The sequence below is a fragment of the Mycolicibacter sinensis genome (assembly GCF_001673565.1).
Classification (GTDB): Bacteria; Actinomycetota; Actinomycetes; order Mycobacteriales; family Mycobacteriaceae; genus Mycobacterium; species Mycobacterium sinense_C.
In genome coordinates this window covers 1-90,046 of sequence record NZ_LZMF01000042.1, presented here as the reverse complement: position 1 = coordinate 90,046, position 90,046 = coordinate 1, and the positions used below count along the sequence as shown (strand labels likewise).

81 protein-coding genes and 2 pseudogenes are annotated in these 90,046 nt (G+C 69.6%); 54 read left to right on the top strand and 29 right to left on the bottom strand.

Annotated elements, in window-relative coordinates; translation table 11 throughout:
• The 15 genes from A5648_RS07685 to A5648_RS07615 form a co-directional block, all read left to right on the top strand.
• Positions 1–2,068: sulfatase-like hydrolase/transferase (locus tag A5648_RS07685; RefSeq protein WP_065023972.1), on the top strand; the 2,068-nt coding region annotated here is incomplete at its 5' end.
• A gap of 4 nt (positions 2,069–2,072) precedes the next feature.
• Positions 2,073–3,032 (top strand): formylglycine-generating enzyme family protein, encoded by a 960-nt coding sequence (locus A5648_RS07680; protein ID WP_065023965.1) that lies wholly within the window; start codon positions 2,073–2,075, stop codon positions 3,030–3,032.
• A gap of 253 nt (positions 3,033–3,285) precedes the next feature.
• Positions 3,286–3,654 carry a 50S ribosomal protein L14 gene (gene rplN, locus A5648_RS07675; RefSeq protein WP_003883432.1) on the top strand — a complete coding sequence of 123 codons (369 nt, stop codon included), beginning with the start codon at positions 3,286–3,288 and terminating at the stop codon, positions 3,652–3,654.
• Positions 3,655–3,972: a 50S ribosomal protein L24 gene (gene rplX, locus A5648_RS07670; protein WP_065023964.1), complete on the top strand. Its 318-nt coding sequence runs from the start codon at positions 3,655–3,657 to the stop codon at positions 3,970–3,972.
• Positions 3,973–3,974: 2 nt separating this feature from the next.
• A complete protein-coding gene (rplE, locus tag A5648_RS07665) occupies positions 3,975–4,538 on the top strand; it encodes a 50S ribosomal protein L5 (protein ID WP_065023963.1) in 564 nt (187 codons plus the stop codon).
• A 4-nt stretch (positions 4,539–4,542) separates the two neighbouring features.
• Positions 4,543–4,728, top strand: coding sequence for a type Z 30S ribosomal protein S14 (locus A5648_RS07660; protein WP_019737213.1), 186 nt, complete (start codon positions 4,543–4,545; stop codon positions 4,726–4,728).
• A gap of 20 nt (positions 4,729–4,748) precedes the next feature.
• Positions 4,749–5,147, top strand: a complete 399-nt coding sequence (gene rpsH / locus A5648_RS07655) for a 30S ribosomal protein S8 (RefSeq protein WP_029249222.1) — start codon at positions 4,749–4,751, stop codon at positions 5,145–5,147.
• 13 nt (positions 5,148–5,160) lie between these two features.
• A complete protein-coding gene (gene rplF, locus A5648_RS07650; RefSeq protein ID WP_065023962.1) occupies positions 5,161–5,700 on the top strand; it encodes a 50S ribosomal protein L6 in 540 nt (179 codons plus the stop codon).
• Between the two features lie 2 nt (positions 5,701–5,702).
• Complete coding sequence (rplR, locus tag A5648_RS07645) at positions 5,703–6,092, top strand: 50S ribosomal protein L18 (protein WP_065023961.1); 390 nt, start codon at positions 5,703–5,705, stop codon at positions 6,090–6,092.
• 43 nt (positions 6,093–6,135) lie between these two features.
• Positions 6,136–6,834 carry a 30S ribosomal protein S5 gene (gene rpsE / locus A5648_RS07640; protein ID WP_065023960.1) on the top strand — a complete coding sequence of 233 codons (699 nt, stop codon included), beginning with the start codon at positions 6,136–6,138 and terminating at the stop codon, positions 6,832–6,834.
• A gap of 2 nt (positions 6,835–6,836) precedes the next feature.
• Positions 6,837–7,019, top strand: a complete 183-nt coding sequence (gene rpmD, locus A5648_RS07635; protein WP_064855866.1) for a 50S ribosomal protein L30 — start codon at positions 6,837–6,839, stop codon at positions 7,017–7,019.
• Entirely contained in the window at positions 7,016–7,456 is a 441-nt protein-coding gene (gene rplO / locus A5648_RS07630; RefSeq protein ID WP_064855867.1) for a 50S ribosomal protein L15, read from the top strand. The genes rpmD and rplO overlap by 4 nt, the downstream gene beginning before the upstream one ends.
• A 184-nt stretch (positions 7,457–7,640) precedes the next feature.
• Complete coding sequence (locus A5648_RS24835) at positions 7,641–14,069, top strand: PGRS repeat-containing protein (protein WP_267887788.1); 6,429 nt, start codon at positions 7,641–7,643, stop codon at positions 14,067–14,069.
• A 51-nt stretch (positions 14,070–14,120) separates the two neighbouring features.
• Positions 14,121–15,893: a signal peptide peptidase SppA gene (gene sppA, locus A5648_RS07620; protein WP_065023958.1), complete on the top strand. Its 1,773-nt coding sequence runs from the start codon at positions 14,121–14,123 to the stop codon at positions 15,891–15,893.
• An 87-nt stretch (positions 15,894–15,980) separates the two neighbouring features.
• The gene (locus A5648_RS07615) at positions 15,981–16,286 is read left to right on the top strand and encodes a DUF732 domain-containing protein (RefSeq protein ID WP_207511617.1); all 306 of its coding nucleotides are present in this window, start codon (positions 15,981–15,983) and stop codon (positions 16,284–16,286) included.
• Between the two features lie 11 nt (positions 16,287–16,297).
• Here the strand turns inward: A5648_RS07615 and A5648_RS07610 are convergent, their stop codons facing one another.
• Positions 16,298–17,530: a serine hydrolase domain-containing protein gene (locus A5648_RS07610; RefSeq protein ID WP_065023956.1), complete on the bottom strand. Its 1,233-nt coding sequence runs from the start codon at positions 17,528–17,530 to the stop codon at positions 16,298–16,300.
• A 141-nt stretch (positions 17,531–17,671) separates the two neighbouring features.
• Between A5648_RS07610 and A5648_RS07605 the strand changes: the two genes are divergently transcribed.
• A complete protein-coding gene (locus tag A5648_RS07605; protein ID WP_065023955.1) occupies positions 17,672–19,078 on the top strand; it encodes an alkaline phosphatase family protein in 1,407 nt (468 codons plus the stop codon).
• A gap of 3 nt (positions 19,079–19,081) precedes the next feature.
• On the opposite strand, the gene A5648_RS07600 is transcribed toward A5648_RS07605, so the two are convergent.
• Together A5648_RS07600 and A5648_RS07595 are read right to left on the bottom strand one after the other, a co-directional pair.
• Positions 19,082–19,993 (bottom strand): class I SAM-dependent methyltransferase, encoded by a 912-nt coding sequence (locus tag A5648_RS07600; protein WP_065023954.1) that lies wholly within the window; start codon positions 19,991–19,993, stop codon positions 19,082–19,084.
• A 10-nt stretch (positions 19,994–20,003) separates the two neighbouring features.
• On the bottom strand, positions 20,004–20,954 hold the full coding sequence (locus A5648_RS07595; RefSeq protein ID WP_065023953.1) for a class I SAM-dependent methyltransferase: 951 nt from the start codon (positions 20,952–20,954) through the stop codon (positions 20,004–20,006).
• A gap of 309 nt (positions 20,955–21,263) precedes the next feature.
• Between A5648_RS07595 and secY the strand changes: the two genes are divergently transcribed.
• The 5 genes from secY (at position 21,264) to A5648_RS07570 (ending at position 25,082) form a co-directional block, all read left to right on the top strand.
• The gene (gene secY / locus A5648_RS07590) at positions 21,264–22,595 is read left to right on the top strand and encodes a preprotein translocase subunit SecY (RefSeq protein WP_065023952.1); all 1,332 of its coding nucleotides are present in this window, start codon (positions 21,264–21,266) and stop codon (positions 22,593–22,595) included.
• Complete coding sequence (locus A5648_RS07585; RefSeq protein WP_065023951.1) at positions 22,592–23,143, top strand: adenylate kinase; 552 nt, start codon at positions 22,592–22,594, stop codon at positions 23,141–23,143. The genes secY and A5648_RS07585 overlap by 4 nt, the downstream gene beginning before the upstream one ends.
• Complete coding sequence (gene map / locus A5648_RS07580) at positions 23,144–23,938, top strand: type I methionyl aminopeptidase (RefSeq protein WP_065023950.1); 795 nt, start codon at positions 23,144–23,146, stop codon at positions 23,936–23,938. It abuts the gene before it with no gap.
• Positions 23,939–24,038: 100 nt separating this feature from the next.
• On the top strand, positions 24,039–24,512 hold the full coding sequence (locus A5648_RS07575; RefSeq protein WP_065023949.1) for a hypothetical protein: 474 nt from the start codon (positions 24,039–24,041) through the stop codon (positions 24,510–24,512).
• 54 nt (positions 24,513–24,566) lie between these two features.
• The gene (locus A5648_RS07570) at positions 24,567–25,082 is read left to right on the top strand and encodes a MarR family transcriptional regulator (RefSeq protein WP_109470715.1); all 516 of its coding nucleotides are present in this window, start codon (positions 24,567–24,569) and stop codon (positions 25,080–25,082) included.
• On the opposite strand, the gene A5648_RS07565 is transcribed toward A5648_RS07570, so the two are convergent.
• Together A5648_RS07565 and A5648_RS07560 are read right to left on the bottom strand one after the other, a co-directional pair.
• Complete coding sequence (locus A5648_RS07565) at positions 25,079–26,335, bottom strand: GAF domain-containing sensor histidine kinase (protein WP_065023948.1); 1,257 nt, start codon at positions 26,333–26,335, stop codon at positions 25,079–25,081. The two genes, A5648_RS07570 and A5648_RS07565, sit on opposite strands and share 4 nt — an antisense overlap.
• Entirely contained in the window at positions 26,332–26,982 is a 651-nt protein-coding gene (locus tag A5648_RS07560) for a response regulator (protein WP_065023947.1), read from the bottom strand. Before A5648_RS07560 ends, A5648_RS07565 begins: the two co-directional genes overlap by 4 nt.
• A gap of 100 nt (positions 26,983–27,082) precedes the next feature.
• Here A5648_RS07560 and A5648_RS07555 point away from each other — a divergent pair, with 100 nt between their 5' ends.
• Positions 27,083–27,616 carry an HAD family hydrolase gene (locus A5648_RS07555; protein WP_064855355.1) on the top strand — a complete coding sequence of 178 codons (534 nt, stop codon included), beginning with the start codon at positions 27,083–27,085 and terminating at the stop codon, positions 27,614–27,616.
• Between the two features lie 52 nt (positions 27,617–27,668).
• Positions 27,669–28,325, top strand: a complete 657-nt coding sequence (locus A5648_RS07550; protein ID WP_065023970.1) for a L,D-transpeptidase family protein — start codon at positions 27,669–27,671, stop codon at positions 28,323–28,325.
• Positions 28,326–28,345: 20 nt separating this feature from the next.
• On the opposite strand, the gene mmsB is transcribed toward A5648_RS07550, so the two are convergent.
• The 3 genes from mmsB to A5648_RS07535 are packed head-to-tail and all read right to left on the bottom strand — an operon-like array spanning position 28,346 to position 31,947.
• A complete protein-coding gene (gene mmsB / locus A5648_RS07545) occupies positions 28,346–29,221 on the bottom strand; it encodes a 3-hydroxyisobutyrate dehydrogenase (protein WP_065023946.1) in 876 nt (291 codons plus the stop codon).
• Between the two features lie 18 nt (positions 29,222–29,239).
• Entirely contained in the window at positions 29,240–30,391 is a 1,152-nt protein-coding gene (locus A5648_RS07540) for an isobutyryl-CoA dehydrogenase (RefSeq protein WP_065023945.1), read from the bottom strand.
• Between the two features lie 23 nt (positions 30,392–30,414).
• A complete protein-coding gene (locus tag A5648_RS07535; RefSeq protein WP_065023944.1) occupies positions 30,415–31,947 on the bottom strand; it encodes a CoA-acylating methylmalonate-semialdehyde dehydrogenase in 1,533 nt (510 codons plus the stop codon).
• A gap of 159 nt (positions 31,948–32,106) precedes the next feature.
• On the opposite strand from A5648_RS07535, the gene A5648_RS07530 reads away from it, so the two are divergent.
• Positions 32,107–32,829 carry an ABC transporter ATP-binding protein gene (locus tag A5648_RS07530; protein WP_065023943.1) on the top strand — a complete coding sequence of 241 codons (723 nt, stop codon included), beginning with the start codon at positions 32,107–32,109 and terminating at the stop codon, positions 32,827–32,829.
• Positions 32,826–35,321, top strand: a complete 2,496-nt coding sequence (locus A5648_RS07525) for an ABC transporter permease (protein WP_065023942.1) — start codon at positions 32,826–32,828, stop codon at positions 35,319–35,321. Before A5648_RS07530 ends, A5648_RS07525 begins: the two co-directional genes overlap by 4 nt.
• A 3-nt stretch (positions 35,322–35,324) precedes the next feature.
• On the opposite strand, the gene A5648_RS07520 is transcribed toward A5648_RS07525, so the two are convergent.
• From A5648_RS07520 to A5648_RS07490, 7 genes are read right to left on the bottom strand one after another with little or no spacing between them, the layout of a single operon-like run.
• Positions 35,325–35,858 carry a hypothetical protein gene (locus tag A5648_RS07520; protein ID WP_065023941.1) on the bottom strand — a complete coding sequence of 178 codons (534 nt, stop codon included), beginning with the start codon at positions 35,856–35,858 and terminating at the stop codon, positions 35,325–35,327.
• Positions 35,858–36,487 (bottom strand): class I SAM-dependent methyltransferase, encoded by a 630-nt coding sequence (locus A5648_RS07515; RefSeq protein ID WP_065023940.1) that lies wholly within the window; start codon positions 36,485–36,487, stop codon positions 35,858–35,860. The genes A5648_RS07520 and A5648_RS07515 overlap by 1 nt, the downstream gene beginning before the upstream one ends.
• Positions 36,484–37,077, bottom strand: a complete 594-nt coding sequence (locus A5648_RS07510) for a DUF4389 domain-containing protein (protein ID WP_065023939.1) — start codon at positions 37,075–37,077, stop codon at positions 36,484–36,486. The genes A5648_RS07515 and A5648_RS07510 overlap by 4 nt, the downstream gene beginning before the upstream one ends.
• Positions 37,077–38,243 carry an FAD-dependent oxidoreductase gene (locus A5648_RS07505; protein ID WP_234787350.1) on the bottom strand — a complete coding sequence of 389 codons (1,167 nt, stop codon included), beginning with the start codon at positions 38,241–38,243 and terminating at the stop codon, positions 37,077–37,079. Before A5648_RS07505 ends, A5648_RS07510 begins: the two co-directional genes overlap by 1 nt.
• A gap of 42 nt (positions 38,244–38,285) precedes the next feature.
• The gene (gene rfbC, locus A5648_RS07500) at positions 38,286–38,858 is read right to left on the bottom strand and encodes a dTDP-4-dehydrorhamnose 3,5-epimerase (protein WP_065023938.1); all 573 of its coding nucleotides are present in this window, start codon (positions 38,856–38,858) and stop codon (positions 38,286–38,288) included.
• A gap of 1 nt (position 38,859) precedes the next feature.
• On the bottom strand, positions 38,860–39,855 hold the full coding sequence (gene rfbB / locus A5648_RS07495; protein ID WP_065023937.1) for a dTDP-glucose 4,6-dehydratase: 996 nt from the start codon (positions 39,853–39,855) through the stop codon (positions 38,860–38,862).
• A gap of 31 nt (positions 39,856–39,886) precedes the next feature.
• Positions 39,887–40,744 carry an LLM class F420-dependent oxidoreductase gene (locus A5648_RS07490; protein WP_065023968.1) on the bottom strand — a complete coding sequence of 286 codons (858 nt, stop codon included), beginning with the start codon at positions 40,742–40,744 and terminating at the stop codon, positions 39,887–39,889.
• Positions 40,745–41,014: 270 nt separating this feature from the next.
• On the opposite strand from A5648_RS07490, the gene infA reads away from it, so the two are divergent.
• The 8 genes from infA to truA all read left to right on the top strand — a co-directional run bounded on the left by infA (position 41,015) and on the right by truA (position 45,580).
• Positions 41,015–41,236: a translation initiation factor IF-1 gene (gene infA, locus A5648_RS07485; protein ID WP_065023936.1), complete on the top strand. Its 222-nt coding sequence runs from the start codon at positions 41,015–41,017 to the stop codon at positions 41,234–41,236.
• Between the two features lie 57 nt (positions 41,237–41,293).
• Positions 41,294–41,407, top strand: coding sequence for a 50S ribosomal protein L36 (rpmJ, locus tag A5648_RS07480; RefSeq protein WP_003879483.1), 114 nt, complete (start codon positions 41,294–41,296; stop codon positions 41,405–41,407).
• Between the two features lie 187 nt (positions 41,408–41,594).
• Positions 41,595–41,969 carry a 30S ribosomal protein S13 gene (gene rpsM / locus A5648_RS07475; RefSeq protein ID WP_024443769.1) on the top strand — a complete coding sequence of 125 codons (375 nt, stop codon included), beginning with the start codon at positions 41,595–41,597 and terminating at the stop codon, positions 41,967–41,969.
• 5 nt (positions 41,970–41,974) lie between these two features.
• A complete protein-coding gene (gene rpsK / locus A5648_RS07470; protein ID WP_013830211.1) occupies positions 41,975–42,385 on the top strand; it encodes a 30S ribosomal protein S11 in 411 nt (136 codons plus the stop codon).
• A 15-nt stretch (positions 42,386–42,400) separates the two neighbouring features.
• Positions 42,401–43,006, top strand: a complete 606-nt coding sequence (gene rpsD / locus A5648_RS07465) for a 30S ribosomal protein S4 (protein WP_013830210.1) — start codon at positions 42,401–42,403, stop codon at positions 43,004–43,006.
• A gap of 70 nt (positions 43,007–43,076) precedes the next feature.
• Complete coding sequence (locus A5648_RS07460; protein WP_065023935.1) at positions 43,077–44,120, top strand: DNA-directed RNA polymerase subunit alpha; 1,044 nt, start codon at positions 43,077–43,079, stop codon at positions 44,118–44,120.
• A 76-nt stretch (positions 44,121–44,196) separates the two neighbouring features.
• Positions 44,197–44,736 (top strand): 50S ribosomal protein L17, encoded by a 540-nt coding sequence (gene rplQ, locus A5648_RS07455; protein ID WP_065023934.1) that lies wholly within the window; start codon positions 44,197–44,199, stop codon positions 44,734–44,736.
• Positions 44,690–45,580: a tRNA pseudouridine(38-40) synthase TruA gene (gene truA / locus A5648_RS07450; RefSeq protein ID WP_109470714.1), complete on the top strand. Its 891-nt coding sequence runs from the start codon at positions 44,690–44,692 to the stop codon at positions 45,578–45,580. The genes rplQ and truA overlap by 47 nt, the downstream gene beginning before the upstream one ends.
• A 71-nt stretch (positions 45,581–45,651) precedes the next feature.
• Here the strand turns inward: truA and A5648_RS07445 are convergent, their stop codons facing one another.
• From A5648_RS07445 to A5648_RS07435, 3 genes are all read right to left on the bottom strand, one after another.
• Positions 45,652–46,281, bottom strand: a complete 630-nt coding sequence (locus tag A5648_RS07445) for a cutinase family protein (protein WP_065023932.1) — start codon at positions 46,279–46,281, stop codon at positions 45,652–45,654.
• A 68-nt stretch (positions 46,282–46,349) separates the two neighbouring features.
• Positions 46,350–46,943 carry a cutinase family protein gene (locus tag A5648_RS07440; RefSeq protein ID WP_082966369.1) on the bottom strand — a complete coding sequence of 198 codons (594 nt, stop codon included), beginning with the start codon at positions 46,941–46,943 and terminating at the stop codon, positions 46,350–46,352.
• Positions 46,944–47,067: 124 nt separating this feature from the next.
• Positions 47,068–47,772 carry a cutinase family protein gene (locus A5648_RS07435; protein ID WP_064855373.1) on the bottom strand — a complete coding sequence of 235 codons (705 nt, stop codon included), beginning with the start codon at positions 47,770–47,772 and terminating at the stop codon, positions 47,068–47,070.
• A gap of 107 nt (positions 47,773–47,879) precedes the next feature.
• Here A5648_RS07435 and eccB point away from each other — a divergent pair, with 107 nt between their 5' ends.
• Positions 47,880–48,983, top strand: coding sequence for a type VII secretion protein EccB (gene eccB, locus A5648_RS07430; RefSeq protein WP_065023930.1), 1,104 nt, complete (start codon positions 47,880–47,882; stop codon positions 48,981–48,983).
• Here the strand turns inward: eccB and mycP are convergent.
• Positions 48,925–50,199, bottom strand: coding sequence for a type VII secretion-associated serine protease mycosin (gene mycP, locus A5648_RS07425; RefSeq protein WP_065023929.1), 1,275 nt, complete (start codon positions 50,197–50,199; stop codon positions 48,925–48,927). The two genes, eccB and mycP, sit on opposite strands and share 59 nt — an antisense overlap.
• Before the next feature lie 3 nt (positions 50,200–50,202).
• Positions 50,203–51,318 (bottom strand): EsaB/YukD family protein, encoded by a 1,116-nt coding sequence (locus tag A5648_RS07420; RefSeq protein WP_165607306.1) that lies wholly within the window; start codon positions 51,316–51,318, stop codon positions 50,203–50,205.
• A 119-nt stretch (positions 51,319–51,437) separates the two neighbouring features.
• Between A5648_RS07420 and eccCb the strand changes: the two genes are divergently transcribed.
• Complete coding sequence (gene eccCb / locus A5648_RS07415; RefSeq protein ID WP_065023927.1) at positions 51,438–55,004, top strand: type VII secretion protein EccCb; 3,567 nt, start codon at positions 51,438–51,440, stop codon at positions 55,002–55,004.
• Positions 55,001–56,164 carry a type VII secretion-associated protein gene (locus tag A5648_RS07410; RefSeq protein WP_065023926.1) on the top strand — a complete coding sequence of 388 codons (1,164 nt, stop codon included), beginning with the start codon at positions 55,001–55,003 and terminating at the stop codon, positions 56,162–56,164. The genes eccCb and A5648_RS07410 overlap by 4 nt, the downstream gene beginning before the upstream one ends.
• Positions 56,165–56,174: 10 nt before the next feature.
• On the opposite strand, the gene A5648_RS07405 is transcribed toward A5648_RS07410, so the two are convergent.
• On the bottom strand, positions 56,175–57,032 hold the full coding sequence (locus tag A5648_RS07405) for a helix-turn-helix transcriptional regulator (protein WP_065023925.1): 858 nt from the start codon (positions 57,030–57,032) through the stop codon (positions 56,175–56,177).
• Positions 57,033–57,271: 239 nt separating this feature from the next.
• Between A5648_RS07405 and gjpA (A5648_RS07400) the strand changes: the two genes are divergently transcribed.
• The 9 genes from gjpA (A5648_RS07400) to A5648_RS07360 all read left to right on the top strand — a co-directional run bounded on the left by gjpA (A5648_RS07400) (position 57,272) and on the right by A5648_RS07360 (position 66,247).
• Positions 57,272–58,402 (top strand): outer membrane porin GjpA, encoded by a 1,131-nt coding sequence (gene gjpA / locus A5648_RS07400; protein ID WP_065023924.1) that lies wholly within the window; start codon positions 57,272–57,274, stop codon positions 58,400–58,402.
• A 59-nt stretch (positions 58,403–58,461) separates the two neighbouring features.
• Positions 58,462–61,014 (top strand): PGRS repeat-containing protein, encoded by a 2,553-nt coding sequence (locus A5648_RS24965; protein WP_065023923.1) that lies wholly within the window; start codon positions 58,462–58,464, stop codon positions 61,012–61,014.
• Between the two features lie 137 nt (positions 61,015–61,151).
• Complete coding sequence (locus A5648_RS07390; protein WP_065023922.1) at positions 61,152–61,478, top strand: WXG100 family type VII secretion target; 327 nt, start codon at positions 61,152–61,154, stop codon at positions 61,476–61,478.
• Between the two features lie 9 nt (positions 61,479–61,487).
• Positions 61,488–61,784: a WXG100 family type VII secretion target gene (locus tag A5648_RS07385; RefSeq protein WP_064855380.1), complete on the top strand. Its 297-nt coding sequence runs from the start codon at positions 61,488–61,490 to the stop codon at positions 61,782–61,784.
• Between the two features lie 426 nt (positions 61,785–62,210).
• A complete protein-coding gene (gene rplM / locus A5648_RS07380; RefSeq protein ID WP_064855383.1) occupies positions 62,211–62,654 on the top strand; it encodes a 50S ribosomal protein L13 in 444 nt (147 codons plus the stop codon).
• A complete protein-coding gene (gene rpsI / locus A5648_RS07375; RefSeq protein WP_065023921.1) occupies positions 62,651–63,163 on the top strand; it encodes a 30S ribosomal protein S9 in 513 nt (170 codons plus the stop codon). The genes rplM and rpsI overlap by 4 nt, the downstream gene beginning before the upstream one ends.
• A gap of 88 nt (positions 63,164–63,251) precedes the next feature.
• Positions 63,252–64,583 carry a phosphoglucosamine mutase gene (gene glmM, locus A5648_RS07370; protein ID WP_065023920.1) on the top strand — a complete coding sequence of 444 codons (1,332 nt, stop codon included), beginning with the start codon at positions 63,252–63,254 and terminating at the stop codon, positions 64,581–64,583.
• A gap of 46 nt (positions 64,584–64,629) precedes the next feature.
• Positions 64,630–64,932, top strand: a complete 303-nt coding sequence (locus tag A5648_RS07365; RefSeq protein ID WP_065023919.1) for a hypothetical protein — start codon at positions 64,630–64,632, stop codon at positions 64,930–64,932.
• 1 nt (position 64,933) lies between these two features.
• Positions 64,934–66,247 (top strand): hypothetical protein, encoded by a 1,314-nt coding sequence (locus A5648_RS07360; RefSeq protein ID WP_065023918.1) that lies wholly within the window; start codon positions 64,934–64,936, stop codon positions 66,245–66,247.
• 46 nt (positions 66,248–66,293) lie between these two features.
• On the opposite strand, the gene A5648_RS07355 is transcribed toward A5648_RS07360, so the two are convergent.
• Together A5648_RS07355 and A5648_RS07350 are read right to left on the bottom strand one after the other, a co-directional pair.
• Complete coding sequence (locus tag A5648_RS07355) at positions 66,294–68,120, bottom strand: fatty acyl-AMP ligase (protein WP_065023917.1); 1,827 nt, start codon at positions 68,118–68,120, stop codon at positions 66,294–66,296.
• A 70-nt stretch (positions 68,121–68,190) separates the two neighbouring features.
• Positions 68,191–69,225: an LLM class F420-dependent oxidoreductase gene (locus tag A5648_RS07350; protein WP_065023916.1), complete on the bottom strand. Its 1,035-nt coding sequence runs from the start codon at positions 69,223–69,225 to the stop codon at positions 68,191–68,193.
• A 551-nt stretch (positions 69,226–69,776) separates the two neighbouring features.
• On the opposite strand from A5648_RS07350, the gene gjpA (A5648_RS07345) reads away from it, so the two are divergent.
• The 4 genes from gjpA (A5648_RS07345) (at position 69,777) to A5648_RS24960 (ending at position 78,914) form a co-directional block, all read left to right on the top strand.
• Positions 69,777–70,976, top strand: coding sequence for an outer membrane porin GjpA (gene gjpA / locus A5648_RS07345; protein WP_065023915.1), 1,200 nt, complete (start codon positions 69,777–69,779; stop codon positions 70,974–70,976).
• A gap of 79 nt (positions 70,977–71,055) precedes the next feature.
• Entirely contained in the window at positions 71,056–73,836 is a 2,781-nt protein-coding gene (locus A5648_RS24825) for a PGRS repeat-containing protein (protein WP_207511615.1), read from the top strand.
• A 604-nt stretch (positions 73,837–74,440) separates the two neighbouring features.
• Positions 74,441–75,616, top strand: a complete 1,176-nt coding sequence (gjpA, locus tag A5648_RS07335; protein WP_065023913.1) for an outer membrane porin GjpA — start codon at positions 74,441–74,443, stop codon at positions 75,614–75,616.
• A gap of 58 nt (positions 75,617–75,674) precedes the next feature.
• On the top strand, positions 75,675–78,914 hold the full coding sequence (locus tag A5648_RS24960; RefSeq protein ID WP_065023912.1) for a PGRS repeat-containing protein: 3,240 nt from the start codon (positions 75,675–75,677) through the stop codon (positions 78,912–78,914).
• 70 nt (positions 78,915–78,984) lie between these two features.
• Here A5648_RS24960 and A5648_RS07325 read toward each other — a convergent pair whose 3' ends face one another.
• The gene (locus A5648_RS07325) at positions 78,985–79,824 is read right to left on the bottom strand and encodes a dienelactone hydrolase family protein (protein ID WP_065023911.1); all 840 of its coding nucleotides are present in this window, start codon (positions 79,822–79,824) and stop codon (positions 78,985–78,987) included.
• A gap of 97 nt (positions 79,825–79,921) precedes the next feature.
• On the opposite strand from A5648_RS07325, the gene glmS reads away from it, so the two are divergent.
• The 3 genes from glmS to A5648_RS07310 all read left to right on the top strand — a co-directional run bounded on the left by glmS (position 79,922) and on the right by A5648_RS07310 (position 83,487).
• Positions 79,922–81,790 (top strand): glutamine--fructose-6-phosphate transaminase (isomerizing), encoded by a 1,869-nt coding sequence (gene glmS / locus A5648_RS07320; protein ID WP_065023910.1) that lies wholly within the window; start codon positions 79,922–79,924, stop codon positions 81,788–81,790.
• Positions 81,791–81,974: 184 nt separating this feature from the next.
• On the top strand, positions 81,975–82,841 hold the full coding sequence (locus tag A5648_RS07315) for a DUF4436 domain-containing protein (RefSeq protein WP_065023909.1): 867 nt from the start codon (positions 81,975–81,977) through the stop codon (positions 82,839–82,841).
• Between the two features lie 67 nt (positions 82,842–82,908).
• The gene (locus tag A5648_RS07310) at positions 82,909–83,487 is read left to right on the top strand and encodes a hypothetical protein (RefSeq protein ID WP_082966363.1); all 579 of its coding nucleotides are present in this window, start codon (positions 82,909–82,911) and stop codon (positions 83,485–83,487) included.
• 4 nt (positions 83,488–83,491) lie between these two features.
• Here A5648_RS07310 and A5648_RS07305 read toward each other — a convergent pair whose 3' ends face one another.
• The 4 genes from A5648_RS07305 to A5648_RS07290 all read right to left on the bottom strand — a co-directional run bounded on the left by A5648_RS07305 (position 83,492) and on the right by A5648_RS07290 (position 88,185).
• The gene (locus tag A5648_RS07305; RefSeq protein WP_065023908.1) at positions 83,492–84,229 is read right to left on the bottom strand and encodes an SDR family NAD(P)-dependent oxidoreductase; all 738 of its coding nucleotides are present in this window, start codon (positions 84,227–84,229) and stop codon (positions 83,492–83,494) included.
• Entirely contained in the window at positions 84,226–86,151 is a 1,926-nt protein-coding gene (locus A5648_RS07300; RefSeq protein ID WP_065023966.1) for a flavin-containing monooxygenase, read from the bottom strand. Before A5648_RS07300 ends, A5648_RS07305 begins: the two co-directional genes overlap by 4 nt.
• Before the next feature lie 146 nt (positions 86,152–86,297).
• Positions 86,298–87,038, bottom strand: a complete 741-nt coding sequence (locus tag A5648_RS22510; RefSeq protein WP_267887786.1) for a sensor domain-containing protein — start codon at positions 87,036–87,038, stop codon at positions 86,298–86,300.
• A gap of 262 nt (positions 87,039–87,300) precedes the next feature.
• Positions 87,301–88,185, bottom strand: a complete 885-nt coding sequence (locus tag A5648_RS07290) for a sensor domain-containing protein (protein WP_082966362.1) — start codon at positions 88,183–88,185, stop codon at positions 87,301–87,303.
• A gap of 106 nt (positions 88,186–88,291) precedes the next feature.
• Here A5648_RS07290 and A5648_RS07285 point away from each other — a divergent pair, with 106 nt between their 5' ends.
• Positions 88,292–88,945: a rhomboid-like protein gene (locus tag A5648_RS07285; RefSeq protein WP_065023905.1), complete on the top strand. Its 654-nt coding sequence runs from the start codon at positions 88,292–88,294 to the stop codon at positions 88,943–88,945.
• Positions 88,946–88,950: 5 nt separating this feature from the next.
• Positions 88,951–89,869, top strand: a pseudogene (locus A5648_RS07280) (NAD(P)H-hydrate epimerase); the annotation flags it as partial.
• A 40-nt stretch (positions 89,870–89,909) separates the two neighbouring features.
• Here A5648_RS07280 and A5648_RS24415 read toward each other — a convergent pair.
• A pseudogene (locus A5648_RS24415) lies at positions 89,910–90,014 on the bottom strand (NAD(P)H-hydrate dehydratase); the annotation flags it as partial.
• Positions 90,015–90,046 lie beyond the last annotated feature (32 nt).

Genomic DNA, 90,046 nt, shown 5'->3' with positions numbered 1-90,046 from the left:
CGGCATGGCCACCATCGAAGAGTTCACCGACGGCTTCCCCAACTGCAGCGGACGTATCCCGTTCGAAACCGCGCTGCTCAGTGAGGTTCTCGCCGAGCGGGGCTGGAACACCTTCTGTGTCGGCAAATGGCATCTGACGCCATTGGAGGAGTCCAACATGGCCGCCACCAGGCGGCACTGGCCTACGCAGCGCGGATTCGACCGGTTCTACGGCTTCCTGGGCGGCGAGACCAACCAGTGGTATCCGGATCTGGTGTACGACAACCACCCGGTAGCGCCGCCGGCCACCCCGGAGGACGGGTATCACCTGTCCAAGGACATCGCCGACAGGACAATCGAATTCATCCGCGACGCGCAGACGATCGCGCCCGGCAAACCCTGGTTCGGCTACGTCTGTCCGGGCGCCGGGCACGCCCCGCACCACGTCTTCGCCGAGTGGGCCGATCGCTACGCCGGCCGGTTCGACGCGGGCTACGAACAGTACCGGGAGATCGTGCTGGCCAACCAGAAGAAGCTCGGCCTGGTACCGCCGGACACCGAGCTGTCTGAGGTCAATCCCTATGCCGGCGTCACGAGTGCTGACGGTCAGCCCTGGCCCGCGCTGGACACCGTGCGCCCCTGGGACGGCCTCGATGACACCGAGAAGCGATTGTTCGCCCGGATGGCCGAGGTATTCGCCGGATTCCAGAGCTACACCGACGCCCAGATCGGCCGGATCCTGGACTATTTGGAGGAATCCGGCCAGCTCGACAACACCATCGTCGTGGTGATCTCCGACAACGGCGCCAGCGGGGAGGGCGGACCCAACGGCTCACCCAATGAGAACAAGTTCTTCAACGGCTACATCGACAGCGTCGAAGAGGCGATGAAGCTCTTCGATCAGCTGGGCGGTCCGGGGACCTACAACCACTACCCGATCGGGTGGGCGATGGCGTTCAATACGCCTTACAAGCTCTACAAGCGCTACGCCTCCCACGAGGGCGGCATCGCCGACCCCGCGATCGTCAGCTGGCCCAAGGGGATCGCCGCCCGCGGCGAGGTACGTGACACCTATATCAACGTGTGCGACGTGACCCCGACCGTCTACGACCTGCTCGGCATCACCCCGCCGGACACGGTGCGCGGGGTGGCGCAGCGGCCGCTGGAGGGGGTCAGTTTTAAAGCGGCGCTTGCCGATCCGGCCGCGGACACCGGAAAGCACACGCAGTTCTACACGATGCTGGGGACCCGGGGGATTTGGCACCGGGGCTGGTTCGCCAACACCGTGCATGCGGCGACTCCGTCGGGCTGGGGCCACTTCGACGCCGACCGCTGGGAGCTCTACCACCTCGACGAGGACCGCAGTCAATGCCGTGACCTGGCCGCTGAGCACCCGGAGAAGCTCAAGGACCTGCAGGCGATGTGGTTCGCCGAGGCGGACAAGTACAACGGCCTGCCGCTGGCGGACCTGAACATCTTCGAGATGACCAGCCGGCAGCGGCCCTACCTGTCCGGCGACCGCACCAGCTACAGCTATTACCCGAACACCGCCGAGGTGCCGCTGGGGGCGTGCGTGGAGTTGCGCGGCCGGTCGTTCTCGGTGTTGGCGCGCGTCACGGTGGAGTCCTCGGCAGCCGAGGGTGTGCTGTTCAAACAGGGCGCCCGGCATGGCGGTCACGCGCTGTTCGTCCAGGACGGCCGGCTGCACTACGTCTACAACTTCCTCGGCGAACGCGAGCAGTGGTTGTCGTCTCCAGGCCCGATCACGGTGGGGCTGCATATCTTCGGGATACGGTTCGAGCGCAGCGGCACCGTCGAGGGCAGTCACACGCCGGTCGGTGACGCCTCGCTCTACATCGACGACACGGTGGTCGCCACGCTGCCCGGCATGATCACCCAGCCGGGTGCGTTCGCGCTGGCCGGTGGCGGGGTCAGCGTCGGGCGCAATACCGGCCAGGCGGTGTCGTCGGCCTACCGGGCGCCGTTCGGCTTCACCGGCGGGACCATCGCCGACGTCGCGGTCGATGTCAGCGGTGAGCCGTATCTCGATGTGAAAAGGAGCATGGCGGCGGCTTTTTCGCGGGACTGAGGCGATGGTGAGCGAGCTGGTGGAGATCCCGGGCGGGGTGTTCCGGATGGGCTCGACGAGCTTCTATCCCGAAGAGGCGCCGATTCACACCGTGGCGGTGGCGGCGTTCGCGATCGAGCGGCATCCGGTGACCAATGCCCAGTTCGCCGAATTCGTCGCTGCGACAGGGTATGTCACCCTCGCCGAGCAGGAGGTCGCGGGCTACGACGCCGAACCCGGCGGTTCAGCGAGCCTCGACGGAGGAGAGGCGAAGCTGGGACCGCCGCATGAACCGGGCGGTTCAGCGAGCCTCGACGGAGGAGAGGCGAAGCTGGGACCGCCGTATGAGCCGGGCGCCCTGGTCTTCACTCCCACCGCCGGGCCGGTCGATCTGCGTGACTGGCGGCAGTGGTGGCGCTGGGTGCCCGGCGCGAACTGGCGCCAACCGCTCGGCCCGGACAGCGATTTGGCGGGGCGCGACGATCACCCGGTGGTGCAGGTCGCCTATCCCGACGCCGCGGCTTACGCCCGGTGGGCCGGGCGGCGGCTGCCGACCGAAGCCGAATGGGAGTACGCCGCTCGGGCCGGTTCCGGGAGCACCTATCCCTGGGGTGAGGAGGAGAAGCCGGGCGGCGCCCTGATGGCCAACACGTGGCAGGGCGCCTTCCCTTACCGCAATGCCGGGTTCGGCGGCACGTCACCGGTGGGAACGTTCCCGCCGAACGGGTGGGGCCTGCTCGACATGATCGGCAACGTATGGGAGTGGACGGCCACGCGGTTCAGCGGCCACCATCGGCTCGACGGCCCGCCCAAGTCCTGTTGCGCGCCCGACGGGCCGGCCGATCCCGGTATCAGCCAGACCCTCAAGGGCGGATCGCACCTGTGCGCGCCGGAGTACTGCCACCGCTACCGGGCCACGGCCCGTTCGCCGCAGTCGCAGGACACCGCCACCAGCCACATCGGCTTTCGCTGCGCGGCGGATTAACTACCCCGTGTCGAGCAGCGGGCGTGTTTGGGCAAACACGCCCGCTCGCGGCAGGGGAGAGCGGCGATGGCGTCGATTTGGTGCTGGACGCCCCTTGACCTAGACTTCAGGGGTTGCTGAGAGCAGACCTCGGCCAGCGCAAGTTGGCCCCGCGTGCTCTTTGGCTCCGAAGAACTGTAAGACCACGCACGTCCGGGACGATTCCGGCTGGCACCGCCATGCCGCGCGTCGATCCGAAATTTGAGGAGATCTGGTGATTCAGCAGGAATCGCGGTTGAAGGTCGCCGACAACACGGGTGCCAAGGAGATCTTGTGCATCCGGGTGCTCGGCGGCTCGTCGCGGCGCTACGCCGGCATCGGTGATGTCATCGTCGCGACCGTGAAGGACGCCATCCCGGGCGGCAACGTCAAGCGGGGTGACGTCGTCAAGGCCGTGGTGGTGCGCACCGTCAAGGAGCGTCGCCGCGCCGACGGCAGCTACATCAAGTTCGACGAGAACGCCGCGGTGATCATCAAGGCCGACAACGACCCGCGCGGAACCCGCATCTTCGGGCCGGTCGGCCGCGAGCTGCGTGAGAAGCGGTTCATGAAGATCGTCTCGCTGGCCCCGGAGGTGCTGTAGATGAAGGTCCACAAGGGCGACACGGTGCTGGTCATCGCCGGCAAGGACAAGGGCGCCAAGGGCAAGGTCCTCAAGGCCTACCCCACCCGCAACCGGGTGCTGGTCCAGGGCGTCAACCGGATCAAGAAGCACGTCGCGAACTCGGCCAACCAGGCCGGTGCCTCCTCGGGCGGCATCGTCACCCAGGAGGCCCCGATCCACGTTTCCAACGTGATGGTCGTCGACACCGACGGTAAGCCCACCCGGATCGGCTACCGGGTGGACGAAGAGTCCGGCAAGAAGGTTCGCGTCTCCAAGCGCAACGGCAAGGACATCTAGGGATGACTACGGCAGAGAAGATTCAGCCCCGGCTGAAGGTGAAGTACCGCGAGGAGATCCGGGACGCGCTGAACAGCGAGTTCAACTACGCCAACGTGATGCAGATCCCGGGTGTGGTCAAGGTCGTGGTCAACATGGGTGTCGGCGAAGCCGCCCGCGACGCCAAACTGATCAACAACGCGGTCAACGACCTGGCGTTGATCACCGGCCAGCGTCCGGAGATCCGCAAGGCCCGGCTCTCGATCGCCCAGTTCAAGCTGCGTGAGGGCATGCCGATCGGCGCCCGGGTGACGCTGCGCGGTGACCGGATGTGGGAGTTCCTCGACCGGCTCACTTCGATTGCGCTGCCGCGTATCCGCGACTTCCGCGGATTGTCGCCCAAGCAGTTCGACGGCTCCGGCAACTACACCTTCGGGCTGGCCGAGCAGTCGATGTTCCACGAGATCGACGTGGACTCGATCGACCGCCCGCGCGGCATGAACATCACCGTCGTCACCTCGGCGACGAACGACGACGAAGGACGAGCGCTGCTGCGGGCACTCGGCTTTCCGTTCAAGGAGAAGTGACCTGATGGCGAAGAAAGCGTTGGTTAACAAGGCGGCCCGCAAGCCCAAGTTCGCGGTGCGCGCCTACACCCGCTGCAACAAGTGCGGCCGTCCGCGCGCGGTACTCCGCAAGTTCGGCCTGTGCCGAATCTGCCTTCGCGAGATGGCGCATGCCGGCGAACTGCCCGGTGTGCAGAAGAGCAGCTGGTGACGGCGGAGGAGCAGCGCTAAATGACTATGACGGACCCGATCGCGGACTTCTTGACCCGTCTGCGCAACGCCAACTCGGCGTATCACGACGAGGTGACCCTGCCGCACTCGAAGATCAAGGCCAACATCGCCGAGATCCTCAAGCGCGAGGGTTACATCAACGACTACCACGTCGAAGACGCCCGGGTGGGCAAGGCGCTGGTGGTCAACCTCAAGTACGGCCCGAACCGGGAGCGCAGTCTCGCCGGTCTGCGCCGGGTGTCCAAGCCCGGCCTGCGGGTCTACGCGAAGTCGACCAACCTGCCGCGGGTGCTCGGCGGCCTGGGCGTGGCGATCATCTCCACGTCCTCGGGCCTGCTCACCGACCGTCAGGCGGCCAGGCAGGGCGTGGGCGGCGAAGTCCTCGCGTACGTGTGGTGAGGGAGTAGCAGACATGTCGCGTATTGGTAAGCAGCCGATCCCGGTTCCGTCCGGGGTCGATGTGACGATCGACGGCCAGCAGGTCTCGGTCAAGGGGCCCAAGGGCACCCTGGAACTCGTGGTGGCCGACCCCATCCGGGTGGCCCGCAACGACGACGGCGCCCTGGTGGTCACCCGTCCCGATGACGAGCGGCGCAACCGCTCGCTGCACGGGCTGAGCCGTACCCTGGTGGCGAACCTGGTCACCGGCGTCTCCGAAGGCTACGTCCGCAAGATGGAGATCTTCGGCGTCGGTTACCGCGTGGTCCTCAAGGGCTCCGACCTGGAGTTCGCCCTGGGCTACAGCCACCCGGTGCTGATCAAGGCTCCGGAGGGCATCACCTTCGCGGTGGAGACGCCCACCAAGTTCTCGATCTCGGGCATCGACAAGCAGAAGGTCGGTCAGATCTCGGCGAACATCCGCCGCCTGCGCCGTCCCGACCCCTACAAGGGCAAGGGTGTGCGCTACGAGGGTGAGCAGGTTCGCCGCAAGGTCGGAAAGACAGGTAAGTAGCCATGGCGCAATCACACAAGCCCGTCGGGCAGGGCGTTTCGGAGGCCCGGCGCAACCACCGGGTGCGTCGGCACGCGCGGCTGCGCAAGAAGATCGCCGGCACCGCCGAGCGTCCCCGCCTGGTGGTGCACCGCTCCTCGCGGCACATCCACGTGCAGCTGGTCGACGACCTGGCCGGTCACACGCTGGCCGCGGCGTCCTCGATCGAGGCCGACGTGCGGGGTGTGGACGGCGACAAGAAGGCGCACAGCGTGCGGGTCGGCCAGCTGATCGCCGAGCGCGCCAAGGCCGCCGGCGTGCAGAACGTGGTCTTCGACCGCGGCGGCTACACCTACGGTGGACGTATCGCGGCGCTGGCCGACGCGGCGCGCGAGGGCGGGTTGACGTTCTGATGCGCCAGATGACTGACTTCATGAACATGACTGGAAGGACCGCATGATGGCGGAGCAGCCGACAGGGGCCTCCTCGGCAGGTCCCGACACGGGCAGCGCCCCCCGTACCGACGGGCGCGACAACCGGGACAACCGGGGCGGGCGCGGTGGCCGCGACGGTGGTCGCGGCGGCCGGGACAGCCGAGACGGCGACAAGAGCAACTACCTGGAGCGCGTCGTCGCGATCAACCGGGTGTCCAAGGTGGTCAAGGGTGGCCGCCGGTTCAGCTTCACCGCGCTGGTGATCGTCGGCGACGGCAAGGGCATGGTCGGGGTCGGCTACGGCAAGGCCAAGGAAGTGCCGGCCGCGATCGCCAAGGGTGTCGAGGAAGCCCGCAAGAGCTTCTTCCGGGTACCGCTGATCGGTGGCACTATCACGCACCCGGTCCAGGGCGAAGCCGCCGCCGGTGTGGTGTTCCTGCGTCCGGCCAGCCCGGGTACCGGTGTGATCGCCGGTGGCGCGGTGCGTGCGGTGCTGGAATGCGCCGGGGTGCACGACATCCTGTCCAAGTCGCTGGGCAGCGACAATGCGATCAACGTGGTGCACGCCACGGTGACCGCGCTGAAGATGCTGCAGCGTCCCGAAGAGGTGGCGGCCCGTCGCGGTCTGCCGATCGAAGACGTGGCGCCGGCCGCGATGCTCAAGGCGCGCCGCGAGAGCGAGGCGCTCGCCGCCAGTGCCGCGCGGGAAGGCACGGCATAACCATGGCAAACCTGAAGATCACCCAGGTCCGCGGCACCATCGGTGCTCGCTGGAATCAGCGCGAAAGTCTGCGCACCCTGGGGCTGCGCAAGATCCGCCAGTCGGTGGTGCGTGAGGACAACCCCCAGACCCGCGGTCTGATCCGGGTTGTTCACCACCTCGTGCAAGTGGAGGAAGCCGAATGACCATCAAGCTGCACGACCTGCGCCCCGCGCCCGGGTCGAAGACCAAGCGCACCCGCGTCGGTCGCGGTGAGGGCTCCAAGGGCAAGACCGCGGGCCGCGGCACCAAGGGCACCAAGGCCCGCAAGAACGTGCCGGTCCGGTTCGAGGGTGGGCAGATGCCGATCCACATGCGGCTGCCCAAGCTGAAGGGCTTCCGCAACCGGTTCCGCACCGAGTACGAGGTCGTCAACGTCGGCGACATCAACCGGTTGTTCCCCTCCGGCGGGACCATCGGGCTCGACGAGCTGGTGGCCAAGGGCGCGGTCCGCAAGAACACGCTGGTCAAGGTGCTCGGCGACGGCAAGCTCACCGTCAAGGCCGACATCACCGCGCACAAGTTCAGCGGCAGCGCCCGGGACAAGATCACCGCAGCCGGAGGCACCGCCACCGAGCTGTAAGGACTTTCCCAAGTAGCACCGTACAAAATCGCACTCCACTGGCTGGTGGGGTGTGATTTTGCTTTTGTCGGTGTTTCTGACGCGCTCGAAAAATAAATAACCGATATGTGTCACACAGACTTATGTAACAATGACACCGCGTGACCTACGTCACGAGCCGGGGGCTACCGGAAGGCGTGGGCAGATGAGGCGTCGGTTGCGTTCAGGTTCCATCGGGCGGCGCGGCGGCGCCCCCCGGCGTGTCGCAGCGGCCGGCAGTGCGGTTGCCGCATTCCTGGCGTTCGGAATGGCGCCACCGGCGACAGCACCGAAGGCACACGCGGATTCCGGGTTCGACGACTTCCTGGATTGGTTCGGGCTGGACTCCCCAGGGTCGACGCCCGAGTGGTCCGAACCCGAGTGGCTCGGAGCGGCCTGGGGTCTCCCCGGATCGACTGATGCCTCGGGGATCGAGATGGCCCAGCTATGGGACACCTACTTCTACATGCCGCTGCACGCAACTTTGCAGGACTGGATCAACTCCGACTTCGGGTCGCAGGTCAACGGTGTGATCAACCAGATCTTCGCGCCGTTCACCGAGAACTTCTGCGGGATGATCTGCAACGGCGCCGACGGCACTGAGAACAGCGTGAACGGCCAGGCCGGTGGCCTCTGGTTCGGCGACGGCGGCAACGGCTGGACCTCGGACACCGAGGGCGTAGCCGGCGGTAACGGCGGTAACGCCGGTGGTATCGGCAATGGTGGCGATGGTGGCGCCGGCGGTCTGGGTGCTGATGGTGGTAGCGGCGGTCACGGTGGCGAGATGTGGGGCCACGGCGGCGATGGCGGAGCCGGTGGCGCTGCGACGGCGGCGCTGGCGGCCGGGGCCGGTGGCAATGGCGGGTCCTCGGGTCAGGCGCAGGACTTCTTCGGCATGGGTGCGTGGGGCAACGGAGGCAACGGAGGCAAGGGCGGCGCGGGCCTGGCCGGCACCAACGGTGCGGACTCCTCGGCCGGCGGAATGGCTGGCGGCGACGGCGGCGCGGGCATGGCCGGAGGTAAAGGCGGCGAGGGCGGGGCCGGTTCGACGTGGCTCGGTATCGGCGGTAACGGCGGCGCCGGCGGCGCCGGTGGCGCCGGGGGCACTGGCGGTGACGGCTTCGACGGGGCGGCAGGCTCTTTCGCCAACGGCGGTAACGGCAATGGCGGCACCGGAAGCAACGGTGGCGCCGGTGGGAACGGCGGTGCCGGTGGACAGGCCGGCGCTGGTGGCGCGGGCGCGTGGTTGTTCGGTGGATCCGGTGTCGCGGGGACGAACGGCACGGCCGGTGCCGGCGGCGTCGGCGGTGACGGCAAAGACGGCGGAGATGGCGCCGACGGCGCGGCCGGCACCGACGGCACGGCGAGCGACCCGAATGGCACCGCGGGAATCAGCGGCGGCAACGGCGGCGATGCCGGGCGCGGTGGCGCCGGTGGTGTGGGCGGCGACGGCGTGGCCGCCGCCGACGGCGCCGACGGCCACGCCGGGATCGGTGGCAACGGGGGCCAGGGCGGCGACGGCATCGACGGCATCGACGGCATCGCCACCGCCCCGAACGGAACCGCCGGTGGCAACGGCGGCGCCGGCGGCAGCGGCGGCCAAGGCGGGCTGGAAGCTGACGGCACCACCCGCGCGGCCGACGGCAATGGTGCCGCCGGCGGTACCGGCGGTAATGGCGGAGCCGGCTATGACGCACTCGCTGCCGGTGCGGCGCCGGGCACGTCCGGCGGCAGCGGCGGTACCGGCGGCAGCGGTGCCGCGGGCGGCACCGGCGCCAGCGGAGGGGCCGGCGGTAATGCCGGCGATGGCGGTCGGGGCGGTGACGGGGTCGCCGGGCTGGCCGGGCTCAACGGCGCCAATGCCGGCGACGCGGGCAACAGCGGGCAAGCCGGAGGCAACGGTGGGACCGGCGGCGCGGGCGGTGCCGGTGGCAACGGCGGCGCGGCGACCTCGCCGACCGGGGCGGCCGGCAGCAACGGCGACGGCGGCGACGGCGGCGCTGGAGGCAACGCCGCAGCCGGTGGTATCGGCGGCGACGGCGCCGACGGCGACGCGAACCATCCGGATGGCGGCGCCGGTGGTAACGCCGGTAACGCCGGCACCACCGGCGCGGGCGGCGCCGGCGGCACAGCCGGTACCGGGGGAGCCACGGGCACCGGAGCGGCGGGCAGCAGCGGGGCCGACGGATCCGGTCCGGCACCCACCGAAACCCATGGCGGTGACGGCGGCGACGGCTTCACCTCGATAACACCCGGGGTTGCCGGCGGCGCCGGCGGAGCCGGTGGCAGCGGCGGAACCATCGGCAACGGCGGGGCCGGGGGCCACGGCGGAGGCGGCGGTGACGATGCCGACGGCGGAAACGGCGGCGCGGGCGGTGACGGTGGCACCCAGGTTGGCAACGGCGGGACCGGCGGGAACGGCGGCGCCGGGCAGGGCACCGGCACCGGCGGCAACGGCGGTGACGGCGGGGAAGGCGGCGCCGAGCAGGGCGACGGTGCCGACGGCGGCGATGGAGGCGCCAACGGCGGCAGCGGCGGCAATGGCGGCGACGCCCTCGGCAGCGGCAACGGCGGCGATGGCGGTGACGGCACCGCAGGGGCCAGCGGCGCGAACGGCGGCTCGGGTACCGACCCGGGAGAGGCCGGTGCGGACGGCGTCGCGGGCCAAGCAGGTGGCGCCGGCGGGGCCGGCGGTACCGGCTCCGGTGCCGGCCACCACGGCGGCCAGGGTGGTGCCGGAGCCGCCGGCGGCAACGGCGGCAACGGCGGCGACGGTGTGCAGGGTGCAGCAGGCACGTTCGACAACGCCGGCACCGGCAACGGCGGGAACGGTGGCGCGGGCGGCAGCGGCGCGGCCGGCGGTCAGGGCGGCGACGGCGGCACCGGTGGCACGGGTATCAACGGCGCGACCGCCGGCAACCAGGGCGCCGGCGGCAGCGGTGGCAACGGCGGCGACGCCGGTGTGGCCGCCGACGGAGGCCGTGGTGCCGACGGGATCGCCACGCATCCCGATGCCGGCAACGGCGGTGACGGCGGTGCGGTCGGTAAGGCCGGCGCGGCCGGTGACGGTGGATCCGGTTCGACACCCGGTTCGGACGGCGAAGCCGGTAACGGCCCGTCCGGTCAGCAGGGCAACGGCGGTGACGGGGGCGACGGCTACGACGCCGCCAGCGACCCCAACGCGGCGCCGGGCGCCAGCGGCGGCAACGGCGGCCTAGGCGGGAACGGCAGCCTGTTGGGCACCGGCGGTGAGGGCGGTTCCGGAGGCGATGGCGCCACCGGTGCGGCCGGTGACAACGGTCTGGCTCCGGGCGCGACGGGCATGACCGGCGGTGACGGCGGTGACGGCGGCAACGCCGGCAAAGGCGGTACCGGCGGCGCCGGCGACGGCGGGGATGGCGTCGCGGGGCAGGGGGGTAATGGCGGTCGGGGTGGGAACGGTGCGGTAGGTGCGGCCGGTGAGGACTCGACGCAGGCCGGGGTGGTAGGCGGTAATGGCGGCGCCGGAGGTGCCGGTGGTGATGGTGGCGCCGGGGGCAAGGGTGGTCTGACGGCCTCGGGTACTGCCAGCGGTTTTGATGGCGCTCAGGGTGCCGGCGGTGACGGCGGCGACGGTGGAGTGGGCGGTCGCGGCTTTGACGGTGTTGCCGGCGGGGTCGGTAATACCGGCGATGACGGGCAGAACGGCACGGCGACTACGGCCAGCACGGCCGGCACGCAGGGTGGCACCGGGGGTACCGGCGGGGCAGGCTCCAACGGCGGCACCGGTGGTTCCGGTGGTGCGGCCGGCCATGGATCCACCGATGGTCTCGAAGGTCTCGGTGGGGTCGGGGGCGCCGGCGGTAACGGCGGTCAGGGCGGCGCCGGAGGCACGGGTGGCAAGGGCGGCGACGGCTATGACCAGCTCGGGGCGACCGGCCTCGCAGGTGGTGACGGCGCGGCCGGTGGCGCTGGCGGTACCGGTGGCACCGGTGGTGTGGCCGGCCAGGGCGGCGCCGGCGGTGTCGGCCGGGATGGCCAGGCGGCCTCCGGTTCTGACGGCACCACTGGTGAGCAGGGCAAGGGCGGTAATGGTGGCCAAGGTGGTGCCGGTGGTGATGGCGCGACTGGGATCACCGGGGGTACGGGTAGCACCGGTGGTGATGGGGATGCCGGTGATAGCGCCTCGCCGAATGGTGGTGCGGGTGAGCAGGGTGGCACGGGGCTGCAGGGTCTAAGTGGTGGTGCTGGGGGCAAGGGCGGCAATGGTGGTGCTGCCGGGACTGGTTCGAGCGCCGGTGAGGTGGGTGCTGGCGGCCTGGGTGGCGATGGTGGGACCGGTGGCATGGGTGGCACTGGTGGTGATGGCGGCGCCGGTGGTGACGGTTACGACCAGCTTGGGGCCACCGGGTTGGCTGGTGGTGATGGTGGCCTCGGTGGTGCCGGCGGCACCGGCGGTGCTGGTGGCGTTGGGGGCGCTAAGGGTGTTGGTGGCTTTGATGGGGCCGGGGCCAACCAGGCCAACAGTGGCAGCGACGGCGCCACCGGTGGGCAGGGCAAGGGCGGTAATGGTGGCCAAGGTGGTGCCGGTGGTGACGGCGCGACCGGGATCACCGGAGGCAACGGCAACGACGGCGGCACGGGCACGGCGGGAACCTCCGGCACCCCGACCGGCGGCACCGGAGGAACCGGCGGCAATGGAATCGACGGTGGCACCGGCGGTAACGGCGGTAAGGGCGGCCAAGGTGGTGCCGCTGGTACCGGCAGCACCAATGGCAACGTCGGCGCCGGCGGTAAGGGCGGCGACGCCGGTGACGGCGGCCAGGGCGGCGACGGCGGTAAAGGCGGTACCGGCGGCACCGGGTACACCTCGACCACGGCCAATGGTGCCGACGGCGGCAACGGCGGGACCGGTGGCACCGGCGGCAATGCCGGCCATGCTGGTAAGGCCGGCACCGCCGGCGCTGGCGGCCTAGACGGAGCCGGAAACAACCCGGCGGACGGCGGCGACGCCGGCAGCGACGGCAGCGCCGGCCAGGCCGGTGTCGGCGGTGACGGTGGCCTCGGCGGCGATGGCGCCCAGGGAACCTCCTCCAACTCGACGAGTACCGCCGGCGGCACCGGTGGAAAGGGCGGCACCGGCGGCAACGGCGGTCAGGGCGGCCTGGAAGCCGATAACACCAACCGCGCCCAGCAGGGCGACGGCGGTGATGGCGGCAACGGCGGTAAGGGCGGCACCGGAAAGGCCGGCGCCGACGGGAGCAACCTGCCCATCACTCAGCCACAAACGGGCGGCAATGCCGGCGCGGGCGGCACCGGCGGCACCGGCGGAAACGGGTTCAACGCCGGCTCCGGTGGCGACGGAGGGACCGGTGGTACCGGCGGCGCCGGCGGAAAGGGTGCCGACGCCGTGTTCAATGTTGTCGGCATCGGGCCGCAAGCAGGTGGGACCGGTGGCGTCGGCGGCGGCGGTGGTGTCGGAGGCGTGGCCGGAACCGCGAACGGCGGGGCCGCCGGCAGCAACGGCGACGGCGGCAACGGCGGAGTCGGGGGTGCCGGCGGCGAGGGCGGCAGCGTCCTCGCCGGCGTGGGCGGCGCCGGCGCTCAAGGCGGCCACGGCGGCACTGGCGGGGTGGCCGGTGTGGGCGGCGGCAGCGGAGCCACCCAGGGAGCCGCCGGGGTCAGCGGCGCGGGCGGTGTCGGTGGCGACGGCGGCGACGCCGGTGTCACCTTGATCGGCGGTGCCAGCGGTGGGCTCGGCGGCACCGGCGGCACCGGCGGCGCCGCCGCCAACCAGGCCGACAGCATTGCCGGGCAAGGCGGCGCGGGCGGGCACGGCGGTGACGGCCTGGCCGGAACCATCGGCGGCGGGAAGGGCGGTACCGGCGGCAACGGCGGTGCGGCGAGCAACGCCGACGGCAGTATCGGCGGCCAGGGGGGTACCGGTGGCACCGGTGGCACCAACCTTGCCGGTCTCGCCGTCGGCAGCGCGGGCGGTACCGGCGGCACCGGTGGCGCTGCCGGCAGCGGGACCGACAGCATCGGCGGTCAGGGCGGCACCGGCGGCACGGGTGGCAGCAACGTGGTCGGCGTCTTGGCCGGCGGCGCGGGCGGCGCCGGCGGTACCGGTGGCGCCGGCGGTACCGGGGTCGGCAGTGTCGGTGGCCAGGGCGGCACCGGTGGTGTCGGTGGCGACAACCTCCTCGGTGCCGCCCCCGGCAGCACGGGCGGCGCCGGCGGTACCGGTGGCGCCGCCGGTACCGCGGTCGGCAGCACCGGCGGTGCCGGTGGCACCGGTGGTGCCGGTGGCGGCAATGCTCTGAGTGCCTTCGGCGGTGACGGCGGCGCCGGCGGCAAGGGCGGCTCCGGAACGGCGGCCGGCACCAACGGCGGCGACGGCGGCACCGGCGGTGCGGCCGGCGGCGACTTCATCGGAGTCTTCACCGGCTCCGGTGGCGACGGCGGCAACGGCGGCAACGGCGGCGCCGGGGGAGCCGGGGGCACCGGTGGTACCGGTGGCTCGGCGAACGGCACCCTGGGCTCTCCGGGCAGTCCGCCCAGCGGAAGCACGGGCGGTGCAGGAGGTGCGGGCGCCCCCGGCAGCATCGTGGGGTAGCGCGCCCCGAGCATGGGAACTGGGCGAGGCCACGCCGGTAGGCTGAAATCCATGTTCTCCCTGCTGCCGTCGTTACCTGGCCTGGATGACCTGCGCGGCGCGGCCCGGCGCATCGACACCGCCCGGCACCATGGTGTGCCCAACGGTGTCGTGCTCGAACTCGACCTGCAGTCGCTGCCGCACGAGACCGGCGGTTTCGACCCGCTGGCGCTGCTTCGTTCCGGAAGCCAGCCGCCGGTGCTGCGTGAGGTGGTGGCGGCGATCCACCGCGCGGCCGAAGACCCGCGCGTCGCCGGACTGATCGCGCGGGTGCAGCTTTCGTCAGCGGCTGCCGGCCCGGTCCAGGAGCTTCGGGCCGCGATCGCCGACTTCACCGCGGTCAAGCCGTCGCTGGCGTGGGCGGAGACCTACCCGGGCACCCTGTCCTATTACCTGGCGTCGGCGTTCGGCGAGGTGTGGATGCAACCCTCGGGGACGCTCGGGCTGATCGGCTTCGCCACCAATGCGACGTTCCTGCGCACCGCCCTGGACAAGGCCGGCATCGAAGCGCAGTTCGTCGCCCGCGGCGAATACAAGTCGGCGGCCAACCTGTTCACCGAGGATTCCTACACCGACGCGCACCGCGAGGCCGACACCGCGCTGGTGGAAAGCTTGCACGCGCAGGTGCGTCGGGCCGTCGCCGAATCCCGGAATCTGGACGGCGGCGTCGTCGACGAGCTGGCCGACCGGGCGCCGTTGCTGCGTGACGACGCGATCGGGGCGGGCCTGATCGACCGGATCGGCTTCCGCGACGAGGCCTACGACCGCATCGCCGAACTCGTTGGCGCCGAGGGCATCTCAGGCGCCGACGATGACGCCGCGCCACCTCGGCTGTACCTGTCGCGCTACGCGAACGCCACCGCCGAGGGGGCCCGGCCGGGCCTGCCCGGACGCAAGCCCAAGCCGGCGATCGCCGTGGTGACGGTGGCCGGGGCGATCGTCAGCGGCTCGGGCGGGCCGCAGCTGTCGCCGTTCGGCAACCGCAGCGTCGGCGGCGACACGATCGCCGCGGCGCTGCGCGAGGCCGCCGCCGACGACGACGTCGCCGCGATCGTGCTGCGGGTGGACAGCCCGGGCGGCTCGGTCACCGGCTCGGAGACCATCTGGCGTGCGGTGCAACAGGCCCGCGAGGCCGGCAAACCGGTGGTGGCCTCGATGGGCGCGGTCGCCGCATCCGGCGGCTACTACATCTCGGCGGGCGCCGACGCCATCGTGGCCAACCCGGGCACCATCACCGGATCGATCGGCGTGGTGACCGGCAAGCTGGTCGCCCGCGAGCTCAAGGACCGCCTGGGAGTGGGCACCGACACCGTGCGCACCGGCGCCAACGCCGACGCCTGGTCGATCAACGCCCCGTTCACCGCCGAACAGCACGGGCAGGTCGAGACCGAAGCCGACCTGTTCTACACCGACTTCGTGGCGCGGGTCGCCGAAGGTCGCAACCTGTCCACCGAGGCGGTCGACGCGGTGGCGCGCGGGCGGGTGTGGACCGGCGCTGACGCCGCCGAACGCGGCTTGGTCGACGAGCTGGGTGGACTGGGCACGGCCGTGCGCCGCGCCAAGGTGCTGGCCGGACTCGACCCCCACGCGCAGGTCCGCACGGTGCGCTACCCCGGCTCGTCACTGTGGGAGTTCGTCCGGCCGCGCCCGTCCTCGCAGCCGGCGGCGGCGCTCTCGGATGCGGTCGGGGCGCTGCTGGTGCGGTCGCTGACCGGGATCGTCGCGCAGGCGGGGCGGTCGGTCAACGGCGCCCAGGTGCTGTGGTTGGGCGAATCGCGCTGGTGAGCGCGTAACACAGATTCAACATTTTGCTTCCGCGACAGTAAAAACTCGGTAACGCGCGCTTAACGAGCGCCACTCATGCTGGGAAGCATGAAACGGTTACTGCTGTTGGCGGGTCTGAGTGCGATGGTCGGCCTCGCGGCGCCTGCCCACGCCGCACCGACCGGCATCGACGGGCAGTTCCTCGCCACCCTGACCGGGGCCGGGCTCAGCCACAGCGCCAACGACCAGGCCACCGTGTCGGCCGGCCACGCGGTGTGCCAGCTGATGGACGCCGGGCTGTCCCCGATGGACACCGTCGTCGCGGTGCAGGCCACCAACCCCGGCTTCACCATCCAGAAGGCGGGGGAGTTCGCCGCCATCTCGACCGCGCACTACTGCCCGGAGCACATGTAGGCACCCCGCGGTCAGGTCTGCGGTCTGGCACCCAGCACGTCACAGAACAGCGCGCGGCGCAGCGCGAGCTCGCGCGGATCGCTGTAGAGGTGAAATCCCAGGCGGTTCATCACGTAGGAGAAACCGATACCGGTATCGGGATCGGCGAAGCCGAAAGACCCGCCCAAGCCCGGTGTGCCATATGCGGTATCCGAGGAGCCGAAGACGCCGCCGAACCCCGGTTTGGACAACCCCAGCGAGAAGCGGACCTTGACGCCCAGCACCTTGTCGCGTTCACCGTGGCTCGGTGATGCCGGCATCGCGGCGAGCGCATCGCGCACTGGTGCGCTCAGCGGCAGCGCCGGATCTGCGGTTGCCGCAGCCCCATAAAGGCGCGCTATCGAGGATGCGGTGCCGATTCCGTTGGCCGAGGGGATCTCGATCGCACGCACGTCGTCACGGTTGTAGTCACCGTCCCACGGGGTGACATTGCTCGGCAGGCACCCCGCTCGGGTCAGCAAGCCGATCGGATTGAACGATGCGGCCACCAGGCGCATCGGCATCGCCTTGAGGTGCAGCAGCCCTTCCGCCCGCTTCCAGTGGTGCAACAGCGCCACCCGCTGGCGCGCCACCGATTTCGGCAGTCCGATACAGAAGTCCAAGCCGAGGGGCGCGGCGATCTCGTCGGCGAGAAACCGGCCCAGGGTGCGGCCGGCCGGGCCGGTGCGACGGATCAGCTCGGACTCATACCAGCCCAGCGTGATCGCGTGATAGCCGTGCCGGGTGCCGGGCAGCCAGACCGGCCGCTGGGCGGCGAGTATCGGCGCCAGCCGTTGCGGGTCGGCGACGTCGGCGAGGGACGGCACCGGCTTGAGCACACACAAGCCGGCCTGATGACCGAGCAGCTGGCGGACCGTGATTTCACCCTTGCCGGCCTGGGCGAACTCCGGCCAGTGGTCGGCCACCTTGTCGTCGTAGCCGAACAGTCCGCGCGAGACCGCCAATGCCACGGCCAGGGCGGCGACACCCTTGGTGGTCGAGAAGACGTTGACCATGGTGTCGCGCTGCCAGGGCGCCATGGTGACGCCGTCACGGTAGCCGCCCCACAGGTCGACTACCTTGATGCCGTCGCGGTACACCGAGACTGCGGCACCCACCTCGCGGCCGCCGGCGAAGTTGGCGCGGAACGCGTCGGCGACCTTGCCGTAGCCCTCATCGACGTCCCCGTCGATCAGGTCGGGCGACACCTTGACTTTGAGCACCATCGGTGCGGTTATACCCCGGGTCAGCGTTTCTTCAACGCCGATATAGAAAAAATGAATGAAACGGTCGAAAAACCTGAGTTTTCCCTGGGTGTTCTGCTAGTGTCGCCGCCAGTGGGCGGAACTTCGACGAGGGAAACGATCGTGACATCAATCAAGCAGATTCTGTGTGGTACGGCCGTCGCGAGTCTCGTCGCCGGAACGGGGGCCGCGATCGGGGCGCCGATCGGTTATGTGGGGCCGTCTGCGCTGGACTGGCTGCTGACCGCAGAGCACGTCCTGCTGATCGGAACCGACGGCACCAACCTCGACAAGATCCTGCAGTACGCCTATGGCGACGACAGCGGGTTCAAGGTGGCCATGGATCAGGGCATCACCGGGGCCGCCAGCGAGGTGAACCACACCACGATCTCCGGTCCGTCGTGGTCGACGATTCTCACCGGAGTGTGGGACACCAAGCATGGCGTGATCAATAACCTGTTCACTCCCACGCCGTACAACGCCTGGCCGACGGTGTTCAACCTGCTCGAGGCGCACGACCCGAATATCAACACCACGGTGGTCGCCGACTGGGACTACATCAACGGCATCGGCGCCGCGGGCGCCCACCCGGCCGACAACAACTTCTTGATCCCTTTCCAGGACGACTGGGCCACCACCGACGCGCAGGTCACCGCGCAGACCATCGCCCAGATCCTGGCGACCGCGGACAGTCCGAACATCTCGAACTTTCTGTTCTCCTACCAGGTGCAGGTCGACGAGGCCGGACACGGGTTCGGCGGCGGGTCGCCGGAGTACGCGCAGGCCGTCATGAATGTCGGAGCCAATATCAAGGAGATCCTGGCCGCAGTCGCCCAGGTCAAGGCGGCCACCGGCGACGACTGGTCGGTCATCATCACCACCGACCACGGCCACCAGCAGTCACTGGGCTTCGGCCACGGCTTCCAGTCGCCCAACGAGACATCGCAGTTCGTCATCTTCGATCAGGCCGGAGACCACACAACTGACGGCGGCCAGAACCTGAACTTCTCGATCGCCGACATCACGCCGACGATCTTGGCGCTGTTCGGTGCGCCGATGCGGTCGGACTTCGATGGAGTCTCGATGACCGACCCGAGCATCCTGAACAGCTTCGTCCAGCCCGACGACCTCAAACAGGCGCTGCTGGCAGCGATCTCGATGTTCGGCTATCCCAACATCGGCAACGACATCACGCTCGCCATCCGTACGCTGTTCACCTCCGTTCCGTACTTCCTCGACAAATTCATCAACGACATCAGCAACTACCTGCAGCCGATCGTCGACCAGGACATCTTCTTGATCAGCGGACTGGCCGAATTCGCCCAGCAGGCCATCAAGTTCACCGGCGGTCTGGCGGTGGGCGCGACTGAGGCGCTCGCCCAGGCGGTCGCGCACATGACCGGAGTGGGAACCATCGCGCCGACCGATCCGCCGTTGTCGGCGGAGTTCAGCGACGTGTGGGGACTGCTCGGCGGGGACCACGGCCTCGCGGCGCCCGATCTGGCGCTGCCGGACTTCGACGTGGCCTAGCGCTTAGGCGCGAATCGCCTCGATCGCCACTGAGTTGCGCAGTCGCGCAACGATTTCTGCCTCGTCGGGGAAGCTGCGGCCATAGGCGGCGAAGACCTCGGTCCGGGTGCGTCCGCTGACCTGCCACCCGTGTTCGGTCAGGTATTCACCGGCGGGTCGCCGCTCGCCGGCGAAGACCAAATCGGCCATGTCCAGATCCAGGCCCTGATCGGCGAAGCGCCGGCCCACCGACTGATTCGAATCGGTGAGTGCGGCCGCGCCGTCGGGGTGGTATTCGGTGGCCAGCCGGCTGCCCGGCGCGCTCAACGCGGTGATGTTGTCGAACAGCCGATCCTGGGCCTCCGGCGGCAGATAGATGAGCAGCCCCTCGGCGCTCCACGCGGTCGGCTTTGTCTCGTCGAACCCGCTGCGGCGCAACGCGTCCGGCCAATCGTCGCGCAGGTCGACGGCGACCGTCCGGCGCTCCGCGGTCGGCTCGGCGCCGAGCTCGGCCAGGGTTCGGGACTTGAACTCGATCACCTCCGGCTGGTCGATCTCGTAAACGACGTTGCCGTCCGGCCACCCCAACCGATAGGCCCGCGAATCCAGTCCGGCGGCCAGGATGACCACCTGCCGGATACCGGCGGCGGCGGCCTGCAGGAAGAAGTCGTCGAAGAACCGGGTACGCACCGCCATCACCTCGGTCATCGGCCCGGCGGTGGCCTCGGCATCCGCGGCGACCGCCGGGTCCAGCCCACCATCGAGCAGCCGGTTGAAGAAATCGATGCCCACCGCGCGCACCAGCGGCGCGGCGAACGGGTCGTCGATCAGCGCGTCGGGTTGCCGGCTGGCCAGCGCGCGGCCGACCGCGACCATGGTGGCGGTCGTGCCCACGCTGGACGCCAGATCCCAGCTGTCGTTGTCGCTGCGAGCCATCGCCTGCCTCCTATCCCAGGATCGCGGTGACGTAGGTCAACCCGCCGTAGCTGTCGGCCTCCTCGAGCTCGGGGAGGCTGTGCGCGGCGAACAGCTCGTTGATGGTGCGGCTCTCGAGACGCCAGCCGCGCTCGGCGAGGTAGCCGGGGGCCTCATTGCGATCACCGAAGTAGACCAGCTCGGTGAGGTCGAGATCCAGGCCGCGGCTGCGCATCCGCTCCGCGGCCTCGCGCATCCGCCTGCGTGCGGTGTCCTCGTCGGACGGGTCCAGCGGCGGGGTGCATTCGACGGCGAACCTGCTGTCCGGCGCCGACAGTGCGGTGACGGTGTCCAGCAGCCGGTCCTGAGCGTCGGCGGGCAAGTAGGCCAGCAGGCCCTCGGCGCTCCAGGCGGTCGGCGCGGCCGGATCGAAACCCGCCGCCCGCAGCGCGGCCGGCCAGTCGTCACGCAGGTCGGCGGCTACCGGCCGGCGATCGGCGGCCGGCTGGGCGCCCTGGGCGGCCAGCACCCGGGTCTTGAACTCGATCACGTCGGGCTGGTCGATCTCGAAGACGGTGGTGCCGGCCGGCCAGTCGAGCCGATAGGCGCGCGCGTCGAGCCCGGAGGCCAGGATGACGGCCTGCCGGATGCCCGCCTCGGTGCACGCGTCGAGGAAGAACTCATCGAAGAAGCGGGTGCGCACCGCCATGTTGTCCGACATCCGGGACAGCATCGTCGCACCGTCGTCGGCCTCGCCGTCGTCGAAGTCGGCCGGGCTGAGCTCGCCGCTGGCGAGCCTGCTGAACAAGTCCACGCCCACCGCGCGCACCAGCGGCTCGGCGTAGGGGTCGCTGATCAGCGGCCGGTCGGTGCCGTTTCCACGGCTGGCCACCGCGCGGCCCACCGCCACCATGGTCGCGGTGGCGCCCACACTGGAGGACAGATCCCAGGTGTCTCCGGGAACTCGGCCGGTTTGTTTCATTCTCGAACTCTCCAATGGTTACCGGCGACGCAGCGCCGGAAATTAATTAGCTGATTTAACGAGCTGTCGTCGACTGTACGCCCACCGGCTGGTGGTCCGCTGACAGCGCGTCGCTGCGGCCGCCCGGCCCGCTGCGCTGAGCTGTTAGTCTCGTAGACTGCTGACGCGCCTGAAGTACACGCGTGGCCGCCTCATGATCGGTCGGCGCGTCGACGCGGAAGCGCAGGACCACCCCAGGACTAACCGGGCCGGAACAAACCAGCCCAATGGCACGCCGCGACCGGACCTCGGCTGCGCAGGAGGAGAAGAGTGTTCTCGGCTTTCATCTCATCACTGCGGACGGTCGACCTGAGGCGCAAGATCTTGTTCGCCCTGGGCATCATCGTCATATACCGGCTCGGGGCGGCCATCCCGTCGCCCGGCGTCGACTACCAGAACGTGCAGCAGTGCATCAAAGAGGTCAGCGGCGGTGAGGCGGCGCAGGTCTATTCACTGATCAACCTGTTCTCCGGCGGTGCGCTGTTGCAGCTGACGGTGTTCGCCATCGGCGTGATGCCCTACATCACCGCGAGCATCATCGTGCAGTTGCTGACCGTGGTCATCCCGCGCTTCGAGGAGTTGCGCAAAGAAGGCCAGTCCGGCCAGAACAAGATGACGCAGTACACCCGCTACCTGACGGTGGCGCTGGCGGTGCTGCAGGCCACGTCCATCGTCGCGCTGGCCGCCAACGGCGGACTGCTGCAGACCTGCAGCCTGCGCCACGACATCATCGCCGACCACAGCATCTTCACCCTGATCGTCATCGTGCTGGTGATGACCGCCGGTGCGGTGCTGGTGATGTGGCTCGGTGAGCTGATCACCGAGCGCGGCATCGGCAACGGCATGTCGCTGCTGATCTTCGTCGGTATCGCCGCACGTATTCCGATCGAGGGCAAGACGATCCTGGACTCCCGCGGCGGCCTGGTATTCACCATGGTCTGTCTGGCTGCGCTGGTCATCGTCGTCGGCGTGGTCTTCGTCGAGCAGGGCCAGCGCCGTATCCCGGTGCAGTACGCCAAGCGGATGGTCGGCCGGCGGATGTACGGCGGCACCTCGACCTACCTGCCGCTCAAGGTCAACCAGGCCGGCGTCATCCCGGTCATCTTCGCCTCGTCGCTGATCTACATCCCGCAGCTGGTGACCCAGCTGGTTCGCAGCGGCAGCGGCGGCGCCGGCAACAGCTGGTGGGACAAGGCCGTCAGCACCTATCTGTCCGACCCGTCGAACCTGGTCTACATCGGCGTGTACTTCGGCCTGATCATCTTCTTCACCTACTTCTACGTGTCGATCACGTTCAACCCCGACGAGCGCGCCGACGAGATGAAGAAGTTCGGCGGCTTCATCCCGGGCATCCGGCCGGGCCGCCCGACCGCGGACTACCTGCGTTTCGTGCTGAACCGGATCACGCTGCCGGGCTCGATCTACCTGGGTGTGATCTCGGTGCTGCCCAACCTGTTCCTGCAGATGGGCAACTCCGGGACGGTCCAGAACCTGCCATTCGGTGGCACCGCGGTGCTGATCATGATCGGCGTCGGGCTTGACACGGTCAAGCAGATCGAGAGCCAGCTCATGCAGCGCAACTACGAAGGGTTCCTCAAGTGAGAGTCGTACTGCTGGGACCGCCCGGGGCGGGCAAGGGCACCCAGGCCGTCAAACTGGCCGAGAAGCTGGGCGTCCCGCAGATCTCCACCGGCGACCTGTTCCGGCACAACATCGCCGAGGGCACCGAACTGGGCCGGCAGGCCAAGCAATACCTCGATGCCGGCGACCTGGTGCCCCCCGAGCTGACCAACGCACTAGTTGAGGACCGGCTCGACCAGCCCGATGCCGCAGGCGGATTCATCCTGGACGGCTACCCCCGTTCCGTGGAGCAGGCCGAGGCGCTGCACGACATGCTGGAACGCCGCCAGACCAAGCTGGATGCGGTGCTGGAGTTCCGGGTCACCGAGAGTGAACTGCTCAAGCGGCTCAAGGCACGTGGCCGCGCGGACGACACCGCCGAGGTGATCCACAACCGCATGATCGTCTACCGCGAAGAGACCACGCCGCTACTGGACTACTACCAGGACGAGCACGAGCTGCACGTGGTAGATGCACTCGGCACGCTCGATGAGGTGTTCGCGCGCGCGTTGAGCGCCCTGGGACGCTAAGTGATCGGGTGGGCGAAGCGACGCAAGGCGGTGCCGCATCGCAGCCCGGCGGAGCTCGACGCGATGGCCGCGGCAGGCGCCGTCGTCGCCGCCGCACTGGCCGCGGTGCGTGAGACCGCTGCCGTTGGCGTCTCGACGGGGGAGCTCGACGAGGTCGCCGAGTCGGTAATCCGGAAAGCGGGGGCCACGCCGTCGTTCCTGGGCTACCACGGCTTCCCCGCCTCCATCTGCAGCTCGGTGAACGACCGAGTGGTGCACGGCATCCCCTCGTCGAGCGAGGTGCTGGTGGCCGGAGATCTGGTGTCCATCGACTGCGGTGCGATCCTGGACGGCTGGCACGGCGACGCAGCCGTCACATTCGGCATCGGCACCCTGTCATCGGCCGACGAGGACCTGTCGGCGGCCACCCGGCAGTCGATGGAAGCCGGGATCGCGGCGATGGTCCCGGGCAACCGGCTCAGCGATGTCTCGCACGCCATCGAAACCGGCGCCCGCGCCGCGTCGGCGCAGTTCCGCCGCTCGTTCGGCATCGTCGAGGGCTACGGCGGCCACGGTATCGGTCGCCAGATGCACATGGACCCGTTCCTGCCCAACGAGGGGGCGCCAGGCCGCGGGCCGTTGCTGGTGGCCGGATCGGTGCTGGCGATCGAGCCGATGCTGACCCTGGGCACCGACCAGACCCGCATCCTCGAGGATGAGTGGACGGTGGTCACCGCCGACGGGTCCCGCGCCGCGCACTGGGAACACACCGTCGCCGTCACCGACGACGGGCCCCGGATCCTGACGCAGGTCTGACTCTGCCGACGCGAACTATTTCTGTTCGCGTCTGAACTGAATTCATGAATGGGTCGTATCACCTTCATCACCAACCCATTCACGAAGTGGAGTCGCTCTCATGGGTGCTATCCGAATCACACTGGGTCTCGGCACGGCTGCCGGCGCTTTCCTGGCCGTCGCGCTCATCTCGTTGACGGCCGGCCCGCTCGCCCACGCGGACGACGGCGACGGCATCACGGTCATCTCGCCCCCGGCCCCCGACGCAGATTTTCTGAGTGGACCCGTGCAGAATTTCGGGTTCTTCACCGACCAGGGCTTCGCCGATCCGGACGAACACTTTGATGCGATCGTTTTCCAGATACCGTCCCTCGGCATCACCGACGTATTGACATCGGGCATCGACCCCTCGGATCACTTGGCCTTGGCCGATCCCGGCCTGGGGCTGCCCGCGGACGTGACCGCAGGAACGGTCGACGAGACGGTCAACACGTTCAGGGATTCGATGGACCCGGCCCTCGACAGCACGACGACCATCCCGTTCACGGATCCGCTCACCGATTTGTGGGTTGCACTCCTGCCGCTGGGCTTCTGATATCCGAGGGTGTTTCTGTCCCGCGCGTATTTGGCACGTGCGGTAATAAGGGGCGTGGCCTGTTATCACCCCGACCCTGCCGGCGAGCCCGATCCGATCGCGCTGGCCCGCGCCAACTGGGAACGCGCCGGGTGGGGGGAGGTCGCCGACGGGATGGTGGCGGTGACCTCGGTGATGCGCGCTCACCAGATCCTGCTGGCCCGGGTGGAAGCCACCCTGCGGCCCTACGACCTGAGTTTCTCCCGGTTCGAGCTGCTGCGGCTGCTGGCGTTCAGCCGCTCCGGCGCCCTGCCGATCACCAAGGCCTCCGACCGGCTGCAGGTCCACGTCACCAGCGTCACGCACGCGATTCGGCGGCTCGAGGCCGCCGGTCTGGTGGAACGGCTGCCGCATCCCACCGACGGCCGCACCACACTGGTGTCCATCACCGATCTGGGTCGCTCGACGGTGGCCGAGGCGACCGCCGGCCTCAACCGCGAGGTGTTCGCTGACATCGGAATGTCGGAGCAGGAGTCCCGCAGCCTGTCCAAGGCGATCGAGACCCTGCGGCGGCATGCCGGGGACTTTTAGCCGGCGTCTCGTGCGGAGGGGGAGGGGATCGGGATGGTGGCGGTGACGGCGGTACCCGCGCCGGGGCGCGACCGGATGTTGAGCCGCCCGCCCACCAGCTCGGCGCGCTCGGCCATTGACAACACCCCGTAGCCGCCCATCTCGTCGCCGCCCACCGGATGCTCGAAGGTGTCGAAACCCACGCCGTCGTCGACGATCTCCAGCCGGGCGGTGTCGGGATCGGCGGCAACGGCGAACCGCAGCCGCACCAGCGTGGCCGCGGCGTGCTTGACGACGTTCTGCAGGCCCTCCTGGGCGATCCGGTACAGCGCGAGCTCGATGTGCTCGGGCAGCCGGGTCTCGTCCAGGTCCAGCTCAATGCGCGGCTGCGGGATCGACCGGGCCAGGCTGGCCAGCCCGCCGGCCAGGCCGAGGTCATCGAGCACCGGCGGCCGCAGCCCGCTGATCGCCACCCGGGTCTCCTGCAGCGTCAGCCCGGCCAGCTCGCGGGCGGCCTCCAACTGCACCGACGCCTCGTCGGGGTCGGCGGCGACCAGCCGGGCGGCGGCGTCGAGCCGGTAGGACAGCGTCACCAGCCGCTGCGAGATGCCGTCGTGGATGTCACCGGCCAGCCGGCGTCGCTCGATCTCCTGGGCCTCGATCACCTGCTCGACGAACAGCTCGTGGGCGCGTTCGCGGGCCACCAGCTGCCGGTGCAGCCGGGCCTGGTGCATGGCTCCGGCGATGAGCTGGCCGATCACCCGCAGCAGCTCGATGTCGCTGGGGGTGAAGTCGCGGCGCGCCACGGTGTGCACGTTGAGCACGCCCACCAGCCCGCCCGGATCGGTCTCCATCGGCACCGACACCATTGAGGTGAAGTCGCGTCCGCGCAGCGACTCGATCGGCACGTAGCGCGGGTCGGCCTCCTTGTTGTCGCTGATCACCACCGGTTCGCGATGGCTGGCCACCCACCCCGACACCCCGGAGCCCAGCGGCAGCCGGATCTTGCCGACCTCGGTGTCGAACGGCGGCGTCGCCCCGGTCAGAGTCAGCGACCTGTCGGTGTCGTCGAGGACGTGCACGAAGCAGACGTCGGTGCCGGTGGCCGCGGTGATCATCCGGGCGGCCGCGGCGGCCAGCGGTTCCACGCCGGGCCCGCTGGAGGCGGCCTGGATGAGCTCACGCAGCAGCGCCAGCTCGTGGTTGGCGTCGACGAAGTCCCGTACCGCGGTGGCTTTGCGGCCGCGGGACCGGTTCTGGCCCGCCGAGCTCACCGGTAGATGCCTTCGCGCAGTGCGGTGGCCACCGCGCCGGTGCGGTCGGAGACCCCCAGCTTGCGGTAGATCGACCGCAGGTGGCTCTTGACGGTCTCGTCGCCGATCACCAGCTTGGTGGCGATGCCGCGGTTGGACAGCCCGCTGACCATGTAGGCCAGGATCTCGCTTTCGCGCTGGGTCAGGCCCTGGCGGGCGCCGGGCCAGAATTCGTCGCGTTGCAGCCGGGCGGCGGTGCCGGCGGCCCGGGCCGCCAGGCCGGGATCGATCACCGTCTCGCCGCGGTGGGCCATCTCGATTTGATGCACCAGATCGTCGCTGCTGATGCTCTTGAGCAGGTAGCCGCTGGCACCGACCCGCAGTGCCTCGAACAGGTACTGCTCGTCGTCGTAGACCGAGAGCATTACCACCCGGCGTTCCGGGTCGCGTTCCCGCAGCGCCAGGCAGAGGTCCAGACCGCTTTCGCCGCGCATCCGTACGTCGCACAGCACGATGTCGGGGTCGGTCTCGGCGACCACGGCCAGTGCCTGCTCGGCGTTGATCGCCTGCCCGACCACCTCGATCCGGTTCGAAAACGCGGTGAGCATGGCCCGCAGGCCTTCGATCACCATCTCGTGATCGTCGACGAGGACCAGTCGCACGGGCATGACATGACAATAAGGCCCGAATAAGCTCCGACGGTTTACCCCGGGCAGTTCCCCCGAATGGGGGAGGACGCCCGCGCCCGTTCTCGGGCACCCTGCTGTTATGCCGATCACAACTGAGCTCGCGACATGGACCAGTCCCGGCCGCCCGTTCTGGTGGGACCAGGTGCACACCGACGCCGAGGTGTACCCCCTACAAGCGGTGATCTTCGATATCGATGCCCTTGCCGACGCCGACGGCGAGCCCCGCTCCGGCCTGGTGGACCTGGTGCTGAGCCTATTCGCCACCGGTCTCTGGGTGGCCGTGGTCGGCGCCGGACCGCGCGACGCGGTGCAGGCCCGGGTGCGGGAACTGATTGGGGACGGCATGACCGAGACCGTCGTGACCGCCGAGGACCTCACCGGTCCCGCCGGTGACGCCGAGCTCTACCGGCTGGCGTTGTGGGAGCTGGGCATCGTCGCCGGTGAGTCGCTGGTGATCGCCGGATCCGAGGCCGGCGCCCGGACCGCCGCGGCCATCGGCCTGCCGGCGATCTTCGCCGACACCGACGGCTACGACGGGCTGTCGGCCAACGGGTGCCGGGAGCTGCAGGCGCAGCGGGTGGTGGCCCGGTTCAGCTGCCGCGAAGCAGGTTGATGACGGCACTGGTTAATTGACGCTGACGCCACCGGTCATCGACGATGATGTGGTGCGTCGACTGCTGGTTCTGCTGTGCGCGGCGCTGTGTGCGATGGGCATGACATCGGTGACCGCGCCACCGGCCGCGGCCGTCGTCGAACCGTGGTTCGCCGAGGCGGTCGGCAACGCCACCCAGGTGGTTTCGGTTGTCGGAGTGGGTCACTCGACCGCCAAGATCGACGTCTATCAGCGGACTGCCGCGGGCTGGGAACCGGTCGCGGCCGGGATTCCGGCACATGTCGGCTCGGCGGGCATCACGCCGAAAACCAAGGAAGGTGAGCCGTCGACCCCGATGGGGTTCTACACGCTCGATTCGGCGTTCGGCACCGCTCCGAATCCCGGCGGTGGCCTGCCGTATGTGCAGGTCGGATCCGACCACTGGTGGGACAGCGACTCCAACAGCCCGACCTACAACACCATGCAGGTCTGCAAGAAAGCCCAGTGCCCGTTCAACACGGCGGCCAGTGAGAACCTCGCCATCCCGCAGTACCGGCATGCGGTGGTCATCGGTGTCAATAAAACCCGCACACCCGGTGACGGCTCCGCCTACTTCTTTCACACCACCGACGGCGGGCCGACGGCGGGCTGCGTGGCGATCGATGACGCCACGCTCGTGAAGATCATCGGCTGGCTACGGCCGGGTGCGCTGATGGCAATCGCGAAGTAGTCGGCAGGCCGGTGGGGCGCTCAGCTCTCCCGCAGGTGGTTGATCACCGCGCTGAAGTCCTCGGCGCTGTGTTCGGCGGCGAAGTCCGCGTAGATCGCCGCGGCGTGGCTGCCCAGCGGGGCGTTCGCGCCGGTCGACGCCACCGCGTCCATCGCCAGGTGAAGATCCTTGTTCATCAGCGCGGTGGCGAAACCCGGCTCGAAGTTGCGGTTCGCCGGGGACGTGGGCACCGGGCCGGGAACCGGACAGTTGGTGTGCAGTGCCCAGCAGTTTCCGGTGGCCCCGGTCATCACGTCGAACAGCGCCTGGTCGGCCAAACCGAGTTTTTCGGCCAGCACGAACGCCTCGCCGACTGCGACCTGCTGCACGGCCAGCACCATGTTGTTGCAGATCTTGGCGGCCTGGCCCGCGCCGGCGGCACCGCAGTGGATGATCTTGGCGGCCATCGGTTCCAGCACCGGTTTCGCCCGTGTCACTGCTTCTTCGCTGCCGCCGACCATGAAGGCCAGTCGTCCGGCGACCGCACCGGCGACACCGCCGGACACCGGGGCGTCGAGTTGGGCGAACCCGTGCGAGCCGGCCAGCGCGTGCACCTCGCGGGCGTCGTTGACCGAGATCGTGGAGCTGTCGATGAACAGGGTGTCGGGCCGGGCGCAGGTGAGGATCTCGGCGTAGCAGCGCTTCACCGCGTCCCCGTGCGGCAGCATGGTGACTACCGCGTCGGCGCCGGCCACCGCATCGGCGGCTGACGGCTGGATGCTCACCCCGTGCTGCTCGGCGGCCGCGGCGGCCGCCGCCACCGGGTCGAAGCCCCGCACGGTGTGCCCGGCGGTGACCAGGTTGGCCGACATCGGCCCGCCCATGTGGCCCAGGCCGAGGAACGCCACGATCGCCATGTATCTCCTTTGCGCCGGCTACTGGCCAGACCGGACGCGGGCGGCTTGGGCCCGGCCGATCACCATCCGCATGATCTCGTTGGTGCCCTCCAGGATGCGGTGCACCCGCAGATCCCGGACGATTTTCTCCAGACCGTACTCGCGCAGATACCCATAGCCGCCATGCAGTTGCAGCGCCTGGTCGGCGACGTCGAAGCAGGCGTCGGTGACGTAGCGCTTGGCCATCGCGCACAGTTCGACCTTGTCGGGCGCGTTGTCGTCGAGCGCGGTCGCCGCGCGCCACAGCAGCAGCCGGGAGGTCTCCAGTGCGGTCGCCATGTCGGCGAGGGTGAAGCGGATCGTCGGCTCGTCGAGCAGTGCCTTGCCGAACGCCGACCGGTCGGCCAGGTAGCCGCCGGTCTTGTCGAACGCGGCCTGACCGCCGCCCAGCGAGCAGGCCGCGATGTTGATCCGGCCACCGTTAAGGCCGTTCATCGCGATCGAGAAGCCGGTTCCTTCGCCATCGGGGCCGCCCAACATCGCCTCGGCGGGCACCCGCACCCCGTCGAGAATCACCTGCGCGGTCGGTTGGGAGTTCCAGCCCATCTTCTGCTCGGCGGCACCGAAACTCAGTCCGGGCGTGTCCTTTTCGATGATGAACGCCGAGATGCCCCGTGGGCCCTCGCTGCCCGTGCGGGCCATCACCACGTACACATCCGAGACACCGGCGCCGGAGATGAACTGCTTGACGCCATCGAGCACGTAGTCGCCGCCTTGGCGCACCGCGCGGGTGCTCAGCGCACTGGCGTCGGATCCGGCCCCCGGTTCGGTGAGGCAGTAGCTGGCGACCGAGGTCATCGGCGCCAACCTGGGCACCCAGTTCTTGCGCTGCTCTTCGGTGCCGTAGCTGTCGATCATCCAGGCGCACATGTTGTGGATCGACAGGTAGGCGGCGATCACCGGGTCGGCGATCGCCAACTGCTCGAAGATGCGCACCCCGTCCAGGCGGCGCAGCCCGGACCCGCCGACGTCGTCACGGCAGTAGATCGCGGCCATCCCCAGCTCGGCCGCCTCCCGCATCACGTCCACCGGAAAGTGGTGCGTCTCATCCCATTCCAGGGCGTGTGGGGCGAGACGCTTCTCGGCGAACGCCGCGGCGGTCTCGACGATTACCCGTTCTTCGTCATCCATAGTCGTGTTCACAGTCTGGGTCGTTAACCCATTGTGGGGATGTGGAATTCGGCGCCGTCCTTGATGCCGGAGGGCCAGCGCTGCGTGACGGTCTTGACCTTGGTGTAGAACTGGATCGACGCGGTGCCGTGCTGGTTGAGGTCGCCGAAGCCGGACCGCTTCCAGCCGCCGAAGGTGTGGTAGGCCACCGGCACCGGGATCGGCACGTTCACCCCGACCATGCCGACCTGCACCCGGGAGGTGAAGTCGCGGGCGGTGTCGCCGTCACGGGTGAAGATCGCCACCCCGTTGCCGTACTCGTGCTCGGACGGCAATGCCAGGGCCTCTTCGTAATTGGCCGCCCGGACAATGCACAGCACCGGGCCGAAGATCTCGTCGGTGTAGATCGACATGTCGGTGGTGACGTGGTCGAACAGGGTGGGCCCGATGAAATAGCCCCCGGAGAGGCTGGCCGGCCCGTCCGGAAGGCCGAACTCCAGGTCGTCGGCGGCGCGGGTCCGGCCGTCGACCACCAATTCGGCGCCGGCTTCCACGCCCTGCCCGATGTAGTCGCGGACCCGGGCGAGTGCGGCCTCGGTGATCAGCGGTCCGTAGTCGGATTTGGGGTCCAGGCTGTGTCCGACCCGCAACTGGTTGACCCGCTCGACCAGCTTGGAGCGAAGCGCCTCCGCGGTCTCCTCACCGACCGGCACCGCCACGCTGATCGCCATGCAGCGCTCGCCGGCACTGCCGTATCCGGCGCCGATCAGCGCGTCCACCGCCTGGTCCAGGTCGGCGTCGGGCATCACGATCATGTGGTTCTTCGCCCCGCCGAAGCAGTGTGCCCGTTTGCCGTTCGCGGTGGCGGTCGAATAGATGTACTCGGCGATGTCGGAGCTGCCGACGAAACCGACCGCGGCGATGTCGGGGTGGCCCAGCAGAGCGTCCACCGCCACTTTGTCGCCGTGCACCACCTGGAACACCCCGGGCGGCAAGCCGGCCTCCAAGAAGAGTTCGGCCAAGCGCACCGGGACCGAGGGGTCGCGCTCGGACGGCTTGAGGATGAACGCGTTGCCGCAGGCCAGCGCGGGGCCGGCCTTCCACAGCGGGATCATCGCAGGGAAGTTGAACGGGGTGATCCCGGCGACGACGCCCAGCGGCTGGCGCAGCGAGAACACGTCGATGCCCGGACCGGCGCCCTCGGTGTGCTCGCCTTTGAGCAGGTGCGGGATGCCGATGGCGAACTCGATCACCTCGATGCCGCGCTGGATGTCGCCGCGGGAGTCGTCCACGGTCTTGCCGTGTTCGCGGGAGAGCAGCTCGGCCAATTCGTCCATGTTGGCGTTGACCAGCTCGATGAAGCGCATCAGCACGCGGGCCCGGCGCTGCGGGTTGTAGGCGGCCCAGTTCTTTTGGGCGGCCGCGGCCACCGCGACCGCGGCGTCGACCTCGGCGGCGTCGGCCAGCGGGACCTTCGCCTGTACCGCGCCGGTGCTGGGATCGAAGACGTCGGCGGTGCGCTGCGAACTGCCAGCGACGCGTTTGCCGTCGATGAAGTGCGAAATCTGTGTGGTCATGCGTCATCCCCGTGACTGTGGTGGTGAGCCGGAACCGGCCCGACCCCGAGAATACTAGGACATCCTAGTAAATGCGAGGGGGTCGTATTCGTTTTCGAACCGTTCGCGGGCCGGACTCGTGGTATTCGTATCGGCGGTGCGCGGCCCCGCGGGAGGACCATGACCAGAGGACGTGACCAGCGCGCACTCACCATCGACCTTCGCGATGTGGTGCGCGAGTACCGGGTCGGTGATCAGGCGGTGCGGGCGCTCGACCGGATCAGTCTGCACCTCACCGGCGGACAGTTCGTGGCGATCGTCGGGCCGTCGGGGGCGGGCAAAAGTACGCTGCTGCACCTGCTCGGCGCACTGGACACCCCGGATACCGGTTCCATCGCCTTCGACGGCGACGAGATCGGCCGGCTTGGCGATGAGGAACAGTCCCGGTTTCGCCATCATCAGGTGGGGTTCGTCTTTCAGTTCTTCAACCTGCTGCCCACCCTGTCGGCGTGGGAGAACGTGGCGGTCCCGACGCTGCTCGACGGTGTCCGGCTGGGCAGGGCCCGCGCCGATGCGGTCCGGTTGCTGGACCGGGTGGGTCTGGGCAACCGCACCGAGCACCGCCCGGCGGAACTGTCCGGAGGCCAGATGCAGCGGGTCGCGGTGGCGCGAGCGCTGATGATGGACCCGGCGCTGATCCTGGCCGACGAACCTACCGGGAACCTCGATTCCACCACCGGCGCATCGATTCTGGCGTTGCTCGCCGAGGTGGCACACGAGGGCAGCCGCGGGCGGCTGGTGGTCATGGTGACCCACAACGGTGATGCCGCAGCGGCCACCGATCGGGTGATCACCCTGCAGGACGGTCGGGTCGGTTCCGACGCCGCACTGGTCGCGAGATGAAACCGGCCACGGCGATGGCGGCCGCGAGCCGGCTGCGCGTGTTCAGCGTGCGTGAACTCGCCGTGCACCGTCGGCGCACCACCGCCTCGATCGCCGTCATGGCGGTGTCCGCCCTGTATCTGGTCGCGATCTTCGGCATCTTCGGATCCATCACCGGATCGGTGAACCGGCTGGCCGATCAGATCGCCGGCATCGCGTCTTTGGAGGTATCCGGTATCACCGACTCCGGCTTTCCCGACAGCATCGTCACAGAGGTCGCCGCGGTGCCCGGCGTGGCGACCGCGGCACCGATGATCCGGACGTCGGCGGCCACTGCCGCGGGCCCGGTGTTGTTGCTCGGTGCGGACGCGAGCAGCGCCGCGTTGGAGGGAGCTCTCAAGAGCGCCGTCGGCGCACCGCCGGGGGTGCGGCAGCCCAATGGCGTGCGGGTCGGGCCCGGTGTCGCTCATGCGGAAGGCGAGACGTTCCAGCTGGGTTCGGGTTCGGTCGTCGTCGCCGAGGTACTGGCCGGCAAGCAGCTCGCCGACCTCAACGGCGGCCACTACGTGCTGGCCCCGCTTGCGTTGGCGCAGAACGTCACCGGACGCATGGGGCAACTCGACTCGCTGTTGATCACCGTCAAACCCGGTGCCGACCTGGCGGCCGTGCGCGCCGCGGTCACCGCCGCCGTGGGCGGCCGGGCGGTCGTCGCGGATCCGAGTCTGCGGGCGGCTCGGGCCGGCGACGGGGTCAAGCTGATGAACTACATGGCGCTGATGGGGGCGGCGGTCGCGTTGGTGGTCGGCGCGTTCCTGATCTACACCACCATGACCATGGCGATCACCGCGCGCCGGCCGGTGATCTCGATGCTGCGGGCGATCGGGGGCCGACGCGCCATGATCGTGCGCGACATGCTGGCCGAGGCCGCGATTCTCGGGCTGATCGGTGGTGCGCTCGGGGCGGGCGCCGGTATCTTCGCCGGCCGCATGGCGATCGGCCGATTGCCGCCGGCCATAACGCAGGGGCTGGAGGCCCGGGTCGAATACCTGTTGCCCGGCTACGCGATTCCGGCCGCGCTGGCGGCGACGGTACTCACCGGCGTGGCCGCCGCGGCGATGACCACCCGGCAGGTCTACAAGGTCGCGCCGATCGAGGCCCTCGCGCCGCCCGGGGCGTCGGCGGCCGACGTGGTACCTCGCTGGTTGCGGGTCGGAAGCGGAGTGGTGGCGCTCGCGGTGTTCGCGGCAGCGATCGCGATGGTGCTCGCCCGGCACGGCTCCCTCGCGTTCGCCGGGATGATCGCGCTGTTCTGCGCCGAGATCGCGATCGGATTCGCGCTCACCACACCGATCGTGAATGCCACCGCCGCCACCTCTCGGCTCTTCGGAACCGTTGGGGCACTGGCGGCTGCGACCATTCAACGTGCGCCGCGGCGGGTGTGGGCCACCGTCATGACCGTGCTCATCGCCGTGATCACCACGGTGATGATCACCGGCACCAACGCCGACATGGTCGCCTCGGCGCGCGGTGTCTTCGCGCCGGCCGCGGGAGCCGACGTGTGGGTAAGTGCTGATCCGCCCGACAGCTATCCCACCGATGCGCTGCCAAGTGGCCTCGCCGACACGGTGGCCGCGGTGCCGGGCGTCGCACGGGTCACCGAGGGCGCCGTCGGCTTCGCCGTGGTCGGCGGCACCCGCGTCCTGCTCGACGGGTTCGCCCCGGGAACCCACGATCCGCTGTACCGCGCGCTCAGCCCGCCGCTTCGGGAGGACGTGCTCACCGGCCGCGGCGTGGTGCTGTCGGCGAATCTTGGTAGGACGCTGCATGTCGGTGTGGGCGATCAGCTGGAGCTCCAGACGCCGCACGGCCCGCAGCGCACGACGGTGCTGGCCTTGGTGCCGTACTTCTCCACGGTCATCGGCACCGTCGGAATCAGCCTCGATCGCCTGCGGACGTGGTTCGACCGGCCGGTGGCGACCACCCTGCAGATCACCGCGGCCGCCGGGGTGGATCGCCGGCACCTGGTGGACGACGTCCGCCGGGCGGTACCCGCGCCCAACCACGTCTACGACGGCGACGCGGCGCTGGCGGGACTCGAGGCGCCGCTGCACCAGAGCATGTTCATCGCCAACGCGGTGTTGGTGATCGTGGTGATCGTGGCCGCGGTCGCCCTGTTCAACACGCTGACACTGTCGGTGCTGGAGCGCCGCCGCGAACTCGGGGTGTTGCGGGCGATGGGAGCCAGCCGCCGGTTCACCGTGCGGATGGTGCTGGCCGAGGCGGTGGGCATCGGTGCCGTCGGCGGTGCGTTCGGGCTGCTGCTCGGCCTGCTGGACCAGTGGCTCTACAGCCTGGTCAGCGCGGACATCATGAACTTCGCCGTCACCTTCCGGCCCAGCCCGATGGCGGCTGCGTTCACCCTGGGTGCGTTGGTGATCAGCCTGCTCGGTGCGCTGCCGCCGGCGCGGCGGGCGGCGCGGCTGAACATCATCGCGGCGGTGAGCGTCGAATAGATGCTAAAAGCCCAGTTGGACAAGCAAAGTGAACAGATCGGCGAACGGATCCGGGAAGGGAAGGGTGAACGAACCGTCGAGGAACGAGAAGACCGAACTCTCGAAGGTGTTCACCGTCGCCCCGGCCAGGCCGATGCTTGCGTCGCCCAAGCCCAAGGTCCCCTCGGGGTCGGCGCCTGACGTCAAGATATCGGTGAAGAGTGGTGTTTGGATGGCGAACGCAACGTAATCGTCGTCCGGGTCGGCCGCCGATGTGAGGGTGAGGATGCCGAGATCGTGGATATTGCTTATAAAGTCGGGATCCGAGACACTGTCGACGGGTTCTGACCCGAGGGACGTCAGGTCCGGGAACTGGAACCCGTCCAACGGTGTGGTCGCGAGCAGCCCCAAGTTGTCGGTCTGACCGGCCAACACGGTGTCCATCGACCAGACGTCATCAGGCGGGCCGGTGGGGGAGGTGAGAGTGGCGCCCAGTGGGCTCAGCCCGGCGGGCAGGACCACCCCGCCAACGGTGGCGAGGGCGAATAATCGGTTCATCAGAATTCCTTTCTCACGGTGGTGAATCCCTGCAGATGCGGTGTGCACGGCGGCGGCACCGGAGTGCGCCGGACGCGACGCAGTGTGGTGGTGTCGAACCCGGCCGCGGCGATGGCGTCGACGGTGCGCCGGTTCGGCCTGCACCCGGACGCCAGCCACGACCACGGTCCGGCGATCAGGTCCTGGAATCGGCCCAGGGCACCGTCGCCGCGGACATGTTCCAGCACGACCAACCGGCCATTGGGCGCGAGCACTCGCCGGATCTCGGTGAGGGTGGCGGCGACATCGTCGACCGAGCACAACACCAGCCCGACATGCACCGAGTCGAAACTATTGTCCGGGAATGGAATCGACTCACCGATTCCGTCTACGACCGTGACCTCGATACCGTGCCGGCGCGCGAGCGCTGAGGCCATCCGCCGCATCGCCGCCACCGGCTCCACGGCGGCGATCGACGTCACCGCGGGCGGAATGAACAACAGGTCGCTACCCGGGCCCAGGCCCAGCATCAGCAACCGCCCGGTCGTGTGGCTCATCGCCGCCCGGCGATAGCGGCGATAGAACAGCCGATCGAAGACCGGCATGCCAAGCCGATACACGTACGGGAACAACGGATTACCGCGCATCATCGGCTGCCCATATCCAGTCGGTACGGCGGATACTCGTCACGCATCAGCGAGACGTAGGCGGCCACCCGGTAGCGCCATCGCGCCATGCCCATCAACAGGTCGAACAGGCTCGGCGACACCGTCCCCATGGACAACAACCACCCGGCGTTGATCACGCACAGCACCTGCAGCAGCGGCTCCATCGCCCAGCACACGATGACCTGCGGCAGCGCCAACGGCAATCGCACCAGCACCGCCCACCGGCTGAACCGTTCGGGGTAGCTGACGTGCAGATCGGCGGGATAGTCGGACCGGGACGCCAACGCAAAAGGCGGGTACTTGTCGGTGGCATTCATCGGAAACCGGTAATTCATCACCCGCCACGACCAGCGCAACACCCCGACATTGAAGTCGAAGATGGGCCGCGGAAACCGCCCGGTGAACAGGATCGCCACGCCCGCAACGAGAGTCAGCAGCGGATAGACCAGGTAGAGCCCGATCAGGATCGGGTAGTGCGGGGCGGCCAGCACGCACCATTTGAGCAGCCACAACCAGCGTGCCGGCGCATCGATAGCGCCGCGTACTCGTACCGGATCGTTCGGGCTCGTCATCACCGTCTGCCGATCGCCTGGCTGATTTCGGTGGCCATCCGGCGGTGGCTGGACCACCGCAGAAACGTTGTCAGCGCCCAGGTGTGGAACCGGTCCGGGATCAGTGCCGCCGGCCTGAGAACGGACTCGCCGTGGGACACCGGCAGTGACGCCACCCGCGACACCGTCGCCACCCGGCGTCTCCGGCTTCGCTCGTAGGTGCGCAGTGCACCCGGGACGGCGGTGCGGCCGACGTTCGACAACGCCTGTCGCAACACCATCGTGTCGAGCAGCGCCTGATTGGTTCCCTGGGCGAGGGTGGGCGGCATGGTGTGTGCCGCATCGCCGAGCAGAGTGAGCGCGCCGTGGCCCGGCGGCGGAATCGGATGGCGGAAATGCGGATACGGCGACGAGGCCAGATCGTCTTCGGTCAGGGCGGCGAGCACCCGGTCGGCCGCATCCGACCATCCGCTGAACTTCGAGCGGATCACCTCGATCGGGTGCTGCGGTCGGGAGAAGTCGAACGACCACGGCAGGTCGAACCACCACTGAATCTCGCCGCCGCCGGCCGGCCACAGCCCGAGGTTCCCGTGCTCGCCGATGGCGACGAGTGCGACATCCGTGTCGGCGACGTCGGGCAGGGTGACCAGTCCCTGCCAGCTGCACCAGCCGGTTGGGTTGGCGTGGCGCGCCCCGACGACGTCGCGGACCCGCGAATGCAGGCCGTCCGCGCCGATCAGCACGTCTCCGTCGGCGCGGCTGCCGTCGTCGAATCCGACGCGCACGCCCTGGTGGTTGGAGTGCACCAGGACCAGCCGGGCGCCGCAGTGGATGCGGTCGCGCGGAAACCCGTCCAGCAGGCGTTCCAGCAGCACGCGGCGCGGAACCATCCGAACGGGCGCACCCAGCCGGTCGGCCATGGCGGTCAGATCCAGCGTGGCCAGCGGACGGCCGGCCGACGTCACAACCCGGACGGTGGACAGCCGCTGGCCGGCGCCGTCCATCGCAACGCCCAGCTGGCGAAGAACCATGGCCCCGTTGGGCCAGATGGTCACCGCGCCGCCGGCCGCCCGCACGTCGGTGCCCTGCTCGAAGACAGAGACTTCGTGTCCGTCGCGAAGCAGTCCCCGCGCAGCGGAAATTCCGCCTACGCCCGCACCGACAACGAGGATCCGCGCCGTCCCCACACCTCAATCACGACGTGCGCCGCGCGATGGTTCAGTGCCTGCTCAGTTGGCTTTCCAGTCCGGCAACAGTCCGGCGGCCCGGACCTCAGCCAGCGACGGTGCGTCGCGGTCCCGCGCGGAGAGCACCAGCGGGTGATCGGCCGGCCAGTCGATGCCGATCGCCGGGTCGGTGGCGCAGATGGTGTGTTCGCGCTGCGGGTCGTAACCGGCCGAGCACAGGTACATCACCGTCGAATCATCTTGCAGCGCGAGGAATCCGTGGGCCAAGCCGGCCGCCAGGTAGATCGACCGGCGGTTCTGGGTGTCCAGCAGCACCGAATCCCACTGCCCGTATGTCGGTGAGCCGACCCGGATGTCGACGACGACGTCGAAGACCGCCCCCGACACGCAGGTGACGTATTTGGCCTGCCCGGGCGGCACCTCGGCGAAGTGCAGGCCGCGCAGCACACCGGCCCGCGACACCGAGCAGTTGGCCTGGCGCACGTCGAAGCGGTGCCCGGCGAAGGCGGTGAACTCTTCGTCGGTGAACCACTCGAAGAACACGCCGCGGTCATCGGCGTGCTGGGTCGGGGTGAGCTCGAAGGCTCCCGGGACGGCCAGTTCGCGGAACGCCACGTCAGCGTCCCAGCTCGGCGTAGCGGGCTTCGGCGGCCTCTTTCAAGGGCGCCCACCAGGGCTCGTTGGCGCGATACCAGTCGATGGTCGAGCGCAGGCCGGCCTCGAAGTCGGTGTGCTCGGGCTTCCAATCCAGTTCGTCGCGCAGCGCCGACGGCTCGATCGCGTAGCGCAGATCGTGGCCGGGCCGGTCGGGCACGTGGTCGAAGTCGTCGGGGTCGTGGCCCATCAGCCGCAGGATGGTCTGCAGCACACTGCGGTTGTCGCGTTCGCCGTCGGCGCCGATCAGATAGGTGCGCCCGGCATGCCCGCGGGTCATGATCTGCCAGACGGCGGCGTTGTGGTCGTCGACGTGGATCCAGTCGCGTACGTTGGCGCCGCTGCCGTACAGCTTGGCGCGGCGTCCGGTCAGCAGGTTGGTGATCTGCCGCGGGATGAACTTCTCCACGTGCTGGTAGGGGCCGTAGTTGTTCGAGCAGTTCGAGATCGTCGCGTGGATGCGAAAGGAGCGCACCCAGGACTGCACCAGCAGGTCGGCGGCGGCCTTGGTCGACGAGTACGGGCTCGACGGGCGATAGGGGGTCGTCTCGGTGAACCGGCGCGGGTCGTCGAGGGCCAGCTCGCCGTAGACCTCGTCGGTGGAAATGTGGTGCAGCCGTACCCCGTGCCGGCGTACCGCCTCCAGCACGGTGAAGGTGCCGATCACGTTGGAACGCAGGAACGGTTCGGGTTCGGCCAGCGCGTTGTCCACGTGGGTTTCGGCGGCGAAGTGCACCACCGTGTCGGAGTCGGCGACCAGCCGCTCCACCAGCGCGGTATCGGTGATGTCGCCTTCCACCAGGGCGATCTCGCGCGCGGTGTTGGCCAGTGACTCGCGGCTGCCGGCGTAGGTCAGGGCGTCCAGCACGGTGATCTGGGCGTCGGGGTGCTGGGCGAGTGTGCTGTGCACGAAGTTGGCGCCGATGAACCCGGCGCCGCCGGTGACCAGCAGACGCATGGGGCAACCCTAGCGGTGGCGGGGGCGCCCCTCAGTCGCGCGGTGTCAGCCCCAGCGGCCCGGCGAGCTCCGTCAGCGTCGGCAGCAGCTGCTTCCAGCCGCCCAGCACCTGGATCGTCACCTGGTCGGCGCCGGCCGCCAGATGCTCACCCAACCGGGCGGCGACGTCCTCGGCCGTGCCGTGCGCCACCACCGCATCGATCAGCCGGTCGCTGCCGGGCGCACGCACGTCGCGGTCGCCGAAGCCCAGCCGTCGCCAGTTGTTGACGTAGTTCGACAGGCCCAAGTAGAAGCCGACCGCGTCACGTCCGGCGGCGCGCGCGGCCGCGGCATCCGTCGAGAGCACCACCTTGTGCTCGGGCGCCAGGAACACCGATGGCCCGACCAGCTCGCGGGCGGTCGCGGTGTGCTCCGGGGTGGTCAGGTAGGGATGCGCCCCGGCGCTGCGCTCCGCCGCCAGCTGCAGCACCTTGGGACCCAGCGCGGCCAGCACCCGGCGGCTGGTCGGCACCCCGTCCGCGTCCAGGGCGTCGAGATACTCCGTCAACGCCCGATAGGGGCTGCGGTACTCAGCGGTGGCTTCGGAGTGGCCGACGCCGACCCCGAGCAGAAACCGGCCCGGGTAGGCGTCCTCGATCCGGTGAAACGACTCGGCGACCTGCGCTGCCGGCGCCGACCAGACGTTGACGATTCCGGTCGCGACCTGCAACGTCGATGTTGCCGCCAGCAGCGGCTCGACGAAGGAGAGCTCAGGCGCCGGCGAGCCGCCCACCCAGATCGCGCCGTAGCCCAGCCGTTCGATCTCGGTCGCCTGCTCGGGAGTGGGGGATCCGAAGGTCCAAACCGCGTAGCGGCCCATGTCGGGTTTCAGTGAGAGTCCCTCGGTCATGTGCATCCCATCGCTGCGTGGCGACGGCGGGTGCCGCCTGGAATCAGTGTCTCACCGCCGACGATTTTGGCGACCGGCTGTTCAGCGGGTATCGTGGGACGACGGTGCGGCGTCCGCGTCGACTCTTGCGTGCCCAGTCTGAGATTCTTGGCGATTCACCTGGAATTTCCTGCCACCGGCCCACGTTCTGTAGTCGTAGTCGATGCTGCGCCGCGGCGGGCGCATGCACATGTAACAGGTAAGCCAGACACGGAGGATCGCCGGAGAGCAATGGCCAAGAAAGACGGTGCCATCGAGGTCGAGGGTCGCGTGGTCGAGCCCCTGCCCAATGCGATGTTTCGCATTGAGCTGGAGAACGGACACCGAGTTCTCGCCCACATCAGCGGCAAGATGCGGCAGCACTACATCCGTATCCTGCCGGAGGACCGGGTGGTCGTGGAGCTGTCGCCCTACGACCTGACCCGCGGACGCATCGTCTACCGGTACAAGTAATCCCGCACAAGCTCCACCCGTACGTCAACCAGCGATGAGAACAGGACCACAGCAGCCGTGAAGGTGAACCCCAGCGTCAAGCCGATCTGCGACAAGTGCAGGGTGATCCGTCGGCACGGCCGGGTCATGGTGATCTGCTCCGACCCGCGCCACAAGCAGCGTCAGGGCTAGCCATCGCCGGGCTCAGTCCCGCAGACCACAACTGAATGCAGACCTCCCAGTACCAGTGAGCGGCTGGCATCTTTAGAGATGGGCCAGCTCACACACGCCCGGATCGGAGGCCGGGCCCCGGAGCTTTCGGCCGGGAACGGGCTGGGATCACAACCTCCGTAACGAAGATGAAAGGGGCATGCCCCCCATGGCTCGACTTGTGGGCGTCGACCTGCCGCGCGATAAGCGCATGGAGATCGCGCTGACCTATATCTACGGCATCGGCCGTACCCGCTCCAACGAAATCCTGGCCGCGACCGGTATCGACAAGGACCAGCGCAGCAAGGACCTCACCGACGACCAGCTCACCCAGTTGCGTGACTACATCGAGCGCAACCTGAAGGTTGAGGGCGACCTGCGCCGCGAGGTGCAGGCCGACATCCGTCGCAAGATCGAGATCGGCTGCTACCAGGGCCTGCGGCACCGTCGCGGCCTGCCGGTGCGCGGCCAGCGGACCAAGACCAACGCGCGCACCCGCAAGGGCCCCAAGCGCACCATCGCCGGTAAGAAGAAGGCCAGGTAAGACCCATGGCGACGAAGAAAGCGACCGGGCCCAAGAAGGGCCAGAAGACTCGGCGGCGGGAAAAGAAGAACGTCCCGCATGGTGCCGCGCACATCAAGAGCACCTTCAACAACACGATCGTGACGATCACCGACCCGCAGGGCAATGTCATCGCCTGGGCGTCGTCGGGTCACGTCGGGTTCAAGGGCTCGCGTAAGTCCACCCCGTTCGCCGCGCAGCTGGCCGCCGAGAACGCCGCCCGCAAGGCGCAGGAGCACGGCGTGAAGAAGGTCGACGTGTTCGTGAAGGGCCCGGGCTCGGGCCGCGAGACCGCGATCCGTTCGCTGCAGGCTGCCGGCCTGGAGGTCGGCGCGATTTCCGACGTCACACCGCAGCCGCACAACGGCTGCCGTCCGCCCAAGCGGCGCCGGGTCTAGGAGGACTGAAAAAAGATGGCTCGTTACACCGGACCCGCCACCCGCAAGTCCCGCCGGCTGGGCGTCGACCTCGTCGGCGGTGACCAGGCATTCGAGAAGCGGCCCTACCCGCCCGGCCAGCACGGCCGCGCGCGGATCAAGGAAAGCGAATACCGGCTGCAGCTGCAGGAGAAGCAGAAGGCGCGCTTCACCTACGGCGTGATGGAGAAGCAGTTCCGCCGCTACTACGAAGAAGCGGTGCGCCGCGGCGGCAAGACCGGCGAGGAACTGCTGCGCATCCTGGAGAGCCGGCTGGACAACGTGGTCTACCGCGCCGGCCTGGCCCGCACCCGTCGGATGGCCCGCCAGCTGGTCAGCCACGGCCACTTCACCGTCAACGGGGTGAAGGTCGACGTGCCCAGCTACCAGGTGTCGCAGTACGACATCATCGACGTCAAGGACAAGTCGATCAACACGGTGCCGTTCCAGATCTCCCGGGAGACCGCGGGCGACCGCCCGATCCCGGGATGGCTGCAGGTGGTCGGGGAGCGGCAGCGCATCCTGGTCCACCAGCTGCCGGAGCGCGCCCAGATCGATGTTCCGCTCGCCGAGCAGCTGATCGTCGAGTTCTACTCGAAGTAACACCCTGCACTGACCTGTGCAGGACTTGACCGGCATCAAATAGCGGGTGCCGAGAAGGAGATAGAAAACAATGCTGATCTCGCAGCGACCGACCCTGTCCGAAGAGGTTGTGGCCGACAACCGGTCCCAGTTCGTCATCGAACCGCTGGAGCCGGGTTTCGGTTACACCCTGGGGAACTCGCTTCGGCGCACCCTGCTGTCGTCGATCCCCGGCGCGGCCGTCACCAGCATCCGCATCGACGGCGTGCTGCACGAGTTCACCACGGTGCCCGGTGTCAAAGAGGATGTCACCGACATCATCTTGAACCTCAAGGGTCTGGTGGTGTCCTCGGAGGAGGACGAGCCGGTCACCATGTACCTGCGCAAGCAGGGCCCGGGTGCTGTCACCGCCGGTGACATCGTGCCGCCGGCCGGCGTGACGGTGCACAACCCCGACATGCACATCGCCACCCTGAACGACAAGGGCAAGCTCGAGGTCGAGCTGATCGTCGAGCGCGGCCGCGGTTACGTCCCGGCCGTGCAGAACAAGGTCTCCGGTGCCGAGATCGGCCGCATCCCGGTCGACTCGATCTACTCGCCGGTGCTCAAGGTGACCTACAAGGTCGAGGCGACCCGTGTCGAGCAGCGCACCGACTTCGACAAGCTGGTGCTGGACGTGGAGACCAAGAACTCCATCAGCCCGCGGGACGCGCTGGCCTCGGCCGGCAAGACCCTGGTCGAATTGTTCGGTCTGGCACGCGAACTCAACGTCGAGGCCGAGGGTATCGAGATCGGGCCGTCGCCGGCCGAGGCGGACCACATCGCGTCGTTCGCCCTGCCGATCGACGACCTGGACTTGACCGTGCGGTCCTACAACTGCCTCAAGCGCGAGGGCGTGCACACCGTCGGGGAGCTGGTCGCCCGGACCGAGTCCGACCTGCTCGACATCCGCAACTTCGGGCAGAAGTCCATCGACGAGGTCAAGGTGAAGCTGCACCAGCTCGGTCTGTCGCTCAAGGACAGCCCGGCCAGCTTCGACCCGTCGCAGGTGGCGGGCTACGACGTCGCCACCGGCACCTGGTCGGGCGACACCAGCTACGACGAGCAGGACTACGCCGAGACCGAGCAGCTCTAAACGCCCAACCTCTCGACAAGAGAGCCGTCCCGGCCCTACCTGATACGGGGGTCGGCCCCATTTAGGAGAAGTCGCAATGCCCAAGCCCACCAAGGGTCCCCGTCTCGGCGGGTCGTCCTCGCACCAGAAGGCGCTGCTGGCCAACCTGGCCACGTCGCTGTTCACCCACGGCCGGATCAAGACGACCGAGCCCAAGGCGCGGGCATTGCGGCCGTACGCCGAGAAGCTGATCACCCACGCCAAGAAGGGCACGCTGCACAACCGGCGTGAGGTGCTCAAGAAGATCCGCGACAAGGACGTGGTGCACTCGCTGTTCGCCGAGATCGCCCCGCACTTCGCGGACCGCAACGGCGGCTACACCCGCATCATCAAGGTCGAGGCGCGTAAGGGCGACAACGCCCCGATGGCCGTGATCGAGCTGGTGCGGGAGAAGACGGTGACGTCGGAGGCCGAGAAGGCGCGCAAGGCCCCTAAGGCTGAAGCCAAGGCTAAGGCTGAGAAGCCGGCCGAGAAGGTCGAGGAGAAGCCCGCCGAGGCTCCCGAGGCCGAGAAGGTCGAGGAGCCGGCCGCTGAGGCCGAGGCTCCCGAGGCCACCGAAGCCACTGACGAGTCCTGAGTCCGGGGCCGAAGTTCGGCTTCGGCTCGACATCGCCTACGACGGCACCGATTTCGCCGGGTGGGCGGTACAGAACGGGCAGCGCACCGTCGCCGGCGTTCTCGAAGAGACGCTGGCGACGGTGTTTCGCGTTCCGGTGCGATTGTTCGCCGCGGGACGTACCGACACCGGCGTGCACGCCACCGGGCAGGTCGCCCACATCGACATCCCGGGATCGGCCCTGGCTCATGCCTATTCGCGTGGGCAGCGGCCCGACGAGCCGGAATTCCTCCCACTGACACGGCGATTGGCGCGTTTCCTGCCGGCCGATGTCCGGGTGCTGCGCGTGGTGCGGGCGGCGCCCGATTTCGACGCGCGGTTCGCGGCGCTGCGGCGCCACTACGTCTACCGGCTCTCGACCGCGCCCTACGGGGTGGTGCCGCAGCTGGCGCGCTACGTCACGGCCTGGCCGCGCCCGCTGGATGTCGAGGCGATGGTACAGGCGTCGCGGGGGCTGTTGGGGCTCAACGACTTCGCGGCGTTCTGCCGACATCGCGTGGGCGCCACCACCATTCGTGATCTGCAGCGGCTGGACTGGGAGCGTGAAGGTGATCTGGTCACCGCGCACGTCAGCGCCGACGCGTTCTGCTGGTCGATGGTTCGCTCGCTGGTCGGGGCGGTGCTCGCGGTCGGTGAGCACCGGCGCAGCGCCACCTGGTGCGCCGACCTTTTGAACGCCGAGCGCCGGTCCAGTGATTTCACCGCCGCGCCGGCGCGCGGCCTGACCCTGGTCGGGGTGGACTACCCGCCGGATGATCAGTTGGCGGCGCGCAGCGTCATCACCCGGGACCTGCGCACGCGCTGACGGTCGAGTGTGCGGTTTGGGTCGCAGAAACGGGATTTCGGCGACCAAACCGCACTGTCGAGGCAGCCGTGCTACAGCAGGCCGGCGACGAACGAGGCGGCCTGATTGGTCATGCTGGGCGTGTAGCCGGAGTGGGCGGCGAAGTTGCGTCCGGGGGAGCAGACCGGGTCGCCGTCGGTGCACAGGTCGATCGTCTTGAACCCGTAGCCGGGGCTGTTCGTCAGCGGCTGCCCGATCTTGTTGGACGGGTTGCCGAACACCGCGATCGCCGCGACGTGGTCGGCGGCCTCGGGCGGCAGCGGCGCGGTGAACCCGAAGCCGGGCACCGGAGCGGCGGCCACCACGTCGATGACGGCGGCGCCTTGCGAGTACCCCCCGAGAACCAGCCGGGTGCCCGGGCAGTTCTCCACCATCCACATCACATGACCGCTGGCGTCGTTGGCGCCGTCGGCGGCCCGACCGAAGTCGTAGCTGGCCGGGTAGTTCACCGCGTAGGTGCCGATCGATCGGGAAGTCTGGCCGCGCAGCGCGCTGACGAAGGCGTTGCCGACCCGGCCCAGGCCCGGCGGCTCATTGGTGCCCCGCGCGAACACCACCTCGGCGTCCGGACACCCGTCGGCCGAAGCCGTCGACGACGGGACGGGGCTGATCAGCAGGGCTGCGGCCAGGGTGCCGGCCGCCAGGATGCGGTATGCCTTCACAGCCGAGAATAGTAGCGAAGCGAAGATGATCTAACTAATCCCGGCGGCCCGGTCGCGACGAAGCCCGGTCAGAGCCTGCCCATGATGAAGTCGGCGGCCTGGTTGATCATGCCGGCCTCGATATAGGCACCGGCCAGGTGCTGTGGCCAGTTCGCTTCCCAGGTGTTGGGGTCGGCCGGATTGCAGATCGGGTCGGCGCCGTGGCACAACTCGATGGTCCGGTCGGCGTACACCGGGCTGAACCGGGTGATCGGCCCGGCCCAGGCGCTGCCGTTGCCGAACAGCGCGACCGCGGCGATGTGTTCGTCGGCGCCAGGCGGCAGCGGGTTGTTGAACGAGAACACGCTCATCGGGACGGCCAGCACGATGTCACTGACCGCCGCGCCCAGCGAGTAGCCTCCGACCACCAAGCGGGTGTCCGGGCAGGTCTGCATCATGTGCTGGATGTGGCCGCTCATGTCGTTGGCGCCGCGATCCACATCGGCGTCCGCGTCGTAGCGGACCGCATACAGCCCGACGGTGCGGTTGGCCCGCGCGCGTAACGCACTGACCAAGGCGTTGCCGATAATGCCCGGGCCGGCCGACTCGAGCCGGCCGCGGGCGAACACCAACTCGACCGGCGGGCAGCCGGCCGCCGCCGCCGAGGGAATGACCGTCGGCATCAGCGCGGGAGCGATCAAGGACACGGCGAGCAGCACGACCGCGGTCAGGAGCCGGTATGCCTTCACAGCGACTGATAGTAGCGACGTAAAAACTTGACGGGCTAAATAAGAGCGTCGGTGCAGGTCAGCGGACCAGCGGTTCGACGTCGGGCACCGGCCCGGGAGCGCGCAGCCGGCCGGCGATGAAGTTGGCCGCCTGGCTGGTCAGCGCCGGGATGTAGCCGTCGGTGTGGTCGGTCCACTCGTTGCCTGGTCCCTCGTGGCAGATCGGGTCACCCGGGTTGCACAGGTCGAGGGCCTTGGCGCCGAACAGGGCGCTCTGCGCACTGATCGGGCCGCCGGTGCGGACGGCGGGGTTGCCGAACGCCACCACGGCCACCACCTGGTCGGCGTACTCGGCGGGCAGCTGGCTGCCCCAGCTGATACCGCCCACCTGGGTGCCGGTGACGATGTCGATCACCGAGGCGCCCTGCGAGTACCCGCCGAGCACCAACTGGGTGTCCGGGCATACGTCGGCGGCGGCCTTGACGCGGCGGATCACGTCATTGGCGCCGTCGCCGCCGCCCAGCTGCAGCCGGCCGGCGGGGTAGTTGACGCCGTACTCGTCGACCTTCTTCGAGGTCTGCTGGCGCAGCGAGTCGATCAGCGCGCGACCCACCCGGCCGACGCCGGGCGGCTCGCTGGTGCCGCGGGCGAAGATGACCTCGACGTCGGGGCAGTCGTAGGCGGCCGCCGACGGGATGGCATCAGGGGCCACGACCGGCACGGTCAGCAGTGCGCCGGCCATCAACGCCGCCGAGAAAATGCTGCTCAATCGAACAAAACGCATAGCGGAATGGTACCGAAGCCCGATTTCGGCGCGGACGGCCCTGTGGATGGTCGGAGGCCGCCGGGCCGCTGCCGGGGTTAGCGTCGTCGGCACGGGAACGGGGGCGCATGGCCGGGCGAACGACCACACAGCTACAGCTGCATGCGCACCGATTCAGCGCGCGCCGCATGGAGCGTGCGCTGCGGTGCGGCCAGGCGGCCGGCGGCCCCGCACCCGGGCGGGCCGGGCTGGCGCTGGGTTGCCTGCTCAGCGTGATCGTGGCGGCCGGCGCGGTGGTGCTGGCCATCGTGCGGCCGCAACCCGGCCTCGGTGATGCGCCGATCCTGCTGGACCGCGCCTCGGGCGCGCTGTATGTCCGGGTCGGCGACACGGTCCATCCGGTGTTCAACCTCGCCTCGGCCCGCCTGATCGCCGGTCCCGCCGACCCGCGGCCGGTAGCCGGCACCGAGATCGCAAAGGCCCGGCGCGGGCCACCGCTGGGCATCCCCGGCGCCCCCGGCGCACTCGGCGCAGCGGTGGCCGCGACCGAGACCTGGTCGCTGTGCGATGACCCGGCCGGCACCACCCTGGTCGTCGCGGCCGACCCGCCGCAATCCGCGCGTATCGACGCCGATGCGGCGGTGCCGGTCAGCGCGGAGTCCACCGCCACGTACCTGGTGCTGCGGGGCCAGCGGATTCCGGTCAACCCGGCTGATCCGAGCCTGGAATCTGCAGCGCCGCGGCGGGTCTCGGGTCTGCTGCTCACTGCGCTACCCGAGGCCCCGCCGGCAAAGGATTTCGACGGCCGCCTCGCCACGTTGCCCGCCGCCGCGGTGACGCTGTGCGCCCATTGGCGTGCCGACGATCCGGTCGGCATCACGCTGTCGGCCGGTGTCGGCTTGCCGCTGCCGGCGGGCGCGGCGACGACGGTGCTGGCCCAGGCCGACGGTCCCGGCCCCGCCCTCGATGCGGTCTCTCTGCCGCCGGGCCGCTGTGCCTACGTTCGGGCCGTCAGTGTGGCCGGTCGCCCCGCTGGTGCCGGCTACCTGATCACCGAGACCGGGGTGCGGTTCTCCGTCGACAATGCCGCCGCGGCACGCAGCCTGGGTCTGCCGGAGACGCCCGCCGGGGTGCCCTGGCCGATGCTCGCCGGGCTACCGGCCGGCCCACGGCTCAGTCGGGAGCAGGCGCTGCTGGCCCGCGACGTCGTGCTGCCGCCGCCCGGCCGGTGACCACCGCCAGCAGCAAGGCCAGCAGGACGGCGGTGCCGGTGATCGCGGTGCGCAGCCCGGCCGAAGCGGCGACGGGTTCGACGGCCGGCGGGGGTGGGGGTGCCGGTTCGGGCGCTCGGGCAACGGATGCGGGCTCAGCTATCTCCGAGCTGACCGCGGCCAGCGGATCGATCACCCCGGCGCCGACGACGTCGTCGCGCCCACCGGGCGGGTGGTGCGCGGTGGCCTTGATCCGGTCCATCACCTGCCGCGGCGTCCACGCCGGGAAGCGGGACCGGATCAGCGCCGCCACACCGCTGACCACCGGTGCGGCGAAACTGGTTCCGCCGGCGGTGGTCGCCATCGCGTCGCCGACGCTGCTCAGCGACAGCACCTTTTCGCCGGGTGCGGCCACGTCGACCCAGGGGCCGGCGCGGGTGAAGGCCGACGGTGCGCCGTCGGCGTCCACCGAGCCGACCGTCAGCACGTAGTCGTCGTACCAGGCCGGGCTGACGATCATCGGCCCGTCTTTAGCGCACCCGTCGTCGGTGTTGCCGGCCGCGGCGACCACGACGGTGTTCTTCGTCTCGACCGCGTAGGCCAGGGCGGCGCCGAGTGCCCGGTCGTCGAGGCCGGAGTTCACCGGCCGGCAGGCCACGGCCGAGATGTTGATCACCGACGCCCCCAAATCGGCCGCCGTACGCACCGCTTTCGCCAGCGTGTCGACGTCGCCGACACCCGCGGCGTCACCGACGGCGCCGAACCTGGTGCTGGACTGGCGGATACCGATCACCGTCGCCAGCGGCGCCACACCGCTGAACCGGTCGCCGGAATCGGTTGTGGCCCCGATGATCCCGGCGACCAGGGTGCCGTGGCCGTCGCAGTCCTGGGCGCCGTCGCCGGTGAACACGTAGTCGCCGCCGCCCACCAAACCGGGCAGCCGTCGATGCGGCGCCACCCCGGTGTCGATCACCGCCACCCGCTGCCCCGCCCCGCGGGTCAGCGCCCAGACCGCCGGCAGGTCCAGCCCGTCGAGCTGGTTCGGTGTCACCGCGGGATCCAGCGCCGGCACCGCGCACACCTGACGTTGCACGGTGGGATGCGCCGGTGCGGCCGGCGCCGCGGCCGGCAACCGCGAGCCGTCGATCGGCGGGGGTGCGACCGCGTTGGCCGGCGGCACGCCCGGGGTGGCCCCGGCGATCACCGCAGCGGCGATGGCGACCCGGGCGATCTGCACGCTTCAGCCCAGACTCAGTCCGCGGGCGGCGCCGTAAACCCCGCAGAGCCAGCAGGCCAGCGGCACCAGCGCGCCCAGCGCCAGGCTCTCCAGCACCTCGGCGCCGCGCCGGCCCAGCGGGGATGCCGGCGGTGCGGCGAAACCGGCAGTGATGGCGCCACCGGCCAGTGCCACCGCCACCGCGGCCGGCCATGGCCCCGAACCCGCTGTGAGAACCGCGATTCCGATGGTGGTGACACCGCCGGCCAGTAGTGCCGCGATCTGGCGGCTATCGCTGTGGGAGCGGGCCCGCAGTAACAGGGCGACGCCGGCCACGGCTGCGAATGCGACACCGACCGGCCGTGGGGCCGGTTGTCGGGCCGCGACGCCGAGGGAACCCAGGACCACCGCGGCTGCGGACGCGGCGACCAATCCGGTCAGCAGATCGTAGGCCTCGCGTGTCGGGCGCCGGGTCACCAGCGCGATCCGGCCCGCCATCCGGACCACACCGACCGCAACCGCCGTTCCCACCGCACCGGCCGCCTGCAGCGAGATGCCGGTTGCAGCACAAGCCATCCCGACGACAGCGGCGGCCACCGCCAACCCGGCCAAGCAGCACAACGTCGCGCGCACCGGCCCGCTACAGCCGCTCGACGGAACCGCAGCGGCAGCCACCGTCCCGGCCGCAGTGACGGCTAACAGGGCGTTCGGGGTGCCGGGCCCGCCCGGGACCGCCACGAAACCGGCAATCCCGGCCAGGCCGGACGCCGCCAGCGCGGCGGTGAGCCGGCGAGCAGCCGGCTTCCACGGGCTTAGCGCTTCCCGCACCGTAGCCACCACCTGCTCGGCGGGATCGTCGAAACGCGGTTCCGCCACAATGTCGCCCACCCGCGCCAACACCAGCACCGCGCCGTCGTGGATGCCCTGCTGCGCCAGCGTTTTCGAGGGGTCCAGCGGTGCCCGTCCGGGCAGACCGAGCCGGTACGGACGCAGGGCGTGCGGGCCGTCTCGGCGCGGCATGAGGTCGATGACGGAGGCGATCAGCGCTGCCACCGGCACCGCGGCCGGCAGTGCCAGATCGGCGCGACCGGTATCGGTGTGCACCGCGACCCGGCGCAGACCCGAATCCGCAATCGACACGCATCGCCTCCTCGTTTGCGCCTTCCGCTTGCGGGCACCGTAGCGCGATGGGGGCCGCGATGTTTTCGGTGTTCCACAGCTGACTTGCCGGTCCTTCGCCGGCTGTCTACGGTGTGCCGATGACCGCGCTGGGGCGCAATGCGGGCCCGCCGCCGGCACCGCCGGACGGTGAAATCGCAGTCGCCGCACCGCCGTCGGTGACGCTTCCGGATTCCGGCGTCCCGCTGGCCCGACTGCTGCCCGCCGTCATGGCGGTGGGGATGCTGGCGATGACCGCGGTCGTCTACCGCTCGGGCTCATCGGCGGCACGCAGCCCGGTGTTCGCGATGCTGCCGTTGATGATGCTGGCTTCCGCGGTGGCCGCGACGGTGGCCGGGCGGAACCGCGGGCCCAAGAACATCGACGACGCCCGCGAGGGTTACTTGGATTACCTTGCCGCGCTGCGTGAATCCGTGACCGACACCGCCGCCCGTCAGCGCTCGTTTCTGTGGTGGGCGCATCCGGAGCCGGATGCGCTTTGGCTGCTGGCCGGCAGCGCCCGGATGTGGGAGCGCCGGCCCGGCGACGCGGACTTCGGCTGCGTCAGGGTCGGGATCGGTCCGACCGGCCTGGCCACCCGGCTGGTCCCGCCGCCGCAGGATCCGGCGCGACGCATCGACCCGGTCACCGACACCGCACTGCGGCGCTTCCTCGAGACCCACGCGACGGTGCCCGAGGTGCCGATCACGGTGCCGCTGCTGGGCGCGGGGCCGCTGCTGCTGGACGGCGACGCCGACGCGGCGCGTGGCCTGCTGCGCGCGATGATCTGCCAGCTGGCGATGCTGCACGGCCCGGATGGGCTGCGGATCGCCGCAGTCACCGATGCACCCGACCACTGGGACTGGCTGAAATGGCTTCCACACCATCAGAATCCGTCGGACACCGACGCCACCGGGCCGCTCCGGCTGACTTGCCCCAGCTTGGCTGCCGCTGAGGCCGCGCTAGCCGGCCGACGGGCGGTGGTGATCAGCGACAGCACGGGCGCAGGCCTTTCGGTGGCCGAGGCCGGTACCGCCGGCACCGCGCGACGGCTCACGGTGACCGCGACGGCGCTGAGCGACCCCGAGGGCGCCCGGCCTGACTTCCTCGGTATCGCCGACGCGGTGGTATGCGCGCAGCGGCTGGCCGGTCAGCGAGCGAACGCAGCCGGCGGCGGGAGGCCGGCGGACTGGGCGCAGTTGCTGCGTATTGGCGATATCGACCGCTACGAGCCGGCCGGCGGTTGGGCTGGCGCACCGTCGCAGCGGCTGTGCGTTCCGATCGGTACCGACCCGAACGGAAACGTAGTGCGGCTGGACATCAAGGAGGCCGCCGAGCGGGGCAGCGGGCCGCACGGGCTGTGCATCGGCGCCACCGGCTCGGGCAAATCGGAGTTTCTGCGCACCCTGGTGCTCGGCATGACGGTCCGGCATTCACCGGAGGACCTGAACCTGGTGCTGGTCGACTTCAAAGGGGGCGCAACGTTTCTCGGGTTCGAGCAGACCCGGCATGTCTCCGCGGTGATCACCAATCTCGCCAATGAGGCGCCGCTGGTGGAGCGGATGCGTGACGCGCTGGCCAGTGAGATGCGCCGACGCCAGGAACTGCTGCGGGCCACGGGCGTTGCCGGCATCAGCAGCTACGGCCAGGCCCGGCAGGCCTCAGGCATGGCGCTGCCGGCCCTGCCGGCGCTGCTCGTCATCGTCGACGAATTCTCCGAACTGCTCGACCAACACCCCGATTTCATCGACACGTTCCTCGCGATCGGCCGGTTGGGGCGCTCGCTGGGGATTCACCTGCTGCTGGCCAGCCAGCGCCTCGAGGAGGGCAGGTTGCGAGGGTTGGAATCGCACCTGTCTTACCGGGTGTGCCTTAAGACGGTGTCGGCCGCCGAGTCCCGGCTGGTGCTCGGGGTGGCAGACGCCCGTGAGTTGCCCAACATTCCCGGGGCGGGGGTCCTCCGTACCGCCGACGGCGAGCTGACGCGATTCCAGGCGGCCTACGTCTCCGGCGGGTGTCCCGCTGCCCGGCCGGCTCCGCGCGAAGCGTTGTGGTTCACCGCGGTGCCGAGCGGCCCGATTGGGGTGGTGCCCGCGGCGGCCGGGCGCACCGTGCTCGAGGCGATCCTGCAGCGGATCTCCGGCCACGGCCCGGCGGCCCGGCAGGTGTGGTTGCCTCCGTTGGGGGCCTCGCCGGCGCTGGGCGCGCTGCTCGAAGGCGAGTATCCCGCGCTGAGCGTGCCGATCGGAATCGTCGACCGGCCCTTCGAGCAACGGCGCACCCCGCTGTCGGTCCACCTCGAGGGTGCCGGCGGGCATGTCGCCGTCGTCGGTGCGCCCCGGTCGGGTAAGTCGACGACACTGGCCACGCTGATCGCCGCGCTGAGTGCGACGCACGACGCGTCCCGAGTGGGGTTCTACTGCTTGGACTTCGGAGGCGGCACCCTCTCCGAGCTGGGTTGGCTGCCGCAGGTGGGGTCGGTGGCCGGTCGTGGCCAGCCCGACCTGGTGCGGCGCACGATCGCCGAGATGGAGGCGATCGTGCAGCGAAGGGAGGCGGCCGGCGGTGCTTGCGACGGCGGCCCGGCCCGCGACGTGTTCCTGGTGATCGACGGGTGGGCGGGCCTGTGCCAAGAGTTCGATGTGGAGTCAGCGATCACCGCTCTGGCCGGTCGCGGCCTGTCCTTTCGGGTGCACGTGGTGCTCTCGGCGTCGCGGTGGGCCGAAGTGCGGCCCGCATTGCGCGATCTGATCGGTACCCGCATCGAGCTGCGGCTGGGAGATCCGGCCGAATCCGAGCTGGATCGGCGCCAAGCCCATCGGGTACCCCGTGACCGGCCCGGCCGCGGCCTGACACCGGAGGGTCTGCACATGCTGGTAGCGCTCCCGCATGAATGGGAGCCGTTGCAGCACAATGGTTATGCGGTACCGCCGATTCCGCTGCTGCCGGAGCGGGTCGAGCGAGCTGAACTGGTTGTCTCCGCCGGTGACCAGCCGGTGCTGGGAGCCGACGAACGCGGACCCGTCACAGTCGATTTCGCTCGGCAACCGCACCTGCTGATCCTGGGCGACAACGAGTGCGGCAAGTCCACCGTGTTGCGCACATTGTGCCGAGAACTGGTGCGCACGCACACCCCCGAGCAGGCGCAGCTGTTGGTGGTCGACTATCGGCGCAGCCTGCTCGGTGTCGTCGACGTCGGCCACCTGGCCGGCTACGCGATGTCAGCCACAGCGTGCTCAGCGCTGCTACCGGCGGTGATCGAGCGCGTGGCCGGGCGGATGCCCGGGCCGGACGTCAGCCCACAGCAACTGCGCGACCGGTCATGGTGGCGCGGCCCGCAGATCTACATCCTGGTCGACGACTACGACCTGGTGGCCACCGCCGCCGGCAACCCGCTGACACCGCTGCTGGAATACCTGCCTCAGGCAGGCGATCTCGGACTGCACCTGGTGGTGGCCCGCCGCAGCGGCGGAGCGGCGCGGTCGATGTACGAGCCGGTGCTGGCCGCACTGCATGACCTGGGCGCGATGGGCCTGGTGATGAGCGGCGACCCCGCCGACACCCCGCTGATCGGTTCGGTGCGGCCGAGACCGCTGCCGCCCGGGCGCGCCACCTTGGTCACCCGGTCCGGCGGTGAGCGGCCGATCCAGGTGGCCTGGGAGCCGTGACGCACCGCGCCGTCATCGAGGTCGGCCCCGCGACCATCCGCAGATTATGTTGCGGCGCAGGAGAACCGACCGACGCCTCGGCGGCCTTGGAGGAGTGGATCGATGAGCCGGTCGCGCTGGTCGACGGGGAGCCGGTCGAGGTGGCGGAGCTGCTGCGCAGTGTGCTGGCCTGCCCGGCGGCCGCCGAGTCGATCGAGATCATCCACCCGTCGTGGTGGCCGGCCCGGCGGGTGGAACGGGTGATAGCAGCCGCGCGCGGCCTGGCCGAGGGCGTCGTAACCCGGCCCCGCGCGCGCTTGCTGTCGGACACCTTCGCGGCTGCGGCGGTCGTTGAGATCGCCACTCAACTGGTCGCCGTCACCGCCGCTGGAATCACCGCCGAGCCGCGGATCGGCTCACCCGACGAGGTGGCCGCGGCGGTGGCGCGCCGGGTCAGGGCGGCGGTCCCGGATCGCGGCGCCGCGGTGCTGATCGACGTGGCCGCCGCGGTGGGCGGGGCCGGTGTACTGGCCGAGCTGATCGCCGAAAAGCTGGGGGGTGCAGCGCAGGTGACGGTGGTCGACGCGCTGCCGGCGGTTCGGGTCGTCGAACCCGCCGCGACCCCGGAGCCCGCCCCGGCCCGTCCCGACCGCCGCCGACGGCTGGCGCCGGCCGTCGTGGTCGCGGTGGGTGTCGTCGCACTGGGCCTAGGGGTTGATCACGACCCGCCCCGGGAAGCCCCGGCGGTGACCAACCTGATCGAGGGCCGGGTGACCGTGCAGGTGCCGGCGGACTGGTCGCTGCGCCGCGTCACCGCCGGACCCGGATCGGCCCGGATGGAGGTGGTGTCCCCGAACGAGCCACAGCTGATGCTGCACGTCACGCAGGCGCCGGCCGCCGGCGAAACCCTGTCCGCCATCGCCGAACCCCTGCAGCTGGCCATGAAACTCGCCGACGTCGAAACCCCAGGCGTCTTCGTCGATTTCGACCCGTCCGGCAGCAGCGCGGGCCGGCCCGCGGTGACCTACCGGGAGGTTCGTGCCGACCATCAGGTCGACTGGACGGTGCTGGTCGACCGTGCCGTGCGGATCGGCATCGGCTGTCAGAGCGGACCCGGCGGCGACGACGTCCTGCGCCCGGTGTGCGAGCAGGCGGTGCGTTCGGCGCACGCCGTCACCTGAGGTAATGAGATCACCGGCAGGAAGGTGTCTTTCGCCACTGACTGGGTGTGGTGCCGTGTGCCTGCCGGAACTGCCGGGTGAAGTAGGCCGCATCGGGCAGACCGACCCGTTCGCCGATCTCGGTGATGGGCAGCCGGGTGTCGCTCAGAAGGCGGCGGGCTTCGCCCATGCGGCGTTCGGTGATCCACTCCACCACGGTGCGTCCGGTGCGGCGACGCACGACGGTCGTCAGATGCCCCGCCGAGACCGAAACCTCACGCGCCACTTCGCGCAGCGACAGCGGCTCGCTGTAGCGCCGGTCGATCGTCGCGAACACGTCGGCCAGCAGCGGTTCGTCGCCGAGGCGCTGCTCGCCGACCGTCTCGCCGGCCGCTCGGGTGAGGATGATCAGCAGGAGGGTCAGCAGGGCCGACACCGCTTCGCGGTGTCCTTCCCGCCGGTTCGCCAGTTCAGTTTTCAGCGCATCGAGGGTGGCGATGAACGACGGAAGGTCGACGGCGGGCACCTCCAAACGCAGCAGCCCTCCGTCCCGCTCGTGCAGGAACAGCCGCAACAGGGGATGTGATTGCCAGGTCAGCCAGGGCGAAGCCCCGTCGCCGCCGACCGCTGACGGATCGAAGAACACCGCGACACCGTCGTCGGTGCTTTCCACTGCCGCTGGACCGACGGTGGCGCCCATGGCGACCACGTAAACGACGCCATTTCCCCGGTCGCACCACAGGGCCGGGAAGTTGTGGATCTGTCCGTGCTCGGACAGCATTTCCTGCCCGACCCGGGCGACCACCACCGGCGGCGTATGGGGATCGATCGGGTACTCGTAGACCTTCACTCCGGCGCGCTGACGCACCAACCGGGCAGTACGACGCATGGCGCCGACGATAGTCCAAACTTGCGAAAAAACGTCCTAACTTCGCGACAAAACGATGCATAGCCTTAACGTGTGCTGATAACGACAGATCGCATCACCTGGGGATTCAGGAGTCGTAACGGTTTTGCGGTTGATGTCCCCTGGTCCACATCTGAGAGACACCCATGACGCTTTCCCGAACGTCAATTAGCGCCCAGCCCCGCCCCTTGGCAGCCGCCACAACCTTGAGGAGATATCCCTTGCGCACAGCAATCCGCCCCTATGCCACCGCCGGTGTCGCGCTCGTGGGCGCCGGCCTGATCGCCGCCACCCCGGTGGTCGCCCCGCTGCCCCAGACCGGCATGGTGCGCGATGTCGCACTGACCGCCACCAGCGCCTGGGATGCGGTGTTCAACGCCGCGCAGCAGAACATGACCCAGATCATGAACAACTACTACCTGGCGCCCGGGGTCGCGTTTCAGCAGCTCATGGCCAACCAGAACGACTACGCCCAGCAGCTGCTCGATGACCCGACGAACCTCACCTACGTCACCGAGCAGATCCGCCACAATCTGGATGCCCTGCTGACGGGGTACACGCTGAGCAACCCCAGCCAGGAAACCCTGGAAATCGTCATGAGCCACACCCTGGCCGCCGGCGACTCCTCGACGTTCGCGATGGGCTGGTACGACCTGTTCGCCGGGCCGTTGTCGTCGATCGCGGGTGGGATGTTCCCGGCGGAGATCATGCCGATGGTCCACTTCTTGTCCTCGCCGCTGAGTGGGCTGATCATGGGCTCGTTGGGGCCGTGGATCGCCTCGGGGGTCGCGCTGCTCAACAGCATTACTGAGGGTGACAGCTTCTCGGACACGTTGGCCAATGTGTTCGGTGCGTCGCTCAACGGTGCGACGTTGAACCTGGACAGCCTGCTGCCGATGATCAACGAGGCGGCCGCTGGCAGCGGGATGCTGCCCGACGGTATGGGGATCGGGCATCTGGACATTGCGTTCGGAGGGTGGTTGACCGCCGGGCATGTGGCCATCGACCCGTACCAGGTGTTGGGTGCCAATGGCGAGGTGGTGGCCGAGACGCCGGCGGTGGGTGGGTCGATCCTCAACAGCGTCGGTATCGAGCTCACCGGTGTCCCGGTGCTGGGCGCCCTCGACATCGAGAGCAATGCGATCGGTCCGTGGGGGGCGATGCTGGGCCTGGGGCAGACCATCGGTGCGCTGTTGGGTTCAGGCTGGGACGGCAAGGGCGCGGTGCCGGTGACCCCGCCGCTGGCCGGCAGCGACCTGCCGCTGATCCCCACCGACCTCGACGACGGTGGTGCCGGTGGCGCCATGGGCACCGACGTGTTCGCGGACCTGCTGGCCGGCTGGGGTCTGTAAGACCGCCGGCCAGATCGAACCTTTCCCCACCCGACATTTCACACGAGAGGCATTCACACATGACTCACCGCAAGCGCAACCGGATGATCGGTGCCAGCGGCACCGCCGCGGCGTTCCTGGCGTTCGGCATGACGCCACTGGCGCCAGCGCCGGCCGCTCAGGCCGACTTCTTCGAAGACCTGTTCAGTTTCGACTGGATGGTCCCGGCCGCCGACGTCGACGTCGCCGGCTCAGCCGACGCATTCGACCTGTCCGGTCTGATGGGCGACTTCAACGCGGTCACGATGTTCGACCAGCTGTTCTACGCTCCGATGCACATGCTGACGCAGGCCTGGATCGAGAACCCGTTCGGTGAGATGGTCAACGGCGCCATCAACTCCATGGCCGGGGAGTACCTGATCGGCAACGGTATCGACGGCACAGCCGACGCCCCCGACGGTGGCCATGGCGGGTTGTGGTTCGGCGACGGCGGCGACGGCTGGTCCAGCGATGTGGCCGGGGAGGCCGGCGGCAACGGCGGCAACGCCATCGGCTTCGGCAACGGCGGTGACGGCGGTGACGGCGGTGCGGGTGCCGCCGGCGGCAATGGCGGCATCGGCGGCACCTGGATGGGCCACGGGGGCGACGGCGGAGCCGGCGGCGCGGCGACTGTGGCGGGCGGCTTCGGTGGCGCCGGCGGCGATGGCGGTGCGGCAATGGCGTGGATGTTCGGCAACGGCGGAGCAGGCGGTTCCGGCGGCGCCGGCATGGACGGCACCCAGAATGTCACCGGCACCGGCATGAGCGGGGGCCAAGGCGGCAACGGTGGTAATGGCGGGGTCAGCGGATACCTTCTCGGCAACGGCGGCAAGGGCGGCGCTGGCGGCGCGGCCGGCAACGGTGGCAACGGTGCGACCGGTGACACCGACGGGCTGGCCGGTGGTGTTGGTGGCCGCGGCGGTGCGGGGGGCCTGGGTGGTGCCCGCGGTTCCCACTTCTATGGCGCCGCGTTCTACGGCGGCGCCGGCCAAGCCGGCGACGGCGGGAACGGCGGCAACGGCGGCGCCGGCGGCGAGGCTGCCACCGACGCCGGTGGTCACTTCCTCGGTAACGGTGGCATCGGCGGCATCGGCGGTGACGGCGGCGCCGGCTACGCCGGTGGCGACGGCGGCAACAGCGGTGACGGCGGCGACGGCATCAACGGCGGCCACGCCGGCGGCTGGGGCGGCAGCGGTGGCAATTCCCTCGCTGACAACGCGGGCGGCACCGGCGGCAACGGCGGGGTCGGTGGGGATGCCACCGGTGCGGTCGGGGTGACCGGCACTGCAGGCAACGGCGGCTCCGGCGGCCAGGGTGGCTACGGCAGTGACGCCGAGGGCGGGCGCGGCGGAGACGCCGGGCAGGCCGGCGCCGGCGGCAACGGCGCCACCACCGACGACACCATCAAGACCATTGGCGGGCGCGGTGGCTACGGCGGCGGCGGTGGTAACGGCCATACCGCCGGTGCCAGCACGGACGGCGCGGCCGGCGGCACCGGCACCTTCAAGGGCGGCGACGGCGGCGGCGGTGGCAATGGCGCCCGCGGCCTCGACGGCGGGAGCGGTGGCAACGGCGCCGACGGCACCGCCGCCACCGGCTGGAAGGACGCCGACGGCACCATCTGGAGCATCGGCGGCAACGGCGGCCTCGGCGGCAGCGGCGGCCAGACCAGCGGAAACATGCTCACTGGCGGCACCGGCTCCGGCGGCGACGGCGGCCAGGGCGGCAACGGTGCCGACGGTTTGACCGGCCCCGGCGTGGTTAGCATCGGCGGCAACGGCGGCCAGGGCGGCAACGGTGCCGCGGGTAGCGGCGCCGACGGCGGTGCCGGTGGTGGTGGTGGTGCCGGTGGTGACGGCACCGCCTCCGGCGGTAATGGCGGTAACGGCGGCGGCGGCGGCACTTCGGACACCACCGGAAGCGCCGGAGTCGGCGGGGCGGGCGGTAACGGCGGCAACAGCGGCGGCATCGAAACCCCCACCAACACCCTCGGCATCGGGCCCAGCCACGCCGGCAACGGCGGCAACGGCGGGGCCGGCACCACTTCCTACGGCGGCCCCAGCAGCGTCGGTGGCGCCGGTGGCAACGGCGGCAACGGCGCTGGCGACGTCAACGGCGGCAACGGCGGCACCGGCGGAACCGGTGGTCGCGGCGGTTACGGCGCCGAGGGATCGACCGGTAACAACCCGCTCACGGGGGCCCCCGGCAAGGTGGCCGGCGGCGACGGCGGCAACGGCGACACCGGCGGTGCCGGCGGCCAGGGCGGCAACGGCGGCAGCTCGGAGAACGGTGTCGGCGGCAACGCCGGCAACGGCGGCAAGGGCGGTGACGCCGGCCAGGGCGGCAACGGCGGTGCCGGCGGCATCGACCCCGCCACCGGTGCCGGCCTCGCCGGCGGTAACGGCGGCAACGGTGGCAACGGCGCGGCCGGAGGCGCGGCCGGGCAGGCCGGGCAGGGCGGGGCCGGTAGCGGCGCTGCGGGTTCGGTGGGTGCAGGCGGTGCAGGCGGTGCCGCCGGAGCCGGTGGCACCGGGGGCCCCGGTGACCCCGTCGGTGCTGACGGCAACCCCGGCACCCCGGGCAACCCCGGCTAGCCAGCATTTTCTCGGCACGGTCGCCGGGTCCCTCACGGGGCCCGGCGACCGTGTTTTTGTGCTCGCAACCGGAGGGAACCGAACCCGGCCTATCGCCGTCGAACTACATAACAACCGACAACCGATACGGGGGAGATGTGAGCACACCCGCAGCCACCAACACACTCAGCGCCGACTTCGACGTCATGCTCGCTGTCGCGGCGGCCACCGACGCCCGCAACGAGGAGATCCGGGGAATGCTGCAAGCGTTCGTCGGCCGGATGCGGGCCGTGCCGCCGTCGGTCTGGTCGGGAATGGCAGCAGCCCGGTTCCAGGATGTCCTGGACCGCTGGAACACCGAATCGCTGAGCTTGCATCACGCGCTGGCGCGCATCGCCGAGACCATTCGCCACAATGAGCGCGCATTGCGGGAGGTGGCCGAGACCCACTCGCACCACATCGCCGCCGCCGGCGACGGTATCTGAGGGGCGGTCATGGCCGCGGCATTGTCGTACAACTTCGAGGAAATCGAATACGCCGTCCGTCAGGAGATCCACTCCACGGCCAGCCGGCTCAACGGCGCGCTGGAACAGCTGCGGTCGCAGATCGCACCGCTGCAGCAGGTGTGGACCCGGGAGGCGGCCGGTGCCTACCACGCCGAGCAGCTGCGATGGCAGCAGGCCGTGGACGCACTCAACCAGATCCTGTTCGCCTTGGGTAGCGCGGTGCGCGACGGCGCAGCTGACGTCGCCGACGCCGACCGGCGCGCGGCGGGAACTTGGGGGCGGTAGGAGAGACCACCCCCGGGTAACGGTGTGGCCCCGATGGAGGAGAGCCGTCGGGGCCACACCGGCTCCCGCCTTGGCTGGGGTGCACCGTTGATGTCAAGGAACAACAGCAACGCGCCGACATCACGTTTGACCGTCTCGCGGCAGCTGACCCAAATGTCGCGCTGACGCTGGTGTCCGAAGATGACTCCGTCGTGCGGCGCCGTCCTGCCACGCGCACCGCACAACGGTCCACTGCCCCGTTTTGACCTGCCCGGATACCCGCCGGTAAGCTGCTCCGTTGGCGTGCGGTGCCGTCTTGGCACAGCGGGTCCTCGGGTCACTGTCGGTCGCCGAGAATCACCCCCGCCGTTCACGCTGGACCGGCACCCGGCTCGCTCCGGGATCCGCACAACCGGGTAGCAACCCGAATTACGAGAGGTAAACGCTGTGCCCACCTATACGCCGAAGGCGGGTGACACCACGCGGTCGTGGTACGTCATCGACGCCACCGACGTGGTGCTCGGCCGGCTCGCCGTTGCGGCAGCAAATCTGCTGCGCGGCAAGCACAAGCCGACGTTCACGCCCAATGTCGACGGTGGTGACTTCGTCATCATCATCAACGCTGACAAGGTCGCCATCAGCGGCAACAAACTGCAGAAGAAGATGGCTTACCGCCACTCGGGCTACCCGGGCGGGCTGCGCAAGCGCAGCATCGGTGAGCTGATGGAGACCCGTCCCGACCGTGTCGTGGAGAAGGCGATCCTCGGGATGATCCCGCACACCAAGCTGGGGCGTCAGATTCAGCGCAAGCTGCACGTCTACGCCGGGCCGGTGCATCCGCACACCGCCCAGCAGCCGGTCCCGTACGAAATCAAGCAGGTGACGCAATGACCGAGACGGCAATCGAGGGCACCGAGGCCATTGAGCCCACTGAGCCCACCGAGACGGTTGAGGTCGAGGAGACCGCAGAGGTGCAGGCCGAGGCCGCACCGAGCTACGAGCCGCACGACCTGGGCCGTCCCATCCAGACCGTCGGTCGCCGCAAGGAGGCCGTGGTGCGGGTGCGCCTGGTGCCCGGCACCGGCAAGTTCAACCTGGACGGGCGGACCCTGGAGGCCTACTTCCCGAACAAGGTGCACCAGCAGCTCATCAAGGCTCCGCTGGTCACCGTGGACCGGCTGGAAAGCTTCGACGTTTACGCCCACCTCGACGGCGGCGGCCCCTCCGGCCAGGCCGGCGCGCTGCGGCTGGCCCTGGCCCGCGCCCTGATCCTGGTGCAGCCGGAGGACCGGCCGGCGCTGAAGAAGGCCGGCTTCTTGACCCGTGACCCGCGGGCCACCGAGCGCAAGAAGTACGGACTGAAGAAGGCCCGCAAGGCGCCTCAGTACAGCAAGCGCTGATCGTTCTGGCAGCGAGCGTGCGTGGAAACGGTCCCACACCGGCGTGTCGGACCGGGAACACGCACGCTCGCGGCGATAAAGGATAGTTATGGGTCGACTTTTCGGCACCGACGGCGTCCGTGGGGTCGCCAACCGCGAATTGACCGCGGAACTGGCCATGGCGCTGGGCAGTGCGGCGGCCCAGCGGCTGTCCACCGGCACCGAGCGTCGGGTTGCCGTCGTGGGTCGCGACCCGCGGGCCAGCGGCGAGATGCTGGAAGCCGCGGTCATCGCCGGGCTGACCAGCCAAGGCGTAGATGCACTGCGGACCGGTGTGCTGCCCACACCCGCGGTGGCCTACCTGACCAGTGCTTATGAAGCCGACTTCGGGGTAATGATCTCCGCGTCGCACAACCCGATGCCCGACAACGGCATCAAGTTCTTCGGCCCGGGCGGCCACAAACTCGACGACGCCACCGAGGACCAGATCGAGGACCTGGTCGCCGCCGGGCCGGGGCTGCGACCGGTCGGCGCCGAGCTGGGCCGGGTGGTGGACGCCAAGGACGCCCTGGACTGCTACTTGCGCCACCTCGGCGAAACCCACCGCACCCGGCTGGACGGGCTGACCGTGGTGGTGGACTGCGCCCACGGCGCAGCGTTCCAGACGGCGCCGCGGGCCTACCGGGCCGCCGGTGCCACCGTGATCGCGATCAACGCCGATCCCGACGGGCTCAACATCAACGACGGCTGCGGCTCGACGCACCTGGAACCGCTGCGGGCGGCGGTGCTCGCGCACGGCGCGGACCTGGGCCTGGCCCACGACGGCGACGCCGACCGGTGCCTGGCCGTGGATGCCGCCGGTGAGGTCATCGACGGCGACGCCATCATGGTCGTGCTGGCGCTGGCCATGCGCGACGCCGGTGAACTGGCCGGCGACACCCTGGTCACGACGGTGATGAGCAATCTCGGTCTGCACCTGGCGATGCGCGAGGCGGGCATCGAGGTGCGCACCACCGACGTCGGCGACCGCTACGTGCTCGAACAGCTTCGGGCCGGCGGTTTCACCCTCGGCGGTGAACAGTCCGGCCACATCGTGCTGCCCAAAGTTGCCACCACCGGCGACGGCATCGTCACCGGCCTGCGCCTGATGGCACGGATGGCGCAGACCGGCATCCCGCTGGCCGGTTTGGCCTCGGCGATGCGCACGCTGCCGCAGGTGCTGATCAACGTCGAAGTCACCGACAAGGCTGCCGCGATGAGCCGGCTGGCGGTGCGCACCGCACTGCAGCGCGCCGAGGAGGAGCTCGGCGAGACCGGCCGAATCCTGTTGCGGCCCTCCGGGACCGAGCCGCTGATTCGAGTGATGGTGGAAGCGGCCGACGAAGACACCGCGCGCCAGATCGCGCTCGGTGTCGCCGAAACGGTACGCAGCCGACACTGAGCTGAATTCGGCGGAACCACAGCGGCTCCGGCACCGTCATACCCATATGGGACGACAACAGCTTTACCTCGACGTCGCCGCGCTGCACTCCGTGGCGGACTGCTTTGAAGCCACCGCGGCCGATATCGATACCGCCATCCGAATCCGGCTGGGCGGCTTGGCGTTCGACGGTCGCGTCGCTGGGCGCGACCACGTCGTGGCGGGGGAGGAGATGCGCCGCGCGCTGGACGGCTGGGCGAGCGAGCTGACGCGCTGGTCGCGGGCGAACTCCGAGATCGCGGCGGCTTTGCGAGGAGGACTGGTGCGCTACAACCACGCCGAAACCTCCGCGGCGGATCGGGTCGGTTGAGGTGGCGCAGCAATACGACGTGGCCGGGCGGCTCGCCGAGGGTCGAGAGGCGTTGGCGCACAATCAAACCTACGTGTCGGCCTGCCATCGGCTCGGTTATCGCCATCCTGACCTCACCAGTTATGACGGGCAGCTCGCCGACTGCTACGACAGCGAAGCCGGCCTGGACCTGCGGCTGCTCGACACCGACTGCGCGGCGCTGAGTTCGCTGGCCGACGCGGCCGACGATGCGCTGGGCCGGCAGCGCGCCCAGCTCGCCGAGTTCGCCACGGCCTGGCGCGGGCCGGGGGCTGAGGCCGCCGCGGAGTTCCTGCGCCGGCACTGCGACGCCGGTGCGCAGTTGACGGCCCGACTGCGGGCGTCCGCCACCGGATGCGCGGTGCTGCGCGATGAGCTGTGGCGGCTGGTCGATAGCAAGGTGGCCGCGGTGCTGGCCCTCGACGATGGGGGCGGGGCCCAACGTCCGGCATGGCTGGCCGCCGCGCAGGCGGTGAACTCCGGCGCAAACGACGAGCACGCCACCGAGGTCATTGAGAAGCAGGTGATCCCGTACGTGGACAACAACGTTCGGGGTGTGTGGGCATCGGCGGTGCGGCCGGCACGCGACGGGGCGGCGGCGGCCTACCGCAGCGCGACCGCGGCGGCCGATGTCGGGGCGGGGGTGCTCTTCGCGATTCCGGGTGACCTCGGGCCCGAGCGCCCGCCCGACGACCCGGCGCCGGTCGTCCCGGCGGCCATCGCCCCCGTTGCGGCAGACCTGCCCCCGGCGGACGCACCGGTGGTGGCGGGCGAGCGCCCGGGCGCGGCCGCGCCGGAACCCGCCGCCGCAGTCGACGACCTGCCGGTGGATCCGGGTTTGCCGGCCGGCCTCGGCCTGCCAGGCGATCTCGGTTTGCCGACGGGCGGACTGCCGACCAGCGGTCTCGGCGGGCTTGGTGGACTCGGTGGGCTGATTCCTCGCCTGGCCGACGCCTTGAGTGATCCCGGCCTCGGTGAACCGTTCAACGACGCGGTCGAGGACACATCCGCGGCCGACGGCCATGACGCCGATGACCCCGAGGCTGAGCCCGCGGACGAGGACGACACCGCCGCCGAGGTTCCCGCGGAGGCCGAACTGGTCAACGAAGCCGAGCCCGAATCAGAGCCGACAGCCGCGGAACCCGAACCGGCTACCGAACAAGCCGAGCCGGCAGTCGAAGCGGGGGAAACCGAGAACGAGCCGACGTCCGAGCCAGCGCCCCAGCCGATAGCCGACGGCCCGCCCAAAAGCCCCTGCGAGATCGCCGCCCAGGAGTTGCCACAGGTGGGGCAGTGACGAGAGGGCGTTCAGGGCATCAAAGTGCGTATCCTGCTCGGCCCCCTCAGCCCTGTCGGCTTCCCCAAGTCTGCAGCGCTGAAGCGATTTTGGCGGCCGCCTCCAGCTGCTCGAGCGACAGCTCGTCGGCCGGGTTGCGCCGCCATTCGGCGACCACCGCCAGCGCCCCGTCGATGAACTGCTGGCGGGCCTGGCCGCGCTGGATTTTGCCGCTGGACGTGGTCGGCAGCGAGACGTGGTGCACCAGCACCACGGCGTCGGCCGCGATGCCGTGGTGGGTGGCGACTGCGGTCCGGATCTTGTCGATGACGTCGTCCAAGTCGGTCTCGCCGGCCCGCGCACTGTCGACTTCGTGGACGACGATCAGCTGCTCGACGCCGCCCGGCGGGGCGTCCGTGGCGAACGCCGCGCCCCGGCCCGACACCAACACCGGGTCGCACTGCTGCACGGTGAACTCGATGTCGTTGGGGTAGTAGCGGTGACCGTCGACAATGATCAGGTCCTTGCAGCGCCCGGTGGTGAAAAGCTCACCGGCGCAGAGGAATCCGTAGTCTCCGGTGCGCAGGAACGGTCCGCGGTTCGGGTCGCCCGGAGCGGCCAGCCGCGCTCCGAACGTCGCCGCGGTCTCTTCGGGTCTGTTCCAGTAGCCCAGGGCGACATTGGGCCCGGCGACCCAGATCTCGCCGACCTCGTCGGGTCCGCAGGGTTGGTGGGTCACCGGATCGACGATGGCGACGTCGGATTGGCGCGGCTGACCGCAACCTACGAACGTCGCGGCGGCCGGGTCGTCGGGAGCGATGTCAACGATGCGGTCCTCGGCCAGTGCCACCCGATCGACATAGCGCACTCCCGGCATCCCGGTGGCGCAGCCGGCCGAGACCTGCAGGGTGGCCTCTGCCAGTCCGTACACCGGGTAGCACGACGAGATCTGGAAACCCGCCGGCGCAAAAGCATCGGCGAAGGCCGCCAGTGAGGTGGCGCGCACCGCCTCGGCGCCGTTCATGGCCACGGTCATGCAGGAAAGATCCAGTGCCGCACGCTCTTCCGGCGTACTGGTTTCCACGCACCGGTCGTAGGCGAAGTTCGGCGCGGCGGTGATCACGCCGCGATGCCGGGACACCAGTTCCAGCCACCGCATCGGGCGCTTGATGAACGCGGTCGGCGACATCAGCGCCGTGCTGGCGCCGATATAGACCATGGACAAGATGCCACCGATCAGGCCCAGGTCGTGGTGCGGCGGCAGCCAGAAGACGCCCTTGGCGTTTTCATCGCCGTTCCACGCCTGAGCGATGGCGTCCACGTTGTGCAGCACGTTGCCGTGGCTGAGCAGCACGCCCTTGGGTGAACGGGTCGAACCCGAGGTGTACTGGATGGCGGCCGGAGAGTCGGCCCGGATGTCGGGGGCGACCCAGGTGTCGGGATCGGCGCCGGCGTCGGTGAAGAACCAATGCTCCGGTTCCCCGGGGATTCCGGCGACCGCGCTCCGGGTGGCCTGTTGGGTCTCGCCGGCGGTGAGCGCGAACTTCGCGGCGGCGTCGGGGACCACCACCTGCAGGCGCGGCGCCAGCTTCTGGTGCACGGGCACCGCGACGGCGCCGGCATACAGGCAGCCGAAGAAGCCGGCGATGAAGTCCAGACCGGGACGCACCAGCACCAGGACCCGCTCTCCGGCGACGTCGTGGCGCTGCAGGTTCGCCGCGATCGCCCGCGCCCGCAGGTCCAGTTCGCGGAAGCTCAGCTCACTGCGTCTCTCGTCGTCCCCGTTGTAGGAGAAGCTGAACGCGACCTTGTCGCCGAACCGCTCGGCTTGCCGTTGTAGCAGCTCAACCAGGGTTTCTGCGATGGGCGTGGTCACCGTGGGCGTGAAATCCATGGCCCTATCTTGGCCTGAGAGGTGTCCTGAGCCACAATCGGCCCACCCCGGTCAGGCGGGGGCGCTCTTGTCAGGGCGCCAATGCGCGCAACTCCTCCACGTAGCGCAACGCCTCGCCCGGCTCGTTGGCCAGCGGGCCGGCCAGCAGCGTCGTGACGCCCGCCTCGCCGTATGCCGCGAGCCGCTCGGCAACGAATCCGCGCGGCCCGATCAACGAGGTGTGCCGCACCAACTCGTCGGGGACGGCGTTGATCGCCTCGGTCTTGCGCCCGGACAGGTACAGCTCTTGGATGCGGTCGGCCACCTCGCCGAAGCCGTACCGGGTGGCCAGGTTGTGGTAGAAGTTGCGGCCTTTGGCGCCCATCCCGCCGATGTAGAGCGCCAGTTGCGGTTTCGCCCACGCCAGCCGGTCATCGACGTCGTCGCCGATGGCCAAGGACACTCCGGCCATCACGTCAAGCGGGCCCAGCGCCGGGTCGCGTTTGGCCGCACCGGCTCTGAGTGCGTCACCCCACACCTCAGCGGCGCGCTCCGGGTAGTAGAACACCGGCTGCCAGCCGTCGGCGATTTCGGCGGTCAGCTCGACGTTCTTTGGGCCCAATGCCGCGATCGAGATCGGAATACGTTCGCGCACTGGGTGATTGATCATCTTCAGTGGTTTGCCCAGTCCGGTGCCGCCCGGCAGCGGCAGCTGATAATGCTTGCCCTCAAAGCTGACCCGTTCCCGGCGCCACACCGCCCGGCAGATCTCCACGACCTCACGGGTGCGCCCCAGCGGGGCGTCGAACGGCACGCCGTGGAAGCCCTCCACCACCTGCGGCCCGGAGGTGCCGATCCCCAGCCGGAAGCGGCCGTCGGAGACGAAGTCCAGGCCGGCGGCCGTCATCGCCAGCAGGGCGGGGGTGCGGGTGTAGATCGGCAGGACGCCGGAGACGAGTTCCACGCGCGACGTCTTGGCTGCCAGATAGCCCAGCTGGCTGACCGCGTCGAACGAGTACGCCTCCGCGACGGCGACCACGTCGATACCGACCCGCTCCAGTTCGACGACCTGCTCAGCCGCCTCTTTGAATCCGCCTGAATACCCGAGCTGTACACCAATTCGCATGGTTCACACATACCAGTGCGGGTGTCGGCGACGCGCCGTGTCGCCCCGGCGTTGTCAGCCGATTACTAGGCCAGAACGCCCAGTTTTGCGGAAAACCGGAGCTGACCTGCAAGTTCATTGATCCTCACTGGCGTCGCCGCACTACGCCCGGCTCCGGGCAACCCGGGCAACCCGGGCAGCTAGCCACACCCTTTCGCGACACGGTCGCAGGTTCCTCGCTCAGGGACCCGGCGACCGGGTCGTTTTTCCGTCCGTTCCACTCTGAGCCGCATGCAATGCAAAAACCGTTAATTCCGCGCCTCTGCGGGGAGAAAAGTCCACAGCAGTCCACCAAAATTTTAAGCATACGCATAGCTTTGCGATGGAAATCCCAAGTTATGACGGGGCGGCCTTTGAAAACGCCCGAGATTTATTTGACGAAGATGCTTGTGTCTTAGGTTCCTCACGGCTAGTGTCCCATTTCACACCAGTTAATAAGTGTGAATTCAGGAGCAACACGGCAGCGTCCGGCCCCTTGAGACGCTCGCCGAGGGCGGCACCTCACAAAGGAGATGGCTGTGCAGCAAACCCTTCGCCCCTACGTCACCGCCGGCATCGCGATCGTCGGCTCCGGCCTGATCGCCGCCACCCCGGTAGCGACCCCGCTGGCGAGCGTTCCCACCATCCAAGATGTCGCACTCACTGCGGGCGACACCCTGCCGGATCTGATGGCGCCCTGGACGGAGGTGTTCAACGAAGCCTCGCGCAACGCCACCATCCTCACCCAGAACTTCTTCCTGGCCCCCGGGGTGGGGTTCCAGCAGATGCTGGCAAACCAATCGCAGTTCTGGCAGTCGGTCCTCGACGACCCGTCGAAGATCCCGGACGTGATGCAGCAGATCCAGGCCAACCTGGACGCGGTGCTGACCGGCTACACCTTGCAGAACGCCGACGGCACCTTCGAGTTGGGCAACCTGACGGGCACCCTCGGCACGGTGGGGGTGCATACCCTCAGCGGGTCAGATCTGAACACTTTCGCCCTTGGTCACGATGCGCTCTTCGCGTTGCTGCCGCAGTTCCTGCCGGCCGACATGGCCGATGTGGCGACGCCAATCGTCAACTTCCTGTCCTCGCCGCTGAGCGCCATCATCATCGGGTCGCTGGGGCCATCCATCGCCCCGTGGGTCGCGATGATGAACAGCATCCAGGACGGCGACAGCTTCAACCAGGTGATGGCCAGCTGGATGGACGGCTATCTCAACGGCGCCACCCTCAACCTGGACAGCCTGCTGCCGCTGATCGCCAGCACCGGCCTGCTGCCCGAAGGCACCGAGATCACCCACCTGGAGTTCGCGTTCGGCGGCATGCTGACCCCCGGCGCCGTGGCGGTGGGCCCATATCAGGTGGACGTCGACGGCAATATGGTCGACGTCCCGGCGGTCGGCGGTTCGATCTTCAACAGCCTCGGCATCACCCTCACCGCCGGCCTGCTGCCCGGGGTGCCCATCGCAATCGAGGGCCACGCCGTCGGCCCGATCGCGGCCTGGGAGGCCTGGGGTCAGACGGTTGGGGCGCTGCTCGGCTCGGGTTGGGATGGCAAGGGTCCGGTCCAGGTCGACCCGCCGTGGCCGGGGATCAACTTCCCGACCATCCCGGACGACTTGCTTGACGATGGTGGCGCAACCCCGGATCCGGGTTCGGGCGTGGCCGACGCGCTGGCCGGCTGGGACCTGCAGGACATCGCCAACGCGCTCCTCGGCATCGGCGTCTGATCCGACGCCATACCGATATTCCCTCTGACAACCTTCAACACTGCTTTACAGAACCGCTTCACAGGAGAGGTGTTCGCAAATGAGTCGTCGTCACAGCACCAGCCAGCCTGATAACACCGGAGCGCGGTACCGCAAGCGGGTGATCGGCGCCACCAGCACGGTGGGGGCGTTCCTGGCCTTCGGCATGGCCCCGTTAGCCGCGGCACCCGCCGCGAACGCCGACGTCGATTTCGATCTCGGCGATGTTTTCGGCGATCTGTTCAGCTCGTGGTCCACGACCGACGTCGGTGATACCGCCGCCACGTGGGACCTCGACGCACTGTTCGGCGGCGCGGGTAGCGCGGCCAGTGACCCGTTCTCGTGGACCGGGATCATGGACCAGTGGTTCTACGAGCCGATGCACACCATGACCCAGCTCTGGATTACCAGCGACTTCGGCGAGACGGTCAATGGCTGGATCAACGACTGGTCTGGCATGTACCTGATCGGCAACGGTGTTGCCGGCACCGAGGACTCACCCGACGGCGGCGACGGCGGCCTGTGGTTCGGTGACGGCGGAGCCGGCTGGACCAGCACTGAGGCCGGTGTGGTCGGCGGCAACGGCGGAGACGCGCTCGGCTGGCTGGGCAACGGTGGCGACGGCGGTGCCGGCGGGGCTGGTGCGGCCGGCGGTGACGGTGGTGCCGGTGGCTGGTTCATGGGCAACGGCGGCAACGGTGGCGCCGGCGGTGCCGCAACCGATGCCGGCGGTGCTGGCGGCGCCGGCGGTAATGGCGGCGCGGCGGCTGCCTGGTTCTTCGGCAACGGTGGCGCCGGTGGTGTCGGTGGCGCTGGAATCAACGGTGCCGCAGGCGCTTTCGCCGATGGCGGCAACGGTTGGGGCCAGGCCGGTGGGGCCGGTGGCAACGGCGGCGCCGGCGGCCGCAGCGGCTTCATGTTCGGCGACGGCGGCAAGGGCGGCGCCGGCGGTGCGGCCGGCAACGGTGGTACCGGCGCGACCGGCGACACTGACGGCATGCAAGGTGGTGCCGGTGGTGTGGGCGGTAACGGTGGCGCCGGCGGCGCCCGCGGCTCGGACTACTACGCCGGCTCGTTCTACGGCAGCGCCGGGGCGGCCGGTGACGGCGCGAACGGCGGCAACGGCGGTCTCGGCGGCGGCGCAGCCATCGACTCGGTCACCGGCGAGTACCTCGGTCAGGGCGGCACCGGCGGCAGCGGCGGCAGCGGCGGTAGCGGTGAGCACGGTGGTAACGGCGGCACCGGTGGTGACGGCGGCGACGGCAACGGCCTCAACAAGACCGACCCCACTTCGCCGTACAGCACCGGCGGTCAAGGCGGCTACGGCGGCCATGGCGGTAGTTCGCTCGGAGCCAACACCGGCGGCGCCGGCGGCGATGGCGGCAAGGGCGGCCTGGGCACCCTGGGCTGGGGAGGACAGGGCGGCGGCGGCGGCCAGGGCGGCGACAGCGACAGCGGCACCGGCGGCGCCGGCGGCAATGGCGGCGTCGCAGGTAACGGCGCCACCGATGACGCCTCTGTTGCGACCACCGGTGGCCAGGGCGGTTACGGCGGTCAGGGCGGTAACAGCAACAGCGGCACCAGCGGCGCCGGTGGTAACGGCGCGGCCGGCGGCGACGGGACGCTGCGCGGCGGCAACGGTGGCGGCGGTGGTACCGGCGGTTACAGCCAGACCGGAGACGGCGGCGCCGGCGGCAACGGCGCTGCGGCGGGTAAGGGCCTGGGCTGGAACGACGGCACCACCACCTGGAGTGCGGGCGGCTACGGCGGCCAGGGCGGCGGCGGCGGTAGTAGCGGCTCCGCCGGCACCGGCGGCACCGGCGGTCAGGGTGGCGACGGCGCCGACGGCGCAACCGGCGCAGGCGTGGTCAGCATCGGCGGCCAAGGCGGCGCCGGCGGCGGCGGTGGCACCAGCAGCGGTGGACCTAGCGGTACCGGCGGCAATGGTGGCGCCGGTGGCAGCGGCACCGCATCCGGCGGCGACGGCGGCCAGGGCGGCGCGGGCGGCGACGGTTATTCGGGTCTGTCCACCAAGAGTCCCGGCGGGAACGGCGGCAACGGCGGCGACGGCGGGGCCAGTGGTGGTGTGGCCACCCCGGCCGGCGCACCTGACGGCTTCGGGACCAGCCACGCCGGCGCCGGCGGGACCGGCGGCTCGGGCGGTTACTCCTACGGAGGCGCCGCGGGCGGCAACGGCGGCACCGGCGGAACCGGCGGCGCTGCAAGCGGTTCGGTCGACGGCGGTACCGGCGGCGCGGGTGGCGCGGGCGGTGGCGGCGGCACCGCGGGCAATGGTGGTAATGGTGGTGCCGGTGGCACCGCGACGGCCGGTAACGGCGGAACCGGTGGTAACGGCGGTGCCGGTGGCACGGGTGCAGACGGCGCTGCCGGCCTCAGCGGCATCCCGTTGTTGCCAGGCAGCCCCAACACGGCCGGCGGCAACGGCGGCAATGGCAACGTCGGTGGCACCGGTGGTAACGGCGGGGCCGGTGGAGCTTCCACCTCCGGAACCGGCGGCGACGGTGGCGCCGGTGGTGGCGGTGGTAACGGTGGCGCAGGCGGCGCTGGCGGGCCCGGCGGGACCAATCCCGACACCGGTAACGGCTACAACGGTGGCAATGGCGGCAATGGCGCCAACGGCGGGACCGGTGGCAACGGCGGCGCTCACGGTACCGGCGGTGCCGGCAACGGTACCGGTGGCGCGGCCGGTGACGGTGGCGACGGCGGCGCGGCGGGTGCCGCTGGTCCGGGCGGTGTCCCCACCGGTACCGGAACGCCGGGCGCCGACGGCACCGCCGGCAGTGCCGGAAACGACGGCGCGGCCGGCACGCCCGGTACGTAGCCGACGGCTGAAAGCGACCACGGTCGCCGAGTCCAGCTGGACTCGGCGACCGTGGTCGTTTCGGTGGAACCCTCTCCCCGCGACTGTGCGTGTCCGCCGCCGGCACACCGCCGGCACACCGCCGGAAGCGCCGGATCTGTGCACGCGCACCGTTAGGCATTGACGCGCGGCCACCCGAATTTCTGCTGACGTGATGGAACCGTTCAGCCACAGGCGGCGGCTTTCATACAACGTGGCTGAACCTCACCCGCCGGACGGTGCCTCGTCTCATGTCGCCCGGCGAGCGGGCTAGTCGACCGGGTATTGGCTGGTCCATGCGGTAGTAATGCTGGCGAACAATTCTCAGCAGTTTCTTTTATTAGAGTCCATTTCATGAAAGTGGACGAACGTTGACATAAACGTGATTATGGCAGATTCCATGTAAAATCCGCACATAACCGCAGTTCAGATGGACTAAATGAGGGTCGTTGTCCACGTTTTTGTGTCCGGCGTCATAACCCGGGTCGCTTGTGCCCTCGGTTGCTTCTAAGTTTCGCTTCAGATAACTTGACTTACGGCCGGACGCGCCTCAGGGCGCGGCGACGACTTCCAAGGAGATTTCTTGATGCAGCAAGCACTTCGTCCCTACGCCACCGCGGGCGTCGCGATCGTGGGCGCCGGCCTCGTGGCCGTCACCCCGGCCGTCGCGCCGGTGTACACCGGCAGCATTGCCCGCGACGTGGCGTTGACCGCCGATAGCTTCGGCTTCTCCGACTTCTTCGCCCCCTACGAAGCGGCCTACAACACCGCGCAGGACAACATCGCGCGGATGATGGCTTCTTACGACGCGGCGCCCAACATCGGGTTCACGCAGCTCTCGTCCCGCATGGAGGGGTACCTGCAGAGCATCCAGGACGACCCGTCGACCATCCCCGCGATGATGAACGCCATCCAGACGGACCTGAAAAATGCCTGGTCATCGCTGACGTTGATGAACGCCGACCAGGACACCATCAACGACGTGATCCGCCACACCATGGACAGCGAGTATCTGCTCGGCAACCTCGCCGGTGGGCACGAAATCATCTTCAGCCAGGTTCCGGGCTTTCTTCCGGAAGACCAGGCCGAAACGCTCACCCCGATCATCAACTTCCTCGGGTCGCCGATGAGCGCCGTCATGCTCGCCTCGGTGAGCCCCCTCATCGCTCCGGGGGTCGCGCTCGGCAACAGCCTGCAGGACTTCACCGACGCTCTGGAAAACGGGGACACCTCTGCGGCGTTCCAGCACCTGCTGAACATCCCGGCGAGCATGTTCGACGCCTCACTGAACGGCGCCACGCTCAACCTGGATGCCCTGCTGCCGGCGATCAACGACGCAGGCCTCCTGCCAGGCGGTATGGAGATCACGCACCTCGACTTCGCCTTCGGCGGCTGGCTCAGCACCGGCGGCCATGTCACCGCCGATCCCATGCAGATGGTGGACGCCGACGGGAACCTGATCGCCGAAGTGCCCGCCTCCGGTGGCTCGATCTTCAACAGCATCGGGTTCGACATCTCCGGTATCCCGGTCGTCGGCGACCTGCACGCCCCGAGCGACGCGATCGGCCCGCTCGGCGCCTGGCTGGGTGTGTCCCAGGTGATCGCGTCGCAACTCGGTTGGGGCACGTGGGACGGCAAGGACCCGGTGTTCAGCATCCCGATGCCTGAGGGCTACGTCGTCGACGACGGCGGCGCGGGCGATGCGCTGGCGGACAGCTTCAGCTTCGGTGACCTGCTGGCGGACTTTGGCCTGGTCGGCTGATTCCATCCCGCCCGAACTTCCACTACCAGCGAACTTTTCATAGGAGAGGTGTACGCAAATGACTCGTCGTAACACCGGCAGCAAGCCGGACTCAGCAGGTAAGGCCGGACAGCGGCGCCGCAATCAGGCGATCGGTACCGGCGGTACGGTGGCAGCGTTCCTGGCCTTCGGGATGACCCCGCTGGCCGGCGCGCCGCAGGCCCAGGCCGAAGGTTTCGAGGACCTGTTCGATTTCAGTTGGTTCACCCCGGCTGACGTCAGCTCCGATGCCGACCCGGGACTGGCTGCTTTCGAATTCCCTGATTCAGCAGCCGCTTTCGACATGGCCAACATCATCGACCAGTGGTTCTACACCCCGCTGCACATGGGCATGACCGCCTGGATCGACAGTGACTTCGGCGCGATGGTCAACAACGCCATCAACGAAATGTCCGGGATGTACCTGATCGGCAACGGTGCAATCGGCACCGAGGATGCACCCGACGGTGGCGACGGCGGCCTGTGGTTCGGCGACGGTGGAGCCGGCTGGAGCAGCACGATCGACGGCGAGGCCGGCGGCAACGGTGGCGACGCGCTCGGCTTCTTCGGCAACGGCGGTGTCGGCGGGGCCGGCGGTCTCGGCGCGGCCGGCGGCGACGGTGGGGCGGGCGCCTGGGGCCTGGGCAACGGCGGTGCCGGCGGTGTCGGCGGCGACAACGGTGGTGCGGGCGGCGACGGTGGCGCCGCGGTCGGCTGGTTCTTCGGCAACGGCGGTGTCGGCGGCGACGGTGGTAACGGCATCGCCGGCAGCTTCGCCGACGGCGGCAACGGCAACGGCACCGCCGGCGGTAACGGTGGTGCCGGTGGTCGCGGCGCCTTCAACTACGGCAACGGCGGCGATGGCGGAAAGGCCGGAGCCGGCGGCAACGGGGCGGCCGGCACGGCCGACCACGTCAACGGTGGTAACGGTGGCGCCGGTGGCACCGGCGGCGCGGCCGGCAGTAACTTCTGGGAGACCGGCCACGCGGGTGTCGGCGCCAACGGTGGTACAGCAGGCAATGGTGGCGACGGCTTCCAGGACGAAGACGGCAACTTCCTCGGGAACGGCGGCAACGGCGGTGCCGGTGGTGCCGGCGGCGGGAGCGGCGACCCGATGAGCAGCACCAGCGGCGGTGTTGCCGGTAACGGTGCGGCCGGTGGTTTCGGTGGCGACGGCCTCAAGGGTGGTAACGGCGGTGTCGGTGGTGCCGGCGCCAATGCCGGTGACGGCTCCGGGGGCACCGGTGGCATCGGTGGTGCCGGTGGCGCGGGTGTCACCAATGGTGGCAACGGCGGCGTCGGCGGTGCAGCCGGCTCGTCGACCGGAGCCCACCTGGGCGCTGCCGGCGGTGACGGCGGTCGCGGCGGTGACGCCAGCGGCGCTGCCAATGTCCAAGGTGTCGCCGGTAACGGCGGCAACGGTGGTGCCGGCGGCGCCGGCGCCAGCGGCCCCGCCGGGGCAGGCGGCAACGGTGGCGCGGGCGGTAACGGCGCCACCGATGACGACACCATCCAGACCTTCGGCGGCAACGGCGGTAACGGCGGCGCCGGCGGTGCACCCGGCAGCGGCGTCGGCGGCACCGGCGGTAACGGCGGCGCCGGCGGTAACGGGACCGTGGGTGCTGGCGGCGGCCTGCTCTCCGGCAACCACGCCCAAGGCGGAAACGGCGGAGCAGGCGGCAGTACCGGCCTGACCGGTGCCGGAACCGCCGGTCACGGCGGCGATGGCGGTGCCGGCGGTAGCGGCACCGGTTGGCGGGACGCAGACGGCATCGTCTTCGAGAAGGGCACCGTCTACAGCGCGGGCGGAAACGGCGGCAACGGCGGCAGCGGACCCTCCTCCACCGCCGGAACCAGCAACGCTGGCGGTGACGGTGGTGCCGGCGGCAACGGCGCCAGCACCGGGGTCAGCATCGGCGGCAACGGCGGTAACGGCGGCAGCAGCGCGCTCGGCGCCGGCGGAGCCGGCGGCGACGGCGGCAGCGGCACAGCATCGGGCGGCAACGGAGGCAATGGCGCTAACAGCAGCAATGGTGTGGGCGGCGCGGGCGGTAACGGCGGCGACAGCGCCGGCACCGCGGTGCCGACCAACAATGCCGGGATCGCGGCCAGCCACGCCGGTAATGGCGGTAACGGTGGCACTGGCGGGGGTGGCAACGCCGGCGGTGCCGGCGGTAACGGTGGCAACGGCGCCGGCACGGTCAACGGCGGTAACGGCGGTAACGGCGGAACCGGCAGTTCAGGTGGCGGCACCGGCGGCGCGGGCGGTAACGGCGGCACCGCAGATGCCGGCGACGGCGGCAAGGGCGGCAACGGCGGTGCCGGTGGCGCCGGCACGTCCGGCAGCACCGGGGCGACCGGCACCGACAACGCCGGCGGCGCCGGCACCGACGGCTCGGCCGGTGGTACCGGCGGTACCGGCGGTAACGGCGGCGCTTCGAACACCGGAAACGGCGGTAATGGTGGTGCCGCAGGCAAGGGCGGCACTGGCGGCGCCGGGGGTACCGGCGGGACCGGTGGCGTGGACAGCGCCGGCAACGGCCTGGCCGGCGGGACCGGCGGTGACGGCGGAGCCGGTGGCGCCGCAGGGACCGCGGGCCAGGGCGGCGTGAGCACCAGCGGAGCCGCAGGCAACACCGGGGCCGGTGCCCTCGACGGCAACGGTGGCGCCGGCGGCCGGGGCGGTACCGGAGGCGCGGGCGCAGCCGGGACCGCCGGAAGCGACTCCGAGACGGCGGCCGGCGGCGATGGCACCGCGGGTGGCACCGGTGGTGCGGGTGGCCAAGGCGGCAACGGCGGCACGTCGGGCACCGGTGCCGGCGGCGCCGGCGGGGCCGGTGGTACCGGAGGCAAGGGCGGTGCCGGCGGGGCCGGTGGTAACGGCGGCACCAGCGACGGCAACGGCTTCGACGGCGGCAACGGCGCGTCCGGCGGTGACGGTGGTGCGGCCGGATCCGGCGGGAATGGCGGAGCGAGCACCGACGGCAGCGACGGCAAGGGCGGAGCCGGCGGTACCGGTGGCGCGGCCGGTGCGGGCGGCAAGGGCGGTACCGGCGGCGGCGCCAGCGGTGACGGCCACACCGCCGGCGACGGCGGTAGCGGTGGCGACGGCGGTAACGGCGGCAATGGCGCCGCTGGCACCGACGGCGGCGCTGCCGGCAAGGGCGGCGCCCTCGGCAAGGGCGGCGCCGGCGGCACGGCCGGTACCGGCACCGACGGTGCCGCGAACGGCAACCCCGGAGCACCCGGGACCGACGGCACCGCAGGCGCGGCCGGCTAGCCGCCACTACACAACGACAACGGCCGTCGGGTCCGAAAGGACTCGACGGCCGTTGTCGTTTGTCAGCGTCCTACTTGAGCAGCGCGGCGATCTTCTCCTCGGGGCTCACCAGCTCCGGCAGCGCCTCGAGCGCCTCGGTATGCGGTAGCCGCACCGCCGGATCGGCGAACTCCCGGTAAGCCTTGTCCCCGGCCACCTCGGCCAGCAGATAGCCGGTCAACAGCGCCCGCACCCGCCGCTGGGTACGACGGTCCGAGCCCGGCAGCCCGAAGAAACCCGACAACCGGCGGCCCTGCGGCAGACCGGCCGGCGAGGACTTGGTGATCACCCGCAGCGTCGCTGCAGGCCAGGCATGGGCCAGCTCGATGGCGTTGGAGCGCAGCGCATTCGGATCGCCGATGCTGCTGAAGATCACGCCGGGGGTCTCCAGCGTCGCCGCCGGCTGCTCGGCGGGCGGGACGGTGACCGTCGGGAAAATCGATGCCACCGCTTTCGGTTTCACCGACGACCCGGCGGCGGCGAACACCGCCGCCGACCCGCCGAAGCCGTGGCCGGCCACCGCGAGCCGGTTGCGGTCGACGCTGATCCGGCCCGGCCCCAACCGGATCTCGGTGGCGATCTCCAGGGCACGGCCCAGGTCGGCGGCCAGGTCCAGCACCGACGGTGCCAGCCCCCGTCCGGTGTCGGGGGACGCGGCCACAATGCCCCAGGACGCCAGGTGCTCCAGCAGGCCGGCGTAGCGGTCGGCCCGGGTCAGCCAGTCATGGCCGAACGTCACCGCAGGCAGCCGGTAACCGGATGCCGGGGTGTAGACCACACCGGCCAGGCCCGCATAGGCCAGATCGCCCCGCAGGACGCGGTGCGGACCGGGGCGGGTCAATGCGGTGTAGAGACGCTTGATGCTGGCCACCCGATGACGTTAACGCACCGCGGCAGGCGACGATCAAGGCTTCGCTGACCTGCACGATTCCATTGGCGCGCCCGCCGTTGCACTACCCTGAACAGCTATGTGCGGAATCGTCGGCTACGTCGGGCAGCGGCCCGCCCGCGACGTCGTCATCGAGGCACTGCGCCGCATGGAATACCGCGGCTATGACTCCGCCGGGATCGCCGTCGTCGACGGTGTCGGTCAGCTCACCATCCGCCGCCGCGCGGGCCGGCTGGCCAACCTGGAGGCCGAACTGGCCGCCACCGATCCGGTCCTGTTGGCCGGCGGCACCGGGCTCGGCCACACCCGCTGGGCCACCCACGGCCGGCCCACCGACCGCAACGCCCACCCGCACCGCGACGCGGCCTCCCAATTCGCCGTCGTGCACAACGGCATCATCGAGAACTTCGCCGCGCTGCGCGACGAGCTGGAACGCGAGGGCGTGGAGTTCACCAGCGAGACCGACACCGAGGTGACCGCCCACCTGGTGGCCCGCCAATACCGGCACGGCGACACCGCCGGGGACTTCGTGGCCTCGGCGCTGGCGGTGCTGCGCCGGCTGGAGGGGCACTTCACGGTGGTGTTCGCGCACGCCGATGAGCCCGGCACCATCGTGGCGGCGCGGCGATCCACCCCGCTGGTGATCGGCATCGGCGAGGGCGAGATGTTCCTCGGCTCCGACGTGGCGGCGTTCATCCCCTACACCCGCGACGCGGTCGAGCTGGGCCAGGACCAGGCGGTGGTGATCACCGCGGACAGCTACCGCATCACCGACTTCGCCGGCAAGGATATGACCGGCACTGCTCGCCGGTTTCATATCGACTGGGACCTGTCTGCTGCCGAGAAGGGCGGCTACGAGTACTTCATGCTCAAGGAGATCGCCGAGCAGCCCACCGCGGTGTCCGAGACGCTGCTCGGCCACTTCGAGGACGGCCGCATCGTGCTCGACGAGCGGCGGCTCTCCGACCAGGAACTGCGCGAGATCGACAAGGTGTTCGTGGTGGCCTGCGGCACCGCGTATCACTCCGGTCTGCTGGCCAAGTACGCAATCGAACACTGGACGCGGCTGCCGGTGGAGGTCGAGCTGGCCAGTGAGTTCCGCTATCGCGACCCGGTCCTGGACCGCAGCACCCTGGTGGTGGCGATCAGCCAGTCCGGCGAGACCGCCGACACCCTCGAAGCCGTCCGGCACGCCAAGGAACAGAAGGCCAAGGTGCTGGCGGTCTGCAACACCAACGGCTCGCAGATCCCCCGCGAGTGCGACGCGGTGATCTACACCCGCGCCGGACCGGAGATCGGTGTGGCGTCGACCAAGACGTTCCTGGCCCAGATCACCGCGAACTATCTGGTCGGTCTGGCGCTGGCCCAGGCCCGGGGCACCAAATACCCCGACGAGGTAGAGCGCGAGTACCGGCAACTGGAGGCGATGCCCGACCTGGTGTCGCGGGTGCTCGACGGCACGGAGTCGGTGGCCGAGCTGGCGCGGCGGTTCGCCAGGTCGCCCGCGGTGCTGTTCTTGGGCCGGCACGTCGGCTACCCGGTGGCGCTGGAAGGCGCGCTCAAACTCAAGGAACTGGCCTACATGCACGCCGAGGGTTTCGCCGCCGGTGAGCTCAAGCACGGCCCGATCGCGCTGATCGAGGACGACCTACCGGTGATCGTCGTGATGCCCTCGCCCAAGAACGCCGCGGTGCTGCACTCCAAGCTGCTCTCCAACATCCGCGAGATCCAGGCCCGTGGTGCGGTCACCGTCGTGATCGCCGAAGAGGGCGATGAGACGGTGCGGCCCTACGCCGACCACCTGATCGAGATCCCGGCTGTGCCAACGCTTTACCAGCCGCTGCTGTCGACCATCCCGCTGCAGGTGTTTGCCGCCGGGGTGGCGCAGGCTCGGGGGTACGACGTAGACAAGCCGCGCAACCTGGCCAAGTCGGTCACCGTCGAATAGCGGCGTTCCCCGCGATAACGTTCGGCCGCTCGTCCGTCGAAAACTCAGCGGCGATCACGGCGGCGATGAGACGATGCAGCCGTTGTTGTCGACGATCGAACTGACCCATTGAGGGAGCGCAGTCTTGTCCAACGATGGCCCTGCTGTTCACGTCAACCGGCCCAGGCTACTTCTGATCCTCGGCATGACGGTCTTCTTCATCGCGTCCTACGTCGTCACCGTCGCGTTGTACGAGCGCGCAGGGTGTGGATGCCCGCGCCACCTCACTGAAGGTATGGCGTCGGCCGATGGGACGACCGTCACCATCGACATCGAGGATCTCCAGACGGTGAAGGGCACCCTGAACGGCAAGGTCACTGTCACCCCGGGGCCGGCATTGCTCGATCCGGTCAGACACGGGCTCACCGAAGACCTCAGCGTCGCGGTGCACTCCGCGGTCACGCCGACGAAGCGCACCTGGACCAAGGGCACGGTCCCCGGTGAGTTTCCGGTTCCCTTGACCGTCTCCGGTAACTCGGCGAAGTGGCCGTTCGATCACTACCAGACCGGGCCGATCAGCGTCGATGTCGTCCGCGGTGATGCCACGGTGCCGGAACGGATGTCGGTCACCTTTGTCGACCATATTGCCGGTTGGAAGAACGAGATTGTCAGCGACCGCGAGGACGGCGGCCCGTACCGGATCACGCTGCACCGGTCGCCGAGCACGATGGCTTTCGGCGCCGTGATCGTGGGCGTCTTGATCGCCCTGGCGGCGGTGGCTGTCGTTGTCGCGAACCTGACGTTTTTAGGTTGGCGCAAGTTCCAGCCTCCGATGACGACGTGGTATGCGGCAATGCTGTTCGCGGTAGTCCCGCTGAGAAACGCGCTGCCTGACGCTCCGCCGATCGGATCCTGGATTGACGTCACGATCACACTCTGGGTGATCGTCGCGCTGGTGATGTCGATGCTGGTGTTCATCTACTGCTGGTGGCGCGACCTGAAACCCGAGCCGGATGCGCCGGCACCCGACGTGGTAGCGCCGCAGCGCGATTTGGTGGAGGCCGGGGCGTGACGTCGCCGCCGGGTGGACGGTTCGCGCCGACGTTGACCTGCGGGCTCCCCGCTCGTACGTTGAGGATTTGACGGCGAATGAGAGGCTCTGCGTGGCGCGGCGGGCACTGGTGGTGGCGGTATTGTCGGCAGTGTTGCTGATGATGGCGCCGAATGCCGTTGCGGCACCGACGATCCCTGATGTCGACTCGCTGATCGATGACAGTGGCACGCTGCCCGGTTCGATCAGCGATTTGCCGCGCGCCCCCATCGTGGTCTTCGCGACCGATTCGGGGCTGGTCTGCCGGGTGTGGCAGGGAAGGATCACCCATGACGTCAACTGCACGGGCGACATTCCGGGGGCTCCGCCGGAGGCCCGTTCGGTGCAGCTGCCCGGAATCTACGGGAAGGGAACCATACCGGCGCGTTTCGTGGCCGGCCCGCCGGAGGCTCTGGTAGGCGGCGGCCCACCGACCGCAAGGCTTGCGGTCGGACACAAGATCGTGTTCTGGGATTTCTCACCCACCCGGTCGATGGTCTGCGGTGTCCCGCCGTCGACTGAATTGGTGTGTGTGCTCAAAGAACCCCAAAGCCCCGGCGATGTCACCACGGGTCCTGTGGTGACGCACGGATTCGTCATCGCGGCACCGCAGAGCCAAGTCTTTTGAGCCGTCACGGGTGGCGGGCGGTGACGCCACCGTCGACGACGATCTGGGTTCCGGTGACGAACGACGCCCGCGGCGACATCAGGAAGGCCACCACCTCGGCCACCTCTTTCGGCTGACCGATGCGTCCCAGCGGAGCGGCGGCCACGAAACCGGCTGCCACCTCTTCGACATCGAGGGCGATCTGCAGCATCGGGGTCTCGATGAAACCCGGACACACCGCGTTGACCCGGATCCCGGCCGGGCCCAGCTGCGCGGCCATCGACCGGGTCAACCCCAGCAGGCCGGCCTTGGAGGCGCAGTACGCCGGGATGAACGGATTGGCGGTCAGCCCCTCGATGCTGGAGATACCGACCACCGCCGGGTGACCGCCGGCCCGGGCGACGGCCTCCAGATGCGGCAGCATCAGCTGCACCAGCATCGCCTGGGCGCGCAGGTTGACGTCCATGACGGCGTCCCAGGATTCACCGGTGTAGGCGCCGACCGGTTCGGGCAGCACCCGCCCGGCCGCATGCACCAGCCCGTCGATACCGTCGAGCGCGTCGGCAGCGGCAGCGACCGCGGCGGGCAGCGCGGCGTCGTCGCAAACGTCGACCACCGCGCCGGGCATGCCCAGACCGTCGGCAACGTCGTGGACCGCCTCGGCGATGTCCCACAACGCCACCCGGCGCCCCTCGGCGATCAGCGCCGCAGCGCAGGCCCGGCCGATGCCCGATGCCGCACCGGTGACGACGATACCGCTCAACTGCGGTCTCCTTCGGTGATGACGAACTGCGACCAGTCCGGTTCGCGCACCGCCGCCCAGTATTCGTCGAGCCGCCACGGGCTCACGGTGTGGATCTCGCCGTCGGCGTTCTTGAAGTAGGAATGCGTGATCGCCGGGTGCGCCCACACCATCTTGACGATCTCCTCCTGGGTCGCCCGATGCCACTCGGCGGCGGCGTGGACGGTCGGTTCGATCGCGTGCAGCCCCTCGCCGGCGAGCTTGGCCAGGCAAGCGTCGATGTAGCGCATCTCCAACTCCGAGTTGAAGATCAAGCTGCCGCCGTGCGCCAGATGTGCACCCGGCCCGTAGAGCAGAAAGAAGTTCGGGAACCCGGGCACGGTGATGCCCAGATACGCATACGGCCGGCTGCCCCACAGCGCGTGTAGATCGGTGCCGTCGCGGCCGGTGACCCGCATCGGCCACAGCACGTCGGTGTGCCGAAAGCCGGTGGCATACACGATCACATCGACGTCGTGGTGGACGCCGTCTTCGGTCTGCACGCCCCGCGGAGTGATCCGCTCGATACCGGTGCGCACCAGCTCGACGTTGTCGCGCTGCAGGGTCTTGAGCCAGGTGCCGTTGTCCTGCAGGGTGCGTTTCCCGGTGGCCGGGTAGTCCGGCAGCACCTTGGCCAGCAACTCCTCGTCGTCGTCGACCTGACCGGTGATCCAGCCGGTGAACATCTGCCGGGCCAGGGCGTTGATCTCGCTGACCGCGTAGTCCTGGTCGGGATAGTCCGGGTCGACTCGGGCGGCCTCCAGGCCCTTGTCGGCGCCGGGCCACAGCAGCAGAAACCGGTACCAGCGGCCGTAGAACGGCAGATGTTCCAGCGCCCAGCGCACTCCGTCGCCGACCGGGTCGTGATACATCGGGTTGGGGAACATCCACTGCGCGGTGCGCTGAAACACCGTGAGGTGTTCCACCTTTCCCGCAATGGCGGGCGCGATCTGGAAACCGCTGGCGCCCGCCCCGATCAGCGCCACCCGCTTGCCGGTCACATCGACGCTGTGGTCCCAGGCCGCGGAGTGAAACGACGGCCCGGTGAAGCTATCCGCGCCGTCGAAGTCCGGCAGGTGCGGACGGTTGAGTTGGCCGACCGCGGTGATCACCGCGCGTGCCCGCAACTGCTCGCCGGCCGCGGTGGTCAGGGTCCAGGTGCCGGTGTCGTCGTCCCAGGCCGCCTCGGTGACCTCGGTGCGCCACCGAATGTGTTCGTCCAGACCGTGTTTGGTGATCAGATCACTGAAATAGGCTTGCAGCTCCGGCTGTTCGGCGAAGTAGTGCCCCCAATTGTTGTTGGGCGCGAAACTGAAGCAGTAGAAGTGGTTGGCCACGTCCACCCGGGCGCCCGGGTAATCGTTCTCCCACCACGTGCCGCCCGGACCGGCGTTCTTCTCCACGATGGTGAAGGGAATGCCGGCCTGCGCCAGACGGATTCCGGCCAGCACCCCGGATTCTCCGCAGCCGATCACCACCACCGGCAGTTCTGCCGTCCGGTCGCGATCCAGGGATGCGGGTCGGCGCGGGTCGACGCCATCCAGGTCGAGCTCTTCAGCGAGCAGGCCCAGGTAGTCATCCGGCACGGTTTCGCAGGCCGCCCAGTCCATCATCTCCTTGATGAGCTCGGCGGGCAGCGGCGCGGGCTGCGGGCAACCCCGGTCGCGATAGTCGACGATCACCGGCAACGCCTCGGCGCGGGCGCGGGCCTTGTCCTCCTCGGACATGAAGCCCTGGATCTCGTTGAGGAAGATCCCGTTCTGCGCGAACTCGCGGATGAACCGGGGATCGCCGGTGATGTGCACGCACGACAGCAGCAAGGTGGGGATGCTGACCTGCTCGAGGGCTGCGGCGATCTCGGAAGTCGCAGTGCTGAACGGTTCTCCGGCGTAGCGGTTGCGCACCAACTGAAGCCCTTTCCGTCGATCCGCTACCGTGCGTCGCGAAATTGAAACGGACGATACGCCAGCCGTCGTGACCGATCAAGGATTGCCATCTGTGCGAGGCTGTACGCCCACGTCAGAACCGGTGGACTGGTTGTACACCGGACTCAGCCGATCGCGTCAATTTTCCGGGTGATCGATGCGAGCAGCGTCTCTGCTGGCGTTGCCGAGGTTGTGTGTGCGCAAACTCCGACGCGGACAACAACGTTGTTGCGCGCGGTCAGCCTGGTTTGACAGAACCAGTCGGGGTTGGCGTCGTCCATCATGATGGCAGCGAGTACACCGTTGGAGTCGGTGACATTGTCGATGAACCAGCGTTGGTCCGCTGATGCTTTCGCACTGGCCAAGCGACTGTTGATAATGCGAATGTTGCACTTCCGCCACGCAGTGCTCTGATTGGTGTAGAACACCCTGGCAGCGTCGGCTTGCGGATAGGTGGCTACGGACAGCGAAACATGGTTCACCAAGTTGGGGGAATCGGGTCCGGCCGGGCTGTTCCATCGTTGCCAGCGGATAGCAGTCCAACCGGAGCCTGCGTAGACCCGCGAGGCAACGGAGGGGATCCCTTGGCAATCGGCATCCACCAAATCTTCGGCGTCGATGTACTCGCCGTGCGTGACTAGGTCGATGTCGGGGTCTTCCACCGCGGAAGAGACGACAGCCCTGTCCGGTAGTAGGTCGAGGAGAGCGGCGACGGGTACCGGTGCCCGGCCGGCGGGGGCCGCAATTGACGATGTCGCGCTGGAACGCGCAGTCGGTTCAGATCGCGCGGTCGCGTGCCGGTCACGACCGGCGAGTGCCACGATGAGCACTACGGTGGTCACGGTCAGCACGCACACCAATCCCATGAGCGCCCATATCAGTCGCCTGTTGCCGTGGGGCGGCGGACTCGGCGGCATCGGTGGCCAAGACGGCGGCACCTGACCGCCCGGCCACGGTGGGGTGGGTCCGTTTATAGGCGTAAACCGTGTCGGGTCGTATGGATGAGGAACCGGACCCTGCGGCTCGTTCATCGGTGCACCCGCCCTATCGGTGCCGGCCGGACCTCAGGACCGCATGGGCTGGCGGCGATCTCGGGAGCCTTCCCCGGCGTAGCGGTTGCGCTCCTTCTCACGCTGCCGCGTCGATCTTCTGGTTGACCGAGTCGAGGATCGTCTGGGCCACCGCTGCTGAATCTGTGTATGCGCACGCACTGATGCGGACAACAATGTTGTTGCGAACGCTCAGCGCGTGCTGGCACGACCAGCCACCGCCCCCCTCGCTGGTTAGGGTCGTCTTAAGCACCCCATCGGAGTCGGTGATGCCCCCGACCGACCAGAACTGGTCGGGTGAGTCCGTGACAGCGGGTATGCGGAAATTGATGTTGCGACCTGAGCACTTATGCCATGCTGCGCTCTGCTTGGTGTAGAAGGTGCGGGCCGCTTCGGCTTGTGGATAGGTCGCTACCGACACCATGGCTTGGTGCACCCAAGTGGGTGGATCGGGTTCGGCGGGACTGTTCCACCGCTGCCAGCGGATAGCGGTCCAGCCGGAACCGGCGTAAACCGGCCCGGCAACAGAGGCTATCCCTTGGCAGTCGGCGTCCACCATGGCGTCGGTGTCGATAGCTGCACCGTCGGTGACGAGGCCGATGCCGGGATCGCTCGCTGCGGAGGAGACGACTTCTTTGGTCGGCAGCAGGCCTTCGAGAGCGGATACCGGTACCGGCGCTTGGTCGCTGGAAGCCGCCGATGAGGTTGTCGCGCTGGACTGCGCATTCTCGTGCCGGCCACCGCCGACGACGTTCATGGCGAGCACCACGGCGGCTACGGTCAACACGCAGACCAGCCCCAGCAGGACCCATATCAGTCGGCGGTTGCCGTGCGGTGGCGGACCCGGCGGCATCGGCGGCCAGGACGGCGGCGTATGACCGCCGGGCGTCCGCATGGGTCCGCTCGTCGGCGCAAACTGCGTCGGGTCGTGCGGGTTAGGAATTGGTCGGTGCGGTTCGTTCATCGGTGCACCCCATCCCATCGGTGCCGGTCGCAAACGGACGGCCTGATTTTGAGGAGACGTTATCAGTGGATGGCCCGTAACAGTCCGCCATGCGAGGCTGTACGCCGTGGCAGACGTCAGGACCCGCCTGGCCGCGGCGTGGCACTTCGTGCACAGCGCCCCGCTGACCTACCTGTGGTTGGCGGTGCTGGGGGTCACCACCGCCATCCAGCACCTGGCGGGTCCCCGATGGCACTCCATGCTCGTCGAGCAGTCCACCAACCTGCACCACCTGGCCACCGACCCGCTCGAGGTGCTGGTCTCGAGCCTGCTGTGGATCGACGGCAAGGATCTCACGCCGTATCTGGTGCTGTTCACGCTGTTCCTGGCTCCCGCGGAGCACTGGCTGGGACATCTGCGTTGGCTGCTGGTCGGGTTGATCTCCCATGCGGGCGCGACCTATCTCAGCGAGGGCGCGCTCTACGTGTTGATCCACCTGCACCGGGAATCGGAGCAGCTGACCTACGCCCGCGATATCGGGGTCAGCTACTTCCTGGTCGGCGTGATGGCGGTACTGACCTACCGGATCCGCCGGCCGTGGCGCTGGGGCTATGTCGTCGTACTGCTGGTCATATTCACGGTGCCGTTGGTGCTCAAGCCCGACTTCACCGCGGTCGGCCACGCCGCCGCCGTACTGATCGGATTGTGCTGCTATCCGCTGACCCGGCACCACCCGGCGCGTCCGACTGACCCCGAGGTCCGGACCGGGCAACTAGCCTGACACCGATGCGGCACTACTACACCGTCGAGGAGATCCGCGCCGCCGAGGCGCCCCTGCTGGCAAGCCTGCCCGACGGCGCGTTGATGCGTCGGGCGGCGTTCGGACTGGCCACCGCGATCGGCCGTGAACTGACCTCCCGCACCGGCGCGGTGGCCGGCCGCCGCCTGTGCGCGGTGGCGGGTTCCGGCGACAACGGCGGCGACGCCTTGTGGGCGGCCACGTTCCTGCGCCGACGCGGCGCGGCGGCCAGTGCGATCCTGCTCAACCCGGAGCGCGCCCACGCCAAGGGCCTGGCGGCTTTCGTCAAGGCCGGCGGCCGGATCGTCGACACGGTGCCGCCCGCAACGGATCTGGTGATCGACGGGGTGGTCGGGATCTCCGGGCGTGGAGCCTTGCGCCCTGGCGCCGCCGAAATCTTCGCTGCCGCCGAAGCTGCGGGCATCCCGGTGGTGGCCGTCGACATCCCCAGCGGCCTGGACCCGCACACCGGCGCGGCCGACGGCCCGGCGGTGCATGCGGCGCTGACCGTCACCTTCGGTGGCCTCAAACCGGTGCACGCACTGGGGGACTGCGGCCGCGTCGAACTCGTCGACATCGGCCTGGACCTGCCGGCCACCGACATCCACAGCCTGACTGCCGCCGACGTCGAGGCGTGCTGGCCGGCGCCCGGCCCGCGCGACGACAAGTACACCCAGGGCGTCACCGGAATCCTGGCCGGCTCAGCGACCTACCCGGGCGCGGCGATCCTGTGCGCCGGCGCGGCGGTGGCCGCCACCTCCGGCATGGTGCGCTACGCCGGAAGTGCTGCCGCGCAAGTGGTTTCGCACTGGCCCGAGGTGGTGGCCGCGCCCAGCCCGGCGGCGGCCGGCCGGGTGCAGGCCTGGGCCGTCGGGCCGGGGTTGGGCACCGACGAGGCCTGTCGATCGGCCACCAGCGAGGGGTGGGCGGCCAGGATGGTCAGCGCGTCGGCATCGACGATCACCGGCAGGTCGGTGCCGAGCGCGAACCACAGTGCGGCCGCCCCGGCCTCGTCGGTGCCCAACCCCGGCCCGACGGCCCAGGCCTGCACCCGGCCGGCCGCCGCCGGGCTGGGCGCGGCCA

Excerpts from the sequence above, each read along its gene's own strand:
- mmsB (WP_065023946.1), bottom strand. The coding sequence starts at position 29,221 with ATGGCGATCGTGGCGTTCCTCGGCCTGGGCCACATGGGCGGGCCGATG.
- eccB (WP_065023930.1), top strand. The coding sequence starts at position 47,880 with ATGGCCGGGCGAACGACCACACAGCTACAGCTGCATGCGCACCGATTC.
- A5648_RS07560 (WP_065023947.1), bottom strand. The coding sequence starts at position 26,982 with ATGCCCGTGCGACTGGTCCTCGTCGACGATCACGAGATGGTGATCGAA.
- rplR (WP_065023961.1), top strand. The coding sequence starts at position 5,703 with ATGGCGCAATCACACAAGCCCGTCGGGCAGGGCGTTTCGGAGGCCCGG.
- rpsI (WP_065023921.1), top strand. The coding sequence starts at position 62,651 with ATGACCGAGACGGCAATCGAGGGCACCGAGGCCATTGAGCCCACTGAG.
- A5648_RS07350 (WP_065023916.1), bottom strand. The coding sequence starts at position 69,225 with ATGCGAATTGGTGTACAGCTCGGGTATTCAGGCGGATTCAAAGAGGCG.
- eccCb (WP_065023927.1), top strand. The coding sequence starts at position 51,438 with ATGACCGCGCTGGGGCGCAATGCGGGCCCGCCGCCGGCACCGCCGGAC.
- A5648_RS07355 (WP_065023917.1), bottom strand. The coding sequence starts at position 68,120 with ATGGATTTCACGCCCACGGTGACCACGCCCATCGCAGAAACCCTGGTT.
- A5648_RS07435 (WP_064855373.1), bottom strand. The coding sequence starts at position 47,772 with ATGCGTTTTGTTCGATTGAGCAGCATTTTCTCGGCGGCGTTGATGGCC.
- rpmD (WP_064855866.1), top strand. The coding sequence starts at position 6,837 with ATGGCAAACCTGAAGATCACCCAGGTCCGCGGCACCATCGGTGCTCGC.
- A5648_RS07385 (WP_064855380.1), top strand. The coding sequence starts at position 61,488 with ATGGCCGCGGCATTGTCGTACAACTTCGAGGAAATCGAATACGCCGTC.
- A5648_RS24965 (WP_065023923.1), top strand. The coding sequence starts at position 58,462 with ATGACTCACCGCAAGCGCAACCGGATGATCGGTGCCAGCGGCACCGCC.
- A5648_RS24835 (WP_267887788.1), top strand. The coding sequence starts at position 7,641 with ATGAGGCGTCGGTTGCGTTCAGGTTCCATCGGGCGGCGCGGCGGCGCC.
- A5648_RS07440 (WP_082966369.1), bottom strand. The coding sequence starts at position 46,943 with ATGCCGACGGTCATTCCCTCGGCGGCGGCGGCCGGCTGCCCGCCGGTC.
- gjpA (WP_065023915.1), top strand. The coding sequence starts at position 69,777 with ATGGCTGTGCAGCAAACCCTTCGCCCCTACGTCACCGCCGGCATCGCG.
- glmM (WP_065023920.1), top strand. The coding sequence starts at position 63,252 with ATGGGTCGACTTTTCGGCACCGACGGCGTCCGTGGGGTCGCCAACCGC.
- A5648_RS24825 (WP_207511615.1), top strand. The coding sequence starts at position 71,056 with ATGAGTCGTCGTCACAGCACCAGCCAGCCTGATAACACCGGAGCGCGG.
- infA (WP_065023936.1), top strand. The coding sequence starts at position 41,015 with ATGGCCAAGAAAGACGGTGCCATCGAGGTCGAGGGTCGCGTGGTCGAG.
- A5648_RS24960 (WP_065023912.1), top strand. The coding sequence starts at position 75,675 with ATGACTCGTCGTAACACCGGCAGCAAGCCGGACTCAGCAGGTAAGGCC.
- A5648_RS07535 (WP_065023944.1), bottom strand. The coding sequence starts at position 31,947 with ATGACCACACAGATTTCGCACTTCATCGACGGCAAACGCGTCGCTGGC.
- rplF (WP_065023962.1), top strand. The coding sequence starts at position 5,161 with ATGTCGCGTATTGGTAAGCAGCCGATCCCGGTTCCGTCCGGGGTCGAT.
- A5648_RS07520 (WP_065023941.1), bottom strand. The coding sequence starts at position 35,858 with ATGAACCGATTATTCGCCCTCGCCACCGTTGGCGGGGTGGTCCTGCCC.
- rpsK (WP_013830211.1), top strand. The coding sequence starts at position 41,975 with ATGGCGACGAAGAAAGCGACCGGGCCCAAGAAGGGCCAGAAGACTCGG.
- A5648_RS07460 (WP_065023935.1), top strand. The coding sequence starts at position 43,077 with ATGCTGATCTCGCAGCGACCGACCCTGTCCGAAGAGGTTGTGGCCGAC.
- A5648_RS07365 (WP_065023919.1), top strand. The coding sequence starts at position 64,630 with ATGGGACGACAACAGCTTTACCTCGACGTCGCCGCGCTGCACTCCGTG.
- rplE (WP_065023963.1), top strand. The coding sequence starts at position 3,975 with ATGACTACGGCAGAGAAGATTCAGCCCCGGCTGAAGGTGAAGTACCGC.
- A5648_RS07575 (WP_065023949.1), top strand. The coding sequence starts at position 24,039 with ATGGGTGCTATCCGAATCACACTGGGTCTCGGCACGGCTGCCGGCGCT.
- A5648_RS07615 (WP_207511617.1), top strand. The coding sequence starts at position 15,981 with ATGAAACGGTTACTGCTGTTGGCGGGTCTGAGTGCGATGGTCGGCCTC.
- A5648_RS07405 (WP_065023925.1), bottom strand. The coding sequence starts at position 57,032 with ATGCGTCGTACTGCCCGGTTGGTGCGTCAGCGCGCCGGAGTGAAGGTC.
- sppA (WP_065023958.1), top strand. The coding sequence starts at position 14,121 with ATGTTCTCCCTGCTGCCGTCGTTACCTGGCCTGGATGACCTGCGCGGC.
- A5648_RS07510 (WP_065023939.1), bottom strand. The coding sequence starts at position 37,077 with ATGACGAGCCCGAACGATCCGGTACGAGTACGCGGCGCTATCGATGCG.
- A5648_RS07680 (WP_065023965.1), top strand. The coding sequence starts at position 2,073 with ATGGTGAGCGAGCTGGTGGAGATCCCGGGCGGGGTGTTCCGGATGGGC.
- rplX (WP_065023964.1), top strand. The coding sequence starts at position 3,655 with ATGAAGGTCCACAAGGGCGACACGGTGCTGGTCATCGCCGGCAAGGAC.
- rplQ (WP_065023934.1), top strand. The coding sequence starts at position 44,197 with ATGCCCAAGCCCACCAAGGGTCCCCGTCTCGGCGGGTCGTCCTCGCAC.
- A5648_RS07595 (WP_065023953.1), bottom strand. The coding sequence starts at position 20,954 with ATGAAACAAACCGGCCGAGTTCCCGGAGACACCTGGGATCTGTCCTCC.
- A5648_RS07315 (WP_065023909.1), top strand. The coding sequence starts at position 81,975 with ATGACGGTCTTCTTCATCGCGTCCTACGTCGTCACCGTCGCGTTGTAC.
- rfbB (WP_065023937.1), bottom strand. The coding sequence starts at position 39,855 with ATGCGTCTGCTGGTCACCGGCGGCGCCGGGTTCATCGGCGCCAACTTC.
- A5648_RS07555 (WP_064855355.1), top strand. The coding sequence starts at position 27,083 with ATGCCGATCACAACTGAGCTCGCGACATGGACCAGTCCCGGCCGCCCG.
- A5648_RS07600 (WP_065023954.1), bottom strand. The coding sequence starts at position 19,993 with ATGGCTCGCAGCGACAACGACAGCTGGGATCTGGCGTCCAGCGTGGGC.
- A5648_RS07610 (WP_065023956.1), bottom strand. The coding sequence starts at position 17,530 with ATGGTGCTCAAAGTCAAGGTGTCGCCCGACCTGATCGACGGGGACGTC.
- rpsE (WP_065023960.1), top strand. The coding sequence starts at position 6,136 with ATGATGGCGGAGCAGCCGACAGGGGCCTCCTCGGCAGGTCCCGACACG.
- A5648_RS07540 (WP_065023945.1), bottom strand. The coding sequence starts at position 30,391 with ATGGATGACGAAGAACGGGTAATCGTCGAGACCGCCGCGGCGTTCGCC.
- A5648_RS07515 (WP_065023940.1), bottom strand. The coding sequence starts at position 36,487 with ATGATGCGCGGTAATCCGTTGTTCCCGTACGTGTATCGGCTTGGCATG.
- A5648_RS07525 (WP_065023942.1), top strand. The coding sequence starts at position 32,826 with ATGAAACCGGCCACGGCGATGGCGGCCGCGAGCCGGCTGCGCGTGTTC.
- rpsH (WP_029249222.1), top strand. The coding sequence starts at position 4,749 with ATGACTATGACGGACCCGATCGCGGACTTCTTGACCCGTCTGCGCAAC.
- glmS (WP_065023910.1), top strand. The coding sequence starts at position 79,922 with ATGTGCGGAATCGTCGGCTACGTCGGGCAGCGGCCCGCCCGCGACGTC.
- A5648_RS07660 (WP_019737213.1), top strand. The coding sequence starts at position 4,543 with ATGGCGAAGAAAGCGTTGGTTAACAAGGCGGCCCGCAAGCCCAAGTTC.
- rpsM (WP_024443769.1), top strand. The coding sequence starts at position 41,595 with ATGGCTCGACTTGTGGGCGTCGACCTGCCGCGCGATAAGCGCATGGAG.
- A5648_RS22510 (WP_267887786.1), bottom strand. The coding sequence starts at position 87,038 with ATGGGATTGGTGTGCGTGCTGACCGTGACCACCGTAGTGCTCATCGTG.
- A5648_RS07490 (WP_065023968.1), bottom strand. The coding sequence starts at position 40,744 with ATGACCGAGGGACTCTCACTGAAACCCGACATGGGCCGCTACGCGGTT.
- A5648_RS07530 (WP_065023943.1), top strand. The coding sequence starts at position 32,107 with ATGACCAGAGGACGTGACCAGCGCGCACTCACCATCGACCTTCGCGAT.
- rplO (WP_064855867.1), top strand. The coding sequence starts at position 7,016 with ATGACCATCAAGCTGCACGACCTGCGCCCCGCGCCCGGGTCGAAGACC.
- rpsD (WP_013830210.1), top strand. The coding sequence starts at position 42,401 with ATGGCTCGTTACACCGGACCCGCCACCCGCAAGTCCCGCCGGCTGGGC.
- A5648_RS07290 (WP_082966362.1), bottom strand. The coding sequence starts at position 88,185 with ATGAACGAACCGCACCGACCAATTCCTAACCCGCACGACCCGACGCAG.
- gjpA (WP_065023913.1), top strand. The coding sequence starts at position 74,441 with ATGCAGCAAGCACTTCGTCCCTACGCCACCGCGGGCGTCGCGATCGTG.